Annotated in this window: 105 protein-coding genes and 1 tRNA gene (2 of these 106 running past the window's edge); 45 read left to right on the top strand and 61 right to left on the bottom strand. The window is 72.5% G+C overall.

Features of this window, described 5'->3' with window-relative positions:
* Positions 1-688, bottom strand: partial view of a hypothetical protein gene (locus ACGH52_RS21505; RefSeq protein ID WP_399941558.1) — the start only. The gene continues 1,115 nt to the left of window position 1, outside the view; only the first 688 of its 1,803 coding nucleotides appear in the window; it begins with the start codon at positions 686-688; its stop codon lies beyond the left edge, outside the window.
* A gap of 582 nt (positions 689-1,270) precedes the next feature.
* Between ACGH52_RS21505 and radA the strand changes: the two genes are divergently transcribed.
* Both radA and disA read left to right on the top strand, forming a co-directional pair.
* Entirely contained in the window at positions 1,271-2,680 is a 1,410-nt protein-coding gene (gene radA / locus ACGH52_RS21500; RefSeq protein ID WP_121701960.1) for a DNA repair protein RadA, read from the top strand.
* Positions 2,681-2,761: 81 nt separating this feature from the next.
* Entirely contained in the window at positions 2,762-3,886 is a 1,125-nt protein-coding gene (gene disA / locus ACGH52_RS21495) for a DNA integrity scanning diadenylate cyclase DisA (RefSeq protein WP_030184212.1), read from the top strand.
* Between the two features lie 46 nt (positions 3,887-3,932).
* Here disA and ACGH52_RS21490 read toward each other — a convergent pair whose 3' ends face one another.
* Complete coding sequence (locus ACGH52_RS21490) at positions 3,933-4,769, bottom strand: hypothetical protein (protein WP_399941553.1); 837 nt, start codon at positions 4,767-4,769, stop codon at positions 3,933-3,935.
* Between the two features lie 173 nt (positions 4,770-4,942).
* Here ACGH52_RS21490 and ACGH52_RS21485 point away from each other — a divergent pair, with 173 nt between their 5' ends.
* Positions 4,943-5,596 carry a phosphatase PAP2 family protein gene (locus tag ACGH52_RS21485; RefSeq protein WP_193777596.1) on the top strand — a complete coding sequence of 218 codons (654 nt, stop codon included), beginning with the start codon at positions 4,943-4,945 and terminating at the stop codon, positions 5,594-5,596.
* A gap of 18 nt (positions 5,597-5,614) precedes the next feature.
* On the opposite strand, the gene ACGH52_RS21480 is transcribed toward ACGH52_RS21485, so the two are convergent.
* Entirely contained in the window at positions 5,615-6,286 is a 672-nt protein-coding gene (locus tag ACGH52_RS21480) for a response regulator transcription factor (RefSeq protein WP_059302187.1), read from the bottom strand.
* Complete coding sequence (locus ACGH52_RS21475) at positions 6,283-7,968, bottom strand: sensor histidine kinase (RefSeq protein ID WP_399941550.1); 1,686 nt, start codon at positions 7,966-7,968, stop codon at positions 6,283-6,285. Before ACGH52_RS21475 ends, ACGH52_RS21480 begins: the two co-directional genes overlap by 4 nt.
* Positions 7,969-8,385: 417 nt before the next feature.
* On the opposite strand from ACGH52_RS21475, the gene ACGH52_RS21470 reads away from it, so the two are divergent.
* From ACGH52_RS21470 to cseC, 5 genes are all read left to right on the top strand, one after another.
* Positions 8,386-9,312 (top strand): A/G-specific adenine glycosylase, encoded by a 927-nt coding sequence (locus tag ACGH52_RS21470; protein WP_076974899.1) that lies wholly within the window; start codon positions 8,386-8,388, stop codon positions 9,310-9,312.
* A 274-nt stretch (positions 9,313-9,586) separates the two neighbouring features.
* Positions 9,587-10,120, top strand: a complete 534-nt coding sequence (locus ACGH52_RS21465; protein ID WP_003975479.1) for a SigE family RNA polymerase sigma factor — start codon at positions 9,587-9,589, stop codon at positions 10,118-10,120.
* Positions 10,108-10,791 (top strand): hypothetical protein, encoded by a 684-nt coding sequence (locus ACGH52_RS21460; RefSeq protein WP_193777597.1) that lies wholly within the window; start codon positions 10,108-10,110, stop codon positions 10,789-10,791. Before ACGH52_RS21465 ends, ACGH52_RS21460 begins: the two co-directional genes overlap by 13 nt.
* 129 nt (positions 10,792-10,920) lie before the next feature.
* Entirely contained in the window at positions 10,921-11,625 is a 705-nt protein-coding gene (gene cseB / locus ACGH52_RS21455; RefSeq protein ID WP_121701965.1) for a two-component system response regulator CseB, read from the top strand.
* A 16-nt stretch (positions 11,626-11,641) separates the two neighbouring features.
* The gene (cseC, locus tag ACGH52_RS21450; protein WP_399941545.1) at positions 11,642-13,162 is read left to right on the top strand and encodes a two-component system sensor histidine kinase CseC; all 1,521 of its coding nucleotides are present in this window, start codon (positions 11,642-11,644) and stop codon (positions 13,160-13,162) included.
* 16 nt (positions 13,163-13,178) lie between these two features.
* Here cseC and ACGH52_RS21445 read toward each other — a convergent pair whose 3' ends face one another.
* Complete coding sequence (locus ACGH52_RS21445; protein ID WP_121701972.1) at positions 13,179-14,012, bottom strand: phosphotransferase; 834 nt, start codon at positions 14,010-14,012, stop codon at positions 13,179-13,181.
* Between the two features lie 128 nt (positions 14,013-14,140).
* Between ACGH52_RS21445 and ACGH52_RS21440 the strand changes: the two genes are divergently transcribed.
* The 4 genes from ACGH52_RS21440 (at position 14,141) to ACGH52_RS21425 (ending at position 15,846) form a co-directional block, all read left to right on the top strand.
* Positions 14,141-14,284: a hypothetical protein gene (locus tag ACGH52_RS21440; protein ID WP_399941542.1), complete on the top strand. Its 144-nt coding sequence runs from the start codon at positions 14,141-14,143 to the stop codon at positions 14,282-14,284.
* A gap of 277 nt (positions 14,285-14,561) precedes the next feature.
* Positions 14,562-14,783, top strand: coding sequence for a hypothetical protein (locus ACGH52_RS21435; protein ID WP_121701967.1), 222 nt, complete (start codon positions 14,562-14,564; stop codon positions 14,781-14,783).
* Between the two features lie 155 nt (positions 14,784-14,938).
* Positions 14,939-15,382 (top strand): GNAT family N-acetyltransferase, encoded by a 444-nt coding sequence (locus ACGH52_RS21430; protein WP_399941539.1) that lies wholly within the window; start codon positions 14,939-14,941, stop codon positions 15,380-15,382.
* An 11-nt stretch (positions 15,383-15,393) separates the two neighbouring features.
* On the top strand, positions 15,394-15,846 hold the full coding sequence (locus tag ACGH52_RS21425) for a hypothetical protein (RefSeq protein ID WP_059302179.1): 453 nt from the start codon (positions 15,394-15,396) through the stop codon (positions 15,844-15,846).
* A gap of 12 nt (positions 15,847-15,858) precedes the next feature.
* Here the strand turns inward: ACGH52_RS21425 and ACGH52_RS21420 are convergent, their stop codons facing one another.
* Together ACGH52_RS21420 and ACGH52_RS21415 are read right to left on the bottom strand one after the other, a co-directional pair.
* Entirely contained in the window at positions 15,859-16,056 is a 198-nt protein-coding gene (locus ACGH52_RS21420; RefSeq protein WP_121701969.1) for a DUF397 domain-containing protein, read from the bottom strand.
* Positions 16,016-16,864 (bottom strand): helix-turn-helix transcriptional regulator, encoded by an 849-nt coding sequence (locus ACGH52_RS21415; RefSeq protein WP_399941536.1) that lies wholly within the window; start codon positions 16,862-16,864, stop codon positions 16,016-16,018. The genes ACGH52_RS21420 and ACGH52_RS21415 overlap by 41 nt, the downstream gene beginning before the upstream one ends.
* A gap of 158 nt (positions 16,865-17,022) precedes the next feature.
* Between ACGH52_RS21415 and ACGH52_RS21410 the strand changes: the two genes are divergently transcribed.
* Both ACGH52_RS21410 and ACGH52_RS21405 read left to right on the top strand, forming a co-directional pair.
* Positions 17,023-17,424, top strand: a complete 402-nt coding sequence (locus tag ACGH52_RS21410; protein ID WP_399946829.1) for an ATP-binding protein — start codon at positions 17,023-17,025, stop codon at positions 17,422-17,424.
* A 52-nt stretch (positions 17,425-17,476) separates the two neighbouring features.
* The gene (locus ACGH52_RS21405) at positions 17,477-18,262 is read left to right on the top strand and encodes an SAM-dependent methyltransferase (RefSeq protein WP_399941533.1); all 786 of its coding nucleotides are present in this window, start codon (positions 17,477-17,479) and stop codon (positions 18,260-18,262) included.
* Positions 18,263-18,338: 76 nt separating this feature from the next.
* Here ACGH52_RS21405 and ACGH52_RS21400 read toward each other — a convergent pair whose 3' ends face one another.
* The gene (locus tag ACGH52_RS21400) at positions 18,339-19,940 is read right to left on the bottom strand and encodes an MDR family MFS transporter (RefSeq protein ID WP_121701986.1); all 1,602 of its coding nucleotides are present in this window, start codon (positions 19,938-19,940) and stop codon (positions 18,339-18,341) included.
* A 147-nt stretch (positions 19,941-20,087) separates the two neighbouring features.
* Here ACGH52_RS21400 and ACGH52_RS21395 point away from each other — a divergent pair, with 147 nt between their 5' ends.
* Positions 20,088-20,687, top strand: a complete 600-nt coding sequence (locus ACGH52_RS21395) for a TetR/AcrR family transcriptional regulator (RefSeq protein WP_171987240.1) — start codon at positions 20,088-20,090, stop codon at positions 20,685-20,687.
* 9 nt (positions 20,688-20,696) lie between these two features.
* Here ACGH52_RS21395 and ACGH52_RS21390 read toward each other — a convergent pair whose 3' ends face one another.
* A complete protein-coding gene (locus ACGH52_RS21390; protein ID WP_399941530.1) occupies positions 20,697-21,383 on the bottom strand; it encodes a M23 family metallopeptidase in 687 nt (228 codons plus the stop codon).
* Between the two features lie 398 nt (positions 21,384-21,781).
* Here ACGH52_RS21390 and ACGH52_RS21385 point away from each other — a divergent pair, with 398 nt between their 5' ends.
* The 4 genes from ACGH52_RS21385 to ACGH52_RS21370 all read left to right on the top strand — a co-directional run bounded on the left by ACGH52_RS21385 (position 21,782) and on the right by ACGH52_RS21370 (position 30,722).
* A complete protein-coding gene (locus ACGH52_RS21385) occupies positions 21,782-24,343 on the top strand; it encodes an NACHT domain-containing protein (protein ID WP_399941527.1) in 2,562 nt (853 codons plus the stop codon).
* Positions 24,344-24,352: 9 nt separating this feature from the next.
* Entirely contained in the window at positions 24,353-26,938 is a 2,586-nt protein-coding gene (locus ACGH52_RS21380) for an NACHT domain-containing protein (protein WP_399941525.1), read from the top strand.
* Between the two features lie 129 nt (positions 26,939-27,067).
* Positions 27,068-27,724, top strand: coding sequence for an HAD family acid phosphatase (locus ACGH52_RS21375; protein WP_399941522.1), 657 nt, complete (start codon positions 27,068-27,070; stop codon positions 27,722-27,724).
* 46 nt (positions 27,725-27,770) lie between these two features.
* The gene (locus ACGH52_RS21370; RefSeq protein ID WP_399941520.1) at positions 27,771-30,722 is read left to right on the top strand and encodes an NACHT domain-containing protein; all 2,952 of its coding nucleotides are present in this window, start codon (positions 27,771-27,773) and stop codon (positions 30,720-30,722) included.
* A 78-nt stretch (positions 30,723-30,800) separates the two neighbouring features.
* On the opposite strand, the gene ACGH52_RS21365 is transcribed toward ACGH52_RS21370, so the two are convergent.
* A complete protein-coding gene (locus ACGH52_RS21365) occupies positions 30,801-33,329 on the bottom strand; it encodes an ATP-dependent Clp protease ATP-binding subunit (RefSeq protein WP_059302169.1) in 2,529 nt (842 codons plus the stop codon).
* Positions 33,330-33,770: 441 nt separating this feature from the next.
* Here ACGH52_RS21365 and ACGH52_RS21360 point away from each other — a divergent pair, with 441 nt between their 5' ends.
* Positions 33,771-34,526, top strand: coding sequence for an SCO3374 family protein (locus ACGH52_RS21360; RefSeq protein ID WP_399941517.1), 756 nt, complete (start codon positions 33,771-33,773; stop codon positions 34,524-34,526).
* Here ACGH52_RS21360 and ACGH52_RS21355 read toward each other — a convergent pair whose 3' ends face one another.
* The 10 genes from ACGH52_RS21355 to ACGH52_RS21310 all read right to left on the bottom strand — a co-directional run bounded on the left by ACGH52_RS21355 (position 34,527) and on the right by ACGH52_RS21310 (position 42,997).
* Positions 34,527-34,862, bottom strand: a complete 336-nt coding sequence (locus ACGH52_RS21355) for an Lsr2 family protein (protein ID WP_003975458.1) — start codon at positions 34,860-34,862, stop codon at positions 34,527-34,529. It abuts the gene before it with no gap.
* Between the two features lie 253 nt (positions 34,863-35,115).
* The gene (locus ACGH52_RS21350) at positions 35,116-35,625 is read right to left on the bottom strand and encodes an amino-acid N-acetyltransferase (RefSeq protein ID WP_030404798.1); all 510 of its coding nucleotides are present in this window, start codon (positions 35,623-35,625) and stop codon (positions 35,116-35,118) included.
* Positions 35,626-35,634: 9 nt separating this feature from the next.
* On the bottom strand, positions 35,635-36,033 hold the full coding sequence (locus tag ACGH52_RS21345) for a BlaI/MecI/CopY family transcriptional regulator (RefSeq protein WP_399946826.1): 399 nt from the start codon (positions 36,031-36,033) through the stop codon (positions 35,635-35,637).
* A gap of 159 nt (positions 36,034-36,192) precedes the next feature.
* A complete protein-coding gene (locus ACGH52_RS21340) occupies positions 36,193-36,372 on the bottom strand; it encodes a hypothetical protein (RefSeq protein WP_059302167.1) in 180 nt (59 codons plus the stop codon).
* 23 nt (positions 36,373-36,395) lie between these two features.
* A complete protein-coding gene (locus tag ACGH52_RS21335) occupies positions 36,396-36,989 on the bottom strand; it encodes a hypothetical protein (RefSeq protein WP_399941514.1) in 594 nt (197 codons plus the stop codon).
* 454 nt (positions 36,990-37,443) lie between these two features.
* Complete coding sequence (locus ACGH52_RS21330) at positions 37,444-38,241, bottom strand: type III pantothenate kinase (protein ID WP_059302165.1); 798 nt, start codon at positions 38,239-38,241, stop codon at positions 37,444-37,446.
* 5 nt (positions 38,242-38,246) lie between these two features.
* Positions 38,247-39,236, bottom strand: a complete 990-nt coding sequence (nadC, locus tag ACGH52_RS21325) for a carboxylating nicotinate-nucleotide diphosphorylase (protein ID WP_076974916.1) — start codon at positions 39,234-39,236, stop codon at positions 38,247-38,249.
* Between the two features lie 4 nt (positions 39,237-39,240).
* Complete coding sequence (locus tag ACGH52_RS21320) at positions 39,241-40,962, bottom strand: L-aspartate oxidase (protein WP_210974249.1); 1,722 nt, start codon at positions 40,960-40,962, stop codon at positions 39,241-39,243.
* Positions 40,959-41,969, bottom strand: coding sequence for a pantoate--beta-alanine ligase (gene panC, locus ACGH52_RS21315; protein ID WP_399941510.1), 1,011 nt, complete (start codon positions 41,967-41,969; stop codon positions 40,959-40,961). Before panC ends, ACGH52_RS21320 begins: the two co-directional genes overlap by 4 nt.
* Complete coding sequence (locus tag ACGH52_RS21310) at positions 41,966-42,997, bottom strand: DUF2520 domain-containing protein (protein WP_399941507.1); 1,032 nt, start codon at positions 42,995-42,997, stop codon at positions 41,966-41,968. The genes panC and ACGH52_RS21310 overlap by 4 nt, the downstream gene beginning before the upstream one ends.
* A gap of 214 nt (positions 42,998-43,211) precedes the next feature.
* On the opposite strand from ACGH52_RS21310, the gene ACGH52_RS21305 reads away from it, so the two are divergent.
* Positions 43,212-44,417, top strand: a complete 1,206-nt coding sequence (locus tag ACGH52_RS21305; protein ID WP_399941504.1) for a threonine aldolase family protein — start codon at positions 43,212-43,214, stop codon at positions 44,415-44,417.
* Positions 44,418-44,435: 18 nt separating this feature from the next.
* Here the strand turns inward: ACGH52_RS21305 and ACGH52_RS21300 are convergent, their stop codons facing one another.
* Complete coding sequence (locus tag ACGH52_RS21300; protein ID WP_399941502.1) at positions 44,436-44,651, bottom strand: hypothetical protein; 216 nt, start codon at positions 44,649-44,651, stop codon at positions 44,436-44,438.
* 163 nt (positions 44,652-44,814) lie between these two features.
* Between ACGH52_RS21300 and ACGH52_RS21295 the strand changes: the two genes are divergently transcribed.
* Positions 44,815-45,921, top strand: coding sequence for a DUF5937 family protein (locus ACGH52_RS21295; protein WP_399941499.1), 1,107 nt, complete (start codon positions 44,815-44,817; stop codon positions 45,919-45,921).
* A gap of 44 nt (positions 45,922-45,965) precedes the next feature.
* Here ACGH52_RS21295 and ACGH52_RS21290 read toward each other — a convergent pair whose 3' ends face one another.
* From ACGH52_RS21290 to ACGH52_RS21280, 3 genes are read right to left on the bottom strand one after another with little or no spacing between them, the layout of a single operon-like run.
* The gene (locus tag ACGH52_RS21290; protein ID WP_399941496.1) at positions 45,966-46,631 is read right to left on the bottom strand and encodes an AAA family ATPase; all 666 of its coding nucleotides are present in this window, start codon (positions 46,629-46,631) and stop codon (positions 45,966-45,968) included.
* 40 nt (positions 46,632-46,671) lie between these two features.
* Positions 46,672-47,346, bottom strand: a complete 675-nt coding sequence (locus tag ACGH52_RS21285; RefSeq protein WP_059302156.1) for a response regulator transcription factor — start codon at positions 47,344-47,346, stop codon at positions 46,672-46,674.
* A gap of 56 nt (positions 47,347-47,402) precedes the next feature.
* Positions 47,403-48,608: a sensor histidine kinase gene (locus ACGH52_RS21280; RefSeq protein ID WP_059302155.1), complete on the bottom strand. Its 1,206-nt coding sequence runs from the start codon at positions 48,606-48,608 to the stop codon at positions 47,403-47,405.
* Positions 48,609-48,726: 118 nt separating this feature from the next.
* Between ACGH52_RS21280 and ACGH52_RS21275 the strand changes: the two genes are divergently transcribed.
* On the top strand, positions 48,727-49,815 hold the full coding sequence (locus ACGH52_RS21275; RefSeq protein ID WP_399941493.1) for an SAM-dependent methyltransferase: 1,089 nt from the start codon (positions 48,727-48,729) through the stop codon (positions 49,813-49,815).
* On the opposite strand, the gene ACGH52_RS21270 is transcribed toward ACGH52_RS21275, so the two are convergent.
* Entirely contained in the window at positions 49,780-50,931 is a 1,152-nt protein-coding gene (locus tag ACGH52_RS21270; protein WP_121701904.1) for an NADH-quinone oxidoreductase subunit D, read from the bottom strand. The genes ACGH52_RS21275 and ACGH52_RS21270 overlap by 36 nt on opposite strands.
* Before the next feature lie 31 nt (positions 50,932-50,962).
* Between ACGH52_RS21270 and ACGH52_RS21265 the strand changes: the two genes are divergently transcribed.
* Both ACGH52_RS21265 and ACGH52_RS21260 read left to right on the top strand, forming a co-directional pair.
* Positions 50,963-51,523, top strand: a complete 561-nt coding sequence (locus ACGH52_RS21265) for a PH domain-containing protein (RefSeq protein ID WP_399941490.1) — start codon at positions 50,963-50,965, stop codon at positions 51,521-51,523.
* 734 nt (positions 51,524-52,257) lie between these two features.
* Positions 52,258-53,592 (top strand): PH domain-containing protein, encoded by a 1,335-nt coding sequence (locus tag ACGH52_RS21260; protein WP_399946823.1) that lies wholly within the window; start codon positions 52,258-52,260, stop codon positions 53,590-53,592.
* 25 nt (positions 53,593-53,617) lie between these two features.
* On the opposite strand, the gene ACGH52_RS21255 is transcribed toward ACGH52_RS21260, so the two are convergent.
* Positions 53,618-54,910 carry a hypothetical protein gene (locus tag ACGH52_RS21255; protein WP_399941487.1) on the bottom strand — a complete coding sequence of 431 codons (1,293 nt, stop codon included), beginning with the start codon at positions 54,908-54,910 and terminating at the stop codon, positions 53,618-53,620.
* A 136-nt stretch (positions 54,911-55,046) separates the two neighbouring features.
* On the bottom strand, positions 55,047-56,180 hold the full coding sequence (locus tag ACGH52_RS21250; RefSeq protein ID WP_399941485.1) for an alpha/beta hydrolase: 1,134 nt from the start codon (positions 56,178-56,180) through the stop codon (positions 55,047-55,049).
* Positions 56,181-56,360: 180 nt separating this feature from the next.
* On the opposite strand from ACGH52_RS21250, the gene ACGH52_RS21245 reads away from it, so the two are divergent.
* From ACGH52_RS21245 to ACGH52_RS21220, 6 genes are all read left to right on the top strand, one after another.
* Entirely contained in the window at positions 56,361-58,157 is a 1,797-nt protein-coding gene (locus ACGH52_RS21245) for a phosphatidylglycerol lysyltransferase domain-containing protein (protein ID WP_210974257.1), read from the top strand.
* A 444-nt stretch (positions 58,158-58,601) separates the two neighbouring features.
* Positions 58,602-59,465, top strand: a complete 864-nt coding sequence (folP, locus tag ACGH52_RS21240; RefSeq protein ID WP_076974931.1) for a dihydropteroate synthase — start codon at positions 58,602-58,604, stop codon at positions 59,463-59,465.
* Positions 59,462-59,965, top strand: a complete 504-nt coding sequence (locus ACGH52_RS21235; protein WP_076974932.1) for a nuclear transport factor 2 family protein — start codon at positions 59,462-59,464, stop codon at positions 59,963-59,965. The genes folP and ACGH52_RS21235 overlap by 4 nt, the downstream gene beginning before the upstream one ends.
* A 258-nt stretch (positions 59,966-60,223) precedes the next feature.
* Positions 60,224-60,583: a dihydroneopterin aldolase gene (folB, locus tag ACGH52_RS21230; RefSeq protein WP_052836365.1), complete on the top strand. Its 360-nt coding sequence runs from the start codon at positions 60,224-60,226 to the stop codon at positions 60,581-60,583.
* Positions 60,580-61,191: a 2-amino-4-hydroxy-6-hydroxymethyldihydropteridine diphosphokinase gene (gene folK / locus ACGH52_RS21225; RefSeq protein WP_121700974.1), complete on the top strand. Its 612-nt coding sequence runs from the start codon at positions 60,580-60,582 to the stop codon at positions 61,189-61,191. The genes folB and folK overlap by 4 nt, the downstream gene beginning before the upstream one ends.
* Positions 61,192-61,261: 70 nt before the next feature.
* Positions 61,262-61,750 (top strand): DUF3180 domain-containing protein, encoded by a 489-nt coding sequence (locus ACGH52_RS21220; protein WP_059301658.1) that lies wholly within the window; start codon positions 61,262-61,264, stop codon positions 61,748-61,750.
* Between the two features lie 82 nt (positions 61,751-61,832).
* Here ACGH52_RS21220 and folE read toward each other — a convergent pair whose 3' ends face one another.
* The 6 genes from folE to dacB all read right to left on the bottom strand — a co-directional run bounded on the left by folE (position 61,833) and on the right by dacB (position 69,567).
* A complete protein-coding gene (gene folE, locus ACGH52_RS21215) occupies positions 61,833-62,438 on the bottom strand; it encodes a GTP cyclohydrolase I FolE (protein WP_076974934.1) in 606 nt (201 codons plus the stop codon).
* A gap of 136 nt (positions 62,439-62,574) precedes the next feature.
* Entirely contained in the window at positions 62,575-64,614 is a 2,040-nt protein-coding gene (ftsH, locus tag ACGH52_RS21210) for an ATP-dependent zinc metalloprotease FtsH (protein ID WP_059301660.1), read from the bottom strand.
* A gap of 195 nt (positions 64,615-64,809) precedes the next feature.
* Positions 64,810-65,349 carry a hypoxanthine phosphoribosyltransferase gene (gene hpt, locus ACGH52_RS21205; RefSeq protein ID WP_238696629.1) on the bottom strand — a complete coding sequence of 180 codons (540 nt, stop codon included), beginning with the start codon at positions 65,347-65,349 and terminating at the stop codon, positions 64,810-64,812.
* Between the two features lie 95 nt (positions 65,350-65,444).
* A complete protein-coding gene (tilS, locus tag ACGH52_RS21200; protein ID WP_210974258.1) occupies positions 65,445-66,503 on the bottom strand; it encodes a tRNA lysidine(34) synthetase TilS in 1,059 nt (352 codons plus the stop codon).
* A 192-nt stretch (positions 66,504-66,695) separates the two neighbouring features.
* Positions 66,696-67,823 (bottom strand): zinc-dependent metalloprotease, encoded by a 1,128-nt coding sequence (locus tag ACGH52_RS21195; RefSeq protein WP_059301663.1) that lies wholly within the window; start codon positions 67,821-67,823, stop codon positions 66,696-66,698.
* Between the two features lie 136 nt (positions 67,824-67,959).
* Complete coding sequence (gene dacB / locus ACGH52_RS21190) at positions 67,960-69,567, bottom strand: D-alanyl-D-alanine carboxypeptidase/D-alanyl-D-alanine-endopeptidase (RefSeq protein WP_399941476.1); 1,608 nt, start codon at positions 69,565-69,567, stop codon at positions 67,960-67,962.
* Between the two features lie 79 nt (positions 69,568-69,646).
* Here dacB and ACGH52_RS21185 point away from each other — a divergent pair, with 79 nt between their 5' ends.
* On the top strand, positions 69,647-70,138 hold the full coding sequence (locus ACGH52_RS21185; RefSeq protein WP_007452023.1) for an inorganic diphosphatase: 492 nt from the start codon (positions 69,647-69,649) through the stop codon (positions 70,136-70,138).
* Between the two features lie 113 nt (positions 70,139-70,251).
* Positions 70,252-71,958: a threonine/serine exporter ThrE family protein gene (locus ACGH52_RS21180; RefSeq protein WP_210974260.1), complete on the top strand. Its 1,707-nt coding sequence runs from the start codon at positions 70,252-70,254 to the stop codon at positions 71,956-71,958.
* Here ACGH52_RS21180 and ACGH52_RS21175 read toward each other — a convergent pair.
* Complete coding sequence (locus ACGH52_RS21175; protein WP_121703285.1) at positions 71,955-72,833, bottom strand: DedA family protein; 879 nt, start codon at positions 72,831-72,833, stop codon at positions 71,955-71,957. The genes ACGH52_RS21180 and ACGH52_RS21175 overlap by 4 nt on opposite strands.
* A gap of 135 nt (positions 72,834-72,968) precedes the next feature.
* Here ACGH52_RS21175 and ACGH52_RS21170 point away from each other — a divergent pair, with 135 nt between their 5' ends.
* Positions 72,969-73,334, top strand: a complete 366-nt coding sequence (locus ACGH52_RS21170) for a YbjQ family protein (protein ID WP_059301666.1) — start codon at positions 72,969-72,971, stop codon at positions 73,332-73,334.
* A gap of 21 nt (positions 73,335-73,355) precedes the next feature.
* Here the strand turns inward: ACGH52_RS21170 and ACGH52_RS21165 are convergent, their stop codons facing one another.
* Complete coding sequence (locus ACGH52_RS21165; protein ID WP_059301667.1) at positions 73,356-74,117, bottom strand: MerR family transcriptional regulator; 762 nt, start codon at positions 74,115-74,117, stop codon at positions 73,356-73,358.
* 119 nt (positions 74,118-74,236) lie between these two features.
* Between ACGH52_RS21165 and ACGH52_RS21160 the strand changes: the two genes are divergently transcribed.
* Positions 74,237-75,661 (top strand): glutamate decarboxylase, encoded by a 1,425-nt coding sequence (locus ACGH52_RS21160; RefSeq protein WP_399941470.1) that lies wholly within the window; start codon positions 74,237-74,239, stop codon positions 75,659-75,661.
* Here ACGH52_RS21160 and ACGH52_RS21155 read toward each other — a convergent pair.
* The 5 genes from ACGH52_RS21155 to ACGH52_RS21135 form a co-directional block, all read right to left on the bottom strand.
* Positions 75,658-76,386 (bottom strand): ABC transporter permease, encoded by a 729-nt coding sequence (locus tag ACGH52_RS21155; protein WP_059301769.1) that lies wholly within the window; start codon positions 76,384-76,386, stop codon positions 75,658-75,660. The genes ACGH52_RS21160 and ACGH52_RS21155 overlap by 4 nt on opposite strands.
* A 50-nt stretch (positions 76,387-76,436) precedes the next feature.
* Positions 76,437-77,378: an ATP-binding cassette domain-containing protein gene (locus ACGH52_RS21150; RefSeq protein ID WP_399941467.1), complete on the bottom strand. Its 942-nt coding sequence runs from the start codon at positions 77,376-77,378 to the stop codon at positions 76,437-76,439.
* Positions 77,379-77,462: 84 nt separating this feature from the next.
* Positions 77,463-78,104, bottom strand: coding sequence for a PadR family transcriptional regulator (locus ACGH52_RS21145; protein ID WP_076974944.1), 642 nt, complete (start codon positions 78,102-78,104; stop codon positions 77,463-77,465).
* Between the two features lie 31 nt (positions 78,105-78,135).
* On the bottom strand, positions 78,136-79,596 hold the full coding sequence (locus ACGH52_RS21140) for an aldehyde dehydrogenase family protein (protein ID WP_210974265.1): 1,461 nt from the start codon (positions 79,594-79,596) through the stop codon (positions 78,136-78,138).
* Between the two features lie 84 nt (positions 79,597-79,680).
* The gene (locus ACGH52_RS21135; protein WP_059301770.1) at positions 79,681-80,505 is read right to left on the bottom strand and encodes a helix-turn-helix transcriptional regulator; all 825 of its coding nucleotides are present in this window, start codon (positions 80,503-80,505) and stop codon (positions 79,681-79,683) included.
* Between the two features lie 357 nt (positions 80,506-80,862).
* Here ACGH52_RS21135 and ACGH52_RS21130 point away from each other — a divergent pair, with 357 nt between their 5' ends.
* On the top strand, positions 80,863-81,348 hold the full coding sequence (locus tag ACGH52_RS21130; protein ID WP_171987246.1) for an ATP-binding protein: 486 nt from the start codon (positions 80,863-80,865) through the stop codon (positions 81,346-81,348).
* A 57-nt stretch (positions 81,349-81,405) separates the two neighbouring features.
* Here ACGH52_RS21130 and ACGH52_RS21125 read toward each other — a convergent pair whose 3' ends face one another.
* The 5 genes from ACGH52_RS21125 to rpmG all read right to left on the bottom strand — a co-directional run bounded on the left by ACGH52_RS21125 (position 81,406) and on the right by rpmG (position 83,827).
* The gene (locus tag ACGH52_RS21125; RefSeq protein WP_059301673.1) at positions 81,406-81,657 is read right to left on the bottom strand and encodes a DUF397 domain-containing protein; all 252 of its coding nucleotides are present in this window, start codon (positions 81,655-81,657) and stop codon (positions 81,406-81,408) included.
* 313 nt (positions 81,658-81,970) lie between these two features.
* Positions 81,971-82,210, bottom strand: coding sequence for a 30S ribosomal protein S18 (gene rpsR / locus ACGH52_RS21120; RefSeq protein WP_121703289.1), 240 nt, complete (start codon positions 82,208-82,210; stop codon positions 81,971-81,973).
* A gap of 4 nt (positions 82,211-82,214) precedes the next feature.
* Positions 82,215-83,405: a GTP-binding protein gene (locus tag ACGH52_RS21115; protein WP_059301675.1), complete on the bottom strand. Its 1,191-nt coding sequence runs from the start codon at positions 83,403-83,405 to the stop codon at positions 82,215-82,217.
* Positions 83,402-83,656, bottom strand: coding sequence for a type B 50S ribosomal protein L31 (locus ACGH52_RS21110; protein WP_076974947.1), 255 nt, complete (start codon positions 83,654-83,656; stop codon positions 83,402-83,404). The genes ACGH52_RS21115 and ACGH52_RS21110 overlap by 4 nt, the downstream gene beginning before the upstream one ends.
* A 6-nt stretch (positions 83,657-83,662) precedes the next feature.
* Positions 83,663-83,827, bottom strand: a complete 165-nt coding sequence (rpmG, locus tag ACGH52_RS21105; RefSeq protein WP_059301677.1) for a 50S ribosomal protein L33 — start codon at positions 83,825-83,827, stop codon at positions 83,663-83,665.
* A gap of 72 nt (positions 83,828-83,899) precedes the next feature.
* On the opposite strand from rpmG, the gene rpmB reads away from it, so the two are divergent.
* The 3 genes from rpmB to ACGH52_RS21090 are packed head-to-tail and all read left to right on the top strand — an operon-like array spanning position 83,900 to position 85,114.
* The gene (gene rpmB, locus ACGH52_RS21100; RefSeq protein ID WP_076974948.1) at positions 83,900-84,136 is read left to right on the top strand and encodes a 50S ribosomal protein L28; all 237 of its coding nucleotides are present in this window, start codon (positions 83,900-83,902) and stop codon (positions 84,134-84,136) included.
* On the top strand, positions 84,136-84,441 hold the full coding sequence (gene rpsN, locus ACGH52_RS21095; RefSeq protein ID WP_399941461.1) for a 30S ribosomal protein S14: 306 nt from the start codon (positions 84,136-84,138) through the stop codon (positions 84,439-84,441). Before rpmB ends, rpsN begins: the two co-directional genes overlap by 1 nt.
* A gap of 52 nt (positions 84,442-84,493) precedes the next feature.
* Positions 84,494-85,114 carry a hypothetical protein gene (locus tag ACGH52_RS21090; protein ID WP_399941458.1) on the top strand — a complete coding sequence of 207 codons (621 nt, stop codon included), beginning with the start codon at positions 84,494-84,496 and terminating at the stop codon, positions 85,112-85,114.
* Between the two features lie 26 nt (positions 85,115-85,140).
* Here the strand turns inward: ACGH52_RS21090 and ACGH52_RS21085 are convergent, their stop codons facing one another.
* Positions 85,141-86,295, bottom strand: coding sequence for a DUF2786 domain-containing protein (locus ACGH52_RS21085; RefSeq protein ID WP_121703293.1), 1,155 nt, complete (start codon positions 86,293-86,295; stop codon positions 85,141-85,143).
* A gap of 86 nt (positions 86,296-86,381) precedes the next feature.
* Between ACGH52_RS21085 and ACGH52_RS21080 the strand changes: the two genes are divergently transcribed.
* From ACGH52_RS21080 to ACGH52_RS21060, 5 genes are all read left to right on the top strand, one after another.
* Positions 86,382-87,014, top strand: coding sequence for a LysE family translocator (locus ACGH52_RS21080; protein WP_076975085.1), 633 nt, complete (start codon positions 86,382-86,384; stop codon positions 87,012-87,014).
* Between the two features lie 67 nt (positions 87,015-87,081).
* Positions 87,082-87,855: a Clp protease N-terminal domain-containing protein gene (locus tag ACGH52_RS21075; protein ID WP_399941453.1), complete on the top strand. Its 774-nt coding sequence runs from the start codon at positions 87,082-87,084 to the stop codon at positions 87,853-87,855.
* Between the two features lie 52 nt (positions 87,856-87,907).
* Positions 87,908-89,596 carry a bifunctional 3'-5' exonuclease/DNA polymerase gene (locus ACGH52_RS21070; RefSeq protein WP_399941450.1) on the top strand — a complete coding sequence of 563 codons (1,689 nt, stop codon included), beginning with the start codon at positions 87,908-87,910 and terminating at the stop codon, positions 89,594-89,596.
* An 81-nt stretch (positions 89,597-89,677) separates the two neighbouring features.
* On the top strand, positions 89,678-90,565 hold the full coding sequence (locus ACGH52_RS21065) for a LysR family transcriptional regulator (RefSeq protein WP_399941447.1): 888 nt from the start codon (positions 89,678-89,680) through the stop codon (positions 90,563-90,565).
* A gap of 85 nt (positions 90,566-90,650) precedes the next feature.
* On the top strand, positions 90,651-92,195 hold the full coding sequence (locus ACGH52_RS21060) for an AMP-binding protein (RefSeq protein WP_399941444.1): 1,545 nt from the start codon (positions 90,651-90,653) through the stop codon (positions 92,193-92,195).
* Between the two features lie 58 nt (positions 92,196-92,253).
* Here the strand turns inward: ACGH52_RS21060 and ACGH52_RS21055 are convergent.
* From ACGH52_RS21055 to bldG, 11 genes are all read right to left on the bottom strand, one after another.
* Positions 92,254-92,327, bottom strand: a tRNA-Thr gene (locus tag ACGH52_RS21055).
* 104 nt (positions 92,328-92,431) lie between these two features.
* Entirely contained in the window at positions 92,432-94,051 is a 1,620-nt protein-coding gene (locus tag ACGH52_RS21050) for an alpha/beta hydrolase (protein ID WP_399941441.1), read from the bottom strand.
* 111 nt (positions 94,052-94,162) lie between these two features.
* A complete protein-coding gene (locus ACGH52_RS21045; RefSeq protein WP_210974270.1) occupies positions 94,163-95,368 on the bottom strand; it encodes a DNA polymerase III subunit delta' in 1,206 nt (401 codons plus the stop codon).
* A 172-nt stretch (positions 95,369-95,540) separates the two neighbouring features.
* The gene (gene tmk, locus ACGH52_RS21040) at positions 95,541-98,774 is read right to left on the bottom strand and encodes a dTMP kinase (RefSeq protein ID WP_399941438.1); all 3,234 of its coding nucleotides are present in this window, start codon (positions 98,772-98,774) and stop codon (positions 95,541-95,543) included.
* A gap of 156 nt (positions 98,775-98,930) precedes the next feature.
* Positions 98,931-101,789: a type I DNA topoisomerase gene (topA, locus tag ACGH52_RS21035; RefSeq protein WP_399941436.1), complete on the bottom strand. Its 2,859-nt coding sequence runs from the start codon at positions 101,787-101,789 to the stop codon at positions 98,931-98,933.
* 268 nt (positions 101,790-102,057) lie between these two features.
* The gene (locus ACGH52_RS21030; protein ID WP_059301689.1) at positions 102,058-102,255 is read right to left on the bottom strand and encodes a hypothetical protein; all 198 of its coding nucleotides are present in this window, start codon (positions 102,253-102,255) and stop codon (positions 102,058-102,060) included.
* Between the two features lie 212 nt (positions 102,256-102,467).
* Positions 102,468-103,985, bottom strand: a complete 1,518-nt coding sequence (locus tag ACGH52_RS21025) for a class I SAM-dependent methyltransferase (RefSeq protein ID WP_210974273.1) — start codon at positions 103,983-103,985, stop codon at positions 102,468-102,470.
* A gap of 62 nt (positions 103,986-104,047) precedes the next feature.
* Complete coding sequence (locus tag ACGH52_RS21020) at positions 104,048-104,638, bottom strand: hypothetical protein (protein WP_059301691.1); 591 nt, start codon at positions 104,636-104,638, stop codon at positions 104,048-104,050.
* Between the two features lie 217 nt (positions 104,639-104,855).
* Positions 104,856-107,261 (bottom strand): sodium-translocating pyrophosphatase, encoded by a 2,406-nt coding sequence (locus ACGH52_RS21015; RefSeq protein WP_399941431.1) that lies wholly within the window; start codon positions 107,259-107,261, stop codon positions 104,856-104,858.
* 303 nt (positions 107,262-107,564) lie between these two features.
* Positions 107,565-107,996 carry an ATP-binding protein gene (locus ACGH52_RS21010; protein ID WP_121702991.1) on the bottom strand — a complete coding sequence of 144 codons (432 nt, stop codon included), beginning with the start codon at positions 107,994-107,996 and terminating at the stop codon, positions 107,565-107,567.
* A 109-nt stretch (positions 107,997-108,105) separates the two neighbouring features.
* Positions 108,106-108,447: an anti-sigma factor antagonist BldG gene (gene bldG, locus ACGH52_RS21005; protein ID WP_003975386.1), complete on the bottom strand. Its 342-nt coding sequence runs from the start codon at positions 108,445-108,447 to the stop codon at positions 108,106-108,108.
* A gap of 82 nt (positions 108,448-108,529) precedes the next feature.
* Between bldG and ACGH52_RS21000 the strand changes: the two genes are divergently transcribed.
* On the top strand, positions 108,530-111,025 hold the full coding sequence (locus ACGH52_RS21000; RefSeq protein WP_399941427.1) for a DEAD/DEAH box helicase: 2,496 nt from the start codon (positions 108,530-108,532) through the stop codon (positions 111,023-111,025).
* Here the strand turns inward: ACGH52_RS21000 and ACGH52_RS20995 are convergent.
* The 4 genes from ACGH52_RS20995 to ACGH52_RS20980 all read right to left on the bottom strand — a co-directional run.
* Positions 110,949-111,422: an Rv3654c family TadE-like protein gene (locus tag ACGH52_RS20995; protein WP_399941423.1), complete on the bottom strand. Its 474-nt coding sequence runs from the start codon at positions 111,420-111,422 to the stop codon at positions 110,949-110,951. The two genes, ACGH52_RS21000 and ACGH52_RS20995, sit on opposite strands and share 77 nt — an antisense overlap.
* A gap of 215 nt (positions 111,423-111,637) precedes the next feature.
* Positions 111,638-112,066, bottom strand: a complete 429-nt coding sequence (locus ACGH52_RS20990; protein ID WP_247699598.1) for a TadE family type IV pilus minor pilin — start codon at positions 112,064-112,066, stop codon at positions 111,638-111,640.
* Positions 112,053-112,292 (bottom strand): DUF4244 domain-containing protein, encoded by a 240-nt coding sequence (locus ACGH52_RS20985; RefSeq protein ID WP_076974962.1) that lies wholly within the window; start codon positions 112,290-112,292, stop codon positions 112,053-112,055. Before ACGH52_RS20985 ends, ACGH52_RS20990 begins: the two co-directional genes overlap by 14 nt.
* Positions 112,293-112,393: 101 nt before the next feature.
* Positions 112,394-112,757: the end of a type II secretion system F family protein gene (locus ACGH52_RS20980; RefSeq protein ID WP_121700550.1), read on the bottom strand. 434 nt of this gene lie beyond the right edge of the window; the window shows 364 of its 798 coding nt (coding positions 435-798); its start codon lies off the right edge, out of view — the gene reads right to left on this strand; it ends in the stop codon at positions 112,394-112,396.

Genomic DNA, 112,757 nt, shown 5'->3' with positions numbered 1-112,757 from the left:
TGTCGCCGGTGAGGCGGGCCACTCCGGGGCAGGTGCCGGTCTCCACTACGGCCAGGGCGGCGCGGGTGCGTTCCACCTCGCAGGCGGCCGAGGCGAGCAGTTCGCGGGTGGCGGTGAGGTCCGTGCCGAGGACGGCGGCGACCTCGTGCGGGGCGAGGTGGTGGCGTACGGCCAGTTCGAGGGCCTCGCGCTGCTCGGGGGTGGTGCCGGCGGCCTCCGGCCAGGCCAGGAGGGCGAGTTCGCTGCGGTGGCGCTGGTGGGTCTCGTCGTGGGTGGGGGTGGTGGCTGGGGTGGGGGTGGCGGCGGTGGGGCGGCCTGCCGCGTGGCTGCTCGGACGTTTCTGCTTGGCCTCGGCCAGCTTGCGCAGGCAGGACCAGCGGGCCAGCGCGTAGAGCCAGGCCCTGCGGTCGCCCGCGGATCCGGGGGCGCGGTGGCCTCGGCGCTCGGCGAGCGCGAGGACGTCGCCCAGGGCGGCGGTCGCGGCGTCGTGGTCGCAGAGCACGGACAGGCAGTACGTGAACAGGCCGTCCAGATACGCGTCGTACGCGTCGTATCGCGCGGGTGGACGCTGCGCAGGCGGCTTCGGCTGCGGCTGCACCAGCGCCCTCGCCGCGGCGCGGTCACGCGCTTCCCGGTGCGCCCGGTGTGCGCCGGTCGTGCGGGTCGTGGTTTCCGGACTGCTCCTCATCACTCGGCGACCGTAGGGGGCTATGGGTGGCGCGAACTGGCGCGTTGGGCACTTTTAACCCGTACGGGTGAAACGATCCCTCATAAGGGGACAGGAAGCTGTTCTTCCGTGGCCGGGGCGGGGTGTGGGTCGTCCTTTCGGGGTGCCTGCGGCGCCTGTGCGGGTTCGGTGGGGGTGCGCGTTGCGCGGTGCGTTGTCTGTGGGTCGGGGCCGCGCCGGGGGGTGTCCGTCCTCGGAACGGCGCGGAATCGGTCGGCCACAGAACTCACCGGCGCGGACGCGCCAACCGCTGCGGGCGGACACCCCCCGACACGTCCCCTGCTCGCCGTACGCGCCTGCGGCTCGCCAGCCCTCCGCGGTTCCCGTCCCGCCGTACGCGGCTGTCCCGCCGCGTGCCCGCCGCTGCGGGCAGTCGCCAGTCGCCCTCGCTGCGGGCAGTCGTGCCGCTGGGGCGGCACGGGTGGGCGCAGCGGCACCCCGCTACGCCGGGCCGCGTCCCCACCCCCTGCGCCCACACCCGCGCCGGGGGTCGGGAAATGGACCGACCAGTGCGTTGTCAGTGGGGGCGGTTACGGTTCGTGCATGGCTGCCCGTACGAAGTCCGCCAAGGAACGGCCGTCCTACCGCTGCACCGAGTGCGGCTGGCAGACGGCCAAGTGGCTCGGCCGTTGCCCCGAATGCCAGGCGTGGGGCACGGTCGAGGAGTACGGCGCGCCCGCCGTGCGTACGACCACCCCGGGGCGCGTGACCACGTCCGCGGTGCCGATCGGGCAGGTCGACGGGCGGCAGGCGACCGCCCGCTCCACCGGTGTGCCCGAGCTGGACCGGGTGCTCGGGGGCGGGCTGGTGCCCGGGGCCGTGGTGCTGGTCGCCGGGGAGCCGGGCGTCGGGAAGTCCACGCTGCTGCTGGACGTCGCGGCCAAGGCGGCGAGCGACGAGCACCGGACGCTCTATGTCACCGGTGAGGAGTCGGCCAGCCAGGTGCGGCTGCGGGCCGACCGGATCCACGCCATCGACGACCATCTGTATCTCGCCGCCGAGACGGACCTCGCGGCGGTGCTCGGACATCTGGACGCCGTCAAGCCGTCGCTGCTGATCCTGGACTCCGTGCAGACCGTGGCCTCGCCCGAGATCGACGGCGCCCCGGGCGGCATGGCGCAGGTGCGGGAGGTGGCGGGTGCGCTGATCCGCGCCTCCAAGGAGCGAGGCATGTCCACCCTGCTCGTGGGTCACGTCACGAAGGACGGGGCCATCGCGGGGCCCCGGCTGCTGGAGCACCTCGTGGACGTCGTGCTGCATTTCGAGGGCGACCGGCATGCGCGGCTGAGGCTGGTGCGGGGTGTGAAGAACCGGTACGGGACGACCGACGAGGTCGGCTGCTTCGAGCTGCACGACGAGGGGATCACGGGGCTCGCCGATCCCAGCGGGCTGTTCCTCACGCGGCGGGCCGAGCCGGTGCCCGGTACCTGTCTGACCGTCACCCTGGAGGGGCGTCGGCCGCTGGTCGCCGAGGTGCAGGCGCTGACCGTGGACTCGCAGATTCCGTCGCCCCGGCGCACGACCTCGGGGCTCGAGACCTCGCGGGTGTCGATGATGCTGGCCGTGCTGGAGCAGCGGGGGCGCATCAGTGCGCTGGGGAAGCGGGACATTTACAGTGCGACGGTGGGGGGCGTGAAGCTCTCCGAGCCGGCCGCCGACCTCGCCGTCGCGCTGGCCCTGGCCAGTGCGGCCAGTGACACTCCGCTGCCCAAGAACCTCGTCGCGATCGGCGAAGTCGGTCTCGCCGGAGAGGTGAGACGGGTCACGGGGGTGCAGCGCAGGCTCTCCGAAGCGCACCGGCTGGGCTTCACGCACGCCCTGGTACCGGCCGATCCGGGCAGGGTCCCTGACGGCATGAAGGTCCTGGAAGTCGCGGACATGGGGGACGCCCTGCGGGTGCTTCCGCGCTCGCGTCGGCGAGAGGCCCCACGGGAGCAGGAGGACCGCCGGTAGACTTTGCCCTGGTCTCGCCCGTCCGTACGACCGAGTGTGCGACACGGGAGCGCCAGAAGAACCTGCGACCGGAGGAGTGCAGTGGCAGCCAACGACCGGGCAGCAGCTCCCGGAAAGTCCGGTGGGAGTGCCGGTGCCGATGGCCTGATGCGCGCCTCACTGAGCGCCGTGGCGCCCGGCACGCCCCTGCGCGACGGCCTGGAGCGGGTCCTGCGGGGCAACACCGGCGGGCTGATCGTGCTGGGTTCCGACAAGACCGTCGAGCAGATGTGCACGGGCGGTTTCGTGCTGGACGTCGAGTTCACCGCGACCCGGCTGCGCGAGCTGTGCAAGCTCGACGGCGGCATCGTGCTGTCCTCGGACCTGTCGAAGATCCTGCGGGCGGGGGTGCAGCTGCTTCCGGATCCCACCATTCCGACGGAGGAGACCGGTACGCGGCACCGGACTGCCGACCGGGTGAGCAAGCAGGTCGGCTTTCCCGTCGTGTCGGTTTCGCAGTCGATGCGGCTGATCGCCTTGTACGTGGACGGGCAGCGCAGGGTGCTGGAGGATTCGGCCGCGATCCTGTCGCGGGCCAATCAGGCGCTGGCGACCCTGGAGCGGTACAAGCTGCGTCTCGACGAGGTCGCGGGCACGCTGTCGGCCTTGGAGATCGAGGACCTGGTGACGGTGCGGGACGTCTCGGCGGTCGCGCAGCGACTGGAGATGGTGCGCCGGATCGCCACCGAGATCGCCGAGTACGTGGTGGAGCTGGGGACGGACGGGCGGCTGCTGGCGCTGCAGCTCGACGAGTTGATCGCCGGTGTGGAGCCGGAGCGCGAGCTGGTCGTGCGGGACTACGTGCCCGAGCCGACCGCGAAGCGGTCGCGGACGGTCGACGAGGCGCTCGCCGAGCTGGACAAGCTCAGCCATGCGGAGTTGCTGGAGCTGTCGACGGTGGCACGGGCGCTGGGGTACACCGGGTCGCCCGAGACGCTGGACTCGGCCGTGTCGCCGCGCGGGTTCCGGCTGCTGGCCAAGGTGCCGCGGCTGCCGGGCGCGATCATCGACCGGCTGGTGGAGCACTTCGGCGGACTGCAGAAGCTGCTCGCCGCCAGTGTCGACGACCTCCAGACGGTGGACGGCGTCGGCGAGGCGCGGGCGCGCAGTGTCCGGGAGGGGCTGTCACGGCTGGCGGAGTCGTCGATCCTGGAGCGTTACGTCTGACGCGCACGCGGCGGGCCCGAGGGGGCGTCGGGCGGGCGTCTCCGCGTCAGTCGTTCTTCAGGACGAAGGACGTCTGAAGCTTTTCGAAGCCGGGCGCCTTGGCCTCGACCAGGTAGGTGCCCGCCTTGGCCGAACCCGCCGGCGGCGTACCGCACTCGGGGGCGCTGGGCTTGCGGTTCCACTTGGTGGTGTAGGTGATGCCGCTGCCCGCGGCGACCCGGTAGCGCAGGCTGCCCGTGCCCTTGACGCAGTCGTCGGAGGCCCAGTAGGCGTCGTCGCCGTCGGCCGGGGTGATCGTGAACACCGCGTGTTCCGGGCCGAGATCGACCTTGCAGTCGCTGCCCGAGGTGTTCCGCGCGGTCAGTTCGAAGGCGGGGGTCTGCCCGGGCGAGTAGCTGTTGCGGATGCTGCGCAGGCTCAACTTCACGGCGCCCGGCGTGCAGTTGGGCAGGGCCGACCCGGCCGGCAGTGCGTCGCCCGCGCCGACGCCGGTCAGCGCGCCGCCCCCGCCGCCTCCGGCGCTGCCCGATCCGTCGCCGTCGTCGCCCGACCCGCCGCCGGAACCGGAAGTGGAACCGTCGCCCGAGCCGTCGCCTCCGGAACTCGAGCCGGAGCCGGAGCCGTTGGAGTCACCCGACTCGTCGCGGCCGCCCGGTGCCTGGCTGATCGCGGGGCCGGAGCCCGAGGGGCCCGGAGTGATCGACGGTGCCGGGTTCTTGCCGTTGGCCCCGTCGTCCCGGCCCTTGCCGCCGCCTCCGCCGCCGGAGACCACGACCCACGTGATCAACAGCGCCAACAGGGCGAAAAGAGACAGCAGTACGGCCCTCCGTCGCCAGTAGATGGAGGAGGGAAGCGGCCCGACCGGATTGCGCAGAGATCCCACGGCGCAAACTGTACGAGAGATCGGCGCGTTCCCTTGTCCCACCCGCCGCTGAGACCCGCAACTTTTACGGATCATCATCCTGGAGACCGGTCCCGCCCCTGTCGATCGTCAGGAGAACCACGTGTCGATCGCAGGGTGTGACCGTATCGGGGTCCCGCCTACCGTCCGTGAGCATGACTTTCTCAGACGACGAGCTGTACCGCGACATCACCGGCTTCGCCCGGGACAGCCCGGGGTGGACGCACGGGGCGATGGAGGTGTGGACCGAGGCGGGGATCCTGGTCTTCGGCGCGCTGTTCGTCCTGGCGTGGTGGCGTGCGCGGCGCGGCGACACCCGAGCGTTCGCCATAGCGGTCCTTGCACCTCTGGCCACGGCTTTGGCCTATGTGTGCAGTGAGCTGCTCAAGTCCGGTTTCACGGAGGAACGTCCGTGCCGGGCGGTCCCCGGGGCGGCGGCGTCCCTGGCGGAGTGTCCGCCGACCGGCGACTGGTCCTTCCCCAGCAATCACGCGACGATCGCGGGGGCTTCGGCCGTCGCCCTGCTGCTGGTCCGGCGTGCGCTGGTCCTGCTGACGGCGCCGCTCGCCCTGCTGATGGCCTTCTCCCGGGTCTTCGTCGGCGTCCACTACCCGCACGACGTCGCCGCCGGTCTGCTGCTGGGCGCCGTCGTCGCCGTGGTGGCCGTGCGGCTGGGCACGGGCGCGGTGACGCGGCTGGCCGGGGCGATGCGGGGGTCCGAGGCTGCCGTGGCACGGTGGTTGAGCGGGCCGGGGCCGGCCGCCGTCGTGCCCGCGGCCCCGTACGCCCCCGCGCACCGGCGCCGTTGACCCGCCCACGGTCCCCGCTCAGACGTCCGTCTCGACCAGGCCCGCCTCGTACGCGACGATCGCCGCCTGTACCCGGTTGCGCACCTCCAGCCGGTCCAGGACCGCGCTGACGTACGCCTTCACGGTGCCCTCGACCAGGTGCAGCCGGGCGGCGATCTCCGGGTTGGACAGTCCCGCCCCCACCAGGCCGAGGACCTCGCGCTCCCGGGGACTCAGCCGTCCCACGCGCAGCCGGGCGCGCTCCTCGCGGGCGAGGCGTCCGCCACCGGCGCCCCGGCCGAGGTCCTCGACGACGTAGCGGGCGACCTTCGGGGAGAGGAAGGCGGCTCCCTCGGCGACGGCCCGTACCCCGGCCATCAGTTCGTAGGGGTCGCCGGACTTGAGCAGGAAGCCGGTGGCGCCGGCGGACAGGGCGCGGCTGACGTAGGCCTGCTCGGAGAAGGTGGTGAGCATGGCGACCGCGGTCCGCGGGGCGACCCGCAGGATCTCGGCCGCCGCGGCGATGCCGTCCAGGCGGGGCATGCGGATGTCCAGCAGGGCCACGTCGGGGCGGTGCGCCAGGGCCAGTTCGACCGCTTCGCGGCCGTCGCCCGCCTCGACGACGACCTCGCTCTCGCCGCCGCTCGCCAGGATGGCACGCACCCCGGCCCGCACCATGGCCTCGTCGTCGGCCAGCAGTACCCGGATCACCGTGCGGTCCCTTCGTCGTTCCCGAGTCGTCCGGCGCCGGGCACGACGTCCTTGGCGACCAGGCTCCCCCGCGCGTCGAAGCAGAGGCGGAAGTGGTCGACGGAGGCGAGGAGTTCGCCTCCGGCCCGGTAGTAGCGGCAGTCGGCGCCCTTCGGCGGCGCCGGGGCGCGGTCGGTCGGCGGGTCGTGGGCCTCCCGGTCCGGCAGCACGGCGGCGACCTCCTCGTACGGCGTGCCCGGGCGCAGGTGCGCGTAGGCGCTCGGGGTGAGCACCGAGCGGGTCTCGGTGTACGCGTACCAGGCGAACGCCGCGCCGACCAGGACGAGTCCCGCACCGGCCGCGGCGCCCAGGCCGAGGGCGATCCGACGGCGGGCGCGGGTGAACGGGGCGGCCGGTGCGAACGGGGCGGCCGGGGCGCCGGGAGCGGCCCGGGGGACGGCTCCGGGCCGCCCGGCCGGGACGTGCGCCCGGACGCGGAAGCCCGCCCCGTGCGGGCCCGCCCGGAAGTCGCCGCCGACCGAGGCCACGGCGGCGCGCAGCCCCAGCAGGCCCGTGCCGCCGCCCGCCGAGCGGGAACCCGGCCCGGTGGGCCGGTCGTTGGTGACGGTGACCGTCGTGCCGGACGGCTGCCCGGTGACCGACACGAGGACGGGGGCGCCCGGAGCGTGCCGGGCCGCGTTGGTCAGTGCCTCGCGCACGATGCGGTGCAGCAGCCGTTCGCCGAGGGAGCCGGGTTCCGGGCCGAGGGGTGCGGTGTTCCGGGGATCCCAGCGCACGGGGAGCCCCGACTCGGCGGCCCGGGCGACGAGTTCCTCGACGCTCTCGCCCGCCGGGGCGAGCGGGACGGGTTCGTCGTCCTCGCGCAGGACGCCGATGATGCGGTGCAGGTGGTCGGTGGCGTCGGCGGCCGCGGTCCGCAGGTCGGCCGCGGCGGCGCGGTGCTCGGCGGTGAGCCCGGGGGCGACCTGGAGGGCACCCGCGCGCAGGGCGAGCAGGCTCAGCTCGTGGCCCAGCGAGTCGTGCATGTCCTGGGCGATGCGGGACCGTTCGCGCAGTCTGGCCCGCTCCTCGGCGTGCCGTTGCCGCTCCTCCAGCCGGGCCGCCCTGAGCCAGCCGGCCTCGGCGAGCGCCCGGCTCTGCCGCCAGTAGCGTCCGATCAGCCAGGGGAAGACGCTGCCGAAGAGCAGGGTGCCGGTCAGGACGAAGGTTTCGGGCGCCGGGTCCGCACCGGCCAGGGCGATGCGCGCGGCGCCCGCCGCGCCGACGCCCGCGAAGGCGGCGACCGCCGGGTGCGGCCGCGGTGCGCGCAGGCCGAGCAGCAGGGCGAGGACTCCGAGGGCGGGGCCGTAGGAGACGCTGAACAGGGCGGGTGCGGTGGCCAGTCCGAGCCCGGCGGTCAGGGCGTACGAGGCGAGCGGTCGCCGTCGGGAGGCGGCGACGGCGGCGGCGAGCACCGCCAGACCGGCCAGCTGCTGCCACGGGGGGCGCGGTTCGTTCATGCCGAGGCGGTCCGCGGTGAGGGCGGGCAGCGCGAGCGCGCCCCAGAGGAGGACCCCGTTCCCCAGCCGTGCGCCGACCCGCTCCGGGGACCCGCCCCCGCGGGGCCCGGCCTCCCCCGGCGCGGGGTCGTCGAGGACGTTCCCGGTGGAGGCGCGGTCTTCGGTCGCAGGGGCGGGGCGCATGGCGTCGACGCTACAAGCGCAGGCGCCACGCGCGCCCCTGACGATCGTCAGGTGATCCGGCCCCCGCGGGGTCCGGCCTTCCCCGGCGCGGGGTCGTCGAGGACGTTCCCGGTGGAGGCGGGGTCTTCGGTCGCAGGGGCGGGGCGCATGGCGTCGACGCTACAAGCGCAGGCGCCACGCGCGCCCCTGACGATCGTCAGGTGATCCGGCCCCCGCGGGCTCCGGCCTCCCCCCGCGCGGGGTCGTCGAGGATGTCCCCGGTGAGGGCGGGATCTTCGGTCGGACAGGCGGGGCGCATGGCGTCGACGCTACAAGCGCAGGCGCCACGCGCGCCCCTGACGATCGTCAGGTGATCCGGCCGCCACCGGGTGGCGGTGTTCCCGTGCGGAGGTCCTCCCGTGGCAGGATCGGAGGGTCATGACTGCGCCCACGAAGCCCTCGCCAGGCGGATCCTCCGACCCCGCCGCGTCCGGTGTGCCGCTGCACGCCCCCGTCATCGACTGGTTCGACGAGCACGCCCGCGATCTGCCGTGGCGGCGCCCCGAGGCCGGTGCCTGGGGTGTGATGGTCAGCGAGTTCATGCTCCAGCAGACCCCGGTCAGCCGCGTCCAGCCCGTCTACGAGCAGTGGCTGGCCCGCTGGCCGCGCCCCGCCGACCTCGCCGCCGAGGCGCCCGGCGAGGCCGTGCGGGCCTGGGGGCGGCTCGGCTACCCGCGCCGCGCCCTGCGGCTGCACGGGGCGGCCGCGGCCATAACGGAACGGCACGGCGGCGACGTACCGTCCGACCACGCCCAGCTGCTGGCGCTGCCCGGCATCGGCGAGTACACGGCCGCGGCGGTCGCCTCCTTCGCCTACGGCCAGCGGCACGCCGTACTGGACACCAACGTCCGCCGGGTCTTCGCCCGCGCGGTCACCGGCGTGCAGTACCCGCCGAACGCCACCACCGCCGCCGAGCGGAAGCTGGCGCGGGCGCTGCTGCCCGAGGAGCAGGCGAGTGCCGCCCGCTGGGCCGCCGCCTCGATGGAGCTGGGCGCGCTGGTCTGCACGGCGAAGAACGAGTCGTGCCACCGCTGCCCGATCGCGGCCCAGTGCGCCTGGCGGCTGGCTGGAAAGCCCGCCCACGACGGGCCGCCGCGACGCGGCCAGACCTACGCGGGCACCGACCGGCAGGTGCGCGGGCGGCTGCTCGCGGTGCTGCGGGACGCGGCCGGGCCGGTGTCGCAGGCGACCCTCGACCAGGTGTGGCAGGAGCCGGTCCAGCGCGCCCGCGCCCTGGACGGCCTGGTGGCCGACGGTCTGGTGGAGCCGCTGGCGGACGGCTTGTACCGGCTGCCGATGAGCTGACACACGGCGGCTTCGGCGTCATCTCTGTGACGGTGCCCATATCGGGCACATCATCTGATGTCACCATCAAGTGGTGCGCTTGTTTGCCCGGTTCGTCCCTCCGTTACACAACCGACGGACAGCCGAGGGTTTGCCGCAGGCTGCTACGCACAGCGCCGTGACAACGCTTCCCTACCTTCGTTTGCGTGCCCAGAGGGCATGGCACGACAACGGACCACAGGCAGTGGGCCGACGGTGACCACCGTCGGAGTACGGGGATCGGAAGGCGGTTGACATGGGCGAGGTGCTCGAGTTCGAGGAGTACGTCCGCACCCGGCAGGACGCGCTGCTGCGCAGCGCCAGGCGCCTGGTCCCCGACCCCGTCGACGCCCAGGACCTGTTGCAGACCGCGCTGGCGCGGACGTACGGGCGCTGGGAGACCATCGAGGACAAGCGGCTCGCGGACGCCTACCTGCGCCGGGTGATGATCAACACCCGGACCGAGTGGTGGCGGGCGCGGAAGCTGGAGGAGGTGCCGACCGAGCAGCTCCCCGAGTCCCCCATGGACGACGCCACCGAGCAGCACGCGGACCGCGCCCTGCTGATGGACGTCCTGAAGGTGCTCGCCCCGAAGCAGCGCAGCGTCGTGGTGCTGCGACACTGGGAGCAGATGTCAACGGAGGAGACCGCCGCCGCCCTCGGCATGTCGGCGGGAACGGTCAAGAGCACGCTGCACCGGGCGCTCGCCCGGCTCCGCGAGGAGCTGGTCGCCCGCGATCTGGACGCACGGGCGCTGGAGCGTGAGGAGCGGGAGCGTTGCGCGGCCTGACCGACGGTCGGACCCCCGGGGAGTCCGGGAGAACCACGCAGGCGGCGAGTACGGCGGTGGCCGTGTTCGTCGCCCTCGGCGTTTCCCTGGCCGGGTGCGGGACCGGCGGCACCGGTGCCCGGGACGAGGGACCGGCCCACGCGGACACGGTGGGCGGCTCGGCCTCGTCGTCCCCCGCGCCGGCGGCGAAGGCGTCGCCCTCCCCCTCGAAGGCCCCCGACCGGGTCGACGCGGTGCGGCTCGTCAAGGCCGACCCCAAGGTGTCCCCGGAGGTCAAGCGCGAGCTGAAGCCGTGCGTCGCCGACGAGTACCCCGTCGACGTGTCGTACGGGAAGCTGACGGACGGCTCGGCGGAAGACGTCGTCGTCAACGTGCTGACGTGCGGTGACGCGGTGGGTGTGGGCAGTTACGTGTACCGCGAGGAGGACGGCGCGTACCAGAATGTGTTCAAGGCGGAGGAGCCTCCGGTCTACGCGGAGATCGACCGCGGCGACCTGGTGGTGACGAAGCAGGTGTACGACAAGGGCGACCCGGTGTCGAGTCCGTCCGGCGAGAACGTGATCACGTACCGCTGGGCGTCGGACCGGTTCACCGAGGAGTACCGCACCCACAACGACTACAGCAAGGCCGCGGGGAACGCGCCCACCCCGGCTCCGGAGCCGGACAGCTGAACCGCTCCGCCGGGCCGGGCCGCGTGAACCGATCGGGCCGCTCGTACCGATGACCGGGTGGGGGCGCCGTAGGGGATCCGGCGACCGATCCGTTCGACCGACCACACCATGAGGACTGAGAGCACCGGGATGGCAGACCAGACCCACGTCCTGTTCGTCGAGGACGACGACGTCATCCGCGAGGCCACCCAGCTCGCCCTGGAGCGGGACGGCTTCGCGGTCACCGCGATGCCCGACGGGCTCTCGGGCCTGGAGTCCTTCCGGGCCGACCGTCCCGACATCGCCCTGCTCGACGTCATGCTCCCCGGCCTCGACGGCGTGAGCCTGTGCCGCCGGATCCGGGACGAGTCCACGGTGCCGGTGATCATGCTGTCGGCGCGGGCCGACTCCATCGACGTGGTGCTCGGCCTGGAGGCGGGCGCCGACGACTACGTCACCAAGCCGTTCGACGGGGCCGTGCTGGTCGCCCGCATCCGGGCGGTGCTGCGGCGCTTCGGGCACGCCGGGGGCGGCGACCGGGCGGAGGCGACCGGTGCCGGGGACACCGGGGGCGTGCTCACCTTCGGCGACCTTGAGGTGGACACGGACGGCATGGAGGTGCACCGGGCCGGGCGGCCGGTGGGGCTCACCCCGACCGAGATGCGGCTGCTGCTGGAGTTCTCCTCCGCGCCGGGCACCGTGCTCTCCCGCGACAAGCTGCTGGAACGCGTGTGGGACTACGGCTGGGGCGGGGACACCCGGGTCGTCGACGTGCACGTGCAGCGGCTGCGCACCAAGATCGGCCAGGACCGGATCGAGACGGTCCGCGGCTTCGGCTACAAGTTGAAGGCCTGAGCGGGGATACAGGGATATGCGGGGGTTCTTCCGACAGCGCCGGAGCGTCTCGCCGCCGGGGCGCCCGTACGACCGCACGGGGCCCGGCGAGCACGCGGGGAGCGGCGAACACGCGGGTCCTGGCGGGCGTACGCGGGGCCTCGGTGCGCGCGGGCTGCGGGCGCGCGGCATCCGCACCGGGCTGCGCTGGAAGCTGAGCGCGGCCATCGCGCTGGTCGGCGCGCTGGTGGCGGTCGCGCTGAGCCTGGTCGTGCACAACGCCGCCCGGGTGTCGATGCTCGACAACGCCCGTGACCTCGCCGACGACCGGGTCCTGATCGCCCAGCGCAACTACGAGCTGTCCGGGCGGCAGAACTTCCCCAACGCCCAGATCGACGACCCCGCCCTGCCACCGGAGCTGCGCCGCAAGGTCGAGGCGGGGCGGCGGGCCACGTACGTCTCCGAGCGGGCGAACGGTGTGACGGACATCTGGGCGGCCGTGCCGCTCAAGGACGGGCACGTGATGTCGCTGCACTCCGGTTTCACCGACCGCAGCGCGGACATCCTCAGCGACCTGGACCAGGCGCTGGTCATCGGTTCCATCGCGGTCGTCCTCGGCGGCAGCGCGCTGGGCGTGCTCATCGGCGGTCAGCTCTCGCGCCGGCTGCGCAAGGCCGCCGCCGCCGCGAACGAGGTGGCCAACGGCGGGACCGACGTCCGGGTACGGGAGGCCATCGGCGGGGTCGTGCGGGACGAGACGGACGACGTGGCGCGCGCCGTGGACGCGATGGCGGACGCCTTGCAGCAGCGCATCGAGGCCGAGCGCCGGGTCACCGCGGACATCGCGCACGAACTGCGCACCCCGGTGACCGGTCTGCTCACGGCCGCCGAACTGCTGCCGCCGGGCCGCCCGACCGAGCTGGTCCTGGACCGGGCGAAGGCGATGCGCACGCTCGTCGAGGACGTCCTGGAGGTGGCGCGGCTCGACGGGGCGTCCGAGCGGGCCGAGTTGCAGGACATCATGCTGGGCGACTTCGTGACCCGGCGGGTGGCGGCCAAGGACCCGGCCGTCGAGGTGCGGGTGATCCACGAGTCCGAGGTCACCACCGACCCGCGCCGTCTGGAGCGCGTGCTGTTCAACCTCCTCGCCAACGCCGCCCGGCACGGCCGCTCGCCCGTCGAGGTGAGCGTCGAGGGACGGGTCATCCGGGTCCGCGACCACGGGCCGGGTTTCCCCGAAGACCTGCTGGCCGAGGGACCGAGCCGGTTCCGCACCGGCAGCACGGACCGGGCCGGGCGCGGGCACGGACTCGGACTGACCATCGCGGCGGGCCAGGCCCGCGTCCTGGGAGCCCGGCTCACCTTCCGCAACGTCCGCCCGGCCGGCGCCCCCGCGCACGTACCGGCCGAGGGCGCGGTCGCCGTCCTGTGGCTGCCGGAGCACGCACCGACCAACACGGGGAGCTACCCGATGCTGCCGGACCGGTCGAGCGGCGGCCCGTCGCCTGCCGGGAACACCTCCCGGCAGGCCGCCCAGGGGGCGTCCCGGAAGCCGTGACACCCCGGCTCGGTGGTCAGATCCGGTCGAGTGCGGCACGGACCCGGTCGAGTCCCTCCGCCCGCCAGTGGTCCCGGTCGGGCATCTGGTCGTCCCGACGCCAGCGCCAGGCGGAGAACATCGCCCAGTTCAGCGCGCGGCACCGGTGGACCAGTGCGGGATCGGCACCCGGGTAGTGCTCGGCCGCGTCCTCGGGGCCGTGGGCGAGGTCGAACTCGACGGGCCCGCGGCAGCAGGTGGCGAGGTCGATGAAGAGCGGGCCCCTGCGCGTGTTCAGGAGGTTTCCGGGGTGCGGCTCGCCGTGCAGCAGCTGGTCGCGTGCCGTGTCGGCGCTGATCTCGGCGCTCAGACCGGCGAGTGTGTCGTGGAGGAATTCCCGGTCGGAGTCGGACAGCTCGGGTGACCGCTCCCGGTCGTCCACCCCTGCCAGCGCCACGGCCACCCGGTCGGTGAAGTGCGGTGCGTCCACGTCGATCCGGCGCAGGGCGGCGTGGTGCCGCACGAGTACGTCCGCGTAGTCGGCGGGGGCGATGTCCGGTCCCACCGGTTCGTAGTAGGTCCAGAGGGAGACGGCGAAGGCGTCCCGCACCTGGACCCGGGGCGCGACCCGGGGGTCCAGCTCCCCCACCGGAGCCTCGGCGTCGGCGAGCCGACGGGCGACCTCCACCTCGAACGCGGCCTCGGCCACCTGCCCCGCGGGCGCGACCCGGGCCAGGACGTCGCACGGGAGCAGGCGCAGTGCGACGCGGTCCGAGTTGTGGACGACTCGCACGTCGTCGGCCCTCAGGCCCAGCTCCGCAGCGGTCGTCCGGGCGGTCTCGGCCGCGCGGCGCAGTTCTGTGGGCTCCACACCGTCCCCTTCCGTGGGTTCGGTGCTCATGGTCCTGGCGCGGGCCGTCCCCGGCGAGTGGTTTTCGCTCCTGGCAGGTCCATGGCGTCCTTCGCCGGCCGCGACTGCCTCAGCTTGTCCATACGCCGATGGTGGCACGCGGCACTGACATCGGCGGGCGCCGGAGGTCACAGGGGCAGGGGGCGGGCCTCGACCAGGTTGGCCTGGTGCACACGGCCAACTGCGCGGTCGGCGCCCTGCTGCTGGTGGAGCGGCTGCTCGCCCAAGGGTGAGCACACTAGGGCGTGTCCGGTGGGTGTGGGACCGTCCGCCCACCTTCCAGACTTGAGTGCTGGTCATCGTCAATGCCTGCGGCTAAGCTCTCTGTTGCTCATTCGAGAGCCACAAGCACTGGCGACGTGTCCGATGGGGGACAGTGCTTCAATCTCGACAGGCAATGAGCACGATGAGTCTCTAATCGTCGCAGAGCCTCAGCAGGCCATCCGCAAGCGGTGGTCGAGCTGAGGCTGCCCGCCGACTGGTCGATCACCTTCGTGAAGGGATCGACTGGTGAGGCTGACTTTTCTCGTTCAGGTACTTCTTGCACTTCTGTCCTTCGTGTCGTCGCTGCTGGTAGCGGTGGTGGCGGGGGTGCTTTCTCATGAGGCTGGGGCTCCGGTAGCTGGTGCAGTGCTGTACGGCGGCGGCGCGCTCATCGGCTGGATGACACTCTGCGTCGTTGTGTTGACGGCACTTGGCCTGCTCGGGCGCCACAGCCATCCCGGCGAGTGAGGGTGCCCGGTACTCAGGAGTAAAGCCAGAGCCGGATCGCAGCGAGGGTGACCGTGCCGTTGCAGACATACGCTCTCTTGTCGTACCTGGTCGCCGGAACGATCCGACTGCTCGCCAGTCACACGACTCGTCGGACACGCCCTAGTCTGACGATCATGGCGGACTGGGAAGTGCGACCGGCCTCGGCGGCGGACGTCGAGGCGGTGGCGGAGCTGCGCGCGCTGGTGCTGCGGGCGGATCTGGAGCGGCTCGGGCGGTACGACGCGCGGCGGGTGCGGCAGCGGCTGCGGGACGGGTTCGCCCCGGCGCACACCCGGGTGATCGAGGTGGGTGGCGCGTTCGCCGGGTGCGTGGCGCTGCGGCCGGCCGAGGACGCCCACTGGCTGGAGCACTTCTATCTGGCCCCGCGGCTGCAGGGCGGCGGCATCGGTACGGCCGTGCTGCGCGAGCTGCTGGAGCGGTGCGACCGCGAGGACGTCCTGGTCCGGCTGAACGTACTGCGGGGCAGTCCCGCCCGGCGGCTCTACGAACGGCACGGTTTCACGGTGGAGAGCGAGGACCCGGTGGACGTGTTCATGGTGCGCCACTCGCGCCCGTAGCCTGAGGCGCCATGGGCATACGCATCGAGGCAGAGGTCAGTTACCCGGACAACGACGAGGTGGAGCGGGTGCTGGGGATGGCCGAGACGGTCGGTGAGCCGGTCACGGTCACGTTCGCGTGGGAGGGAGGGCGGCCCCTGCTGCACGGGGTGCTGGTCCCCGCGGCGACGCTGGCGCTCTGGGAGCACTGGGCGCCCACCGCCTACGCGGCGGGTGACCGGGGGGAGGAGCCCGAACTGGCTCACCCCGAGGAGTTCGGCCCGTTCACGCTCTTCCGGCGCCGTGTCAGCGGGCGTACGGCGGTGGCCCGCCACGGCGTGGTGGTCGCGGAACTGCTCGACCCCGCCGAGGCGCACTGGCTGGAGGAGCGGGCCCGCAACGTCCGCCAGGGCTTCATGGACCCGAAGCAGAAGGCCGCGTTCGAGGAGTTCCTCGCCCGGCAGGCGGCGCGGGGTGAGCAGTAACGGGCGGTGCGCCTACCGCAGGCCGTCGACGAAGGACTGCCAGGCATCGGCGCCGACGGTGACGACCGGACCGGCCGGATTCTTGCTGTCCCGGACGGGGACGGCGCCGGGGAGGCAGTTGTCGGCAACCTCAACGCATTCGCCGCCGGTGTTTCCGCTGTAACTGGACTTACGCCACTGGGTGTTCCTCGGGCTGGGAGCAGTCTCCATAGCGTTCCTCCATCACGCGGATGATCAGTCTCGCCGAATCCTCCACGGAGAGGGCGGCGGCCTGCAAGCGAGCGTAACGGAGCGCGGCTTCCCTGATGGTCTCCGGATCGGCCGTCATATGACCGGAGATGACATCTTCCGTGTAGATGATGTCCGGATCGTCGTCGAAGCGCATGGCGGTGAAAGAACCGGCGAGGCTGGCATGGGCCCCCGCCTCGTTCGGCAGCACCTGCACCTGCATCCAGCGGTGACCGGCGAACTCCAACAGCCGGGCCAGTTGCCGCCGCATGACCTGATGCCCACCGATCGGCCTGTGCAGCACCGCCTCGTCCAGCACCACCCAGGCCAGCGGCGGCCGCTCACGCTCCAGGATGCGCTGGCGTTCCATCCGGGCGGCCAGCAAGCCTTCCAAGTCGTCCGGCATGCCGGTGGCGAGCACCGCCCTCGCGTACTCCTCCGTCTGCAACAGGCCGTAGACCAGCTGCGCCTGGTACGTCGAGATGTACGCCGCCTTCGCCTCCATCTCCGCGTACGGCTGGAACCACGTGGGAAGTTGGCTGCGCAGCACCAGGCCGATCAGCCGGGAGAACAGACCGTCCGTGCCCAGCGCGGCGTCCACCCGTTCGGAGAAGTCCCGCGTCGGGACCTTCTTCGTGGTCTCGATCTGGCCCACCAGGGAGCCGGTGCAGAAGATGATGTCGCCGAGCTGGCCCTGCTTGAGGCCGTGGGCCTCGCGCTGGCGGCGCAGCTCCCAGCCGTAGTAGTCGAGCGGGGACGCGGTCGGGTCGAGGGACTGGATGTTGGCCACTGCGGCACCTCACTCCGGGACTACGGACGGCAACACCTCTCGGCGTTCGTTTCTGTGCGTAGTCGAGCGTACGCACCGCGTCGCAGGGTTGTGGTGTGAATCACGCAACCGGTCCGCGGGCGGCGGACGTTGACAGCCAGTACCACGCCGAGTTCGCCATGGGCGCGCACTCGGCCCGCCATCTGCGCCGCGTGCTGCGGCTCTACCTCGTGCGCTCCGGGCTGGGCGAGGTGTCCGACGCCGCCGAGCTGGCGCTCACGGAGCTGGTCGCCAACGTCGTACGGCATGTGCCCGGCCGCCGCTGCCGCCTGTGCTTCCTGCTGCTGCCGGGCGCGGTACGGGTGGAGGTCGCCGACGACTGCCCGGAACTGCCGGTTCCAGCGGCTGCCGACGCGCTGGGCGAGGGCGGGCGGGGGCTGGTGATCGTCGCTGCGGTGACCGACCGGTGGGGTGTCACGCCGTACCCGGACGGGCGGGGCAAGACGGTGTGGTTCGAGTGCGTGGGCAAGTGGGCTCCGTCGCCGCACGGGTCACCGGCGGGCAGGCCCGTCCGCCGGTGACCCGGTGAAACCGGGTTGTCCCCGGGTGAGTGATCCGCTTGGGTTCGTGGTCGTGACCGACTTGAGCGAGCTCGTGCGTCCCGACCGGTATCCGCGTTCGTCCCGCTACGACCCCGGCTGGCTGCTGGACCTCGACATGGGGCCGCATCCGCTGTGGCTGCTGGAGGATCTCGCCCGGGACCTGGAGCTGCGCCCGGGGATGCGGATTCTCGACCTCGGCTCCGGGAAGGGGGCGACCTCGGTGTTCCTGGCCCGTGAGTACGGCGCCGAGGTCGTCGCGGCCGACTGGTGGATCGCACCCGAGGAGGCGGCGGCCGGGTTCGCCGCGGCGGGGGTCGCGGACCGGGTGGAGGCGGTGCGGGCGGAGGCGCACGCGCTGCCGTTCGAGGAGGCGGGCTTCGACGCCATCGTCAGCATCGACGCGTTCGAGTACTTCGGTACGGCGGACGGATATCTGCCGTATCTCGTCCGGTTCCTGCGTCCCGGTGGGCAGTTGGGTGTGGCGACACCCGCTCTCACGCGGGAGGTGCGTGAGCTGGGCGCGATTCCGCCGCACATCAAGGAGGTGGTGGGCTGGGAGGCGATGGCCTGGCACACCGCCGAGTGGTGGCGCTTCCAGTGGGAGACCACCGAGCTGGTGGACGTCACCTCCGCACGTCTGCAACCGGAAGCCTGGCGGGACTGGCTGCTGTGGGCCCGGGCCGGGGCCGCGTACCGGGCGGATGCCCGGGGCACGGACGGCGCGAGCGCGGACAGCGACCGGGCCGTCGTCGACATGCTCACCGCAGACCGCGGCGCGTACCTCTCCTTCGCCCTGGTCACCGCGCGCAGGCGGTGACCGGTGAACGACGAGGCCCCCGGCCGGCCGAAGCCGTCCGGGGGCCTGCTGAGGGTGCGGGCGGGCCGCCGCGAGGTCAGACCTTCTCGGTCACCGGCGCCTTCGCCGCGGCCGGGTCGCCGCCGTCGCCGTCGGCCGGGGCGTCGGCCGCCTTCGGTCCCGCGCCCTTGAGCGGGACCTCCTTGACGAAGACCGCCGCGACCAGCGCGAGGACGGCCACCGCGGAGCCGAGCAGGAACGCGCCGTGGGTGCCGGAGGACACCGCGTGCTGGTAGGCGTCGCGGACCGCCGCGGGGAGCGCCTCCAGTGCGTCCGCGGTGAGTGTCGCCGACTGCTCCGTCGCCTGGGAGCCGCCCGAGGGGGCCCGCTCGGCCATGGCGTCCTGGACGCGGTTGTTGAACAGCGCGCCCATGATCGCGACGCCGAAGGAGGAACCGAGGGTGCGGAAGAGGGTGGTGGAGGAGGACGCGACGCCCATGTCCTTCATCTCCACGCTGTTCTGCGCCACCAGCATGGTGATCTGCATCAGGCAGCCCATGCCGAGACCGACGACCGCCATGTACAGGCCGGAGGTGAAGCGGCTGGTGTCGGTGTCCATGGTCGACAGCAGGAACAGGCCGACCGTCATCAGCGCGCCGCCCGCCACCGGGAAGATCTTGTAGCGGCCGGTGTTGGTGGTGACCCGCCCGGCGACCATCGAGGTGACGAGCATCGCGCCCAGCATGGGCAGGAGCAGCAGCCCGGAGTTGGTGGCGGACGCGCCCTGCACCGCCTGCTGGTACAGCGGCAGGAAGAGGGTGGCGCCGAACATCACGAAGCCGACGATGAAGCCGATGACGGACATCAGCGTGAAGTTGCGGCTGCGGAAGATGTGCAGCGGCACGATCGGCTCGGCGGCCCTGGTCTGCCAGAACACGAACCCGACCAGCGCGGCGACGCCGATGCCGATCAGCTCCATGATCCGTGCGGAGGTCCAGGCGTACTCGGTGCCGCCCCAGGTGGTGACGAGCACGATGGCCGTGATGCCGACGGTCAGCAGCCCGGCGCCCAGATAGTCGATCCGGGCCTCGCTGCGCTTCTTCGGCAGGTGCAGCACGGCGCTGATGGCGACGAGCGCGATCACGCCGAGCGGGATGTTGATGTAGAAGGACCAGCGCCAGCCCCAGTGGTCGGTGATGGTGCCGCCGACCAGCGGTCCGCCGATCATCGCCAGCGCCATGACGGCGGCCATCATGCCCTGGTACTTGCCGCGCTCCCTGGGCGGTATCAGATCGCCGATGATCGCCATGACGCCGACCATCAGACCGCCCGCGCCCAGGCCCTGGACGGCGCGGAAGCCGATGAGCTGGCCCATGTCCTGGGCCATGCCGCTGAGCGCCGAGCCGATCAGGAAGATCACGATCGAGGACATGAAGACGCCCTTGCGTCCGTACATGTCGCCGAGCTTGCCCCACAGCGGGGTGGAGGCCGCGGTCGCCAGGGTGTAGGCGGTGACGACCCAGGAGAGGTGCTCCAGGCCGCCCAGTTCACCCACGATCGTCGGCATCGCGGTGCCGATGATCATGTTGTCGAGCATCGCGAGCATCATCGCGATCATGAGGGCGAGCAGGACGACCCGCACGCTCCTCGGCTGCTTTCCGGCGTCGGCCCCGGCCGTCGCCGCCGTTTTCTCGGCCATCTCTCCTACTCCCCCAGCTACCGCTGTGCCACTTGCCACTTACTTGCCGACCGGCAAGCTGACTACACTGGGGAAGGTAGACGCGTAACTAGCCGGGCGTCAAGTAAGTTTTTCGGAAAGTGCGCGGGGCAGGAGGTGCGTAGGAGGATGGGCGGCACAATGGACGGCACCAAGCAGCAGCGACGCCGCGGGGACACCCGCCAGCGCATCCAGGACGTGGCGCTCGGGCTCTTCGCGGAGCAGGGGTACGAGAAGACCTCCCTGCGCGAGATCGCCGAGCGTCTGGATGTGACCAAGGCCGCGCTCTATTACCACTTCAAGACCAAGGAAGAGATCCTCGTCAGCATCTTCGAGGACCTCTCCCGGCCACTGGAGGGCCTGATCGCCTGGGGGCGGGAGCAGCCGCGCACCCTGGAGACGAAGCAGGAGATCATCCGCCGCTACAGCGAGGCGCTGGCCGGCGCGGCGCCGCTGTTCCGCTTCATGCAGGAGAACCAGGCGACGGTGCGGGACCTGCGCATCGGCGAGCTGTTCAAGACCCGCATGTTCGGTCTGCGCGACATCCTCGTGGACCCGGAGGCGGAGCTGACCGACCAGGTCCGCAGCGTCACCGCGCTGTTCACGCTGCACGCCGGGATGTTCGTGCTCCGGGACCTCGAAGGCGACCCCGAGGAACAGCGTGCTGCCGTTCTCGAGGTCGCCATCGATCTGGTGACCCAGGCCCACCGGGGAGCGGCGGGCGGGTAGTCCCGGCCCTTAGACCGTCACGCCCTTGCCGCGCAGGAAGGCGACCGGGTCGACGGCCGAGCCGTAGTTCGGGGTCGTACGGATCTCGAAGTGCAGGTGCGGACCGCTGGAGTTACCGGTGTTGCCGGACTTGGCGATCGACTGGCCCGTCTTCACGATCTGGCCGATCTTGACGTTGATCTTGGACAGGTGCGCGTACTGGGAGTACGTGCCGTTGCCGTGCTTGATGACGATCGCGTTGCCGTAGGCGGGGCCGTCACCGGCGCCGTTGCCGCCGGCCTTGACCACGGTGCCGCCGTGGGCGGCGACGACGTTGGTGCCGATCGGCACGGCGAAGTCCTGGCCGCTGTGCTTGTGCGCCCACATGCCGCCGTTCTGGGCGAAGCTGGCGCTCAGCTCGTACTTCTTGACCGGGTCCACCCAGGAGGCGGCCTTCTTCTTGGTGGCCGTCTTCTTGGCGGTGGTGCTCTTCTTGGCGCTCGCGGCGGCCTTCTCGGCCTTCGCCGCCTTGGCCTGCGCCGCGGCCTGGGCCTCTACGGCACTCGCGGCGGCGTTGGTGCTGGAGGCCGCCGTGGTGCCGGTGGCGGCCGCGACCCCGGCTCCCAGTGCGACCGAGGCTCCGAGGCCGGCGGCCATCACCGCGGCGCGGGTGCGGATGGTCGTACGGGAAGAACGGGACGTGACACGCGGAAACATTCGAACCTCATGGGGACGGGTGCAGAGGAATGCCCACCGGCGGGACGCACCAGGCGCTCACCGGGCGGGCTCAACCTTGGTAACCCGGAGACCCCGAACCGCACAAAGGTGTGACCTACGACGTTATTTAGTACTTCAGCGTGAAACTTCATGAGTCACGCCAGAGCGGCCATTTTGGACAAAACCAGCTCAGAGCCCCGGAAAGCTCCCCGTCACCTGCTCCGGTATGTCCGTTTTCGTAGTTCTTGTGGCGGCCACTATTCCCCGTAGTACACCCCGATCGGCCTGTGCGGCACATCACCGGCCGCCATGATCGAAGGGGCGGTGAATGTGACGGGGGCTACTCCCGTCCGGGTTAACCCGCCCCCCGCACAAGGGCGTTCACCTAGGCTCGGAGCATGGTCGACGTCACAGCACTCGGGGCCCGTGTCGCGTCCAGCGCGGTCGCGCCGCTCGTCCGCCGGCTCTTCGTCCGGGACGGGCCGGGAGCAGGACTGGTGGACCGTCCGGTGCGGATATCGGCCCTGGTGTCCTTCCGGGGCGAGAAGCGGAACGTCACGCCCAAGGACGTCGACAAGATCGCCGGGGAGCTGGTCCGCCGGGCGCTGGCCGCGGCGGGGCCCGGCGAGGAGCCCGCCGACGCCGCCGAGGCGACGGCCGTCAAGGACGCCCTGGCCCGCACGCTCACCCGGCTCGGCGAGATCACCGTCGAGGACTACGAGGCCGTCGGGCTCGGCCCCGAGCGCTTCGCCCGCGAGCTGGGCGCGGGCGTGCCGCTGGCCCCGTACGGGCTGGGCGAGGGCGGCACGCTGCTGTACGAGCGGCTGCTGCACACCGCCTCGCTGCACATCCTGAACTTCCTCACCCAGCGCTCCACCTACGTCGCCCGCCAGCAGACCGTCCAGACGCGGCAGCTGTCCCGGCTGGTGCAGGCCGTGGACGTCCTGCTGGAGCGGCTTCCGTCCCAGTCGGCCGAGGACGCCGGGTTCGAGGAGCGCTACGCGGACCACGTCGCCGCCCGGTACGGCACGCTCACCATCTACGGCCTGGACGCCGGGACCCGCGAGTGGCCGCTGGACACGGCGTACCTGAGCCTGGAGGCGACCCGGCCGCAGGCGGGACGGGACGGAGCGTCCCGGGCCGTCGCCGCCGAGCAGGTACTCGCCGACCACGACCAGGTCTTCCTGCGCGGTGTCGCCGGGTCCGGCAAGACCACCCTCGTGCAGTGGCTGGCCGTCACGGCGGCGAGCCGGGTCTACGACCACGGGCTGACCCACCTCATCGGGCGGGTGCCGTTCGTGCTGCCCATGCGCCGGATTGTGCGGCCGGGGGCCGAGCTGCCCTTCCCCGGCGACTTCCTGCGCGCGGTCGGCTGCCCCGTCGCCGGGGAGCAGCCGCCGGGGTGGGTGGAGCGCGTGCTGCGGGCCCGGCGCGGGGTGCTGCTGGTGGACGGCATCGACGAGATCGCCCAGGACCGCCGTGCCGCCGCCCGGCGCTGGCTGCGCGAGCTGGTGCGGGCCTTCCCCGGGAACCTGTGGCTGGTCACCTCCCGGCCCTCGGCCGTACCGGAGGACTGGCTGGCCGCCGAGGGCTTCCACGAACTGGTGCTCGCCCCGATGGGACGCGACGGCGTCGCCACCTTCGTACGGCGCTGGCACCGGGCGGCCGAGGTGGCCCCGTCCGTCGGGGAGTCCCTGCTGGCCGCCGTGCGGGGCACCTCGGAGCTGAACGGGCTGGCCACCAACCCGCTCATGTGCGGCATGCTGTGCGCCCTCCACCGCGACCGGCGCGGTTTCCTGCCCCAGGACCGCAGGTCGCTCTACGAGGCCGCCCTGACCATGCTCCTGGAACGCCGGGACCGGGAGCGGGAGCTGCACGGCTTCGACGGGGTGCACCTCGCGTACGCCACGCAGGTGCAGCTGCTGCAGAGACTGGCATGGTGGCTGATCCGGAACAGCCGGCAGGAGATGGACCGGCACGAGGCGCTCGGCATCGTGGACCGGGCGCTGCCCGCGCTGAACCTGGCCGACGCCGGTGGGGAGGAGGTCTACCGGGCGCTGCTGCTGCGCTCCGGGCTGCTGCGCGAGCCCGCCGAGGGCCGGGTGGACTTCCTGCACCGCACCTTCCAGGACTATCTCGGCGCCCGGCTGGCCGTACAGGAGATGGACTTCGACCTGCTGGTCAACCACGCCCACCTGGACGAGTGGGACGACGTGATCCTGCTCGCCCTCGCCCATGCCCGGCCCAAGGAGGCCGAGCAGATGCTGCGTCGGCTGACGGAACTGGAGACGCCGCGCGGGACGCTGCTGGCGGCGGCCGGGCTGCAGTACGCGGCGGAGGTGGAGCCGGGGACGCGCAAGCGCGTGGAGGAGGGACTGGCGACGCACGTTCCGCCGGCCGGCTTCAAGGCGGCGCAGGAGGTGGCGCGGGCGGGCGGCGATCTGGTGCTGGGGCTGCTGCCGGGACCTGACGGAATCGACGAGGAGACCGCGGCGCTGGTGGTGCAGACGGCGGTCAGCGTGGGCAGCGAGGCCGCATTGCAGTTCCTGACCCGGTTCCGGGACCACCCGGACTCGTTCGTCGGTGGACTGCTGGCCGCCGCGTGGCACGCGTTCGACCGGGACCAGTACGCCCGCGAGATCCTCGCCCACCTTCCCGCGCAGCACGTCGTCGACGCGCACTCGGTCGAGGACCTGCGTACGCTGCGCTCGCTCGGTGGCTGGGAACGGATCCACGTCCAGGCCCCCTACCGCGTCGAGGATCTGACCGAACTGATCGTTCCCGAGCGTCTGCGCGACCTGTCCATGGACGCGCCGCATCCCGTGGAGGGGCTGTCCTGGCTGTCCGCGTTCCCCTCCCTCCGGACGGTCACCGTGTACACGGAGCTGGACCCGGCCGTGGCCCGCGAAGTGCCGCCCGGGGTGTCTCTCACCTTCCCGTCCGCCGACCGCCAGGGGTAACCCGCCTTCATGGATGCCGTCGTCCGCACGCCCTCCCGTCTCGCCGCCCCCCTCGTCCACCGGCTCTTCCGCGACCCCGCCCGGCCACCGGTGTTCTCCGAGCCGGTCCCCGGCCTCGTCACCTGGCGCGGCGCCACGGCCACGGCCACGCCGGACGACGTCCACCGCACCGCCGCCGACCTGGTGCACCTCGCCGCCGAGCGGCACGCCGCGCCCACCGCCGAGCTGGCCCCGGTCGTCGACGTCCTGGCCCGCACCCTGCTCGCCATCGCCGAGGTCGACGTCACCGACGCCGACGCCGTACGGCTGGGGCCGCAGGACTACGCGCGGCGGCTGCGGGGCGCGGTGCAGGGCGCGGACCGGGAACTGTCGCCGGACGCGGCCTGGTTCCACGACGCGCTGCTGGTCTCGGTGTGCCTGCACGTCCTGCACCACCTGGTGCGGCGCTCCGCCTACCTCCAGCGGCAACTGCCGGGACGGGCGAGCCGGATCGCCCAGCTGGTCGACCAGGGCGACGCCGAGGTGGCGGCACGGCAGGCCGAACGGCCGCAGGAGGACGTGGTGTTCGAGGCCGAGTACGCCGAGTGGGTGGCCCTGCAGCACGGCTGGCTGACCATCGTCGGCGTGGACTTCCCCAACGCGCCCGACCGTTGGCCGCTGGAGGAGACCTACCTGAGCCTGGAGGCGGAGGAACGCAGCGGCGGCGTGAGCGGCGCCGACGACGAGCGGCGCACCGTGCTGCTCGCGGACCGCGCCCTGGTGGACCACGAACGGGTCCTGCTGCGCGGCGGCGCCGGCTCGGGCAAGACGACCCTGGTGCAGTGGCTGGCCGTGGCCGCCGCCCGCGAGGGCACCCGGGTCCCCTTCGTCCTCCCGGTACGCAGTTTCGCCCGCGAGGGCTTCCCGGCCCCGGACGACTTCCTGCACGCGGTCCGCCACCCGCTCGCCGCCCGGGCACCCGAGGGCTGGGTGGTGCGCACCCTGCTCGCGGGCCGGGCGCTGCTGCTGGTCGACGGCATCGACGAGGCACCGGAGAAGACGCGCCGCGAGCTGCGCGACCGGCTCCGCCGGCTGCTGCGCGTCTTCTCCGGCAACGGCTGCCTGGTCACCTCCCGGCCCTCCGCGGTGTCGGAGGGCTGGCTGTCGGGGGGCGGACTGGCCGAGGAGGACTTCGTCGAGCTGTCGCTGGCGCCCATGTCCCGGGACCAGGTCACCCGGTTCATCCGGGACTGGCACTCGGCGGCCCGCCTCGACGAGCAGAGCCGCTCCGCGGGGCCGCGGGAACGGGAGCGCGAGCGCAGCACGCTGGACGAGTACGAGCAGCGGCTGCTGCACTCCGTGCGGATCTACCGCGAGCTGCGCCAGCTCGCCACCAACCCCCTGATGTGCGGGCTGATATGCGCCCTCAACCGGGATCGCGCCGGTTCCCTGCCCAGCGGCCGCAAGGAGCTGTACGACGCGGCCCTGGAGATGCTGCTCCAGCGCCGCGACCCCGAGCGGGACGTGCTGTACGCCGACGACGTGCGCCTCCAGCAGAGCACCAGGGAACGGCTGTTGCAGAAGCTGGCCCACGCCATGCTGGAGGAGGACGCCTCCGAGCTGCCCCGCGAGCGGGCGGTCGGCATCCTGGACGCCGCGCTGCCCGCGATGCCCGCCGCCCGCGCGCAGGGGGACGGCGCGAAGATCTTCCGGCACCTGCTGCACCGCACGGGCCTGCTGCGCGAACGGTCGGGCGAGTCGGTCGACTTCGTCCACCGCACCTTCCAGGACTACCTGGCCGCCAAGGAGATCGTGGCCCGCGGCCGCTTCCCCACGCTGGTGGACCACGCCCACCAGTCGGAGTGGGAGGAGGTGATCCGCATGGCCGCCGCCCACGCCCGCCCCGAGGAGTGCGCCCAGTTCCTGGAACGGCTGCTGGCGCCCGCGCCCGGACTGCGCCGCCCGCAGATCAACCACCGGCGGCTGATGGCCGCGGCCTGCCTGGACCACGTCACCGAACTCGACCCGGCCGTCCAGCGCCTCGTCCACGACCGCACGAAGAACCTGGTGCGTCCGACGACGGAGCTGGCCGCCCGGGGGCTCGGCTGGGTCGGCCCCATCGTCCTGGAGCTGCTGCCCGACCCGGGGCAGGTCCCCGACGACCGGCAGGCCCTGCTGCTCGCCTACACCGCGACCCGCGTCCAGGACGACGCGGCCATCGACTACCTGGTCCGGCTGCGCACCCGCGCCGCCCTGCCGGTGCGCACCGAACTGGCCCGGGGCTGGCGGCACTTCGACACCGAGCGGTACGCCCAGGAGATCATCGCCCACCTGGACCCGGACGGCCTCTACTTCCCGGTCTCCGACACCGCCGAGCTGGCGGCCCTGCGCGAACTCGGCGGGCGTCCGCGCATCCAGGTGGCCGGGGTGATGCGGGCCGAGGAACTGCTCGCGGGACTGCTCCCCGACCAGCTGACCCACCTGTGGCTGAACGCGGAGCTGCCCGACACGGACGTCTCGTGGCTGACCGGCTTCCCCCGGCTGCGGGTGCTGCGGGTCAATCCCCGGCTGCCGCGGGTGCGGAACGTGCCGGACGGGGTGGAGATCACGGCGTAACCGCAGGCCGGGCGGCCTACTACTCCCCAGTAACCCAATCGTTGCCGTCCGGCCACTTGCTGGGGCGAGCATGCACGCGACAACTTTGCCGTCAGGCATCCGCGCAGGCATGAGAGGACCCCACCCCCCATGACCGACCAGACCGGACAGACCGGACAGACTCGGCGCACCTGGTGGCGTGCCGCGGGCACGGCCGCCGTGGTCGCGGCGGCGCTCACCGCGACCGTCACGCCGTCCGTCGCCGCCCCGGCCAAGACGCGGCCCGCGCCGGTCACGGCCGCCGCGGCCGCCGACGTCGACTACGACACCTGGCAGCGGGACTGCCGGGCCGTGATGGCCGCGGCGCTGCCGTACCTGAAGGAGCGGATCGCCGACTCCGCGCCCGGCGAGAAGCAGGCGATCGTCCTCGACATCGACAACACCTCCCTGGAGACCGACTTCGGCTTCAGCTACCCGCAGCCCGCCAACCGGCCGGTCCTGGAGGCCGCCGAGTACGCCCAGGAGCACGGCGTCGCCCTGTTCTTCGTGACCGCCCGCCCCGGCATCATCGAGGCGCCCACCGAGTGGAACCTCGCCCACGCCGGGTACGAGTCCTCCGGACTGCACGTCCGCGGCTTCCTGGACCTGTTCAGGGACGTCGCCGAGTACAAGACCGAACAGCGCGCCGAGATCGAGGCCAAGGGCTACACGATCATCGCGAACATCGGCAACAGCGCGACCGACCTGTCGGGCGGCCACGCCGAGCGGACGTTCAAGCTCCCGGACTACGACGGTCAGCTGTCCTGACGCCACCCGGTAGGCTCCCCTGGTCGAACGACCACGGGGGTGGCGCATGGAACCGGCGGTTCTGGGTGGGAAGTTGGCGTCCAGTCTGGTCGCCCCGCTGGTGAAGAAGCTGTTCGTCACGGGCGGCCCCGGCGCCGGACTGGTCGACCGGCCGGTCCGGCTGGACCGCCTGGTGTCCTTCCGGGGCGAGCGGCGCACGCTGGGCGAGAAGGAGGTGCGGGGGCTCGCCGGGAAGCTGGTGGCGGCGGCCGTGGACTCCCCGGGCGAGCGGCCCTTCCCGCCCGACGAGACAGAGGCGGTCACCGCTGCCCTGGCGGCCCGTCTGCTGGCCCTCGGCGACCTGGACATGGACGACGTCCAGGCGGTGCGGCTGGGGCACGGCGAACTGGCCGCGCGGCTGCGGCGGCAGGCGTCCGGTTCCGGCGACGGTCTCTCCACCGACGCCCGTTACTTCCTCGACTCGGTGACCGAGTGGGCCTGCCTGCACGTCCTGGAGTTCTTCACCCGGCGATCCACGTTCCTCGCGCGGACGCTGGTGGAGCAGTCGCGCACGCAGGCGGATCTGATCGCGCGGGTCGACGAGCTGATGGCTCGCGTCCCCCGCCCGGACGCCCGGGACACGGCGTTCGAACGCCGCTACCTGCCGTACGTCGCCGACCGCCACAACCACCTCACCATCTACGGCATCGACCTGCGCGACTCGCCCGACCGGTGGCCGCTGGAGGTCGCGTATCTGAGCCTGGAGGCGACCGCGGAGGAGGAGCGGTCCCCGCTCCCCGGGGACCCCGCCGAACCGGAACAAACCGTCCGCCTCCCCGCCGAGACCGCGCTCACCGCTCACGAGCGCGTACTGCTGCGCGGCGACGCGGGCTCCGGCAAGACGACCCTGGTGCAGTGGCTCGCGGTGACCGCGGCGCGGGACGGGGACCGGGTCCCGTACGTGCTGCCGCTGCGCACACTGACTCGTGCGGGCGCGCTGCCCTCCCCCGCCGCCTTCCTCACCGCCGTGGGCTGCCCGCTCACTCCTCCGGAGGGCTGGGCGGAACGGGTGCTGGGCGCCGGCCGGGGCCTGGTCCTCGTCGACGGCCTGGACGAGATCCCGGCCGCCGAACGGCGCCGCACCCGCGACTGGCTCCTCGCACTGATCCGCGCCTTCCCCGGCAACCGCTGGCTGCTCACCTCCCGCCCCACCGCCGTACGCGCCGACTGGCTGGCCGCCGAGGGCTTCCGGGAGCTGACCCTGGCCCCGATGCGCCAGGACGACGTGACGACCTTCGTACGGCGCTGGCACGCGGCCGCAGAAGCGCCCGAGTTCGAGACGCGGCTGCTGGACTCCCTGCGCACCAAACGCGACCTGGCCCGGCTCGCCACCAACCCGCTGATGTGCGGCCTGATCTGCGCCCTGCACCGGGAGCGCCGCGGCTACCTCCCCACCGGCCGCAAGGATTTGTACGACGCCGCCCTCACGATGCTGCTGGCCCGCCGGGACCGGGAGCGGGGCATGGAGGCGGTGGAGCTGAGCGAGGAGGCCCAGCTGGAGCTGCTCCAGCGGCTGGCGTACGCGCTGGTGCTGAGCGGGCGCACGGAGATGGCGGTGGAGACCGCCGAGGGCATCGTGGAGCGCGCGCTGCCGTCGGTGGCCTCGGCGGCGGGGCAGGGCGACGCGGCGACGGTCCTGCGGGCGCTGGTCCTGCGCAGCGGGCTGCTGCGGCGCCCCGACGAGGGGTCACTGGACTTCGTCCACCGCACCTTCCAGGACTACCTGGGCGCGCGGTACGCGGTCGAGGAGGGCCACCTCGACGTCCTCGCGGGGCGCGCGGGCGACACGCAGTGGGAGGACGTCATCCGCATGGCGGTGGCCCACGCCCGGCCCGGTGAGCGGGCGGTCCTGCTGCGGCGCCTGCTGGCGGAGGACACCCCTCGGCTGACCCTGCTGGCCCTGGCCTGCCTGGAGCACGCCACCGCCCTGGACCCGGCGGTGCGGGCGGAGGTGGAGGCTCGGGCGGGGGCGTTGATTCCGCCGAGATCGCTGGAGGACGCGCGGGCACTGGCACAGGCAGGGGCCCTGGTGCTGGAACTGCTGCCGGGTCCTGAGGGGCTGACGGACGCGCAGGCCCACCGGGTGACCGTCGCGGCCTCGCTGCTGGCCGAGAGCGAACCGAACGGGGCTCTGGCGGTACTGCGCCGGTTCCGGGAGCATCCCTCACTCACGGTGCGCCGGCAGTTGGTAGGCACCTGGGAGAGGTTCGAGACGCGGCGGTACGCCACGGAAGTACTGGATCACCTGGACCGGACGGGGCTGTTCCTGACCTGTCAGAACCCGGCCCAGCGGAGTGCGGTCGCCGAGATGCGGCCATGGAACCAGCTCCGGCTCGACGGCCCGCACGCGATGACCGACGTCCTGGCGTGTGTACCGGAGCCGGACACGCTCCAGGAACTCCTCGTGGCCTACAACCCGGAGCTGACCGACCTGGACCCCCTGCTGGGCTTCGGCTCCCTGCGCCACCTCACCCTGCGCGAGTGCCCGTCGGCACGGGGCTTGGGGCGGCTCACCGCGCTGCGGCTCGAAAGCCTCACGGTCTACGGCAGCACCGATCTGGCGGGGCTGAACGAACTGGACTCGCTGCGAAAACTGATCATCCGGCAGCAGCTGCCGGGCGCCCGCCTGACGGACTCCCTCCCGACGGGCGCGCCCCTGCGTCACCTCTACCTCGGCCGGGAAGCCACCAAGGCCACCGGGCTTCGAGACCTGTCCCACTGGGGCACGCTCGAACACCTCGGCCTTTCCAGCCAGCGGGCCACCGCTGCCGACTGGGCGGAGATCTCCCGGCTGCCACGGCTGACTTCGCTGCAACTCCACTCGGCATTCTTCGATCTCGGCCGGGATGCGCTGCCCGTGCTCCCCGGCGTACGCAGCGTCCAGATTCTCGAATCCCGCCCCGTCGACGCCACCGGACTCGCCTCCCGCTTCCCGCACGCCGAGATCGAGCTGTTCTGAGGCCGCGGCGGCAACGGCAAGGGGCCGGCCCGGGAACCGAAGTCCCGGACCGGCCCCTTGCAGGCTCACCCCGAAGGGCTACGCCTCCTTGCTCAGGTTCGGACCCGCGCCGCCCCCGGCCGCCTGCTCGATCGGCGGGACGTCGGGGAGGGTCGACTTCTCCTCACCCCGGAAGGTGAAGGTCGCCGTGTCGCCCTCGCCCTCGGTGTCCACGACCACGATGTGACCGGGCCGCAGCTCGCCGAAGAGGATCTTCTCCGACAGCGAGTCCTCGACCTCGCGCTGGATCGTGCGGCGCAGCGGACGCGCGCCCAGCACCGGGTCGTAGCCCCGCTTGGACAGCAGCTCCTTGGCGGACTGGGACAGCTCGATGCCCATGTCCCGGTCCTTGAGGCGCTCGTCGACCTTCTGGATCATCAGGTCGACGATCTGCAGGATGTCGTCCTGGCTGAGCTGCGGGAAGACGACCACGTCGTCGACACGGTTGAGGAACTCGGGCCGGAAGTGCTGCTTCAGCTCGTCCTGGACCTTGTTCTTCATGCGCTCGTAGTTGGACTTCGTGTCACCCGCGGCGGCGAAGCCGAGGTTGAAGCCCTTGGAGATGTCCCGGGTGCCGAGGTTGGTCGTCATGATGATGACCGTGTTCTTGAAGTCCACGACCCGGCCCTGGGAGTCGGTCAGGCGACCGTCCTCCAGGATCTGCAGCAGCGAGTTGAAGATGTCCGGGTGGGCCTTCTCGACCTCGTCGAAGAGGACGACCGAGAACGGCTTGCGGCGGACCTTCTCCGTCAGCTGGCCGCCCTCCTCGTAGCCCACGTAGCCGGGGGGCGAACCGAAGAGGCGCGAGACCGTGTGCTTCTCGCTGAACTCCGACATGTCGAGGGAGATCAGCGCGTCCTCGTCACCGAAGAGGAACTCGGCGAGGGCCTTGGACAGCTCGGTCTTACCGACACCGGACGGACCGGCGAAGATGAACGAGCCACCGGGACGCTTCGGGTCCTTCAGGCCGGCACGGGTACGGCGGATCGCCTTGGAGAGCGCCTTGACGGCGTCCTTCTGGCCGATGACCCGCTTGTGGAGCTCGTCCTCCATGCGCAGCAGGCGGGACGACTCCTCCTCCGTGAGCTTGAAGACCGGGATGCCGGTCGCCGTGGCGAGGACCTCGGCGATCAGCTCGCCGTCGACCTCGGCGACGACGTCCATGTCGCCGGCCTTCCACTCCTTCTCCCGCTTGGCCTTGGCGGCCAGGAGCTGCTTCTCCTTGTCGCGGAGGGAGGCGGCCTTCTCGAAGTCCTGCGAGTCGATCGCGGACTCCTTGTCGCGGCGGACACCGGCGATCTTCTCGTCGAACTCGCGCAGGTCCGGCGGCGCGGTCATCCGGCGGATGCGCATCCGGGAACCGGCCTCGTCGATCAGGTCGATCGCCTTGTCCGGCAGGAAGCGGTCCGAGATGTAGCGGTCGGCGAGCGTCGCCGCCTGGACCAGGGCCTCGTCCGTGATGGAGACGCGGTGGTGGGCCTCGTAGCGGTCGCGCAGACCCTTGAGGATCTCGATCGTGTGCGGCAGCGACGGCTCCGCGACCTGGATCGGCTGGAAGCGGCGCTCCAGGGCCGCGTCCTTCTCCAGGTGCTTGCGGTACTCGTCCAGCGTGGTCGCACCGATGGTCTGCAGCTCACCGCGGGCCAGCATCGGCTTGAGGATGCTCGCGGCGTCGATGGCGCCCTCGGCGGCACCCGCACCGACCAGCGTGTGCAGCTCGTCGATGAACAGGATGATGTCGCCGCGGGTGCGGATCTCCTTGAGCACCTTCTTCAGGCGCTCCTCGAAGTCACCGCGGTAGCGGGAGCCGGCGACCAGGGCGCCGAGGTCCAGGGTGTAGAGGTGCTTGTCCTTGAGGGTCTCGGGCACCTCGCCCTTGACGATGGCCTGCGCGAGGCCCTCGACGACGGCGGTCTTGCCGACGCCGGGCTCACCGATCAGCACCGGGTTGTTCTTCGTACGGCGGGACAGCACCTGCATGACCCGCTCGATCTCCTTCTCGCGCCCGATGACCGGGTCGAGCTTGGACTCACGAGCGGCCTGGGTGAGGTTCCGGCCGAACTGGTCGAGGACCAGGGACGTGGAAGGCGTGCCCTCCGCAGGACCGCCGGCGGTGGCGGTCTCCTTGCCCTGGTAGCCGGAGAGCAGCTGGATGACCTGCTGCCGCACCCGGTTCAGATCTGCGCCCAGCTTGACCAGGACCTGGGCGGCGACGCCCTCGCCCTCACGGATCAGGCCGAGCAGGATGTGCTCCGTGCCGATGTAGTTGTGACCCAGCTGGAGGGCCTCGCGGAGCGACAGCTCCAGAACCTTCTTGGCACGGGGGGTGAAGGGGATGTGGCCGGACGGGGCCTGCTGGCCCTGGCCGATGATCTCCTCCACCTGCTGGCGGACCGCCTCGAGCGAAATCCCGAGGCTCTCAAGGGCCTTGGCGGCGACACCCTCACCCTCGTGGATCAGGCCCAGGAGGATGTGCTCGGTGCCGATGTAGTTGTGGTTGAGCATCCGGGCTTCTTCCTGAGCCAGGACGACAACCCGCCGCGCGCGGTCGGTGAACCTCTCGAACATCGTTAATCGCTCCTCAGAGCGGTCAGGCAGTGGGGGGAACTTCCCCTCCCTGTCCTTCCGCAGCTTAGTCCCGCAAGCGGGGACCGCTCATTCCAACTGCCGACACCGTCGATGGCCTCCTGACCCCTGACGCCGACATCTGCCACAACCCGATGGTGCGAGACGATGTTCCCGCAGGCCAGGCACTTACCCCACTCGCCAGTACGCCGATGGCGAACGCGAGACGGCCCGATCTGCAAGTCGCCCCCTCCCACTAGGGATGTCTTACCCGCTGGGACGGACACTCCATGCCGCGCGCACCGGTTCCCTCCGCTACGGGCGAACAACCTTGCGCCTCCCCACACCCCCGCACGCCCCCTCTTGCCACCCTCGTTCAGCACTCTGCGCATTCGGATCGCCACCCAGCGTAACCCGGGGGCTCTTCGGACGGTTGCACTTGGCATGGTTGGCGCCCCGCACCCGGTCCCCCTCGCTCCCGCGTCCCCCGTTGTGCCGTCGCCCCGCCGGCCCACCGGGAACGGCGGCTCGGCAGAGGAGCGGGCGCGGGTGCGGCGGTGGTACGAGAGCGCGCTCGGGTGGCCGACGGTGCCCGGGGAGCCGGTGCGGCTGCGTACGGGCGTGCGCTTCGACGTCCTCGACGTGCCGGCCGAAGCGGGGTACGTGACGCTGGAGCGGCTGGACCGGCAGGACCGACTGGACCGGCCGGTTTGCGCCGGGCGGTCCGGACCTGACGGACGGGACGGGCGGGACGGTGCGGGTGCGCCGGTTCCCGGGTTTCCGGTGGCCGTCCGGGGCGGGCGGATGCTGTTGCTCGTGGCGGCGGGTGCCGCGGAGGAGCTGCCCGGGCTGCTGGAGTGGCTGGAGTGGGGTTCGCTGGCGCTCGACCTGACGGCGGTCGGGACGGGCGGCCTGATGGACGCGCCCCTGGTTCCGGTGTCCGGCCCGGCCGGGCTGCCGCCGCGTCCCCCGGAGCGCGACGGCCTGCGCGGAGCCGCCGTCTGGTTGCGGCCCCCTGAGCCGGGAGGCGAGGTGGAGTCCTCGCTGCCGGCGCTGTCGGTCCCCGGTCGTGCCGGGACCGCCCTCGATCTCGCCCGGCTGGTCCACACGCTGGCCACACAGTGCCACCGCGTCCGACTCACCGCGGGCGGCCCGCCGCGGGTGCGGCCCGCGGTGCGGCCCGTGGTGCGGGTCGAGTGATCAGCCGTTGGCCTGCTCGTACGCCTCGCGGACCTTCGCGGGGACACGGCCGCGGTCGTTGACGTCCCAGCCGTTCTCCTTGGCCCAGGCGCGGATCGCCGCGGTGTCCTGGCTGCCGCCGGAAGCGGCGCGCGCCTTGCCGCGACCGCCCGAGGCACGGCCACCGGTACGGCGGCCACCCTTCAGGTACGGGTCGAGAAGACCGCGCAGCTTGTCCGCGTTGGCGGTGGTGAGGTCGATCTCGTAGGTCTTGCCGTCCAGTGCGAACGTCACGGTCTCGTCTGCCTCGCCGCCGTCGAGGTCATCGACAAGAAGGACCTGAACCTTCTGTGCCACCGGATTTCCTTTCATCGATAACTTGAGGGCCGGGAGTCCGCCGGCGTCCGCCGTATCGCCGTCCCTTGTTATATGCAGTACTGCAGTACGCCGGAAAGCAAACCGCTTTTGCCGGAAAAACACAAACCCCCGGTGGAGACCGGCAGCCCGACTCCGGCCGGAAACATGCGCGTATCGGACATAGGGAACCCGCGAAGGGCATGTCGGTGGAATAAACCTCGAAGGGGCGTGGACGCCTGGTGCTGCCCGGCGATCACAGATGCAGAAGCATCCGGCTGTTGCCCAAGGTGTTCGGTTTCACTCGTTCGAGCCCCAGGAACTCCGCAACGCCCTCGTCATAGGAACGCAGGAGCTCCGCGTACACATCGGTGTCGACGGGTGTCTCCCCGATCTCCACGAAGCCGTGCTTGCCGAAGAAGTCCACTTCGAAGGTCAGACAGAAAACGCGGCGAACACCGAGCCAGCGGGCGGTGTCCAGCAACTTCTCCAGCAGCTTGTGGCCGACGCCCGCGCCCTTCAGACCGGGCTTGACGGCGAGAGTCCGCACTTCCGCGAGGTCTTCCCACATCACGTGCAGCGCGCCGCAGCCGACCACCTCGGCGTTGTCGTCCCGTTCCGCGACCCAGAACTCCTGGATGCTCTCGTAAAGCGTCACCATCGCTTTGTCGAGCAGGATGCGGTCACGGACGTAGGCGTCGAGGAGCCGGCGTACGTCCGGGACATCGCTGGTGCGGGCCCGCCGGACGCTGATGGCATTTGGCATGTGGGGACGCTATCGCTCGCCGCCGTCCGGTACCGCGCCGGGTCCCGGTGCGGGGGTTTCCGGTCCCTGCACGATGCGGATGGCGTCTCCGAGTGCCTGGCGCTGTTCCTCGCTCATCATGCCGAAGAAGGCGACGAGGGCCGCGGCGGGGTTGTCGCTCTGCTGCCAGGCGTCGTTCATGAGTGCGGCGGCGTAGGCGGCGCGAGTGGAGACCGCCTCATATCGATAGGCCCGGCCTTCGGACTCGCGGCGCACCCAGCCCTTCTGATGGAGATTGTCCAAAACGGTCATCACCGTGGTGTACGCGATGGACCGTTCCTGTTGCAGGTCTTCCAGGACTTCTCGAACGGTCACGGGGCGGTTCCACTTCCACACCCTCGTCATGACCGCGTCTTCGAGTTCTCCCAATGGGCGAGGCACGCTTCGAACGATAGTGGGAGATCGGGGCGATCGCGTGCCGGACGTGCGCTTTCGCTGGAAAACGGGCGCAAAAGGGGCGTACGGCTCCTGGGGTGGGAGCCGTACGGGGGGGGGTGGGCCGGGGTGCGCCGTCGGGGTGTCGGCCGGTCAGGCCTTGGGGTGCGGAGACGCCTGCCGGGCGCCCTCCGCCTGCGCGAGGGCGGCGTCGACGACCGCGTCCTCCTTGGCCTTGTTGGCGCCGCCCTGGGTCTTCACGATCACCCGGATCACGCCGATGAAGAAGACGGCCATCACGGCCGGGGGCAGGAGCGCGGAGACGTAGTCCATGGGACCAGGGTAGCCAGGCGCCGTCAGCCGGCCGCGAGGTGGTGCCGGGTGTCCGGGGCGGGCGGGGCCGACGGGGTCGGCGGGGTGGGCTTGCGGCGGGGGAAGACCTCGCCGGGGGTGGGGACGGGGCGCTTGGGGGTGGCCGGGGTGGGCTGGGGGGAGCCCGGCTTCGGGGCGGGCTTCTGCGCGGGGTCCCTGTCCGGCTGCCGGCCGCCGGGCAGGGCGTGGAGGTGGGTGCGCGCGGCGGGGAGCGTGGGGCCGCAGCGGGCCAGGAGGGCGGCCGCCGCGGGGTTGCCGCGCAGGGCGCCCAGGGCGGCGAGGTCGTCCGCGGCGGGGCGGTGGCCGGCGCTCAGTGCCTCGTCCAGGAGTGCGAGGTAGCCGGTGGCGGTGCCGGGGAGGGCGGCGCGGTACCGGGCGAGGTCGGCCACCAGGAAGGCGCGCAGCCTGGCCCCCTCCCGCATCGCCTCGTCGAGCGATTCTGCGAGCTGGAGGCAGTCGTGGGCCTCCTGGGCCGAGACCGGGCTGGGGTTCAGGGCGAGGGCGAGGGCTCGCCGGAGCACGCGCAGCTCCTGAGCACCGAACGCCATGCCGCCGCGGGGTCCGTAGGGCGTGGGCATGCGGTGACGATACGCGCTAATCAGACAAACCCCGCATAGGGGGCATGGGTGTGGCGTGGGTGTGGCGTGTGCGGCCACTCGGATGCGGGTGCCTGCGGCGCCTGTGCGGGATGGGTGGGGGTGCGCGGTGCGCGGTGCGTCCGGCGGGTGGGTCGGGGCCGCGCCGGGGGGTGTCCGTCCTCGGAACGGCGCGGAATCGGTCACTTGAAGAGGCTCGGGGCGTTGACGCGCCAACCGCTGCGGGCGGACACCCCCCGACACGACCCCTGCTCGCCGTACGCGGCTCTCCCGCCGCGTCGCCACGCCGCCTCCCGCCCCAGCTGCGGGCAGTCGTGCCGCTGGGGCGGCACGGGTGGGCGGTGGGGGTACATCCCAGGCCGTTCAGGCACTGGGGGAGGCACCCCGCTACGCCGGGCCGCGCTCCCCACCCCGCGCCCGCACCCGCGCCGGGTGCCTACATGCGGGACACGTTTCGTTCGTACACCAGCCGCAGACCCATCAGCGTCAGCCACGGCTCGTGCTCGTCGATGACCGAGGCCTCGCCCAGCACCATCGGCGCCAGTCCGCCCGTCGCGATGACCGTCACGTCGTCCGGGTCGTCGGCCAGCTCGCGGGCCATGCGGTTGACGACGCCGTCGACCTGGCCGGCGAAGCCGTACACGATGCCGGACTGCATCGCCTCGACCGTGTTCTTGCCGATCACGCTCCGCGGCCGGGCCACCTCGATCTTGCGGAGCTGGGCGCCCTTGACGCCGAGCGCCTCGACCGAGATCTCGATGCCGGGGGCGATGACGCCGCCGACGTACTCCCCGCGCGCGCTGACCGCGTCGAACGTCGTCGCCGTGCCGAAGTCCACGACGATCGCCGGGCCGCCGTACAGCTCGACCGCGGCGACCGCGTTGATGATGCGGTCGGCGCCGACCTCCTTGGGGTGGTCGGTGAGGATCGGGACGCCGGTCTTGACGCCCGGTTCGACCAGGACCGCGGGGACGTCGCCGTAGTAGCGGCGGGTGACCTCGCGCAGTTCGTGCAGGACCGAGGGGACCGTCGCGCAGATGGCGATGCCGTCGATGCCGTCGCCCAGCTCGTCGCCGAGCAGGGGGTGCATGCCCATCAGGCCCTGGAGGAGGACCGCCAGCTCGTCGGCCGTGCGGCGCGAGTCGGTGGAGATGCGCCAGTGCTCGACGATGTCCTCGCCGTCGAAGAGGCCGAGGACGGTGTGGGTGTTGCCTACGTCGATCGTCAGCAGCATGGCGTCTACTCCGCCGCTCGCAGGTCCAGGCCGATGTCCAGGATCGGGGAGCTGTGGGTGAGGGCGCCCACGGCAAGGTAGTCGACGCCCGTGGCCGCGTACGCCTTGGCGTTGGTGAGGGTCAGGCGGCCCGAGGCCTCCAGCGCGGCCCGGCCGGCGACCAGGGCGACCGCCTCCTCGCACTCGTCCGGGGTGAAGTTGTCCAGGAGGATCAGGTCGGCGCCCGCGTCCACGACCTCGCGGAGCTGGTGCAGGGTGTCGACCTCGACCTCGATGGGCACGTCGGGGAAGCTCTCGCGCACGGCGTTGAAGGCCGCGGCGACGCCGCCCGCGGCGACCACGTGGTTGTCCTTGACGAGGGCCGCGTCCGAGAGGGACATGCGGTGGTTGACGCCGCCGCCGCAGCGGACCGCGAACTTCTCCAGGCCGCGCAGGCCCGGCGTCGTCTTGCGGGTGTCGCGGACCTTGGCCTTCGTGCCCTGAAGGGCGTCCGCCCACGCGCGCGTGGCCGACGCGATGCCCGACATGCGGCACAGGAGGTTCAGCGCGCTGCGTTCGGCGGTCAGGATGTCGCGGGTGCGGGTGGTGACGGAGAGCAGCTTCTGGTCCGCCTCCACGCGGTCGCCGTCCTCGACGTGGCGCTCCACCTCGAACTCGTCCGTGCAGACGATCGACAGCACCGCCTCGGCGACCCTGAGGCCCGCCACGACGCCCGCCTCGCGCGCGGTGAAGTCGGCGGTCGCCACGGCGTCCTCGGGGATGGTCGCGACGGTCGTCACGTCCACGCCGCCCGCCAGGTCCTCCTGGATGGCGACGTTCGCGATGTCCTCGACCTCGACCGGGTCGAGTCCGGAGTCCAGCAGGAGCGCCGCGAGGGCCGGGTCGAGGCCGCACTCCATGTAGGCGTCTTCTTCGGTGTCCGCGCCGCAGGCGCAGCCGTCGCCGCAGCCCCCGGTGGAGGCGAGGGGGAGTTCGTTGGGGTCGGAGGGGTTCACTGGGTCACTGCTCCTGGGGACGGTGCGTCGGCTGGGCGCCGTGGACGGTCGGGGGGAATTCTGGCGTGTCCGTGGTGTGCACGGCGAGGGTGCGGTCCGGGTTCAGCCGTACGACGATGTGGCGGCGCCACGCCTGGTCGTCGCGGTCCGCGTGGTCCTCGCGCCAGTGGCAGCCGCGGGTCTCCTCGCGCCGTGCCGCCGCGGCCACCAGGACCCGGGCCACGCACAGGAGGTTGGTGGCTTCCCAGGTGTCGACGCCCGGCTCGGACGTCTTGCCGTTCTCGGACAGGGCCTCGCGGGCCTCGGCGTGCAGGCCCTGCAGCCGGTCGGCCGCGCGCGTGAGGGAGTCCGCCGAGCGCAGGACCCCGGCGCCCTCCGTCATGATCCGCTGGACCGTGAGGCGGGCCTCGGGCGGGAGGAGGGGGTGCTGCGGGTGCTCCGGGTGCGGGAGGGGGGCCGGTACGCGCGCGTGGACCTGCCCGGCCACGATGTCGGCGGCGATGCGTTCGGCGTAGACCAGGCCCTCCAGGAGGGAGTTGGAGGCCAGGCGGTTGGCGCCGTGCACGCCGGTGCAGGCCACCTCGCCGCAGGCGTACAGGCCGGGGACCGTCGTGCGGCCGTGGGCGTCGGTGCGGACGCCGCCGGACGCGTAGTGGGCGGCCGGGGCGACGGGGATCGGCTCGGTGACCGGGTCGATGCCGTGGGCGCGGCAGGCGGCGAGGATCGTGGGGAAGCGGTGCTCCCACATCGCCCTGCCGAAGTGGCGGGCGTCCAGATACATGTGGTCGGCACCGCGCTCCTGCATGCGGCGCGTGATGGCCTTCGCGACGATGTCCCGGGGGGCGAGTTCGGCGAGTTCGTGCTGTCCCAGCATGAAGCGCACGCCGTCCGCGTCCACCAGGTGGGCGCCCTCGCCGCGCACCGCCTCGGAGACCAGGGGCTGCTGGCCCTCGGCGTCCGCGCCCAGGAAGAGGACCGTGGGGTGGAACTGCACGAACTCGAGGTCGCTCACCTCGGCGCCCGCGCGGAGGGCGAGAGCCACCCCGTCGCCGGTGGAGACGGAGGGGTTCGTGGTCGCCGAGAAGACCTGGCCCATGCCGCCGGTGGCGAGGACGACCGCGGGGGCGTGGACCGCCCCGACGCCGTCGTGCTGGCCCTCGCCCATCACGTGCAGGGTGACACCGGCGGTGCGGCCGTCTGCGTCCGTGAGGAGGTCGAGGACCAGGGCGTTCTCGACGGTGCGGATGCCTCGCGCGCGTACCGCCTCGACCAGGGCGCGGGAGATCTCGGCGCCCGTGGCGTCGCCGCCCGCGTGGGCGATGCGGCGGCGGTGGTGGCCGCCCTCGCGGGTGAGGGCCAGGCCGCCCTCGGTGGACTCGTCGAAGTGCGCGCCGGTCGCGATGAGCCGGCGTACGGCGTCGGGGCCCTCGGTGACCAGGATGCGGACCGCTTCCGCGTCGCACAGACCGGCGCCCGCGACCAGGGTGTCGTCCAGGTGCTGCTCGGGGGTGTCGCCCTCGCCGAGGGCCGCGGCGACGCCGCCCTGCGCCCAGCGGGTGGAGCCGTCGTCCAGGCGGGCCTTGGTGACGACGACGGTCCGCAGCCCGGCGGCCTGGCAGCGCAGGGCCGCGGTGAGGCCCGCGACGCCGGAGCCGACGACCACCACGTCGGCGGCGACGGCCCAGCCGGGCGCGGGGGCGTGCAGTCGTATGCCTGTGCTGGTCACGAGGCGGCTCCGAAGGATCCGAAGGTGAGGTGGACGTTGTCGATCAGGCGGGTCGCGCCGACCCGGGCGGCGACGGCGAGGACGGCCTCGCCGGTGTGGTCGTCGCCGATCTCGGTGAAGTCGGCGGGGTCGACCAGGGCGAGGTAGTCCAGCTCCAGGGGCGGGGTGGCGCGGGCGGCGTCGTCCAGCACCAGGCGGGCGGCGTCCCGGACGGCCGCGGCGCTGCCGGGGGCGGAGGTGGCGACGGCGTGCGCGTCGGCCGCCGCGCGGGACTCGCCCAGGGCGTTGAGCGCCTCGGCGCGTGCCCGGGTGGCCGGTACCTCACGGGCCCGCGCGCAGAGCGCCTCCTGGGCGGCGTGCCGGTCCTGACCGGCGAAGAGGGCCTGCGAGAGCGCGAGGGCGGTGCGGCGTTCCGCCGTCGAGAGGTAGCGGTTGCGGCTGGACAGGGCCAGGCCGTCCTCCTCGCGCACGGTGGGGACGCCGACGATCTCCACCCCGAAGTTCAGGTCGCGGACCATGCGGCGGATCAGCGCGAGCTGCTGGGCGTCCTTCTGGCCGTAGAGGGCGAGGTCGGGGCGGGTGAGGTGGAGCAGCTTGGCGACGACGGTGAGCATGCCGTCGAAGTGGCCGGGGCGGGAGGCGCCCTCCAGGCGTTCTCCCATCGGGCCCGCGGTGACGCGCACCTGGGGTTCGCCGCCCGGGTAGACCTCGTCGACGGCGGGGGCGAAGACGGCGTCGGCGCCCGCCCGCCCGGCGATCTCCACGTCGGCGTCCAGGGTGCGCGGGTAGCGGTCCAGGTCCTCGCCCGCGCCGAACTGGAGGGGGTTCACGAAGACCGTGACGACGACCTCGCCTTCGGGGCCCGCGAGGCCGCGCGCCGTGCGGATCAGGGTGGCGTGGCCCTCGTGCAGGGCGCCCATGGTCATCACGACGGCCCGGCGGCCGTGCCGCACGCGCGCGTGCAGCTCGTCCGCGGTGCGGAGCAGGACGGGCGGGGTGGTGGTCATCGGGCGCCTCCGTCGGTGCCGTCGGGGCGTTCGGGGCCTTCGGGGCCGTTGGGGCCGTCGGGGCCTTCGGGGTCAGGGGTTCCATCGGGGGCTTCGGTGCCGGTGGCGGCTCTCGTGGCTCCTGTGGCTCCGTCGGCGAGTACCCCGAGCAGGTCCTCGGCGAGTTCGGCCTTCAGGAGCCCGTGGTCCAGGGCGCGGTCGGCGGTCGCGCGGGCCATCGCAAGGTAGCCCGCGACGGCCTGGGGAGCGTGTGCGCGCAGCTCCACGATGTGCGCGGCGACCGTGCCCGCGTCCCCGCGCGCGACGGGGCCGGTGAGGGCCGCGTCGCCGGAGCGCAGGGCGTTGTCGAGGGAGGCGCCGAGCAGCGGGCCGAGCATCCGGTCGGGGGCCGCCACGCCGGCCGTGCGCAGCAGCTCCATGGACTGGGCGACCAGGGTGACCAGGTGGTTGGAGCCCAGGGCCAGTGCTGCGTGGTAGAGCGGGCGCCGGTCCTCGGCGATCCACTCCGGCTCGCCGCCCATCTCGATGACCAGGGCCTCGGCGGCCAGCCGCAGTTCCTCGGGCGCGGTGACGCCGAAGGAGCAGCCGGCCAGGCGCTGGACGTCCACCGGGGTGCCGGTGAAGGTCATCGCCGGGTGCAGGGCCAGGGGCAGGGCACCGGCGCGCAGCGCGGGGTCCAGGACCCGCGCGCCGTACCGCCCGGAGGTGTGCACCAGCAGCTGGCCCGGACGCACCGCCCCGGTCTCGGCGAGCCCGGTCACCAGGCCGGGCAGGGCGTCGTCGGGGACGGTCAGCAGGACCAGCTCGGCGCGCTGGAGGACTTCCGCGGGCCTCATGAGCGGCACGTCGGGCAGGAGGGCGGCGGCACGCCTCCTGGAGGCTTCGGAGACCCCGGAGACGGCCACCGGGCGGTGCCCGGCGAGCTGGAGCGACGCGGCCAGCGCGGGGCCCACCCGTCCGGCGCCGACGACGCCTACGGTGAGCCGCGCGGGGCGGTCCTTGGGGTCTGGCGGTGGAGTTGTGTTCACGCGACGACGGCCTTCCCGTTCCAGTCCGCTCGGGGTACCGGACGATTTCTCGTCATGTTAACGCGATCGGTCCGGACGGCGTCCGGTTGTCCACAGGCTGTGGGTTTCCGTGCGGCGGCGGGGCACACGTCCGGCCGCGCGCGTGAGGGCCCCGTTTCGGGGCGGGCGAGGAAACCGCGTGCCCGCGGCGACGTCCGCGCGGCATGATCCCGGCATGAGCGATACGACGGCACAGACGGAGCAGACGGACCGGACGGCGCAGGCGGAACCGGTGGGTGACCCGACGGCGGAACGGAGCGGGCTGCTGCGTGCGCGCCGCGTGGCCGCGCACCGCGGCGCACGGCGCGTGCTCGCGTGCCCCGGTTTCAGCACGACCGTGCGGGAGCGGCTCGCCCTGCTGGACGGCGCGGACGGACTGTACGACCTCGACCAGCCGTCCGACATGTACGGCAACGGCATCGTGGAGGCGCTGGAGGAGAAGGCCGCCGCCCTGCTCGGCACCGAGGCCGCCGCCTTCTTCCCGACCGGCACCATGGCCCAGCAGGTGGCGCTGCGCTGCTGGGCGGGCCGCACCGGCAACCCGGTCGTCGCCCTGCACGGGCTCAGCCACCCCGAGATGCACGAGCGCAACGCCTTCAGCCGGGTGAGCGGACTGCGCCCGGTGCGGGTGACGAGCGAGCCCCGGCTGCCGACCGCCGACGAGGTGCGCGACTTCCCGGAACCGTTCGGGGCGCTGATGCTGGAGCTGCCCCTGAGGGAGGCCGGTTTCGTCCTGCCGACCTGGGAGGAGCTGACCGAGGTCGTGGAGGCCGCGCGGGAACGCGACGCGGTGGTCCATTTCGACGGAGCCCGGCTGTGGGAGTCCACCGTCCACTTCGGCCGTCCGCTGGCCGAGATCGCCGGGCTCGCGGACAGCGTGTACGTCTCGTTCTACAAGTCCCTCAAGGGCTACGGCGGTGCCGCCCTGGCCGGTCCCCGGACGCTGGTCGAGGAGGCCAGAACCTGGCGGCACCGGTACGGCGGCGAGGTGTTCCAGCAGTTCCCCACGGTGCTGTCGGCGCTGTCCGGCCTGGAGCGCGAGCTGCCCCGGCTGCCCGCGTACGTGGCCCACGCGCGCGTGGTGGCCGCCGCGCTGCGCGAGGGCTTCGCGGCGGCCGGGCTGCCGTGGGCGCGGGTGCACCCGGAGGTGCCGCACACGCACGAGTTCCAGGTCTGGCTGCCCTACGACGCCGATGCCGTCGGCGAGGCCGCGGTCCGGCACGCCGAGGAGACGGGGACCATGCTCTTCTCCCGAGGCTGGTCCACCCCCGGCCCGGGGATGGCCGTCACCGAGGTCTCGGTCGACGAGTCGGGCCTGGAGTGGACGGCCGACGACGTGCGGTCCGCGGTCGCCGACTTCGCCGCACGGCTGACGACCTGACGCGGGACACCCGGCCGGTCAGCCCAGGGCCCGCGGCCACAGGGACCACCACCTGCGCAGGGCCCGCCGTACCCGGCCCCGCGCGGGGCGGCCGGCGAGCACGGCCTGGAACTGGCGGCGGTCGTGCCACTCGCGCACGACCTGCCAGTCGTTGGCGCCGGGCGCGGGTGGCGCGGGCTCGCCGAGCTGCCGGGCGCGGTAGGTGTCGAGGAGGTACTGCTGCGTGATGCTCATGGCGGATCGCCTCCGTCGTGAAGACGCGAACGTCGGGAAGGGAGGGGCTCCGCGGCTGCCCCGGTGACCCCAGACTGCTCCCGTCCGCGCGCGCGGTCGCGCCGATTGACGGCGGCGGTCAATCGGCGGCCGCGTTGTCAGTGGCGGCGTGCACCATGGGGGCATGAGCGTGCGCATCGACATCACGGGGCTGCGGCCGGAGAGGGTCGCCGTCGTGCCCTCCCCGCTGGCCGAGCTGGGCATGGCGCTGCACGCGCTGTCCGAGCCGGGGCACCACCCGGGGCTGCAGGGCTGGGCGACCGGCGTGACGGCCCGGCTCGACTCGCATCTGGCCGACCGGATGTGCGAGGCCGACTTCCTGTGGCGGACGACGTTCTCGGACCTGTTCATGCCGTTCGCCGGGGTGCCGGGCCGCAGCACCCTGCCCGGCGCCACCCTCGCCGACGACCTGGACCTGCTCGACAAGCTGACCGACGAGCAGTTCGTCGACGCGGCCCTGGAGTTCACCTGCGCGCTGCCGTACAGCACGGGTGGGGTCTCGGCGCTGGACGACCCCGAGGTGCGCAGGCGGGCGCTGGACCTGGCGGCCGCGCGGGGACCGCAGCAGCTGCGTTTCAGCGAGCGGTTGCTGGCCGATCCGCCGCGGATCCGGGACTGGCTGCGGCAGTTCGCGCGGGACTGCGACGAGGCGTTCTTCGCGGAGGCCTGGTCCCGGCTCCACCACCAGCTCGCGGCGGACGCCCGGCACAAGACGGACCTGCTGCGTCACAAGGGCCTCGCCGAGGCGCTGGCCGCCGTCTCCCCGGCGGTGTCGCTGGACGAGGGCAACGCGCGGATCATCGTCGACAAGCTGGGCGACGGCCGTTCGGCGACGGCGGACGGCGGCCTGCTGCTGGTCCCGACCAGCCTGGGCTGGCCGCACCTGATGGTCCTGCACCGGCACGCCTGGCAGCCGGTGCTGCACTACCCGGTCGGCTCCCCCGAGCTGGCCTCACCGCCCTCGGTCGAGCAGCTCACGATGCGGATGACCGCACTCTCCCACCCCGTCCGGATGCGGATCTGCCGGTACCTGGCCCGCAGTGCGTACACCACGGGCGAGCTGGCCCAGGTGCACGGCATGACGGCGCCGGAGATATCCCGGCACCTGGGCGTTCTGAAGAAGGCCGGACTGATCACCACCCGGCGCCGGGGCCGTTACGTGCTGTACCAGCTGGACGTCACGGTGGTGGCCCGGCTGGGCAGCGACTTCCTGGAGGGGATTCTGCGCTAGGTCCGGTCCGGCGGATCAGGCCGCGGGGTGCGCGGGCCGCCCGGTCAGTCGACCCGGATGTGCCGGATGCCGACCCCCGCCTGCCGCATCCGGGTGCGCAGCGGGCCCTCGTTGTTGGGCTTCAGGGTGAGTCCCGCGAGGACGGCGATGCGGTCGGCGGTCTTCGGCACGCTCGTGTGGTCCGTCCACAGGTGCTCGGCGAACTCCGGCTCGGCGAGCCGCTCCAGGCAGTGGTCGAGCTGCCGCACGGCCCAGCTCTCCCGGCGCGGCCCGCTCCCCGCGCCCTTCCCCGTCACATACCGCAGGGCGTGTCCGAGGCCGCGCTCGCGCAGCCGCCGCAGGACGGTCTCGCGTTCGGCGAGGAGGGTGAAGTGATGGACGTCGTGGCCCAGTTCGCGCAGTCGGCCGACGGTCTCCGCGAAGTACCCGGAGTCGGTGACCGTCATGGGCGCGATGACGACGCCGTCGTGTCCGGTGAGGGCCAGGTCCAGCACCTCCACGACCCCCTGCCGCCAGGAGACCAGGTCCTGGAAGTCCTCGATCAGCGGCCTTGGGCCGCGGGCCCCCCGCAGCTCGGGCGGCAGCATGCGGCGCAGACCGAAACCGGCGTGCTCGGGGTCGCAGACGACGCTGCCGGGCAGCCTGCGCCGTATCTCGTGCGCGGTCTGCGTTTTCCCGCCCCCGAAAGGGCCGTTGATCCACAGGAGCATGCGCAGACCCTACCGACGCGGAGCCCTCCGCACAGGCCCGTCAGCCCTGTCCGCCGCCGGCCCGCACCAGCCCGGTCTCGTAGGCGAGGACCACCACCTGCACGCGGTCGCGCAGGCCCAGCTTGGTCAGGATGCGGCCCACGTGCGTCTTGACGGTCGCCTCCGACAGCACGAGCCGCGCCGCGATCTCGCCGTTGGACATGCCCTGGGCCACCAGCACCATCACCTCGCGCTCCCGCTCGGTGAGCCGCTGCAGCTCCTTCTGCCGGGGCTCCTGCCCGGTGGCGGGCAGCATCGGCGCGAACCGGTCCAGGAGCCGCCGGGTGGTGGAGGGCGCGACCACCGCGTCGCCGCTGTGCACGGAGCGGATCGCGGCGAGCAGTTCGCCGGGCGGCACGTCCTTGAGCATGAAGCCGGAGGCGCCCGCCTTCAGCGCCGAGAACGCGTACTCGTCGAGGTCGAAGGTGGTCAGGATCAGCACCTTCGGCGCGTTCGGGTCCACGCAGATCCGGCTGGTGGTCTCCACGCCGTCGAGCTTGGGCATGCGGACGTCCATCAGGACGACGTCCACGGCGGTGGCGCGCAGCACCTGGAGCGCCTCGACGCCGTCGCCCGCCTCCGCGACGACCTCCATGTCCGGCTGGGCCGCCAGCACCATCCGGAACCCGGTGCGCAGCAGCACCTGGTCGTCGACGAGCATCACGCGGATCGCCATCGGGGCCTCTTCTTCCTTACAGGTGTCAACGTCGTACGTGCGTGGGGGCGCGGTGGTCAGGGTGAGGGCTTCAGCGGCAGCAGCGCACTGATGCGGAATCCTCCGCCCGGACGCGGGCCCGCGTCCAGGGTTCCGCCGACCATGCCGATCCGCTCGCGCATGCCGATCAGTCCGTGGCCCTGGCCGTCGAAGCCGCCCTCCTCGTACAGCTCGTGCGGGGCGCCCTTGCCGTCGTCCTCGATGAGCAGCCCGAGCCCGTCGTCGAAGTAGACCAGGCGCACGCTCGCGCCCGCGTTCTCGCCCCCGTGCTTGCGCGTGTTGGTCAGCGCCTCCTGCACGATGCGGTACGCGGTCAGCTCCACGCCGCTGGGCAGTTGCCGGGGGGTGCCCTCGACCTTGAAGTCGACCGGCAGCCCGGAGGTGCGGCACTGCTCGACGAGGTCCTCGATCTGCTCGACGTCGGGCTGCGGAACGTACTCCCCGGCCTCCTTGTGCTCGCCGGTGCGCAGCACGCCGAGCAGGCGGCGCATCTCCGCGAGCGCCTGCCGGCCGGTGGAGGAGATCGTCTCCAGGGCCTTCTTCGCCTGGTCGGGTGCCGCGTCCAGGACGTAGGCGGCGCCGTCGGCCTGCACCACCATGACGGAGACGTTGTGCGCGACGACGTCGTGCAGCTCACGGGCGATCCGGGCGCGCTCGGCGGCGACCGCGACCTTGGCCTGTGCCTCGCGCTCCTTCTCCAGCCGGGTCGCGCGCTCCTCCAGCTGCGCGAAGTACGCGCGCCGGGTGCGGACGGAGTCGCCGAGCACCCAGGCGAGGGCGAAGGGAACCGCCTGGAAGACCGTCACGGCGATGGTGGTGCCCATGCCCAGCTCGCTGTCGGTCCAGCGCAGCTGGGACAGGGGCGCCGCGCACAGGCCGGTGACCAGCGCGGTCCTGGAGGCCCAGCGGGCGCCGGTCGCGGCCACGGTGTAGATGATCACCAGGAAGGCGAAGTCGGCGGGCATCGTCGAGACGTCGAAGACCAGTTGCCCCACGCCGAGTGCGACGGCGAGCAGCAGCATCCGCTCCGGCGCCCGCTGGCGCAGCGCGATCACGAGACTGAGCAGCACCACGAAGGGGACGATCAGCGCCACGTTGTCCGTGCCGTCCACCCGCGTCCCCGGGGCCACCGAGGTGACCAGGGAGATTCCGAGCACGACGAGGGCCCAGAAGGAGTCGACACCGGTCGGGTGTCTGCGGAGGAAGTCGTAGAGGCGCTGCACGTAACCCAGCGTAGGGAAGTGGAATAGGTGCAGGGGTCAACCGGAGGGCCGATCCGCATCGTCCGCGCATACTCCGCAAGGTGGAGGCTCCGCTCTTCTGTGCCCCTAGCCTGGGTCTGTGACACCAGGGACGGCAGGGTTCAGAGGGTCTCCAGGGACGCATGAGCAGTGGCGGGGCTGGCGGGAGGCCACGCACGAGGCCCTCTACGGACCGGAAGGCTTCTACCGCGTGGGGCCCGAGGGTCCCGCCGGTCACTTCCGGACGTCCGTGCACGCGTCGCCGCTGTTCGCGGGGGCCGTGGCGCGGCTGCTGTGCCGCGTCGACGAGGCGCTGGGCCGGCCCGCGGTGCTGGACTTCGTGGACATGGCGGCCGGACGGGGCGAGCTGGTCACCGGGGTGCTGGCGGCCCTGCCCGCCGAGGTGGCCGCCCGCACGCGCGCGTACGCCGTCGAGGTCGCCGCCCGCGCGGAGGGCCTCGACCACCGGATCGGGTGGCTCCGCGAGCCGCCGCGGGGCCTGACCGGGCTGCTGTTCGCCAACGAGTGGCTGGACAACGTGCCGGTGGAGGTGGCGGAGGTGGACGCCGCGGGCGTGGCGCGCCGGGTGCTGGTGCGGGACGACGGGGCCGAGCGGCTCGGGGAGCCGGTGGCCGGGGCGGAGGCCGAGTGGCTGGCCCGGTGGTGGCCGCTGACCGGCGAGGAGGGGCTGCGGGCGGAGATCGGGCTCCCCCGCGACGAGGCCTGGGCGTCGGCCGTGGCGGCGCTGGACGCCGGGCTCGCGGTGGCCGCCGACTACGCGCACACCAGGGCCGCCCGACCGCCGTTCGGGACGCTCACGGGGTTCCGGGAGGGGCGGGAGACGGAGCCGGTGCCCGACGGGTCGTGCGACATCACCGCACACGTGGCACTGGACGCGTGCGCGACCGCCCACACCGCGAGGTGCGCTCCGGAGCACGCGCCCCCGGATGCGCTCATGCGCCCCCAGCGCGAAGTCCTGCACGCCCTCGGGGTCACCGGCGCACGCCCCCCGCTCGCGCTGGCCTCCACCGATCCGGCGGCGTACGTACGCGCCCTCGCGAGCGCTTCCCAGGCCGCCGAGCTGACCGCGCCGGGCGGCCTCGGCGACTTCTGGTGGCTGCTCCAGCCGGTGGGCTCCCTCGACGCCGCCGCGCTACTTGTCGATGTCGCCGACCACGAAGAACAGTGACCCCAGGATCGCCACCATGTCCGCGACCAGCGTCCCGGGCAGCAGGTGCGCCAGCGCCTGGATGTTGTTGTACGACGCCGAGCGCAGCTTCAGCCGGTACGGGGTCTTCTCGCCCTTGCTGACCAGGTAGTAGCCGTTGATGCCGAGCGGGTTCTCGGTCCAGGCGTAGGTGTGGCCCTCGGGCGCCTTCAGCACCTTCGGGAGCCGCTGGTTCACCGGCCCCGGCGCCAGCCCCGCGAGGCGGTCCAGGCAGGCGTCGGCGAGGTCGAGGGCGTTGTGCGTCTGCTCCAGGAGGCACTCGAAGCGGGCCAGGCAGTCGCCCTCGGTACGGGTGACGACCTTGAGGGTGTCCTGGAGTTCGCCGTAGGCGAGGTACGGCTCGTCGCGGCGCAGGTCGAAGTCGACGCCGGAGGCGCGCGCGATCGGTCCGCTGACGCCGTAGGCGTGCACGGCCTCGGCGGACATCTCGCCCACGCCCCGCGTGCGCCCGCGGAAGATCTCGTTGCCCAGCACCAGGTCGTCGAAGACGTCCATGCGCGAGCGCACGGCGGCGACGGCGCCCCGCGCGCGCGTGGTCCAGCCCGCCGGGAGGTCCTCCTTGAGGCCGCCGACGCGGTTGAACATGTAGTGCATGCGCCCGCCGGAGACCTCCTCCATCACGTTCTGGAGGACCTCCCGCTCCCGGAAGGCGTAGAAGACCGGGGTGATGCCGCCCAGCTCCAGCGGGTACGAACCGAGGAACATCAGGTGGTTGAGCACCCGGTTCAGCTCGGCCAGCAGGGTGCGCGTCCACACCGCGCGCGGGGGGACCTCCATGCCGAGCATCCGCTCGACGGCGAGGACGACGCCCAGCTCGTTGGAGAAGGCCGACAGCCAGTCGTGGCGGTTGGCCAGCATGATGATCTGACGGTAGTCACGGGCCTCGAACAGCTTCTCCGCGCCGCGGTGCATGTAGCCGATCACCGGCTCCGCGCTCGTGATGCGCTCGCCGTCCAGAACCAGCTTGAGCCGCAGCACGCCGTGGGTGGACGGGTGCTGGGGCCCGATGTTGAGCACCATGTCGGTGCTCTCCGCGGCACCGCCGATTCCGACCGTGGTCTCCGTCGTAGGAGTCATGGACACAGTCTCCCCTACGTACGCTGGCCCCATGGAGACGGGGAGCCCGGACGACACGGGCACGGCGGGCACGGCGGGGGCGGCGCACGCGGCGGACCGGGCGGGCCCGGCGGCGGTTCCGGCGCGGGAGGAGCCGGTGTGGACCGGCCTGCCGCCGGGACTGCTGCACATGCGGCGACTGCTGCTGGTGGTGTGGCTCGGCCTGCTGACGCTCGCCGCGGGTGTGCTGCCCGCGCTGTTCCTGGCCCCCGTCTGGTCCGCCCTGGCGCTCCTGCCGCTGGCCCTGCTGGCCTGGGGCTGGGTGATGCTGGGGCGCAACTGGCGCTCCTGGCGGTACGCCGAGCGCGCCGACGACCTGCTGATCGACCGGGGCGTGCTGTGGCGGGAGGAGACCGTCGTCCCGTACGGCCGCATGCAGCTGGTCGAGGTGACCTCCGGGCCGGTCGAGCGGCACTTCGGCCTGGCCAGCGTGCAACTGCACACGGCCGCCGCCGCGACCGACGCCACCATCCCCGGCCTCGACCCGGCCGAGGCGGAACGCCTCCGCGACCGCCTCACCGAACTGGGCGAGGCCCGATCGGCGGGCCTGTGACCGGGCCCGGGGCCGGAAAGGACACGGCCGAGGACGGCACGAGGGGACGCCCGGACGGCACGAGCGGACCGACGGACGGCACGCCGAGCCGCCCCGGACACGACACACCCCAGCCCCCGGACGACACGACGGAACGCCCGGACGGCACGAGCGGACCGGCGGACGGCACCCGACAGCCCGGCCCGGCGAGCGCCGCCGCGGGCGAGGACGGCACTCCGAGCCACCCCAGCCACGACACACCCCGGCCCCCGGACGACACGACGGAACGCCCGGACGGCACGAGCGGGCCGACGGACGACACTCGGCAGCCCGGCCCGGCAAGCGCCGCCGCGGGCGAGGACGGCACTCCGAGCCACCCCAGCCACGACACACCCCGGCACTCGGACGACGCGAGGGGGCCGGCGGGCGGCACCCGGCAGCTCGGCCCGGCGAGCGCCGCCGCAGGCGAGGACAGCACGCCGAGCCACCCCGACCACGACACACCCCGGCCCCCGGACGACACGACGGAACGCCCGGACGGCGCGAGCGGGCCGGCGGGCGGCACAAGCGGACCGGCGGACGGCACTCGGCAGCCCGGCCCGGCAAGCGCCACCGCCGGCGAGGACAGCACGCCGAGCCACCCCGGCCACGACACACCCCGGCCCTCGAACCGCACGCCCACCCCCGACGCCCTCCCGACGAGCGCAGACGGCGCGAGCGGTCGACCGGACGGCACCGCCGCCGGACCCGGCCCGGTGGAAAGAGGCACCGGCACCGAGACGTCCCCGCCCGCCGACGGTGTCGTGGAGCGGCGCCTGCACCCCGTCACGCCCCTGCGGCGGGCGTGGGCGCCGGTCGCCGTGCTCATCGGGTGGGCCGTGCACGATCCCGACCAGGCGCAGCGCCAGCTGACTCGGCTGACCACGACCCACCTGCTGATCGGCCTCGCCGTACTGATCCCGGCCGCCGCCCTCTACGGCTTCCTCACCTGGTGGTTCACCCACTACGCGGTGACCGACACCGAGCTGCGGATCCGCACCGGACTCCTGTTCCGGCGCACCGCGCACATCCGCCTCGAACGCATCCAGGCGATCGACATCACCCAGCCCCTGCTGGCCCGGGTCGCGGGGGTCGCCAAGCTCAAGCTCGACGTCATAGGCACCGGCAAGAAGGACGAACTGGCCTTCCTGGGCGCCGACGAGGCGCGTGCGCTGCGGGCCGAGCTGCTCGCGCGCGCGGCGGGCTTCGCACCCGAGACCGCGCACGAGGTCGGCGAGGCTCCCGCACGGCAGCTGCTCCGGGTGCCGCCGGGCGTTCTCGCCGTATCCCTCCTGCTGACCGGCGCGACCTGGGGCACGCTGCTCGCCGCCGCCGTCGTACCGACACTGCTGTGGCTGGCCACCCACAACCTGTGGACGGTGCTGGCGACCGCCCTGCCCCTGGTGGGCGCCGCGGGCGCGAGCAGCGCGGGCCGGTTCGTCGGGGAGTACGACTGGACGGTGGCCGAGTCCCCGGACGGGCTCCGCATCGACCACGGGCTGCTGGACCGCACCCACGAGACGGTGCCGCCGGGCCGGGTGCAGACCGTGCGCCTGGTGGAGCCGCTGCTGTGGCGGCGCCGCCGCTGGGTACGGGTTGAGCTGGACGTGGCCGGGTCGTCCAACTCGGTCCTGCTGCCGGTCGCCCCGCGCGAGATCGCCGAGTCGGTCGTCGCGCGCGTGCTGCCCGGGACGACGGTGCCGGGGGGACCGGAGCTGTCCCGCCCGCCGCGCCGGGCGGCCCGCTGCCGCCCCCTGTGGTGGCGCGGCCACGGACTCGCCGTCACCGACGCGGTCTTCGCCGCCCGGTACGGCCTGCTGCGCCGCAGCCTGGCGCTGGTGCCGCACGCCAAGGTCCAGAGCGTCCGCCTCACGCAGGGGCCCTGGCGGCGCGCCCTGCGGCTGGCCGACGTCCGGGTGGACACGGGGGCCAACAAGACCGTGACGGCCCGCCTGCGCGACGCGGACGAGGCCGCGCAGCTGCTGCGGAGCCAGGCGGAACGGTCCAGGACCGGCCGCCGGGACGCCCCGCCGGACCGCTGGATGGCCTGAAACCGGCCTGCGGCACCCGGGGCGGTCAGGAGACCGCGCTGCGCAGCCCCTGCACGTCGATCTGCTCGGTCTCGTCGTGGGCCGTCAGGTCGATCACCTGGCCCACGCCCCGGGACTCCTCACCGGCCTGCTTGAAGGCGACCTCGGCCTCGGCCTTGTGCAGGGCGAGCGCCTCCTGGCCGACCACGTCGGCGAGGTCCTCGTTCTGGACGGTCTCCAGGGCGGCGTCGGACGCGGCCGCCGCGTCCACCGCGCCGTCGGAGGGCTTGGTGCCGAAGAAGTCGAACCCGCCCTCGACCGGACGCCGCGCCGGAGCCGGCGGTACGACGGCCACCGCGGTCGGCACCGCGAAGTGCCCGTCGGCCCGCCGGGTGGACTGGGTGGGCTGCGCGGGCCGCTCGTCGGTGGAGTCGATGGAGTCGGTGGAGTCGGTGGAGGTCGTCGGGGAGGCGGCGCCGGTGCGCTCGTGGCCGTCGGCCGCCTCGGACTGCCCCTGCGCCTCGTCCTCCTGCCCCGCCTCGGCCGCCGCGCCCTCGCCGCCGCCGTCACCACCGCCGTCACCGTCGGAGCCGTCGGATGCTTCGGCCCGGTCGCCACGGTCGCCACGGTCGCCGCGGTCGCCACCGTCCGGGTCGGGCGCGCCGCCGTCGAGCCGGGCCAGTGCCGCGTTCGCACGCAGGAACAGCCGGGAGCCCGCGGGCGAGAAGACCGCCGGGGCGGAGACCTCCACGCCACCACTCTCCTCGTCCGACACCTCCTCCTCGGCCACACCCTGAACCGGCGCCTCCTTCTCCGGCGTGGCCCGATCCGGCGTCTCCTGTGCCGGGGCCGGGCGGGCCGCCGGGAGCGCGGGTGTCTGCGGCGCGGCCTCGATCTCCAGCAGCCGGCGGCCCTCCAGCGCGCTGGCCCGCTCGGTCTCCGCCGTGGCGTAGCGCCGCAGCAGCGAGGCGTGCTCGTTGCGCAGCCCCGCCAGTTCGGTGCGCTTGGCCCGCAGCCGGTGCTCCAGCTTCTGCCGCAGCTCGCGCGACTCCTCCAGGTCGGACTCCAGTTCGGCGACCCGTTCCTCGAAGCGCCACTCGTCACTCGCCCGCGCGCGGGTGAGGTCGGCGACCTGCCGGCCCGCCTGCGCGTCCCAGTGCCGCATGACGACCGCGCCGACCACGGCCGTCACCGCGGCGGCCGCGGCCAGCGCGCGAAGGATCACGGTCTCACCGAACAACCAGGGCCCGAGGGCGCAGACGACCGAAACGCCTGCGATCGCCGACGGGGGAAGCAGTCTGTGCAGAGGCGGGGAATGGCGATGACGTCCACGTGGCATGGCCAGAAACTTACCGCGCGTAGGCGAATCTTGGCGCCCCGCCCCGTAAAAACACGGCTGTCTCCGACGTGTTCACAGGGAACCGGGAATCCACACCCCCGACGACGGACGAATTACTCTTGGATTCCAAGATCATTTACGACTCGCGCCCGCCGCCCAGCCGCTCATCCAGCCACCGCAGCGTCGCGGGAATCTCCCGACGCCAGGTATTGAAGTTGTGCCCGCCGCTTTCCAGGATGATCGACGAGATCCGCGTCGGCCTCCTGTCCTTCACCAGTTCGATGAACTTCAGGGTGTCCTTGTAGTTGGTCTCGCCGGTCCTGCTGCTGGTGACGAGCAGTGAAGTGTCGGGCGCGGGCGCGTTCTTGAGGTACCACCACAGACTGGCCCGCTTCTCGAGCCCCTTGTCCCCCTGGAAGAGATCGCCCGTGGTGGGGTCGCTCGGCGCGTCGTAGTACGGCGAGAGCCCGGCCCCCGCGGCGTACACCTCCGGGTGGTGGGCGGCGAGTTTCAGCGCGCAGTAGCCGCCGGTCGAGTTGCCGACGACGCCCCAGCCCCGCGACCCCCCGGCCACCCGGTAATGGGCGCTCACCGCCTCGGGGAGATCCTTCGCGAAGAACGTCTCCGTCTGCGGTCCGCCCGGTACGTCCACGCACTCCGTGTCGCGCGGCGGCGCCACCGTGGGCCGCAGCATCACCAGGATCATGGGCCGCATCCGACCGGCTTTCGCCAGCTCCAGCGCCGTACGCGGGTAATGGAGTTTGTTCACCAACGCCTCGGCGGTACCCGGATAACCGGTCAGGACGACGGCGGCGGGAAAGGTACGGGCACGGTGCCGCGCCTGGAAGTACTCGGGCGGCAGATAGACGAACGCGGGTGACGCGATCCGAGAGGTACGCCCGAAGACCCGTATCTCCTCGACCCGCCCCGAGACCTCCGGCCGCGCCCCGGCCGCGGGCGTCACCCGGCGCTCACCGACGACCCGCAACGGCCCACCGCCCGCACCGGCGGAGTGATCCACGACGACGCCCTGCCCGTCCTCCCGCCCGAAGAGGTCGGCCCAGCTGCCGTAGAACCCGAAGGACTGGTTGGCGACCAGCCCCACGGCCGCGAAGACCGCCACCTGGGTGGCGAACAGCAGACCGACCCTCCCCAGAACGGCCCGCACGCTCCGCCGGGACAGCCGTGGCCACAGCCACACCGTCCCCGCGAACAGCAGCACACCGGCCACCACCGCCAGTGCCAGCACCTTGTTGCTCGTGAGACCCATGCCTTGCTACCTGCCCGCGCTTTCCGTACGCCCGTCCGGGCTTTGTGATCAGGGGAGTGAACCTCTCCCTCCGAGACACCGTCCTAGAGGGCGCAATGTCGCCGGATGCCCGGAACGGGCCCGGAATCCACGATCTCTCGCAGAACAACAGGTGCGATGTCTGTCAGGACAGATGAGGAAATGTCGGGCGGGGTTCCGACGAGGCCCACCCGCATACGCCGCGCACTGCGCGGCCCCCGCCCGGAGCGCGTCCCCCTCCTCGTCGGCCGCGCCTGCGTGCTCGTCGGCCTGCTGGACATCGCGGCCGGCTCCTTCCCCCGCTTCCGGCACAGCCGGATGCACGCCCTCGCCGAGGTCCTCCCCGGCTCCTTCGGTCCCTTCGCCGCGGCCCTGTCCCTCAGCGCGGGCGTCCTGCTGCTCCTGCTCGCCCACGGCCTCAAGCGCCGCAAGCGCCGGGCCTGGCGGGCGGCCGTGGCCCTGCTCCCGCTCGGCGCCGTCGCCCAGTTCACGTACCGCCACTCCCTCCTCGGCGTACTGATCTCCCTGGCCCTGCTGGCCCCCCTCCTGCGCCACCGCGACGAGTTCGCCGCCCTCCCCGACCCGCGCAGCCGCTGGCGGGCCCTGGCCAACTTCGTCCTCATGAGCGCGGGTTCCGTCCTGCTCGGCCTGCTCGTCGTCAACGCCCACCCGCACCGCATGCTCGGCGACCCGAGCCTGGCCGACCGCCTCACCCACGTCCTGTACGGCCTGTTCGGCGTCGAGGGCCCGGTCGACTACCGGGGCAACACCTCCTGGACGGTCGCCTTCTCACTCGGCGCCCTCGGCCTCCTGACCGCCATCACCACCATCTACCTGGCCTTCCGCCCCGAACACCCCGCGGCCCGCCTCACCGAGGACGACGAGACCCAACTGCGCGCCCTGCTCACCCGGCACGGGGGCCGCGACTCCCTCGGCCACTTCGCGCTGCGCCGCGACAAGGCCGTCGTCTTCTCCCCCAGCGGCAAGGCCGCCGTCACCTACCGCGTCGTCTCCGGCGTGATGCTGGCCAGCGGCGACCCGATCGGTGACGTCGAGGCCTGGCCGGGCGCCATCGAACGCTTCATGGACGAGGCCCGGTCCCACTCCTGGACCCCGGCCGTCATGGGCTGCTCCGAGACCGGCGGCGAGGTCTGGACCCGCGAGACGGGCCTCGACGCCCTCGAACTGGGCGACGAGGCGGTGGTGGACGTGGCGGATTTCTCCCTCGCCGGCCGCGCGATGCGCAATGTGCGCCAGATGGTCAAGCGCATCGAGCGCGCCGGTTACGAGACCCGCGTACGGCGCGTGGCTGACCTGTCCGACGCCGAACTGGACCGCGTCCGCCGCGCCGCCGACGCGTGGCGCGGCACGGACACCGAGCGCGGCTTCTCCATGGCCCTGGGCCGCGTCGGCGACCCGTCCGACGGGGACTGCCTGATCGCGACGGCCCACAAGCAGGACACCGAACCCGGCGAGTACGGCGACCTCAAGGCGGTCCTGCACTTCGTGCCGTGGGGCACGGACGGGGTCTCCCTCGACCTCATGCGCCGCGACCGCGCGGCCGACCCCGGCATGAACGAACTCCTGATCGTGGCCGCGCTCCAGGCCGCCCCGAAGCTGGGCATCGCGCGGGTGTCGCTGAACTTCGCCATGTTCCGCGCGGCGCTCGCGCGCGGCGAGAAGATCGGCGCGGGTCCCGTCCTCCGCGCCTGGCGCGGCCTGCTGGTCTTCCTCTCCCGCTGGTTCCAGATCGAGTCCCTGTACAAGTTCAACGCGAAGTTCCGCCCCCGGTGGGAGCCGCGCTTCGTCGTCTACCGCCGCTCCGCCGACCTCCCCCGCATCGGCTTCGCCGCGATGCAGGCGGAGGGCTTCGTCACCCTGTCCCTGCCGCGCTTCCTGCAACGCCGGACACCGAGGCGCCGCCCCTGCGCCCACCAGGCACCGGCGCGGGCGGCGTAACGGGCGGGTGTGGGGAGCGCAGCCCGGCGCTGCCGGGGTGCCTCCCCCAGTGCCTGAACGGCCTGGGAGGTACCCCCACCGCCCACCCGTGCCGCCCCAGCGGCACGACTTGCCCGCAGCGAGGGCGACGCGGCGGGACAGCCGCGTACGGCGGGACAGCCGCGTACGGCGGGACGGGAACCGCGGAGGGTTGGCGAGCCGCAGCCGCGTACGGCGAGCAGGGGTCGTGTCGGGGGGTGTCCGCCCGCAGCGGTTGGCGCGTCCGCGCCGGTGAGTTCTGTGGCCGACCGATTCCGCGCCGTTCCGAGGACGGACACCCCCTGGCGCGGCCCCGACCCACAGACAACACACCGCGCCACGCGCACCCCCACCCATCCCGCACAGGCGCCGCAGGCACCCCACCGCAGCCCACCACCTACGCAGCCCACCACCTACGCTGAACACATGAGCAAGCAGACCGCCCGCCGCCGCCACCTCGCGGGACTGACCGCATGGGACCGCTGCGCGGTCATGGGGGTCGTCAACGTAACCCCCGACTCCTTCTCCGACGGCGGCCGCTTCTTCGACACCACGGCCGCCATCAAACACGGCCTGGACCTGGTCGCCCAGGGCGCCGACCTGGTGGACGTGGGCGGCGAGTCCACCCGCCCCGGCGCGACCCGCGTCGACGAGGACGAGGAGCTGAGGCGCGTCGTCCCGGTCGTGCGCGGCCTCGCCTCCGAGGGTGTCACGGTCTCCGTGGACACCATGCGCGCCTCCGTTGCCGAGCAGGCCCTCACCGCCGGCGCCGCCCTGGTCAACGACGTCAGCGGCGGCCTCGCCGACCCCCGCATGATCCCGGTCGTCGCCGACGCGAACGCCCCCTTCGTCGTCATGCACTGGCGCGGCCTCCTGGAGGGCGGCAACGTCAGGGGCACCTACACCGACGTCGTCACCGAGGTCGTCGACGAGCTGCACGCACGCGTGGAGGCCGTCCTCGACGGCGGCATCGCCCCCGACCGCGTCGTCATCGACCCCGGCCTCGGCTTCTCGAAGGACGCCGAGCACGACCTCGTCCTCCTCGCCCACCTCGACCGCCTCCTCGCCCTCGGCCACCCCCTCCTCGTAGCAGCCTCCCGCAAACGCTTCCTCGGCCGGGTCCTCGCCGGCCCGGAGACCGCTCCACCCCCCGCGCGCGAGCGCGACGCGGCCACCGCCGCGGTCTCCGCGCTCGCCGCGCACGCCGGCGCGTGGGCGGTGCGCGTCCATGAGGTCCGCGCCACGGCCGACGCCGTCCGCGTCGCCCGCGCCGTCGAAGGCGCCCGGTGAACGCGCCGCACCTCGACGTCGAACAGGTCGAGGCCGCCAACACCGCGTTCTACGAGGCCGTCGAGGAGGGAGACTTCGAAAAGGTCTCCGATTTCTGGCTCACCCCCTCCGACCTGGGCATCGACGAGTCGTACCACGACCCCGCCGACGCCGGCGTGGTCTCCTGCGTGCACCCGGGCTGGCCGGTGCTCACCGGCCGCGGCGAGGTCCTGCGCTCCTACGCCCTGATCATGGCGAACACGGACTACATCCAGTTCTTCCTCACCGACGTGCACGTCTCCGTCACCGGCGACACCGCCCTGGTCACCTGCACCGAGAACATCCTCAGCGGCGGCCCCGCCCCCGACGGCGACGAGGAGCTGGGCCCGCTCGTCGGCCAGCTCGTGGTCGCCACCAACACGTTCCGCCGCACTCCGGCCGGCTGGAAACTCTGGTCGCACCACGCCTCCCCCGTACTCGCGGAGACCGAGGACGGGGACGGCGAGGACACACCCCCCTGACGACACCCCTTGACCCGGCCGAGCGAGGACGACCGGGACGTGGTTGGAATCACGGCCCGGCGGGTAGGGGCGGCTACCAACCCGTGATCCACCGGGACCGCCAGGGAAAACGCACGGTGAAGACCCCCCTCCGTCCCACCCCGCCCCGCACCCCGCGCCCCGGCCCTGTCGGTGCACGCGGGTAGATTCGACTGGGGCCGCCGTACCACCCGCACGTGGTGCGCCCGGCCGAGACCGACGACTGCAGGAGTGATTCGCGTGGATCGTGTCGCGCTGCGCGGCCTGAAGGCCCGTGGGCACCACGGTGTGTTCCCCAAGGAGCGCGAGGACGGCCAGACCTTCCTCGTGGACATCGTCCTTGGCCTGGACACCCGCCCGGCCGCGGCCGACGACGACCTGGCGAAGACGGTGCACTACGGCATCGTGGCCGAGGAGGTCGTGGCCGTCGTCGAGGGCGAGCCGGTCAACCTCGTGGAGACCCTCGCCGAACGCATCGCCCAGGTCTGTCTGAAGCACGAAGGGGTCCAGGAGGTCGAGGTCTGCGTCCACAAGCCGGACGCGCCGATCACCGTCCCCTTCGACGACGTGACCGTCACCATCATCCGGAGCCGTGTATGAGCGCCCCCTTCACCCAGGGTCCGAGCGACCCGACCGTACAGCCCGTGCCCGCCTCCGTCATCGAGCAGGTCGACGCCGCGGACACCACCCTGTCCAACCCCAAGCGCGCGGTGATCGCCCTCGGCGCCAACCTCGGCAACCGGCTGGAGACCCTCCAGGGCGCCATCGACGCCCTGGAGGACACCCCGGGCGTGCGCGTCAAAGGGGTCTCCGCGGTCTACGAGACGGAGCCCTGGGGCGTCGCCCCGGACAGCCAGCCCTCGTACTTCAACGCGGTCGTGATCGTGAAGACGACGCTGCCCCCGTCCTCGCTCCTGGAGCGGGCGCACGCGGTCGAGGAGGCCTTCCACCGGGTCCGCGACGAGCGCTGGGGCCCGCGCACCCTGGACGTCGACATCGTCGCCTACGCGGAGGTCGTCTCGGACGACCCGCAGCTCACCCTCCCCCACCCGCGCGCCCACGAGCGTGCCTTCGTGCTGGCCCCCTGGCTCGACGTGGACCCCGAGGCCGCCCTGCCGGGGCGGGGCAGGGTCGCCGACCTCCTGGCGGCCGTCCCCCGCGACGGCATCGCGCCCCGCGCCGATCTGGAACTCCGGCTGCCCGAGTAGTCGTTAAGGTCGACGAGGACGACGAGGTCAGGACGACCGCGCCGGGGAACCGAAGGGACACCGGAACACCGTGAAAGAGTTGCGCATCAGGGTGCTGGCCGGCGTGTTCGTCGTGGCCGGAGTGCTGTCCTGGGCCGGCGCCCGCCTGTGGAACTCGGTGGGGACCCTCCCGAGCGTCCCCCTGGCCGCCCCCGTCGTCCTCGCCCTGATCGCGGTGATCCTGCTGGCCACGGCGCTCTCGATCCGCGCCCGCCTCAGGGCCCAGCGGGAGCGTGTACCCGGCGCCAAGGGCGTCGACCCGATGATGGCGGCCCGCGCCGTGGTCTTCGGCCAGGCCAGCGCCCTGGTGGTCGCCCTCGTCGCCGGCATGTACGGCGGCACGGGCGTCTTCCTGCTGGAGTACCTGGACATCCCGGCCCGCCGAGACCAGGCCATCTACGCGGGCGCCTCGGTCGTGGCGGGCATCGCCGTGATAGCGGCCGCCCTCTTCATGGAACGAGTCTGCAGACTCCCGGAGGACGAGGACGACGACCACCCGGGCGCGGCCTCAGCGGCCTGAACGCACCACGCACAACCGCACCACGCACAACCGCACCGCACGCAACCGCACCGCACCGCACGCAACCGCACCCACAGCCCACTCAACGAGCCATGATCAGACTCATGGCCTCGTTACGCGTAGCCACATCCCGCAGCTGCCCCCGCACCGCCGACGTGAGGGTCTTCGCCCCGGGCTTGCGAATGCCCCGCATGGACATGCACATGTGCTCGCACTCGACCACGACGATCACCCCGCGCGGCTCCAGGATCTCCATCAGCGAGTCCGCGATCTGCGTGGTGAGACGTTCCTGCACCTGCGGACGGCGCGCGTAGACGTCGACGAGACGGGCGAGCTTGGACAGCCCGGTGATCTTCCCGCTGGTGGACGGGATGTAGCCGACGTGCGCCACGCCCCGGAACGGCACCAGATGATGCTCACACGTCGAGAACACCTCGATGTCCTTCACCAGGACCATCTCGTCGTGCCCGAGGTCGAACGTCGTCGTCAGCACATCCTCCGGCTGCTGCCACAGACCGGCGAATATCTCCTTGTACGCCCGCGCCACGCGCCCCGGAGTCTCCTTCAGGCCCTCGCGGTCCGGGTCCTCGCCGACCGCGATCAGCAGTTCGCGTACGGCGTTCTCGGCCCGCTTCTCGTCGAACTCGCCGATCTCGCCCTCGCCGTCCAACGTCACGGGGTCGGTCATCTGATGCCTCGTTCCTGATCAGTCCTGCCGTCGGCATACGCAAATGCCGCACCCCCCAGGCTAGAACCTGGGGGGCGCGGCATACATTCCGGGCCTGGTGGGGCCGCCCTCGCGGGGGCCCCGGGGCGGACCGGGGTCAGCTCTCCGGGCGGTCCTCCGGTGCTCGCTCCGGTGCCGGAGCGGGCTCCACCGTGGTGCTCTTGGCGGTGGAGATCGCCGCCGTCGCGCCGTTCGCCCCGTTCGTCAGTGCGAGCTCCTTCGGGGAGAGCACCGGCGGACGCGTCGAGGGCGTGCGGCGGGAGGACCCGGTCCACGCGGGACGGGCCGGACGCTTGACGATCTGGGAGAAGACCTCGGCGATCTCCTCCTTGCCCAGCGTCTCCTTCTCCAGCAGCGCGAGGACGAGGTTGTCGAGGACGTCGCGGTTCTCGACCAGGATCTCCCAGGCCTCGTTGTGCGCCGTCTCGATGAGCTTCTTGACCTCCTCGTCGACCAGCGCGGCGACCTCTTCCGAGTAGTCGCGCTGGTGGGCCATCTCACGCCCGAGGAACGGCTCGCTGTTGTCGCCGCCGAACTTGATGGCGCCGAGGCGCTCGGTCATGCCGTACTGCGTGACCATGGCCCGAGCCAGGCCGGTGGCCTTCTCGATGTCGTTGGCCGCACCCGTGGTCGGGTCGTGGAAGACCAGTTCCTCGGCCGCGCGGCCGCCCAGCATGTAGGCGAGCTGGTCGAGCATCTCGTTGCGCGTGGTCGAGTACTTGTCCTCGTCCGGGAGCACCATCGTGTAGCCGAGGGCCCGGCCTCTGGACAGGATCGTGATCTTGTGGACCGGATCGGAGTTCGGTGAGGCCGCCGCGACCAGGGCGTGACCGCCCTCGTGGTACGCGGTGATCTTCTTCTCCTTGTCCGACATGATCCGGGTCCGCTTCTGCGGGCCCGCGACCACGCGGTCGATCGCCTCGTCCAGCATGTGGTTGTCGATCAGCTTCTGGTCGCTGCGGGCCGTCAGCAGGGCGGCCTCGTTCAGCACGTTGGCCAGATCGGCACCGGTCATGCCGGGCGTACGGCGGGCGACGGCCGACAGGTCGACGTCGGGCGCGACCGGCTTGCCCTTCTGGTGGACCTTGAGGATCTCCAGACGGCCCTGCATGTCCGGACGGTCGACCGCGATCTGCCGGTCGAAACGGCCGGGGCGCAGCAGCGCCGGGTCGAGGATGTCGGGCCGGTTCGTCGCGGCGATGAGGATCACGCCGCCCTTGACGTCGAAGCCGTCCATCTCGACGAGCAGCTGGTTCAGGGTCTGCTCGCGCTCGTCGTGACCGCCGCCGAGGCCGGCGCCGCGGTGGCGGCCGACCGCGTCGATCTCGTCGACGAAGACGATGGCCGGGGCGTTCGCCTTGGCCTGCTCGAACAGGTCGCGCACTCGGGAGGCACCGACACCGACGAACATCTCGACGAAGTCGGAACCGGAGATCGAGTAGAACGGCACGCCCGCCTCGCCCGCGACGGCACGCGCGAGCAGGGTCTTGCCGGTGCCGGGCGGGCCGTACAGCAGCACGCCCTTGGGGATCTTGGCGCCGACGGCCTGGAACTTGGCCGGCTCCTGCAGGAACTCCTTGATCTCGTGGAGCTCCTCGACGGCCTCGTCGGAACCGGCGACGTCGGAGAACGTCGTCTTGGGGGTGTCCTTGGTGATGAGCTTGGCCTTGGACTTGCCGAAGTTCATGACCCGGGAGCCGCCGCCCTGCATCTGATTCATCAGGAACAGGAAGACGACCACGATGAGGACGAACGGGAGCAGGGAGAGCAGAATCCCGACGAACGGGTTCTGCTTCGACGGCGACACGGTGTAGCCGTCGGAGATCTGCTTGTCCTGGTACTTGTTCTGAAGTGTGTTGGCGAGGGTCACGCCCTGGTCGCCGATGTAGCTCGCCTGGATCTTCGAGCTGCCCTCGACCTTCTGGCCGTCCTTGAGCTGGACCTTGATGGTCTGCTCGTCACCGGTGGTCAGCTTGGCCGACTCGACCCTGTTGTCGTTGATCGCCTGGACGACCTGGCCAGTGTCCACCGTCTTGTAGCCGCCGGACGAGCCGACGACCTGCATCAACACGACCACGGCAAGGACGGCCAGCACGATCCACATGACCGGCCCACGGAAGTATCGCTTCACGTCCATCCACACGGAGCGGTGCCGCCCCGTCCCTCCTGCCATAGTGAGTTTGATAAGACAGTTCTTCTGACGGTACCCCAGCGTGGCGGCCCTCAGCCGCACGGGCGGGCCGACGTCCCGTCTGCATGCTCCAACGGCGCGGGGGCCCCAGGGGTTCCCGGTGGCCCGCCGAAAGGCCGTGAAGTCCGTTACAGGGCCGCGTCAGCCGCCGTACACATGGGGCGCGAGCGTACCGACGAACGGGAGGTTGCGGTACTTCTCGGCGTAGTCGAGGCCGTAACCGACGACGAACTCGTTGGGAATGTCGAAGCCGACCCACTCCACGTCGATGGCGACCTTCGCGGCGTCGGGCTTGCGCAGCAGCGTGCACACCTTGAGGGAGGCGGGCTCGCGCGAGCCGAGGTTGGAGATCAGCCAGGACAGGGTCAGGCCGGAGTCGATGATGTCCTCGACGATCAGGACGTGGCGGCCCTTGATGTCGGTGTCGAGGTCCTTGAGGATCCGCACCACACCGGAGGACTGGGTGCCCGCGCCGTACGAGGACACCGCCATCCAGTCCATGGTGACGGGGGTGGACAGCGACCGGGCGAGGTCGGCCATGACCATCACGGCGCCCTTGAGCACGCCGACGATGAGCAGGTCCTTGCCCGCGTACTCCGCGTCGATCTTCGCGGCCAGCTCGGCCAGCTTCGCGTCGATCTCTTCCTTGGTGATGAGTACCTTCTCGAGGTCGGCACCCATGTCGTTCGCGTCCACCCGCATCACTTTCGGTCGTCCCACCGGCCACTCCGGAGCGCCCCGGCGATCCGTGCGCGGATCGGTGGGAGGGTCCGGATTCAGCCTTGCCGAATCACCAGTCTGCCACCCTGCCGCCGGGCGACGACTTTGCCGGGGAGGTTGATGGCCCCCTGGCCGCGCCAGCCGGTGATCAGCCGGTCGACTTCCTCGATGTGGCGGGCGAACAGGGCGCCGCCGGGCGCACCGGCCTCCAGGGCGGCGCGGCGCAGGATCCGGCGGCGTACGGCGGGCGGCAGGGCGTACAGCTTGGCGCACTCCAGTCCGCCGGTGGCGTCGCGGACGCCGACCTCGGCCTGGCGGGCCCAGGTGTCGAGGGCGTCGGCGTCGTCCCGGGAGAGCTGGGCCGTACGGGCGAGGGCCTCGACGACGCCCTTGCCGAGGGCCTTCTCCAGGGCGGGCAGGCCCTCGTGGCGCAGCCGGGAGCGGGTGTAGGCGGGGTCGGTGTTGTGCGGGTCGTCCCAGACGGGGAGGGACTGGACCATGCAGGCCTTGCGGGCGGTCTGGCGGTCGACCTGGAGGAAGGGGCGCCGGTAACGGCCGTCGGCCCCCGAGACCGCGGCCATGCCCGACAGGGAGCGGATGCCGGAGCCGCGGGCGAGGCCCAGCAGGACGGTCTCGGCCTGGTCGTCGCGGGTGTGGCCGAGCAGGACGGCGGCGGCGCCGTGGCGGGCGGCGGCGGCGTCCAGCGCGGCGTAGCGGGCGTCGCGGGCGGCGGCTTCCGGGCCGCCCGCGCGGCCGACGGTCACGGCGGTGGCCTCCACCGGGTCGAGGCCCAGTTCACGCAGGCGCAGGACGACCTCTTCGGCGCGCAGGTCGGAGCCGCTCTGCAGGCCGTGGTCGACGGTGACACCGCCGGCGCGGACGCCGAGCCGGGGGGCCTCGAAGGCGAGGGCGGAGGCGAGCGCCATGGAGTCGGCACCGCCGGAGCAGGCCACGAGCACGAGCGGTGCCGCCGGAGGTCCGGGCGGACGCTCGGGCGCGGGCTCGACGGCCGTCGCGGCGTGGACGCCGGCCGGAGTGTTCAGTTCGGTGAGGATGTCGTGGAGGACGCGGCGGACCGCCAGGCGTATCGCCGCGACCGCAGGATGGGGACCCATGTCCGGTGCCCTTCATGAAGTTGTCGGGGGTGAGCCCGAGGTTCAGTCACGCAGAGTGTGTAGATGGTGACAGAAACGGGCCGTTCACCGAGCATCGCACGCCTGTCGAAGGCTCACGGTCCCTCGGACGGGTGATTGAAGGGTCGTTCGTCTGCCGTCGGCCGGAATCGTTTCACGCCCCGCCCGCGCGGCTCACGCCTCCGGCTTGCGGTGCACCCGCGCGATCCAGTCCGCCGGTTTGGCGATCTCCGACTTGGTGGGGAGCGTGTTGGGCGAGGTCCAGACGCGGTTGAAGCCGTCCATGCCGCACTCCTCGACGACGGCCCGTACGAACCGTTCGCCGTCCCGGTACTGGCGGAGCTTGGCGTCCAGGCCGAGCAGCTTGCGCAGGGCCAGGTCGAGGCGGGAGGCGCCCTTGGCGCGACGCTGCTGGAACTTCTCGCGGATCTCGCCGACGCTCGGCACGACCGCCGGTCCGACGCCGTCCATCACGAAGTCGGCGTGCCCCTCCAGGAGGGACATCACGGCGGTGAGGCGGCCGAGGACCTCCCGCTGGGCCGGGGTCTGCACCAGTTCGACCAGCGACCGGCCGCCGTCGTCCTCCTCCGCCTCGGGACGGCCCCCGGCGAGGGACTGGGCGGCCTCGCGGACGCGTTCGAGCACGGTCATGGGGTCCACGTCGGTCTCGGCCAGGAACGACTGGATTTCGCCCTCGAGGTGGTCGCGCAGCCAGGGCACGGCGGTGAACTGGGTCCGGTGCGTCTCCTCGTGCAGGGTCACCCACAGGCGGAAGTCGTGCGGCTCCACGTCGAGTTCGCGCTCCACGTGCACGATGTTCGGCGCGACCAGGAGCAGCCGCCCGCCGCCGTTCGCTCCGGCGGGCAGTTCGCGGGTGGCGGGGGCGAACGTCTCGTACTGGCCGAGGACGCGGGAGGACAGGAACGACAGCAGCATGCCCAGCTCCACGCCGGTGACCTTGCCGCCGACGGCGCCGAGGACCGCGTTGCCCGCGCCGCCGCCGCGCCGCTCCTGCATCTTCTCCAGCAGGGGTTTGAGGATCTCCCGGAACCCGGCGACGTTGGCCCGGACCCAGCCGGGCCGGTCGACCACCAGGACGGGGGTGTCGTGGGTCTCCTCGGTGCCCATCCGGGTGAACCCGCGGACGTGCTCCTCCGAGGACTTGGCATGGCGGCGAAGCTCCGTGACGACGGCCCGGGCCTCGTCACGGCTCACCTCGGGGCCCGGCCGTACGAGCCGGGTCGCGGTCGCCACCGCGAGGTTCCAGTCGACCATGCCGGAATTAGCGCCGATGCTCGTCATGCGTCAACGGTACGGGAGCGCCGCCGTTCGGGGCAGTCGTGCGGGCGGGGCGCGGGCGGGGGCGGGGCGCGGGCGGGGGCGGGGCGCGGGCGGGGGCGGGGGCGGTACGCGGCCCGGCGTCGGCGGGGGGGGGCCGCTACGACGGCGTCGGGGACACCAGTCCCGTCGCCGCCCGGTCCAGGGTGGCCTGGGCCGCCCAGGCGTCCGTCGTGTCGTTGGCCAGGAAGGCGAAGCCCAGGAGGCGGCCGTCGGGGGTGGTCACCGTGCCGGCGAGGGTGTTCACGCCGGTGAGGGTGCCGGTCTTGGCGCGGACGAGGCCCGCTGCTCCGTCCGTGTAACGGCCGGCCAGTGTGCCGGTGAAGTGGGCGACGGGGAGGCCGGTGAGCACCGCGCGGAGTTGGGGGCGGGCGGGGTCGGCCGCCTCGGCCAGCAGGGCGGTGAGCAGGTCGGCGCTGATCAGGTCGGTGCGGTCCAGGCCGCTTCCGTCGTGGAACCGCGCGCCCCGCACCGGCAGGCCGAGCTGCTTCAGGCGGGCGGTGACGGCGGCGCCCGCCCCGTCGAAGTCGGCGCGCTTGCCGGTCGCCACGGCGGTGTGGCGGGCCAGGGCCTCGGCGAGGTCGTTGTCGCTGTTGGTCAGCATCCGCTCGACCAGGGCGGACAGCGGGGGCGAGGAGACCGTGGCGAGGGTGTCGGCGCGGGCCGTGGCCTTGGAGGGGCCGGGGGCGGACGCGGTGACGCCGTGCTGCTTCAGGAGGCCGGCGAAGGTGCGGGCGGCGTCGGCGGCCGGGTCGGGCACGCGCGGGGCCGGGCCGCTGGTGGAGTCGTCGGTGCGGCCCTCGTCGGCCATCAGGGCGGTGACGCGGGCGAGGTTCTCGTTGACTCCGATCGGGTGCGCCTCCGTACCGGCGTAGAGCGTCGTGTCGTACGACAGGGTCACCTTGCGCAGGTCCCGCTTCTTCAGGGCGGCGGCGGTCTGCTCGGCGAGGGTGCGCAGGCTGGCGAGGCCGCGCGGGTCCTCGCGGGCGGTGAGGGTGGGGTCGCCGCCGCCGACGAGGACGAGTTCGCCGGTGTCGCCCTCCAGGGCCGTGCGGGTGGTGAGGCGGTGGTCGGGGCCCATGGCGGTGAGGGCGGCGACGGCGGTGGCGATCTTGGTGGTGGAGGCGGGGGTGAGGGGGACGTCGCCGCCGAGGCCGTACAGGCGCTTGCCGGTGGTGAGGTCGACGACGGCCGCCGCGCGGCGCCCGCCGAGCGTGGGGTCGTCCTTCAGCAGGGGGTCGAGGAGGTCCGCCAGGGCCGCCCGGTCGCCGGGTGCCGCCTTGACGCCGCCGGGGGTGGCGGTGCCGCCGAGGCCGGTCAGCACGGCCCCGGCGCTGGGCGCGGGACGGGGCGAACCGGACGCCGTGCCGGAGGCCCCGGGGCCGCGGCCGTGATCTGCGCCACCCGTGTGCTCCAGCGCGACGGCCCGGTCCCGCTCGGCCGTACGCTGACCCGTGGAGTCCCAGGGGCCGGCGGCGGTCACCACACCGGCGGCCAGCGCCAGCCCGGCGGTGGCGGCACCGGCGGTGTACTGCCAGGTCTTCGGCCTCGTGATCCGGGCGAGCCGCGGCGCCGTGGCCCGTGCGTACCGTGCGACCCGCGGTTCGGCGGCCCGGACGAAGCGGGCCAGACGGGGACGTACGGCACCCGCGGCCCGCGCCACATGCGGTCTCGCGGCCCGCCAAGGCCTCAGCTCTGGCACTGCCACCAGCCCCTTTCGCGATCACACACCTGCGTGAGGGACACTTAACCACCAGAACTATGTGCTGATCATGGAGGAGCGTCCGGTGGAGTTCGACGTCACGATCGAGATCCCGAAGGGTTCGCGGAACAAGTACGAGGTGGACCACGAGACCGGTCGTATCCGCCTGGACCGCCGACTGTTCACCTCGACCGCCTACCCGACCGACTACGGCTTCGTCGAGAACACCCTCGGCGAGGACGGCGACCCGCTGGACGCGCTGGTCATCCTGGACGAGCCGACCTTCCCGGGCTGCCTCATCCGCTGCCGCGCGATCGGCATGTTCCGGATGACGGACGAGGCCGGCGGCGACGACAAGCTGCTGTGCGTGCCGTCGACCGACCCGCGTGTGGAGCACCTGCGTGACATCCACCACGTCTCGGAGTTCGACCGCCTGGAGATCCAGCACTTCTTCGAGGTCTACAAGGACCTGGAGCCCGGCAAGTCCGTCGAGGGCGCCGACTGGGTGGGCCGCACGGACGCCGAGGCGGAGATCGAGCGGTCGTACAAGCGCTTCAAGGACCAGGGCGGCCACTGATCAGGCGCCCCTCCCGTAACGGGCCGCACGCACACGCGTGCGGCCCGTTTGCGTTTGAGTGGCCATACTGAGGTCATGAGGAGGGTGAGTTCGTACCAGGGAGCGTTGCGCAGGTGACGGAGGAGGACCACAAGCCGCAGTCGGACGAGGCCCGCAGTGCCTTCCGGCAGCCGAGCGGTTTCGCGGCGTCGATCGACGGCGAGTCGTCGACGACGTCCGAGTTCGAGATCCCACAGGGACTCGCCGTCCCCCGGCACACCGGCACCGAGTCCGAGACGACCTCGGAGTTCTCGCTCCCCGACGGCCTGGAGGCACCGGCGGCCGTGCCCGCCGACGCCGAGGGCTCGGCGTTCACCATGCCGAGCACCCACAGCGCGTGGTCCGCCCCCACCTCCTTCACCCCGGCGAGCGGCTTCCCGGCGGTGAACCTGACGGACGTGCCCTGGCAGGACCGGATGCGGGCCATGCTGCGGATGCCCGTGGCCGAGCGGCCCGCGCCCGAGCCCTCGCAGAAGCACGACGACGAGACCGGCCCCGCCGTGCCGCGCGTGCTGGACCTGACGCTGCGTATCGGGGAGCTGCTGCTGGCGGGCGGCGAGGGTGCCGAGGACGTGGAGGCGGCCATGTTCGCCGTCTGCCGGTCCTACGGCCTGGACCGCTGCGAGCCGAACGTCACCTTCACCCTGCTGTCGATCTCCCACCAGCCGTCCCTGGTCGAGGACCCGGTGACGGCGTCGCGCACGGTACGCCGCCGGGGCACCGACTACACGCGGCTCGCGGCCGTGTTCCACCTGGTGGACGACCTCAGCGACCCCGACACGAACATCTCCCTGGAGGAGGCCTACCGGCGCCTCGCGGAGATCCGACGCAACCGGCACCCGTACCCGACGTGGGTGCTGACCACGGCGAGCGGTCTGCTGGCGGGCGGGGCCTCGCTGCTCGTCGGTGGCGGGCTGACCGTGTTCTTCGCGGCGATGTTCGGCTCGATGCTCGGCGACCGGCTGGCGTGGCTGTGTGCCGGGCGCGGGCTGCCGGAGTTCTACCAGTTCGCGGTGGCGGCGATGCCGCCCGCCGCGATGGGCGTCGTGCTGACGGTGACGCACGTCGACGTGAAGGCGTCCGCGGTGATCACCGGTGGGCTGTTCGCGCTGCTGCCCGGGCGGGCGCTGGTCGCGGGGGTGCAGGACGGTCTGACCGGCTTCTACATCACCGCGGCGGCACGTCTGCTGGAGGTCATGTACTTCTTCGTCAGCATCGTCGCCGGGGTGCTGGTGGTGCTGTACTTCGGGGTCCAGCTGGGGGCCGAGCTCAACCCGGACGCCAAGCTGGGCACCGGTGACGAACCGTTCGTGCAGATCTTCGCCTCGATGCTGCTCTCGCTGGCCTTCGCGATCCTGCTCCAGCAGGAACGGGCCACCGTCCTCGCGGTGACCCTGAACGGCGGTATCGCCTGGTGCGTGTACGGCGCCATGCACTACGCGGGCGACATCTCGCCGGTGGCCTCCACGGCCGCCGCGGCGGGGCTCGTGGGCCTGTTCGGGCAGCTGATGTCCCGCTACCGGTTCGCGTCGGCGCTGCCGTACACGACGGCCGCGATCGGGCCGCTGCTGCCCGGTTCGGCGACGTACTTCGGTCTGCTGGGGATCGCGCAGGGCAAGGTCGACTCCGGGCTGCTGTCGCTGTCCAACGCGGTGGCGCTGGCGATGGCCATCGCTATCGGGGTGAACCTGGGCGGGGAGATCTCGCGGCTCTTCCTGAAGGTGCCCGGCGCCGCGAGTGCGGCGGGACGCCGGGCGGCCAAGCGGACGCGTGGGTTCTAGCGGCCCTGGTTGTACGGGTACTGGTCGCCGTACTGCTGGGGCTGGTCGCCGTAGCCCTGCGGGTACTGCTGGGCGTACGGCTGCTGCGGGGGCTGCTGGTTGCCGTAGCCCTGGTCGTACTGCCGGCCGTACTGCTGCTGCGGCTGGTCGTACGGGTCCACCCGGCGGAGCTGGGTCGTGGCGTCGTCCATCACCGGGTACGCGGGCTGGTGCTGCTGCTGGGGCGCCGGGGTCGCGGGGGCGGCCGCGGCGGCGCGCTGCTTCTTCTTGCGCTCGCGCAGGTACTCGATGCCGATCGGGACGACCGAGACCAGGACGATCAGGACGAGGATGGCCTCGACGTTGGTCCGGATGAACTCGATCTGGCCGAGCCAGTAGCCCGCGAGGGTGACGCCGGTGCCCCAGGCCACGCCGCCGATCACGTTGTACGTGAGGAACGTGCGGTACTGCATGCGGCCGGCGCCCGCCACGATGGGGGCGAAGGTGCGCACGATGGGCACGAAGCGGGCCAGGACGATCGCCTTGGGGCCGTACTTGTCCATGAACTCGTGCGCCTTCTCCAGGTTCTCCTGTTTGAAGAGCTTGGAGTTGGGGCGGCTGAAGAGCCTGGGTCCGAAGAACTTGCCGATCATGTATCCGACTTGGTCGCCGAGGACGGCGGCGGCCACGATCAGGGCGCACACCAGCCACAGCGGCTGGCTGATGAACTCGCCCTGGGCGACGAACAGGCCCGCGGTGAAGAGCAGCGAGTCGCCGGGCAGGAACGCGAAGAGTCCTGACTCGGCGAAGACGATGAGCAGGATGCCGGGCAGACTGAACGTCTCGATCAGGTAGTCCGGGCTGATCCACTCAGGACCGAGCGCAAGGGTGGTCACGGGATTGTGGCTCCTGCTGCTGGGGGGAGGCGGGCTGGACCTGGCTGCCCAAACGTACAACGCAGCCGTGGCGTCCCAGGTTCCACGGGGCTTCTTGGGGTGCGCTGTGACGTTTCCCGGGGAAGCCTGAGAACCATGGGTATTGAAGAATACGGCGGCGGCCAGGGCCCGCAGCCCGATGTGCTCGTGGTGACCACGAACGACCTGCCGGGCCACCGGGTGCAGGAGGTGCTCGGAGAGGTCTTCGGACTGACCGTGCGCTCCCGGCACCTGGGGAGCCAGATCGGTGCCGGACTGAAGTCGATGGTCGGTGGTGAGCTGCGCGGGCTCACGAAGACGCTGGTGGAGACCCGCAACGAGGCGATGGAGCGGCTCGTCGAGCAGGCCCGCACGCGGGGGGCCAACGCGGTGCTGGCGTTCCGTTTCGACGTGACGACGGCCGCGGACGTGGGCACCGAGGTGTGCGCGTACGGGACGGCGGTGGTCGTGGCCCGGGAGTGAGACCCGGGCCACGACCACCGCTCAGGAGGTGTGCCGGACGGCGTTGGCGAGGATCGCGTCGCGCATGTAGGCGGCGAGGCCCGGCTTGGCGGCGTCGATGTTCCGCGTGAAACGTTCGTCCGACACGTACATCTCGCCCAGGCAGGTGTGCATCTCGTACCCGCAGTCGTAGTGGTTGCGGGCGATGCCCTGCCGGTGGTCCTCGGCGACGTCCATGGCCCCCTCGGAGTCGGCGGGCTCACCCGCGTCCATCAGGGCGACGAAGCGCCGGGTCAGCTCGTCGGCCTCGTCCTGGATGCGCTGCCAGTCCTCCTTGGTGTACGAAGCGGTCTTCTGCTGCGACTGGCGGTAGGCGTCGGTGTCGCCCCAGCGCTCACGCACCTCCTCCTGGTGCTCGTCGGGGTCGAAGTCGCCGAAGACCTCGAACTTCTCCTCGGGCGTGAGGTTGATTCCCATGCTGCGTGCCTCCATGGCCTGCTCCACGGCCGACGCCATCTTCTGCAGCTTCTCGATCCGGGCGGTCAGCAGCTCGTGCTGGCGGCGCAGGTGCGCGCGCGGGTCCGCGGCCGGGTCGTCGAGCAGGGCGGCGACCTCGTCGAGCGGAAAGCCCAGCTCCCGGTAGAACAGGATCTGCTGCAGCCGGTCGAGGTCGGCGTCGCTGTAGCGCCGGTGGCCCGCGTGGCTGCGCTCGCTGGGTACGAGCAGGCCGATGTCGTCGTAGTGGTGCAGCGTGCGCACCGTCACTCCGGCGAAGCCGGCCACCTGTCCCACGGAGTAGCTCACTTCCGCTCCTTTCTCTGACGCCCTCCACGCTGCCTCCTCACGTGACGTGAGGTGCAAGCCCGTGCACGCCGGTACGTCCCCGGGTGCGGGGCGCGGGGCTCGGGCCTACCGTCGGTCGCATGTCACTGCACCAGGGTCCCCGCCCGCCCCACGACGACCGCGACCGGCGCCGGCTCGCCGTGAACCCGTTCCACGCGGCGGCGAACCCGCTGGGCGGCATGACCGAGGCCCCGCCCACCCATCGGCTGCCGGACTCCCCGCTGCCGCCGGAGAGCGCGTACCGGCTCGTCCACGACGAGCTGATGCTGGACGGCAACGCCCGGCTGAACCTGGCCACCTTCGTCACCACCTGGATGGAGCCGCAGGCCGGGGTGCTGATGAGCGAGTGCCGGGACAAGAACATGATCGACAAGGACGAGTACCCGCGCACCGCCGAGCTGGAGCGGCGCTGCGTGGCGATGCTCGCCGACCTGTGGCACGCGCCCGACCCGTCGACGGCCGTTGGCTGCTCGACGACCGGGTCGAGCGAGGCGTGCATGCTGGCCGGGATGGCGCTGAAGCGGCGCTGGGCGCTGCGCCACGCGGACCGGTACCCGGCGAAGGACGTGCGGCCCAATCTGGTGATGGGCGTGAACGTCCAGGTCTGCTGGGACAAGTTCTGCAACTTCTGGGAGGTGGAGGCCCGCCAGGTCCCGATGGAGGGCGACCGCTTCCACCTGGACCCGCAGGCCGCCGCCGAGCTGTGCGACGAGAACACCATCGGGGTCGTCGGCATCCTCGGCTCCACCTTCGACGGTTCCTACGAGCCGATCGCCGAGCTGTGCGCCGCCCTGGACGCCCTCCAGGAGCGGACCGGCCTCGACATCCCGGTGCACGTCGACGGGGCCTCCGGCGGCATGGTCGCGCCCTTCCTCGACGAGGACCTGGTGTGGGACTTCCGGCTGCCGCGGGTCGCCTCCATCAACACCTCGGGGCACAAGTACGGGCTGGTCTACCCCGGGGTGGGCTGGGCGCTGTGGCGGGACGCCGAGGCCCTGCCGGAGGAGCTGGTCTTCCGGGTCAACTACCTGGGCGGCGACATGCCGACCTTCGCGCTGAACTTCTCCCGGCCCGGCGCGCAGGTCGTCGCGCAGTACTACACGTTCCTGCGGCTGGGCCGGGAGGGCTACCGGGCCGTGCAGCAGGCCGCGCGGGACATCGCGGGCTCGATCGCCGGGCGGGTGGCGGCGCTCGGCGACTTCCGGCTGCTGACGCGCGGCGACCAGTTGCCGGTCTTCGCCTTCACGACGGCCGACCACGTGACGTCGTACGACGTCTTCGACGTGTCCCGGCGGCTGCGCGAGGGCGGCTGGCTGGTGCCGGCGTACACCTTCCCGCCGCACCGCGAGGACCTCTCCGTGCTGCGGGTGGTGTGCCGCAACGGCTTCTCGGCCGACATGGCCGACCTGCTCCTGGACGACCTGGAGCGGCTGCTGCCGGAGCTGCGCCGGCAGCCGCACCCCCTGACCCGGGACAAGGGCGCGGCGACCGGCTTCCACCACTAGCGGCTCAGCCGCGCGAACTTCGCCACCGCCAGCGGGAAGAACACCGCGAGCAGGGCCAGCGGCCAGGCGAGGGCCGCCCAGACGTGGCCGGACTCGCCGCCGGGGCCGCCGAACAGGTCGCGGACGGCCATGGCGGTCTGGGACATCGGGTTCCACTGGACGACCGTGCCCAGCCAGCCCGGCATGGAGTCGGGCGTGGCGAAGGCGTTGGACAGGAAGCCGACCGGCCAGACCAGGATCTGCACCGCCTGCACCAGCTCGGGCTTCCCGGCCACCAGGGCCAGGAAGATGCCGACCCACAGCATGGCGAAGCGGAAGAGCAGGAGCAGGCCGACCGCGCCGAGGAAGGCGCCGGGGCCGCCGTGGGTGCGCCAGCCCAGCGCGTGGCCGACGCCGATCAGTACGGCGAGGCCGAGCACCGACTGGAGCATGTCGGCGGCGGAACGGCCCACCAGGACCGCGCCGTTGGCCATCGGCAGGGAGCGGAAGCGGTCGACGACGCCCTTGTCGAGGTCCCGGGTGACGGCGATCATGGTGCCCTCCAGCCCGAAGGCCATGGTGAGGGCCAGCATGCCGGGGACGAGGTAGTCGACGTACTCGCCGCTCACTCCCCGGCCGCCGCCGACCAGGTAGCCGAACATCAGCAGCAGCATGACCGGGAAGACCAGGTTGACGACGACCGCCACCGGCTGCCGTCCCCAGCGGGCCAGCTCGCGGCGGGTCATGGTCCAGGAGTCGGACAGGGCGTGGGTCGCGGGACTCACGGTGGTCGTACTCACGCGGCCTCCTTCGTGCGGTCGGTGAGGTGCAGGAACACCTCGTCCAGGGTCGGCCGGCGCAGCGCCACGTCCTCGGCCTCGATCCCGGCCTCCTCCAGCGCCCGTACGACGCCGGAGAGCACGGCCATGCGGTCGGTGACCGGGGCGCTGAGCAGCCGTCGGTCGGCGTCGACGCGGACGCCGGTGAGCGGCAGCAGGGCGACGGCGGCGCCGAGTTGGCCGGCGTGGCGCAGGACGACGTCGACGCGGTCGCCGCCGGTGGCGGCCTTGAGTTCGTCCGCCGTGCCGTCGGCGACGACCCGTCCCGCGTCGACGACCGAGATGCGGTCGGCGAGCTGGTCGGCCTCCTCCAGGTACTGGGTGGTGAGCAGGACCGTCGTACCGGCGCCGGCCAGGGAGCGGACCGAGTGCCACACCTCGGCGCGGCCGCGCGGGTCGAGGCCGGTGGTCGGTTCGTCCAGGAAGAGGACCTCCGGTTCGGTGATGAGGGACGCGGCCAGGTCCAGGCGGCGCCGCATGCCGCCGCTGTAGGCGCTGACCGGCTTGCGTCCGGTGTCGGTGAGGTCGAAGCGCGCGAGCAGTTCGTCGGCACGCGCGCGTGCCCGCCGGGCGCCCAGGTGGTGGAGGCGGCCGAACATCTCCAGGTTCTGCCGGCCGCCCAGTTCCTCGTCGAGCGCCGCGTGCTGGCCGAGCAGGCCGATGCGCAGCCGTACCGCGTAGGCCTCGGCGACGACGTCGTGCCCCGCGACCTCGACGCGGCCCGCGTCGGGCCGCAGCAGGGTGGAGAGAATCCGGACCAGGGTCGTCTTGCCCGCTCCGTTCGGCCCCAGTACGCCGTGCACCGTGCCGCGGGTGACGGTCAGGTCGAGCCCGTCCAGTGCGTCCTTGCCGCCGTACCTCTTGCGTGCGCCTTCGACGGTGATCGCCGTGTCGGCCACTGCCACTCCCCCTTCGGCGAAGCTAGCCAAATTTGACTACCGGCTCGCGAAGGTACGCCCTCGCACCGCCTTAGTCAAACTTGATTAGCAGGCGTCCCGGTCCTGCGGCCGCCCCGCAGCAAAGGGGTTCTCCTCACCCTCCGCCAGCACCCCGACGAACGGCTCGCCCTCTCCGGCGAAGGTGTACGCGCCGCCCCGGACGCGTTCGACGAGGCCGCGGGTCCACTCGGCGCCCGAGTCGGCCGAGTGGACCCAGTAGTTCATGATCTCGCCGATGTGCCCGTACTGGCCGGGCCCCTCCGCGGGCAGGTAGTACTCGGTGACGGCGGCACGCCACTCCTCGATCTTCCGCACCCGCTCCTCCAGGAGCGCGAGGGCCTCCTCGCGCGGGAGGTCGACCATGAAGCCGAGCGCCGCGGTGAGCACGTCCGGCCGCTGGTCGTAGGCGGTGAGGTAGTCGCGGAGCAGGGTGAGGTACTCCTCGGTGCCCTGCTCCGTGATCTCGTACTCCACCCGCGGCGGCCCGCCCGCCGTGGACGGCGCGATCTCGTGCGCGACGAGCAGTCCCTGTTTCGCCATCTGCTTCAGCGCGTGGTAGATCGAACCGGGCTTGGCGTTGGACCACTCGTGCGCGCCCCAGTACTCCAGGTCGTTGCGCACCTGGTAGCCGTGGGCCCGCCCGTGCTGGCGGACGGCGCCGAGCACGAGGAGACGGATCGCTGACATGGGTCCAGATTAGGGCCCGTGCGAGGCGGGGTCAGAACGGGAACCCGCTCCGTCCGTGCTGCACCGAGATCCACTTCTGCGTGGTGAAGGCGTCCAGCATGGTGTCGCCGTTGAGGCGGCCGATGCCGGAGTGCTTCTCGCCGCCGAAGGGCACGATCGGCTCGTCGTGCACGGTCCCGTCGTTCACGTGGAACATGCCGGTGTCGATGCGCTTGGCGAAGGAGACGCCGCGCTCGATGTCCCCGGTGTGCACGGCGCCGCTCAGCCCGTACGGCGTGTCGTTGACGAGGCGTACGGCCTCCTCCTCGCCGTCGAAGGGGACGAGGAAGGCGACCGGGCCGAAGACCTCCTGCCGCAGCAGCGCGGAGTCGGCGGGCAGGCCGGTCAGGACCGACGGCTCGACCAGGTTGTCGGTGACCGATCCGCGCACCAGGGCCGTCGCGCCCTCGGCGAGGGCCTGTTCGACGACGCCGGAGACCGCGTCCGCCTGCGAGGAGTTGATCACCGGGCCGATGACGGTCGCCGGGTCGCGCGGGTCGCCGGCCTTGAGGGTCTTCACCTTGGCGACGAACTTCTCGGTGAACTCGTCGGCCACCGCGCGGTCGACCAGGACGCGGTTGGCGGCCATGCAGACCTGCCCCTGGTGGACGTAGCGGCTGAAGACGGCGGCGTCGACCGCGTAGTCGACGTCGGCGTCGTCCAGGACCACCAGCGCGCTGTTGCCGCCCAGTTCGAGGACCGAGCGCTTGAAGTTGGCGGCGCAGACCGTGGCCACGTGGCGGCCGACCTGGTCGGAGCCGGTGAAGGAGATGACCTTCGGGACCGGGTGCTCCAGGAAGGCGTCCCCGATCTCCGCGATGTCGGTGACCACGACGTTGAGCAGACCGCCCGGCAGTCCCGCGTCCTGAAGGATCTTCGCGACCAGGGTGCCGCCGACGATCGGCGTGTTCTGGTGCGGCTTGAGGACGACGCCGTTGCCCAGGGCGAGGGCCGGGGCGACCGACTTCAGGGAGAGCAGGAAGGGGAAGTTGAAGGGGCTGATGACGCCCACGACGCCGACCGGCACCCGGTAGACGCGGTTCTCCTTGCCGTCGACCGGGGACGGGAGGATCCGGCCCTCGGGGCGCAGCGCCAGGTGGACCGCCTCGCGCAGGAACTCCTTGGCGAGGTGCAGCTCGAAGGCGGCCTTCAGACGGGTGCCGCCCAGCTCGGCGACGATCGCCTCGCCGATCTCCGCCTCGCGCTCCTCCACCAGCCGCAGCGCCTTCTCGAACACCGCGCGGCGCGCGTACGGGTTCGTCGTGGCCCACTGCTTCTGCGCGCGCTCGGCGGCCCGGTAGGCGGCGTCGACCTCGTCGACGGTGGCTATCGTGATCGAGGCCAGCTTCTCGTTGTCGTACGGGTTGAAGTCGATGATGTCCCAGGAGCCGCTGCCCGGACGCCACTCGCCGTCGATGTACTGCTGGGCGAGGTCGGTGAAGTACGACGACATGGAATCCCTCAATCCCCTTAGCTGCCGCAGCCGCCGCGAGCGAGCCGAGCGGGCCGCCTGATGGAGCGTCATCGTACTTATGTTTCAGGAGAGTTGGAGGAGACCCCGCAGAAGGTCCCGGCTCTCGTCCGGACCCGGGCTGTCCTGCTGGAGTTCCTTCAGCGCCGTCTCGTACTGGGTGACGTCCTCCTGCTTGTCCAGATACAGCGCACTGGTGAGCTGCTCCAGATAGACGACGTCCGAGAGGTCGGACTCGGGGAAGCTGAGGAGCGTGAACGCGCCACTCTCGCCGGAGTGCCCGCCGAAGCCGAACGGCATGATCTGGAGCCGCACGTTGGGGCGTTCGGAGACCTCGATCAGGTGCTGGAGCTGGCCGCGCATCACCTCGCGGTCGCCGTAGGGGCGGCGCAGGGCGGCCTCGTCGAGCACGATGTGGAACTCGGGGGCACTCTCCGCGACCAGGTGCTTCTGCCGCTCGAGGCGCAGCGCCACCCGCCGCTCGACGTCCGCCTCGCCGGCGCCCTTCATGCCGCGCCGGACGACCGCGCGGGCGTACTCCTCGGTCTGCAGCAGGCCGTGCACGAACTGCACCTCGTAGGCCCGGATCAGCGAGGCGGCGCCCTCCAGACCCACGTAGGTCGGGAACCAGCTGGGCAGCACGTCGGAGTAACTGTGCCACCAGCCCGCGACGTTGGCCTCCTTGGCCAGGGAGAGCAGGGAGGCGCGCTCCTGCTCGTCCGTGATGCCGTACAGCGTCAGCAGGTCCTCGACGTCCCTCGTCTTGAAGCTCACCCGGCCCAGCTCCATCCGGCTGATCTTCGACTCGGAGGCGCGGATCGAGTAGCCCGCCGCCTCTCGCGTGATCCCCCGCGTCTCACGCAGTCGCCTGAGTTGTGATCCGAGCAGCATGCGCCGCACCACCGATCCGGGCTCTCCCGCGCTCACGTTCGCCAGCCTCCCCAACCGTCTTCAGGGGCCGCAGTCTGCCACTAAAACACTCCGAGCAGTACTCGTCCGGTTACGGAAACGGAATCGAGCCAAAGGAAACGTGCAGGATCACGCACCCGGCAGACCGGAATCGGACGCCGGGGGACATGAAGGGGAGGCGAAGATGACGGAAAAATTGCCCAACAAGCGGTACGGGCAGGTCCATTTCGGTCACGTGCACGTGCATCTGCCCTTGCATCTGAGGTACGCATCCGAAACCATGGTCCCCGCACCACCGCGCCGCATCGCTATGACCGCGAATTCCCGGGAGTGCCTCGCATGGGGACGAATGGATCGACCATGCTCGAGCCGTTACGGCAGGGCCTTCCGCCACTCGACCCCGCGGCCGTGTCCAACGCCGCATCCTGCGCCCTGCCACCCCGCTTCGAAGCGGTGCGCGAGGCCCGGCGGTTCACCCGCAGAACGCTGGAGGGCTGGGACACCGGCGACCGCTTCGACGACGTCTGCCTGGTGGTCTCGGAACTCGTCACCAACGCTTTGCGCCACGCCCTGCCCGCGGACACCCCGCGCCACGACGAGCGCCACGGTCCCGTAAGGCTGCACCTCATGCGCTGGACCGAGCGGCTGGTGTGCGCCGTGCGCGACCCCAGCCACGACAGCCCGGTGGCCCGGGAGACGGACGACTTCTCGGCGGAGTCGGGCCGCGGCCTCTTCCTCGTCGACTCCTTCAGCGACAGCTGGGGCTGGCACCCGCTCGCCGGAACCCTCAACGGCAAGGTGGTCTGGGCGCTGTTCCGCGTCTAGGGCACCACCGGGCCGGCCGGCCGGACCGGCCCGGACCACCTCGCTACCAGCTCGCGATCAGCTCGCGATCAGGTGGTCGAACTCGCCGTCCTTGATGCCCAGCAGCATGGCCTCGATCTCGGCACGCGTGTAGACGAGCGCGGGGCCGTCGGGAAAGCGGGAGTTGCGCACCGCCACCGCGCCGTCGGGCAGGCGCGCGAACTCCACGCACGATCCCTGCGAGTTGCTGCGCCGACTCTTCTGCCAGGCCGCATCGTGCAACTGCGTGGCGGCCATGCCGTTGTACACGTCGTACACGTCGTGGTCCACAGGTCGCTCCCCGGTGTGCACTGGCTGATGTGGCCATTGATGCAGTGGTCAACTGATCCGGATCATAACCCTGTTCACGTGCAGATGCATGAGCAAATGCACGTGCACGCGCGGTGTTCCCGCGATTACAGCTGTGACGACCGCTTTACCGAGCCCTGCTCACTACGACGCCGGGACCCGAGAAGTCGTTCCCGCATGTGCCCCCGAATTCGAAGAATATGCAACAACATGCGACAACACCGGGGCCCGCTCCCCCTGTTCGTGACGAGCGGGCCCCGGTGTTGTCGCCGGTGCGCGAGGTGCGGCGGACGGGTCAGCGCGTGCCGTACGGCAGCAGCGCCATCTCGCGCGCGTTCTTGATCGCCCTGGCCAGCTGCCGTTGCTGCTGGGACGTCACGCGGGTGACGCGGCGGCTGCGGATCTTGCCGCGGTCGGAGAGGAACCTGCGCAGCAGCTCGGTGTCCTTGTAGTCGACGTACGTCACTCCCGCCTGGTCCAGCGGGTTGGGGCGCTGCCGGTTGGGCGTGCGTTCGTCCTTGCGGGGTCGGGGCACGGGGTCAGACCTCCAGGAGGGTGTCGAAGGCGGGCGGCAGCCGGTCCCAGGCGGCCTGCCCCGCGGCGTACTCGGCGTCGGTCAGCAGGCAGGACTCCAGGAGCCGTTCCAGGCCGTCGCGGTCGAGGCCGGGGGAGGTGAAGACGAGGTGCTGGCAGCGGTCGCCGTGCTCGGGGTGCCAGTCCAGCGCGGCGGCGGCGCGGCGCACGGGCGGCACCAGTTCCCAGGCGGCGTCGGGGAGCGAGGCGAGCCATGGTCCCGCGCTCTCCACGCACAGGGCACCGCCCGCGGCGTCCCAGTGCAGCAGCGTGTCCCCCTTGCCGGCGAGCCAGAACCGCCCCCGGCTGCGGGCCGCGGCGCAGGTCAGGTCCTCCAGCGCCGCGTACAGCCGCTCCGGGTGGAAGGGGCGGCGGCGGTGCCAGACCAGGGTGGCGACGCCGTGCGCGTCCGCCTCCGCGGGCAGCAGGGCGCAGGCCGGGTGCTGGGCCGCGGCGGCGGCCTCCACGTCGAACCCGGCGAGGGCGGCGCGCGCCAGCTCCGGGTGCGCGGGTGGTGCGCCCGCCGGGTTCCCGTGGCCGATCGGGACCCGGCGGGCCGTCGGGTGCAGCTGGGCCAGCAGCTCGTGATCCTCCTCGTCGGCCTCCGGCGAGCCGGGGAGGGACTCGGCGAGGGCGAGGACGGAGGCGTACTCCAGCTGCCGCGCGAAGGTGTCGGCGACGGTGCGCCGGTCGGTGGCCGCCGCGGCGAGGCCGCCCTCGGCGAGGTCGTCGCCGTTGCCGAGGTACGGCAGCACCAGGGCGGGGTCGACGGCGGTGATCACGCCGGTGACGGTGAACCCGCCGGCCGTCACCACCTCCGCCATCGCCTTGGGCTCGACGGAGTCCCACAGCTCGACGACCGCCAGCGGGGTGCCTCCGGCCTCCGCGAGCCGGACCAGCTCGGGCACGAGGTCCTCACGCAGCGCGCAGCACGCGCAGTCGTTGACCAGGGGGGCCTCACCGGCGGAGCGGAGGCCGGTGGCGTCCCGCACGGTCCGTACGACCGTGCCCGCGGCGGCCGTCGCCAGGTCGTGGTGGAGGACGACGCTGCCGGGCACGTCCGCGAGCAGCCGGGCCACGGCCGCCCGGCGCGCGTCGGCGTGCAGCCCGCCGACGATCACCACCGGCGGTTCGGGGAAGCGGCCCGGCCCGCTCATGCCCCCTCCTGCTTCTTGTACCGGCGCTCGAAGCGCTCCACGCGTCCGGCGGTGTCCAGGACGCGGGCGGTGCCGGTGTAGAAGGGGTGGCTGACGTGGGAGATCTCGACGTCGACGACCGGGTAGGTGCGGCCGTCCTCCCACTCGACGGTGCGCTCGCTCGTCATGGTCGAGCGGGTGAGGAAGGCGTAGTCCGCGGCCCGGTCGCGGAAGACGACGGGGCGGTACTCGGGGTGGATTCCCTTGCGCACGGCGGCTCAGCGCTCCTCTCGGAAGTCGACGTGGCGGCCGGCCGTCGGGTCGTACTTGCGCAGGACCAGCCGGTCCGGGTCGTTGCGGCGGTTCTTGCGGGTGACGTAGGTGTAGCCGGTCCCGGCGGTGGACCGGAGCTTGATGACCGGACGGAGTTCGTTGCGTGCCATGCTGCTATCTTACTGAAAATGAATTCCATTAACAGCTAGGCCTCGTCAGGCCCGGAGGAGAGGTACGTCACCGTGTCCGCCCACTGCATGCTGACCGGGACCAGGCCCGGATTCGGCAACCGCGTCTCGCACTCCCACCGGCGCACCTCGCGCCGCTTCGACCCCAACATCCAGACCAAGCGCTACTGGCTGCCGAGCGAGAACCGGCACGTACGGCTGCGGCTGAGCACCAAGGGGATCAAGACGGTCGACTCGATCGGCGTCGAAGCGGCGGTGGCGCGCATCCGTGCCCGGGGAGTGAGGGTCTGATGGCGAAGAAGAGCAAGATCGTGAAGAACGAGCAGCGGCGGGCGGTCGTCGCGCGCTACGCCGCACGGCGGGCCGAGTTGAAGGAGATCGTCCGCCGGCCCTCCTCTACGGAGGCCGAACGGCTCGCCGCCCAGCGGGAGCTGCGCCGGCAGCCGCGCGACGCCAGCCCCACTCGGGTGCGCAACCGCGATCAGGTCGACGGGCGCCCGCGCGGATACTTCCGGGTCTTCGGACTCTCCCGGGTGAACCTGCGCGAGCAGGCGCACGCCGGGCATCTTCCCGGGGTGCGCAAGTCCTCCTGGTAGCTTGCGGCTGTTCGGGGCCGAACGGCCGCCCGGCTACAGCTTGGAGCTTCCGGTGACGTGGGTGACTGCGGAGAACGCGGCGAGCACGGAGAACACGGCGCGCATCGCGCGGGCCGCGGGCAGGGGCGTCCCGCGCGGTGGGGTCTCGGGCCGTCGGGCGCGCCGGTCCCTGCGGGCCGTGGCGCTGGGCCTCGGGCTGGCGGGCGCGCTGGCTCTGACCGCGTGCACCGACGACGGGGGCTCCGGCGACGGCTCGGGCGGCGCCTCGGGCGGTGACAAGTCCTCGGCGGCGCCCAGCGCGTCCGCGAGCACGGCCCCGGGCGGCGGCGAGGGCGGATCGCCGTCCGCCGGTGCGGCGGGCGAGCTGGAGGGCAGCTGGCTGGCGACCACCGACGGCCAGGCCGTCGCCCTGATGGTCACCGGCGACAAGGCGGCCCTGTTCGCCACCGGCGGGACCGTGTGCAGCGGCACGACGCAGGAGACCTCCGGCACCCGGACGATCCGCCTCAAGTGCGCCGACGGCAGCGACGACCGCTCGACCGGCAAGGTCGGGGCGGTCGACGCCACCTCGCTCACGGTGGCCTGGGAGGGCGAACTCGGCGAGGAGACGTTCACCAGGTCCGAGGGCGGCTCGCTCCCGCCCGGCCTGCCGACCACCGGCATCGGTTCCTGAACGGGGCCGGACGGTCGGCGCCGGCCTCAGCCCCGTTTCAGCGGCCGGTGGTGGCCGACCCGGGCCGCGTCGGCCGCCCGAGTGCCCTCCGTCCACCCGGCCGCGTCCCCGGCGCCGCGCAGTCGGGTCGTGGTGGTCTCCGGGAACATGCGCTCCACGCGGTCGGTGACCGCGACCTCGCGGGAGGCGAGCACCGGCAGCAGGTCCGCGTCCGCCGCCTCCTCCGCGGCCGCACCCGTGGCCGCTTCCGCCGCGGCCCGCAGCCTGGTGCCCGCGCGGTGGGCGTAGGCGGCGAGGAACGACTGCCGGAAGGTCTTGGTGCGCTTGCGCCCGCCGGCCCGCTGCCCGGCCTCCGCCTTCGTCATCGCGGCCTCGGCCTGCACCAGCAGCGAGGTGTAGAGGAGTTCCACCGCCTCCAGGTCGGCCTCGAAACCGACGACGGTGGAGAAGCCGAAGGACTCGTTCCACACCGCCTTGCAGTGGTTGGCGTCGGCCACCGCGTCCAGCAGCACCGCCTTGGCCTGCTCGTAGGGCGGCTCCACCCCGATCCGGCAGGCGCCCGGGGTGTCGGGCGAGGGCGCGTGCGCGGCCAGCAGCGCCTCGTCGACGCTGTGCCGCGCCATCAGCTCCTGCGCCTTCGCGCTCAGCGCCTCCGCCTCCTCGGGGTACCCGGTCGCCTCCGCCTTGGCGAGCAGCGCGCGGATGCGGGCGAGGGCGCGGGACTCCGGCCGGTTCTCCCGACCCCGGCGCGACGGCTCCCCCGCCTCCAGGGGCTCCAGGCCGGGCAGCCGCACCAGCAGGCGGTACAGCTCCAGTACGGCGGTGGCGTGCGAGAACCGGTCGGTGCGGGGCGGTGCCGTCTCGTCCGCGTCCGGTACGTCGTCGAGCTGCGCGGCCCAGCGGGGACCGCGCGCGCGGTCGTGCGGCGCCTGGGCGCGGATCAGCGCGGCCACCAGCCGTACGTGCGCGTCGTCCAGTTCGCGTCGCACGATCCGTACGAGGTCGGCGGGCTGCCAGCCGCGCCGCCAGGCCGTGGCTACGAACTCCTCGCCGCGCCGGGCCAGTTCCGCGTCCGCCGCCGGATCGGCCGCGAGCAACGAGGCGGCGGTGTCGAGGGCGGCGTCGGCGGTGTCGTACAGGGCGGTCTCGAAGGCACGGTCGACGGTGCGGGGCGTACTCACCCGGCGATGGTGCCACGGTCACCCGGGCCGTCTCACTTCGCGGAATTCGGCCAGGGCCGCGCCGCCCGGCGTCGAGCATGGCGCGCATGGTGGACATGACTCTCTACGCGGCGTTCCTCGTCGCCGCCTTCGCGCTGTGCGTCACTCCGGGCCCCGACATGATGTTCATCGTGGCGATGGGCGGGCGGGGCGGTCCCACGGCCGGTGTGATGGCCGCGTTCGGGGTGGCCTGCGCGATGCTCGTGCACGCGGTCGCCGCGGCCCTCGGGCTGTCGGCCCTCTTCACGACGCTGCCCACGCTGTACCACGTGCTGCGCTGGGCGGGCGCGGCCTATCTGCTGTACCTGGCGGTGAAGGCGTTCCGGGACCGGTCGGTGCCGGGCGGGGACGACTCGGCGCCGAGGGGCGCGGGGATGCGGCGGGCCTTCTGGCAGGGGGCGATCACCAACCTGCTCAACCCCAAGGTGATCCTCTTCAACGTGGCGTTCCTGCCGCAGTTCGTCGACCCCGCGCTCGGGCACGTCCCGGGCCAGCTGCTGGTGCTCGGCGGAACGCTGGTGGTGATGGGTTTCCTGTGGGACGGCTTCGTCGGGCTGCTCTCGGGGCGGCTGGCGGGTCTCCTCGGGCGCAGCGCCCGGGTGAACCGCTGGCTCAACATCGTCTCCGGGACGGTGTTCACGGGGCTGGCGGTGCGTCTGGTGGTGGCGTCGCCGAAGTGACGGGAGTGCCCTCAAGGACTGTCAACCATCAGTTGACAGCCGGAGGGGCGCAACCTACGGTTGACACATGACGACGAACCCGAACATCACGTCATCCGTACGCCTCGACGAACTCATCAACGCGATCAAGAAGGTGCATCCGGAGCCGCTGGAACAGCTTCAGGACGCCGTCATCGCCGGCGAGCACCTCGGTGAAGTGGCCGACCACCTCATCGGCCACTTCGTGGACCAGGCCCGGCGTTCGGGCGCGTCCTGGACGGACATCGGCAAGAGCATGGGCGTCACCCGCCAGGCGGCGCAGAAGCGCTTCGTGCCCAAGGAGTCGGCCGACCTGGACGCGAGCCAGGGCTTCAGCCGCTACACTCCCCGCGCGCGCAACGTCGTGATGGCCGCCCACAACGCGGCCAAGAACGCCGGCAACGCCGAGGGCCTGCCCGAACACCTCGTCCTCGGCCTGATCACCGAGCGCGAGAGCCTCTCCGCCAAGGCGATCGCGGCGCAGGGCGTGACCCTGGACGCGATCCGTGCGGCGGCGACCGCCGCACTGCCGCCCGCCGTCGCGGAGGTCCCGGAGCTGGTGCCGTACGGCCCCGCGGCCAAGAAGGTCCTCGAACTCACCTTCCGCGAGGCCCTGCGCCTGGGGCACAACTACATCGGCACGGAGCACATCCTGCTGGCCCTGCTGGAGCACGAGCACGGCGGGGGCGTGCTGAGCGGGCTCGGCCTCGACAAGGAGGCGACCGAGCGGTACGTGGTCGAGGCGGTGGCGGAGTTCATCCAGATCACCGAGGAGCAGACCGCGGAGGCCGGGTCGGCAGGGCCCGCCCCTGAAGAGGGCTGAGGACGGCCGTCGCCGCGAGGCCGTTGTCAGACCCGCCTGCGACACTCGCCACATGGCCGAGAGGTGGGCGCTCGCGGTGGCCGAGGACGGCGGTGTGGAGGTCGCCGCCCTCGGCCCCGACGGGCTGCCCGCCGGACCGGTGCGGCGCGAGCCCGGCCTCGCCGAGGCCGTCCGGGGCAGACCGGACGTCACACGCTGGGTGTGGCGGTCCACCGCCGAGATCGCGCCGCGCCTGCTCGCCGCGGGGGTGCGAGTGGAGCGGTGCTACGACGTGGAGGCCGCCGAGACCCTCCTGCTCGGCCACGAGGGGCGCTACGGGGAGCCGCGCTCGGCCGCGGCCGCCCTGGCCCGGCTGCACGGCGGTCCCGTGCCGCCCGACCCGCCGCAGCGCTCCGCCGAGCCGGGCGCGCAGTCCCCGCTGTTCGAGCCCCAGGCCGTCCACCTCCCCCTGACCGACCTGCTCGCCGTCTACGCCGAGCAGCAGCGCCGCCACGACCGCTCGGCCCGCCCCGACCGGCTGCGGCTGCTGACGGCCGCCGAGTCGGCGGGGATGCTGGTGGCCGCCGAGATGAACCGCGCGGGACTGCCCTGGCGGGCCGACGTGCACCGCCAGGTCCTGCACGACCTGCTGGGCGAGCGGTACGCGGGCGGGGGCGAGCCGCGCCGCCTGGCCGAGCTGGCCGAGGAGGTGTCGGCGGCGTTCGGCCGCCGGGTGCGGCCCGATCTGCCCGCGGACGTGGTCAAGGCGTTCGGGCAGGCGGGCGTGAAGGTCGCCTCCACCCGCCGCTGGGAGCTGGAGACGCTGGACCACCCGGCCGTGAAGCCGCTGATCGAGTACAAGAAGCTGTACCGCGTCTGGGTCGCCCACGGCTGGTCGTGGCTCCAGGACTGGGTGCGCGACGGCCGGTTCCGGCCCGAGTTCCTGGCCGGCGGCACCGTCACCGGACGCTGGGTCACCAACGGCGGGGGCGGGCTCCAGATCCCCAAGGTGATCCGGCGGGCCGTCGTCGCCGACCCCGGCTGGCGGCTGGTCGTCGCCGACGCCGACCAGATGGAGCCGCGCGTGCTGGCGGCGATCTCCCGCGACCCCGGTCTGATGGAGGTGGCGGGGCGCGAGACCGACCTCTACCAGTCCGTCTCCGACCGCGCGTTCTCCGGCGACCGCGCCCAGGCCAAGCTCGCCGTGCTCGGCGCGGTCTACGGCCAGACCTCCGGCGACGGACTGAAGAACCTGGCGGCGCTCAGACGCCGCTTCCCCCGCGCGGTGGCGTACGTCGACGACGCGGCCCGCGCGGGCGAGGAGGGCCGGCTGGTGCGCACCTGGCTGGGCCGCACCTGCCCGCCCGCGGCCGGCGCGGCCGACGGCACGGAGGAGGCGGGCCTGCCGCAGGAAGGGCCTCCCGAGAGCCCGGACCAGCAGGAGTGGGTGCCCGGCTACGCCTCCACCAACGCCCGCGCGCGGGGCCGCTTCGCCCGCAACTTCGTCGTCCAGGGCAGCGCCGCCGACTGGGCCCTGCTGCTGCTCGCCGCGCTGCGCCGGACCTGCGCGGACATGGCGGCCGAGCTGGTCTTCTTCCAGCACGACGAGGTGATCGTGCACTGTCCCGAGGAGGAGGCTGAAACCGTCGTCGCGGCGATCCGGGACGCGGCGGAGCTGGCGGGACGGCTGACGTTCGGGGAGACGCCGGTGCGGTTCCCGTTCACGACGGCGGTGGTGGAGTGCTACGCGGACGCGAAGTGAGCGGGTGCGGCCGCGCCCGGCGTTGACGGCCTCGAACGCGGCGGCGTACCGCCCTGAACCGCTACGGACGAGACTGCCGACATGGATCTGCTGTCTCTGCGCTACTTCCAGTCCGTCGCACGCCACCAGCACATCAGCCGGGCCGCGGAGGAACTCCGGGTGGCCCAGCCGTCGGTGAGCCGAACCATCATCCGACTGGAATCGGAACTCGGTACTCCGCTCTTCGACCGCACCGGCCGCCGGATACGTCTCAACGAACACGGCGCCGCCTTCCTGGTCCGCGTCGAGCGGGCGCTGGCGGAGCTGGAGGACGCCCGGCGGGAGGTGGCCGACGCCGGCCGCGGCGGCCCCGGCCGGGTGGCTGTCGCCGCCGAGACCCTGCTGCAACTGGCCCGGGTGCTGTCCGCGTTCCGTGAGCTGCGGCCCGGGGTGCGGGTGCACCTCTTCCAGGCTCCGGTCGGTTCGATGCGGCGGCATCTGCGCTCGGGCGAGGTGGATTTCGCCCTCGCCTCCCAACCGCTGGCCGGCCCCGAGGTGTGCTCGACGGAACTGGCGCGCGAGGAGGTGCTGCTGGCCGTACCACCCGGGCACCCACTGGCCGGGCGGGAGCGGGTCACGGTGGCCGAGCTGGCCGACGAGGACTTCGTCAGCACCCGTACCGGTCACTGGCAGCGGGCACTGCTGGAGAAGCTCTTCGCCCGTGAGGGACTGACACCGCGCGTGGTCTGCGAGGGCGACGAGGCCGCGGCCACTCCGGAACTGATCGGTGCCGGCGTGGGCATCGGTCTGATGCCGGCCGTCGCGCGCCGGGCCCTCGGCGAGGACGGCCCGGTCCGCTGGCTTCGCGTGGACGCCACGGACTGCCACCGGGCCCTGACGCTGGTGTGGCGCCGAAACGCCTACCTCTCCCCCGCGGCTCGGGACTTCCGCCGACTGGCCGGGGAACGGCTCATGCCCCACGCGTCATGAGTACATGCCGAAAACGGTCGTGGACGTCATGAAGAGCCCGCCCATAGCGTCGAAGCACCACGGACGCGAACGAGGGAGACAGGCGATGAGCCGGCGGCACAGCACCACGGAGACGCGTTTTCGCACCTACGCGGAGGCCGTCCTCGACGGCCTGGCCGACTCGCCGTCCCGGGCGGTCGTGACGACCGCCGAGGGAACGGTGATCAGCGCGGGGAGGTTACGCGACCATGTCTACCGGCTCGGCGGGGAACTGGAGCGGCGCGGGGTGGGCCGGGGCGCCACGATCGGGCTGCTCACCAGCAACAGCGCCGACGGCCTTGCCGCCCGCTACGCCGCCAACCTGACCGGTGCGCGGGTGGTCGTTCTCTACGAGGGCATGAGCGCATCGGTCATGGCGCGCATTCTGGCGAGCGTGGACGGCTCCCTCCTGCTGGTGGACGACCAGCGCCACGAGGTGGCACGGGAGTTGCTGCCGCTGCCCGGTGTTCCTCCGGTGCTGTCCCTGGGCCCGAGCGACTTCGCCGAGGACGTACTGGCCGCGGCCGCCCGGCATCCGGTGCGCCCGACGGCAGCTCCGGTGGGTCCGGACGACGACTGGCGCATCGGCTACACCGGCGGAACCACCGGCGTCCCCAAGGGCATCCGAATGAGCCACGGCTCCTACCGACGCAGCCTCGAGCGACGGCTCACCGGCGCCGGGGACCCGCCCCGCTTCCTGGCCTGCACCTCGCTCGCCCATCTCGCCGGGATCTTCGCCGACGCCGCTCTCCTGGAGGGCGGGTCGGTCGTCCTGCGGCACGACTTCGAGCCCGGGGAGGTGCTGGCCACGATCGAGCGCGAGCGCATCACCCACACCTGGCTGCTGCCGCCCTTGCTGTACCGGCTGCTGGACCACCCGGACGTGTCCGGCACGGACCTGTCCAGCCTGACCCGCGTCAGCTACGGAGGCACCGCCGCCGCACCGACGCGACTACGGCAGGCGGCCGAGTCGCTGGGCCCCGTGCTGTACGGCTTGTACGGCCAGGCCGAGGCGCAGCTCATCTCGGAGACGGGCCCCGACGAGCAGGAGCTGACCGGCCGCGAGGGTCACCCGACGGTCGGCCGGGCGGTGCCCGGCGTCGAGATCGTCGTACAGGACACCGACGGCACCGTCCTCGCGCCCGGGACACCGGGCGAAGTGCTGGTGCGCTCGCCCTACGTGATGCAGGGCTACTGGAAGCAGCCCGAGCTGACCCGTGAGGTACTGCGCGACGGCTGGGTGCACACGGGGGACGTCGGCTACCTCGACGAGGACGGCTATCTCTACATCGTGGACCGGATCAAGGAGATGATCGTGGTCGTCGGAGGCCATGTCTATCCGGCGGAACTGGAGGCCCTGCTCCTGCACCACCCATCCGTCGCCCAGTGCACGGTCTTCGGCATCCGGGACCAGGAGTCGCTGGAGCACGTCCACGCCGCCGTGGTGCCCACCCCGGGACACGAGCCGACCCTCGATGAGCTACGCGCCTTCGTCACCGCCCACAAGGGACGCCTCTACGCCCCCGAGGCCGTGCACCTGGTCCCCGCCATCCCTCTGACCACGGTCGGCAAGCCGGACAAGCGACGACTGCGGTCCCTGCTGACGGCCTGACACCGCTCCACGAAACAAGAAGACCAGGCCGGTCAACACCCGGCCTGGTCTCCGTCAGAGCCGCCTTCGGGATTCGAACCCGAGACCTACGCATTACGAGTGCGTTGCTCTGGCCATCTGAGCTAAGGCGGCGCGCCGTGCACCCATGGTGCGATCAGCAACGTCGGTAAGTCTACACAGTTTCCCGGGGTGCTCCGAACCCGCCCCGGAGGCATGGGCGCCGGGGCGGGTGGGGGCTACGAGCAGCGCTTGCCGTCGTCCGGGGCGGTGCCGCGCAGGAGGTAGGTGTTGATCGCCGAGTCGATGCAGGTGCTGCCGCGGCCGTAGGCGGTGTGGCCGTCGCCCTCGTAGGTGAGGAGGCGGCCGGAGGAGAGCTGGTCGGAGAGGGCCTCGGCCCAGCGGTACGGGGTGGCCGGGTCGCGGGTGGTGCCGACGACGACGATCGGGGTGGCGCCGGCCGCCTCGATGCGGTGCGGCTCCCCCGTGGGCTTCACCGGCCAGTACGCGCAGTTCAGGGAGGACCAGGCGAGGCCCTCGCCGAAGACCGGGGAGGCCTTCTCGAACTCGGGGAGGGCGGCGCGCACCTCGTCCGGGGAGGAGAAGGCGGCAGGGAGGTCGAGGCAGTTCACGGCGGCGTTGGCGAACATCAGGTTGCTGTAGCCGCCGTCGGCCTCGCGCTCGTAGTAGCTGTCGGAGAGGACCAGGAGGCCCGCGCCGTCCTTTTCCTTGATCGCCGAGGTGAGGGACTCGCGCAGCTGCTGCCAGGCGCCCTCGTCGTACATCGCCGCGATCACGCCGGTGGTGGCGAGGGACTCGGTGAGCTTGCGGCCGTCGGCGTCTCCGGCGGAGAGAGGCTTCGCGTCCAGGTCGTCGAAGAAGGACTTGAGGTTCTTGCCGACCTGGTCGGGGCTGGTGCCCTTGTCGCCGAGGGGGCAGTCCGGCTGCCGTACGCAGTCCTTCGCGAAGGACTGGAACGCCGTCTCGAAGCCCTCCGTCTGCTCCAGGTTCAGGCGGCGGGCGGGCAGGGAGGGGTCCATCGCGCCGTCCAGGACCAGGCGGCCCGCCCGGTGCGGGAACAGGCCGGCGTAGGTCGCGCCCAGGAACGTGCCGTACGACGCTCCGACGTAGGTCAGCTTCTCGTCGCCCAGCACCGCGCGCAGGACGTCCATGTCGCGCGCCGCCTCGACCGTCGAGACGTGGCGCAGCAGCTTCGGCGCGTCGGCTCCGCAGCCCTCGGCGAACTCCTTGTACTCGTCGACCAGCCCGTCCGTCTCGCCCGCGTCGTCCGGGGTGACGTCGGTCTGCGTGTACGCGTCCATCTCGCGGCCGTCCAGGCACTCGACGGGCTCGCTGCGGGCCACGCCCCGCGGGTCGACCGCCACCATGTCGTACTGGGCGCGGACCTTCGCCGGGTAGCCGATGCCCGCGTACTGCTGGAGGTAGCCGATCGCCGAGCCTCCCGGTCCGCCCGGGTTGACCAGCAGTGAGCCGAGCCGCTTGCCGGGGCCCGTGGCCTTCTTGCGGGCCACCGCGAGCCGTACGTCGCCCTCGCCCGGTTCGGCGTAGTCGAGCGGGGCCTTCATCGTGGCGCACTGGAAGCCGGGGACACCGCAGTCGCGCCAGCCGAGCTTCTGCTCGTAGTACGGCGACAGCTCGGAGGGCGTGGTCTTCGGCAGGGGGGCCAGGGTCGCCGTGGCCGCCTCCGTCGCGCCCACCGCCTGTGCCGCGGGGGATCCGGCGGACGTCGACGCGCCCCCGGCCGAGCAGGCGGTGGCGAGCAGCGTGGCGGCGAGCAGCGCGGCTCGGAATCGGGTGCCGGCGGTGCGGGTCCTGCGGTGGGTGCGCCTTGTGTGCATTCAGCTAGCGTAACTCTCCGCCACCATGTCGTTGCGTTGCGTGGTTCGCGTGCCCCGTACGTGTTACCGCGTCAACCCGGCGCGGCTCCCGACACGGCCACCGGTGCGCGCTCAGCCCGATCTGAGCGCCATCGTCATCGCCTCCACGGCCAGCAGCGGGGGCACGTTGCGGTCGAGGGCCTCCCCGCAGGCGGCGACCGCCTCGATGCGGCGCAGTGTGGACTCGGGGGTGCTGCCGCGGGCGAGCCGCTCCAGGGCGTCCTCGGCGTCGGCGTTGGCGATCGCCACGCGGGAGCCGAGCTGGAGCGCGAGGACGTCGCGGTAGAAGCCGGTCAGCTCGCTCAGGGCGAGATCGAGGCTGTTGCGCTGGGTGCGCGCCTTGCGGCGTTTCTGGTCGGCCTCCAGGTCCTTCATCACGCCGGCCGTGCCGCGCGGGAGCCGGCCGCCCTGGGCCGCGCCCAGCGCCGCCTTCAGCTCCTCGGTCTCCTTGGCGTCCATCTCCTCGGCGAGCTGCTTGGCGTCCTCCGCCGCGGCGTCTACCAGCTCCTGGGCCGCCTTGAGGGCGCCGCCGACGTCCTCGACCCGCAGCGGCAGCTTCAGCACGGCGGCCCGGCGGTCCCGGGCGGCCTTGTCGGTGGCCAGGCGGCGGGCGCGGTCGATGTGGCCCTGGGTGGCGCGGGCCGCCGCGGCGGCGACGTCCGGTTCGATGCCCTCGCGCCGTACGAGCATGTCGGCGACGGCCTCGACGGAGGGCGTGCGCAGGTTCAGGTGGCGGCAGCGGGAACGGATGGTGGGCAGGACGTCCTCGACGGAGGGGGCGCACAGCAGCCAGACGGTGCGCGGCGCCGGTTCCTCCACGGCCTTCAGCACGGCGTTGGCCGACTTCTCGTTCAGCCGCTCGGCCTCCTCGACGAGGATGATCTGCCAGCGGCCGTTCGCGGGTGAGGTGAACGACTTGCGGACGGTGTCCCGCATGTCCTGGGCGCGGATCTCGGCGCCCATGGCGACCACGGTGCTGACGTCCGCGTGGGTGCCGACCAGCGCCGTGTGGCATCCGTCGCAGAAGCCGCAGCCGGGGACGCCGCCGAGGGCGCGGTCGGGGCTCACGCACTGCAGCGCGGCGGCGAACGCCCGGGCCGTCTGGGCCACGCCGGAGCCGGGCGGGCCGGTGAACAGCCAGGCGTGCGTCATGCTCGTCGCCTGCGGCAGCGGGCCCTCGCCCGCGACCGCGGTGACGAAGGCGTCGGCGTCCCGGGCAGCGGCGGCGAGTGGCTCGCACACCTTCTCCTGCCCGACGAGGTCGTCCCACACGGTCATGGGTCACGCCGTCCTTCCGTCACACCGGGCCGACCGCACCGAGCGGCCGCGCCGATCCCTTCGCGACCTCCATTGTGCGGGGCGGCACTGACAACGCGGCGGGGCCGCCGGGGCACGCACGGCCCCGGCGGCCCCTCCCGGCGGTTCCGGTGCTCGGCGTCGTCCCCGGCGCTCAGCGTCGTCCCCGGCCCCTGCCCCGGCCATCTCGGCCGTCGTCGTCGCGGCCGTCCTCGCGCTCGTCGTGCGGCCCCAGCAGCTCGTCCGCCAGCGTCGGCAGGTCGTCCAGCGGCGTCTCCTCGGCCCAGTCGGAGCGGCGCCTGCGGGACGGCGGTGCCTCGTCGGGGTCGATCTGGGGCAGCTCGCGCGTGCGGTCCTGGGCGTCCTCGGCCGGACCCTCCTCCCGGAAGTAGCCCGGCGGAACCCGGTCGGCGGGGTCGTCCCCGCGTACGGGCGGCAGGACGGCCGTCTCGTCGGGGTCCCGCGGCTCCACCGCCGGAAGCACCGCCGTCTCGTCCGCCGCGCCGGACGGCACCGGCGGCTTGGGCAGCTCGGTCGTCACCTCGGACTCGGACTCGCCGGACGCCCGGCCGCCGTCCTTCGCCTCGTCGGCCCGGTCGTCGTCGGGCGTGTCCCGGACCGGCCGCAGTACGGCCGTGTCCTCCACCGGGCCGCCGGAGGCGTTGGTCGGGGTCACGATCGGGGTCGGCACCGTCGCCGCGTCGGTGGGGGCCGAGGCGGCCGGCTCCGGACGGGGCGCGTCCGCCGCCGCGGGGGCCGCCGACTTGGGACCGGCCGCGGCCGCGGCCGCCGCCTGCTCCGCCGCCCGGCGTGCCTCCTCGGCCCGCAGCAGGGCCTCCTCGGCCTTGCGCTGCTTCTCCAGGCGCCGGGCCTCCGCCTCGGCGCGCAGCCGCTCCTCCTCCTCGGCCTGCTTGCGGCGCCGCTCCTCCTCGGCCCGCAGCCGTGCCTCCTCCTCGGCGCGCGCCTTCTCCTCCGCGAGGAGCCGGGCCCGCTCCTCCTCGGCCTTGCGGCGGGCTTCCTCGGCCCGCTGCCTGGCCTCCTCGGCCTGCCGCTCGGCCTCGCGCCGCTGCGCCTCCTCCAGCTCGCGGCGCTTGCGCTCCTCCTCCTCGGCGCGCACCCGCGCTTCCTCTTCGAGGCGCTCGCGCTCCAGGCGCTCCTCCTCGGCCTTGCGGGCGGCCTCTTCCTCGGCCTTGCGGCGGGCTTCCTCCTCGGCCTTGCGGCGCGCCTCCTCCTGGGCCTTGATCTCGGCCTCGGACAGCGGCAGCACCTGGTCGAGCCGGTGGCGTACGACGGTGGTGACGGCCTCCGGCTCCTGACCGGCGTCCACGACGAGGTAGCGCCCGGGGTCGGCGGCGGCCAGGGTGAGGAAACCGGAGCGCACGCGCGCGTGGAACTCGGCGGGCTCCGACTCCAGCCGGTCCGGCGCCTCGGTGAACCGCTCGCGCGCGGCCTCCGGCGACACGTCCAGCAGGACGGTCAGGTGCGGTACGAGCCCGTGGGTGGCCCAGCGGTTGATGCGGGCGATCTCGGTCGGCGACAGGTCGCGTCCGGCGCCCTGGTAGGCGACCGAGGAGTCGATGTAGCGGTCGGAGATGACCACGGCGCCGCGCTCCAGGGCGGGCCGGACCACGGTGTCGACGTGCTCCGCGCGGTCGGCGGCGTACAGCAGGGCCTCCGCGCGGTGCGACAGTCCGGCGCTGGAGACGTCCAGCAGGATGGAGCGCAGGCGCTTGCCGACCGGGGTCGCCCCGGGCTCGCGGGTGAGCACGACCTCGTGGCCCTTGCCGCGGATCCACTCGGCGAGAGCCTCGGCCTGGGTCGACTTCCCGGCGCCGTCGCCGCCCTCCAGGGCGATGAAGAAACCGGTCGCGGCGGGCGTCGGCACCGGGTCGTCGCCGCCGAGCAGCGCGTCCCGCAGGTCGTGCCGCAGCGGCACGCCGGAGCGGTCGTCGACCTTGGCCAGGACCAGCGCGGCCAGCGGCAGCAGCAGGGCGCCGAGCAGCATCAGGACGAACGCGGCGCCGCCGTGGGCGAAGACGAACTTGCCGTTCTCCAGCCGGTGCGGTCCGATCGCGGCGGCCACGACAGGACCGACGACCGCGCCGAGCGCCACGTAGACCCGGACGACCGCGTGCAGGTGCTCGGTGGTCCGTGCCCGGCGGTGGTCCTCGGTCTCCTGGTCGAGCAGCGCGTGCCCGGTGTTCGCGGCCACGCCCGCGCCGGCACCGGCCAGCACGAGGAGCAGCAGCACGGTGGTGTCGTCCGGGACGAGTCCGGCGGCCAGCAGGGTGACACCGGCGAAGGCGATGGCCAGGGCGAGCAGCCGTCGGCGGGACAGGGAGGGCAGCAGGGCGGGGGCGGTGCGGATGCCGACGACGACGCCGCCGGTCAGCGCGGCCACCGTCAGCCCGTACAGCACGGGGCCGCCGCCCAGGTCCTTGGCGTGCAGCACCGCCACGGCGACCGTGGCGGCCACCACCGCGGCGACCGCTGCGCAGGCGAACACCAGCAGCGGGAGCGCTCCGGTGCGGCCCTTGTCGACACCGCCGCCGCTCTTGGGGCGGCGCAGGCCCTCGAGCGGCGACCGCGCGCGCGGGGTGCGCAGCGCGGGCAGCTCCAGGAAGCTCAGCACGGACAGGGACGCGGCGAACAGCCCGGCCGCCACGTACGAGCCGAGCGCCGCCTGGTGCTCGGCGAACCAGTCGACGCCGGCGCCCAGAAGGTTGTTCAGGAGCCCCGCGACGACCAGGACGGCGGCCGCGAGGGGGATCGCCACGAAGCTCGTGCGCAGCGACAGGCGGCGCAGCGCGTCCATGTGGTCCGGCAGCGGCCGTACCGTCGCGCCCTCCAGGGGCGGGGCGGGCAGCAGCGCCGGGGCCGCGCTCTCCCGGCACACCGTCCAGAAGCGCTCGGCGACGCCGGTGACGAAGACGGTCACCAGGAGGACGGCGAGCGCGTCGTCGGGCGTCCAGTCGATCCACAGCGGCGCGACGATCAGCAGCGCGGCCCGCAGCCCGTCGGCGCCGACCATGGTCCAGCGCCGGTCGAGCGGGCCGTCCTGCGAGGTGAGTGAGGTCAGGGGCCCGAGCAGGACGGCGCCGAAGAGCAGCGTCGCCAGGATGCGGACGCCGAAAACGGTCGCCACTGCGAACGCCACGCCCCGGTATCCCCCGCCGAACGAGCCCGCGCCGATCGCGGCCTGCACGGCGAGGAGGACCAGCACCAGCAGGGCGAGGATGTCGCCGACACCCCCCACGAGCTGTGCGCTCCACAAACGCCTCAGCTGCGGACGGCGCAGCAGGGCGCGGACGGCGCGCTCGCGGGAGTCCGCGACCAGGGCGTCGTCCGGGGCGGGGTGAGGGGCCGTTGGCTGCTCGGCTCGCGTCATGCGTTCAGCCTATCGGTCGCCGCCGACAGTCCGGTGGGCGCGGGCGAACGTACGCACGCCCCGACACCGAAATGATGCCGGGGCGTTCGTTTTGCGAAGAGCGTGCACGGCGCGCAAGGGGCGCCGCTCAGCGGTTCGGGGGTTTCTGAGCGGGGCTCAGTCCTCCGACGCCTTCGAAGCGGCGGTCTTCCCGGCCGCCGTCTTGGCGGTCGTCTTCTTCGCCGTGCTCTTGGCGGCGGTCTTCTTGGCCGTCGTGGTCTTCGCGGCGGCCGTCTTCTTGGTCGCCGCGGCCTTCTTGGCCGGGGCCTTCTTGGCGGCCGTCTTCTTCACGGCCTTCTTCGCCGTCTTCTTGGCGGGCCCCTTGGCGCGCTTCTCGGCCAGCAGCTCGTAACCCCGCTCGGGCGTGATCTCCTCGACGCTGTCGCCGGAGCGCAGGGTCGCGTTGGTCTCGCCGTCGGTGACGTAGGGCCCGAAGCGGCCGTCCTTGACGACGACGGGCTTCTCGCTGACCGGGTCGGTGCCCAGCTCCTTCAGCGGCGGCTTGGCCGCGGCCCGGCCACGCTGCTTGGGCTGGGCGTAGATCGCCAGCGCCTCCTCCAGCGTGATGTCGAAGAGCTGCTCCTCGGTCTGGAGGGACCGCGAGTCCGTGCCCTTCTTCAGGTACGGGCCGTAGCGGCCGTTCTGCGCGGTGATCTCCACGCCCTCCGCGTCGGCGCCGACGACACGCGGCAGCGACATGAGCCGCAGGGCGTCGTCGAGGGTCACCGTGTCCAGCGACATCGACTTGAACAGCGAGGCGGTGCGCGGCTTCACGGCGTTCTTGCCGGTCTTCGGGGTGCCCTCGGGCAGCACCTCGGTGACGTACGGGCCGTAGCGGCCGTCCTTGGCGACGATGGCGTGGCCGGTGGCCGGGTCGGTGCCCAGCTCGAAGTCGCCGCTCGGCTTGGCGAGCAGTTCCTCCGCCAGCTCCACGGACAGCTCGTCCGGGGCCAGGTCCTCGGGGACGTCGGCGCGCTGGTGGTTCTCGGCGTCCTTCTCACCGCGCTCGACGTAGGGGCCGTAGCGGCCGACGCGCAGCACGATGTCGTTGCCGACGGGGAAGGAGGACACCTCGCGGGCGTCGATCGCGCCGAGGTCGGTGACCAGTTCCTTGAGGCCGCCGAGGTGGTCCCCGTCGCCGTTGCCCGCGTCGGCCGCGCCGCCGCCGCCCACGCCGCCGCCCTCGCCGAAGTAGAAGCGGCGCAGCCACGGCACCGACTGGGCCTCGCCGCGGGCGATGCGGTCGAGGTCGTCCTCCATCCTGGCGGTGAAGTCGTAGTCCACGAGCCGCCCGAAGTGCTTCTCCAGGAGGTTGACCACGGCGAAGGAGAGGAAGGACGGGACGAGGGCCGTGCCCTTCTTGAAGACGTAGCCGCGGTCCAGGATGGTGCCGATGATCGACGCGTACGTCGACGGGCGGCCGATCTCGCGCTCCTCCAGCTCCTTGACCAGCGACGCCTCGGTGTAGCGGGCCGGGGGCTTGGTGGCGTGGCCGTCGACCGTGATCTCCTCGGCCGTCAGCGCGTCGCCCTCGGCGACCTGCGGCAGGCGGCGCTCGCGGTCGTCCAGCTCGGCGTTCGGGTCGTCGGCGCCCTCGACGTAGGCCTTGAGGAAGCCGTGGAAGGTGATGGTCTTGCCGGAGGCGCTGAGCTCGACGTCCCGGCCGTCGGAGGCGGCGCCGCCGATCTTGACGGTGACGCTGTTGCCGGTCGCGTCCTTCATCTGGGAGGCGACGGTCCGCTTCCAGATCAGCTCGTACAGCTTGAACTGGTCGCCGGTCAGTCCGGTCTCGGCGGGCGTGCGGAAGCGGTCGCCGGAGGGGCGGATCGCCTCGTGCGCCTCCTGCGCGTTCTTGACCTTGCCGGCGTACGTGCGCGGCTGGGGCGGCAGGTAGTCGGCGCCGTACAGCTGCGTCACCTGGGCGCGGGCGGCGGAGACCGCCGTGTCGCTCAGGGTCGTGGAGTCCGTACGCATGTAGGTGATGTAGCCGTTCTCGTACAGCTTCTGGGCGACCTGCATGGTCGACTTCGCACCGAAGCCGAGCTTGCGCGAGGCCTCCTGCTGGAGCGTCGTCGTACGGAACGGGGCGTACGGCGAGCGGCGGTACGGCTTGGACTCGACCGAGCGGACGGCGAACCGCGTGTTCTCCAGCGCGGCGGCAAGCGCGCGGGCGTTCGCCTCGTCGAGGTGGAGGGTGTTCGCGCTCTTGATCTGCCCCAGGGAGTCGAAGTCGCGGCCCTGTGCGACACGCCGTCCGTCGACCGTCTGGAGGCGGGCGACCAGCGACGACGGGTCGGAGGCGTCTCCCGCGCGGCCGGTGGCGAAGGTGCCGGTGAGGTCCCAGTACTCGGCGGAGCGGAACGCGATGCGCTCGCGTTCCCGCTCGACGACGAGCCGGGTGGCGACGGACTGGACGCGGCCGGCCGACAGGCGCGGCATGACCTTCTTCCACAGGACCGGCGAAACCTCGTAGCCGTAGAGGCGGTCGAGGATGCGGCGGGTCTCCTGGGCGTCGACGAGCTTCTGGTTCAGCTCGCGCGGGTTGGCGACGGCGGCGCGGATCGCGTCCTTGGTGATCTCGTGGAACACCATGCGCTTGACCGGGATCTTCGGCTTGAGGACTTCCTGCAGGTGCCAGGCGATGGCCTCGCCCTCGCGGTCCTCATCGGTGGCGAGGAAGAGTTCGTCGGAGTCCTTCAGCAGGTCCTTGAGCTTCTTGACCTGGGACTTCTTGTCGGCGTTGACCACATAGATGGGCTGGAAGTCGTGTTCGACGTCCACCCCGAGGCGGCGCACCTCGCCGGTGTACTTCTCCGGTACCTCCGCCGCGCCGCTGGGAAGGTCGCGGATGTGCCCGACGCTCGCCTCGACGACGTAGCCAGGGCCGAGATAGCCCTTGATCGTCTTCGCCTTGGCGGGCGACTCGACGATGACGAGTCGTCGGCCGCCCTTCGCGGTCTCGCTGGTCGGGGACAACTTCGCTCTTCTCTCCGGTCGACGCTGGGCCTCCCCAGGCCGTGGTCCCGGGTCGGGTCGTTCTGTGTTTCGATCGTGACGCTGCGGAGTGTGACGGTACCTCCCGCCCCCGTGTCAAACGGGAAAAGCCCGCAACGGCCACTCGAACGGTAACCCGACGAACCCTGTTCCTGCCGCCCGGAGTGCCCACCTGCCCCGACGCACGTATCCGGAGCGCGATCCCCCGATTACCCGGGCGGCGCCCCGTCCGGGGTCCGGAACCGGCCGCTCACGCCTGCGTCAGACACCAGGCCCCGAGGGCCAGCGCGACCACGGCGGCGACGCTCGCGACGGTCACCGATGCGACGGGGCTCACACCGAGCGCGACGGGGCGGCCGTGCCGCACCCGCGTCGCGGTCCACACCAGCAGACCGGCCCCGAACAGGGCGAACACCACTCCCGCGAAGATCGCCGGCCCGCTCTCCATGGTCCCCGTGCCCCTTTTCTCCAGCCCGCGCGTGTCCAGCCTCCGGGAGGCTGTCACGCGCGGGCGGCGGACAGGCGAACCCGAGGTGAACGGGGAGCCGACGGACCCGCCGGATGCCGTCGGGCGTGGCCGGTCCCCCGTACGCCGGGCCGGGCGGGCGGTCACGGAAAAAGAAATGGGTGCGCGCACCCACGCCCGGCGGCCGGGCCGGGCTACGCCGGTTCGAGGAAGCCCTGCTCCACCAGCAGCCGGATCTGCGCGGGCGTACGGTCGCGCAGGGCCACCGGGTCCTCGCCGACCAGCTGGGCGATGGCGTCCAGGATGCGCCCCGCGCTCATGGTGCCGTCGCAGACGCCCGCGAAACCGGCCCCGACCGTGTCGACCCGGGTGGCCCGGCGCATGCCGCGGTTCTGGCGCAGGACGACGTGCTCCGGGTCCTCGGCGCCGGGCAGCCCGACCTGCTCCTGGACGACCTCGCCGGCCAGGGTGAAGTGCGCCTCCAGCAGGGCCGCGTCGTCGTGGGCACGCAGGTAGTCGACGCGGTCGAAGTGGGCGCGCACGGTCTCGCCGAGCGGCTGCTCGATCGGGTGCGGCCATTCCTCGGCGACGACGGAGGGCTCGGCGGCCCCGGTCCGGCGCAGCGTGATCCAGCCGAAGCCGACGGCCTTCACCTTGCGCGCCTCGAACTCGTCCAGCCACGCGTCGTACCGCGCCTGGTATTCGGCCGGGTCGGCGCGGTGGTCGCCCGCGTCCCGGAGCCACAGCTCGGCGTACTGGGTGACGTCCTGCACCTCGCGCTGCACGATCCAGGCGTCGCAGCCGCGTGGCACCCAGGAGCGCAGCCGGTCCGTCCAGTCCTCCCCCTCCACGTGCTGCCAGTTGGCGAGGAAGTGCGCGAACCCGCCCTCGTTCAGGCGCTCCCCCGTCTGCTGAACGAGCGAGCGGCACAGATCGTCCCCGCCCATCCCGCCGTCGCGGTAGGTGAGCCGGGCGCCGGGCGAGATCACGAACGGCGGGTTGGAGACGATGAGGTCGTACGTCTCGTCATCGGCGACCGGCTCGTACAGAGAGCCTTCGCGCAGGTCGGCGGCCGGGGCTCCGGACAGGGCGAGGGTGAGCGCGGCGATGTGCAGCGCGCGCGGGTTGACGTCGGTGGCCGTCACGCGCGTGGCGTGCGCGGCGGCGTGCAGCGCCTGGATGCCGGAGCCGGTGCCGAGGTCGAGGGCGGCGGAGACGGGGGTGCGGACGGTGAGGCCCGCCAGGGTCGTGGAGGCGCCGCCTACGCCGAGGACGACGCCCCGGGCGTGGCGGCCGATGCCACTGGCGCCGCCGACCGCGCAGCCGAGGTCGGAGACGATGAACCAGTCCTCGCCGTCAAGCCCGCCGTAGGGCCGTACGTCCACGGTGGCCGCGACCTCGTCGTCGCCCGCGCGGTCGAGCCATCCGCTCTCCAGGCAGGCGTCGACGGGCAGGACGTCCGCCACGCGCGCGTGGGGGACGGGTTGCTGGAGCAGAAACAGCCGGACGAGCAGTTCCAGCGGCGTGTCGCCGCGGGTCGCCCGTAGCGCGGGCACGGTCTCGCTGCGCGACAGCGCCGCGTACGCGGGGGCGCCGAGCAGCTCCAGCAGTCCGTCGGCGGTGAAGGACGCCCCGAGCAGGGCGTCCCGCAGCCGGGCGGTGACGTCGGGGCGGTCGGCGGAGGGCAGGGGGGACAGGCTGGCGTTACTCACACCCCCATTGTGGCCCGGCCGTCACCGCCCCGCCCCGCGTCCGCGTGGGGACGCCGGCCCCGTCAGCCCTCGGCGGCCGACGGCGTCACCGAGGCCGACTTGCAGCTGGGCTGCTCGGCCATCGCCTTGCCGACGTCGCCCTCCTCCAGGGTCTTCAGCGCGTTGCTGCCGCTCTTGCTGAGCTTGTTCAGCTCGGTGGCGATGTCCTTGAGGCCGTCGGCGAACTTGGCCTGGTCCTTGGTGTCGAGTTCCTCCACCTGCTTGCGCAGGGAGGCGTACGACGAGGAGAGGCCGTTCAGCTCGGTGACCGCGTCCTTCTGCTTCTTCTCGCCGTCGTCGACGTCCGGGGGCCCGGCCTTCTGGACGGTGGCGCCCATCGCCTTGTAGGCGTCGGACATGTCCTGGAACGCCTTCGCGTCGGTCTTCTGGACCTCGGCGGGGGTGCTGTTGTCCGTGGTCTCCTTCTGGATCGCCGCGTTGGCCGCCTCGATCTTCTTGGCCTGCGGCTGCACGCCCTGGCAGACGTCCTTGGCCCAGGAGTCCAGCTTCTCGTTGTCGTCGCTGCTGCTGCATCCCGTCAGCGCCAGTACCAGTACCGCACCGCCGGACAGTGCGGCCGCGAGCTTCTTGTTCACCGGATTGGTCCCTTCCATGGCTCTCGGCCCCGGAACATACACGCCGGATGGAGGACATCCACCGGACGAACATCCGTTAAGACCGTATTGAAGCCATTTGCACCAAGAGAGAGAAGGCTCACGGTGACGGATGCGCGCACGCACGCGACGGGCGGACGGCGCGTCAACACGCGCCGTCCGCCCGTCCTTTGGACAAGGCCCCGCAAGAGGCCCTACGGCGGCCCCGCAGCGGAGTTCACGAAACCACCGCCGGATCGGCCGACTTGGGTTCCGGATCGGAGTCGTCCTCGTCGCCCATGGCGATCCCGCGCCGCTTGGACACGTAGACCGCCGCCGCGATGACGACGAACGCGACGACGGCGATCAGCACCCGTACGCCGACGCTCTTGTCGGCGCCGTACGAGAACTTGATGACCGCGGGGGCGATGAGCAGGGCCACCAGGTTCATGACCTTCAGCAGCGGGTTGATCGCCGGGCCCGCGGTGTCCTTGAACGGGTCGCCGACCGTGTCGCCGATCACGGTGGCGGCGTGGGCCTCGCTGCCCTTGCCGCCGTAGTGGCCGTCCTCGACGAGTTTCTTGGCGTTGTCCCAGGAACCGCCCGAGTTGGCGAGGAACACCGCCATCAGCGTGCCGGCGCCGATCGCGCCCGCCAGGAACGCGCCGAGCGCGCCCACGCCGAGCGTGAACCCGATGAAGATGGGCGCCATCACGGCGAGCAGACCGGGCGTGGCGAGTTCCCGCAGGGCGTCCCTGGTACAGATGTCGACGACCTTGCCGTACTCGGGTTTCTCGCTGTAGTCCATGATTCCGGGCCGTTCCCGGAACTGCCGGCGCACCTCGTAGACCACCGCGCCCGCCGACCGCGACACCGCGTTGATCGCCAGCCCCGAGAAGAGGAAGACGACCGCCGCTCCGGCGATGAGCCCGACGAGGTTGTTGGGCTGTGAGATGTCCATCATCAGGGTCATCGGCGCGCCCTCGCCGCTGAGTTTCTCGCCCACGTCCGCCGCGCCGGTGGTGATGGCGTCGCGGTACGACCCGAACAGGGCCGCGGCGGCGAGTACGGCGGTGGCGATGGCGATGCCCTTGGTGATGGCCTTGGTGGTGTTGCCGACCGCGTCCAGATCGGTGAGCACCTGGGCGCCGGCGCCCTCGACGTCGCCGGACATCTCGGCGATGCCCTGCGCGTTGTCGGAGACCGGCCCGAAGGTGTCCATGGCGACGATGACGCCGACCGTGGTGAGCAGGCCGGTGCCGGCCAGCGCCACCGCGAACAGCGCCAGCATGATCGACGTACCGCCGAGCAGGAAGGCCCCGTAGACACCGAGACCGATCAACAGGGCGGTGTAGACGGCGGATTCGAGACCGAGCGAGATCCCGGCGAGGACGACGGTGGCGGGACCGGTGAGCGAGCTCTTGCCGATGTCCTTGACGGGGCGTCTGGTGGTCTCGGTGAAGTAGCCGGTGAGCTGCTGGATCAGGGCGGCGAGCACGATGCCGATCGCGACCGCAACGAGCGCGAGGATCCGCGGGTCGCCGTCCCGGCCGGCGATCGCCGCGTCGGTGACGCCGTCCAGTTCCGAGTACTTGCCGGGCAGGTAGACGAAGACGGCGACCGCCACCAGCACCAGCGAGATCACCGCGGAGATGAAGAAACCCCGGTTGATCGCGCTCATGCCGCTGCGGTCGGACCGCCGGGGCGCCACGGCGAAGATGCCGATCATCGCCGTGAGCACGCCGATCGCCGGGACCAGCAGCGGGAACGCCAGCCCGGAGTCGCCGAAGGCCACCTTGCCGAGGATCAGCGCGGCCACCAGGGTGACCGCGTACGACTCGAAGAGGTCGGCCGCCATGCCCGCGCAGTCGCCGACGTTGTCGCCCACGTTGTCGGCGATGGTCGCGGCATTGCGCGGATCGTCCTCCGGGATGCCCTTCTCGACCTTGCCGACCAGGTCGGCGCCGACGTCGGCGGCCTTGGTGAAGATGCCGCCGCCGACGCGCATGAACATCGCGATCAGCGCGGCACCGAGGCCGAAACCCTCCAGGACCTTCGGCGCGTCGGCCGCGTACACCAGCACCACGCAGCAGGCACCCAGCAGGCCGAGCCCCACCGTGAACATGCCGACGACGCCGCCCGTACGAAACGCGATCTTCGTCGCTTTGTGCGAGACGAGAGTGAGATCCTTTTCCGGTTCGCCGGGGGCCGGTGTCGCTTCCCGCGCCGCCGCGGCGACGCGCACATTGCTGCGCACGGCGAGCCACATACCGATATAGCCGGTGGCCGCCGAGAACGCCGCGCCGATCAGGAAGAAGATCGAACGTCCGGCCCGTTGATTCCAGTCGTCCGCGGGCAGCAGCATGAGCAGGAAGAACACGACGACGGCGAATACGCCGAGTGTGCGCAACTGCCGGGCCAGGTAGGCGTTCGCGCCTTCCTGGACGGCCGCCGCGATCTCCTTCATGCTGTCGGTTCCCTCGCCCGCCGCGAGCACCTGGCGCACCAGGACACCGGCGAGCACCAGCGCGGCCAGGGCGACGACCGCGATGACCGCGACCAGGGCGCGGTTCGAGTCGGTCAGCACGGCGGCTGCGAGGTGGGAGGGATCGCCCAACTGATGAGGGGTGGAAAGCTCCGCCATTCGTCCTCCTTGACGCTTGGGCTGAGCTCAAGATGTGGACGGGATTGTAGGTACCGGAAGCTGATCAAAACAGTGCACGACAAATGGAATTGACCTGTCAACCGCAAGGGGGCCAGAAGTAGTAATGCCCCTCCGGCATTAATCCCGTGATCAATTCTCGGGTGATTGATCGTGAAGGAATTCACTTGGCGCGCGCACGACCCCAATGCACGACCCCAATGCACGATCCCAATGTATGTCCGCACATGACAGAGGGCCCCACCAGGTGGGGCCCTCTGGGTGATGCGGGGGTCGGCGCGGGGATCAGACCGGCGGCAGCACCGCCGGCGCGGTCGGCCAGGTCATGCGGATCAGCCCGCCGCCCTCGCCCGCCGTGACCTCCACGTCGTCGACGAGTCCGCTGATGACCGCGAGGCCCATCTGGTCCTCCTCGGCATCCAGTGCGTCGGCGGCGTCCCCGGAGGTCTTCATCCCGGGGACCGCGTGCGGCGCCTCGTCGCCGACCTCGATGGAGAACTGCTTCTCCTCCTCGATCAGCGCCACCTTGACCGGCGCCGTGATGCCGACATGCTGATGCAGGCCCACGGCCCGGGTGCAGGCCTCGCCGACGGCGAGCCTGACCTCGTCGAGGACGGCCTCGTCCACTCCGGCCCTGCGCGCCACCGCCGCCGCCACCAGACGGGCGGTGCGGACGTGCTCAGGCAGCGCGCTGAAGCGGAGTTCGACGGTGGCCATGCATCCCCCTCGGAACTACGGGCGTGCTTTCGAGGGTCCGGGCCGCCGACAGCCCGGACCCCCATCGTTCTCTTGCTGCCCCGGGCCGCACAGGACCCGGGGCCGGTCGTCAGTCGGTGGCCGCCACCGCTTCCTCGACCGAGGTGTGAATGGGAAACACCTTGGTGAGGCCGGTGATACGGAAGATCTTGAGAATGCGCTCCTGGTTGCAGACCAGCCGCAGCGAGCCCTCATGGGCACGCACCCGCTTCAGTCCGCCCACCAGCACGCCGAGCCCTGTGGAGTCGAGGAAGTCCACGCCCTCCATGTCGACGACGAGGTGGAAACTCCCGTCGTTCACGAGCTCGACCAGCTGCTCACGCAGCTTGGGCGCGGTGTATACGTCAATTTCGCCACCGACCTCGACGACCGTACGATCGCCGACGGTACGGGTCGACAGGGACAGGTCCACGGATCCTCCAGCACCTTGCTATCGAGCGGTCGTCCCTCGGGACACCTCGGCTTGAAGCCCCCAGGACGGTTCGCCAGCCGCGATGGCATTCAATCACTTACCGGCAGGCGTGCACGACGCCTTGGTCCCATTGTCCGTCACGCCAGTGACAGACTCGGTGCCGATGGCCAAGAATCACCGACCCGATCGATCCCCGGCGGAGCCCGGCTCCCGGCCGGAACCGGGCATGCTCCTGGACCGGCTCGCCGCGGGACCGAGCCGGGCTGCGCGCATCACTCATACGGAGCACTTGCCCCCGCGTGCGGGCCGTCATGCCCGCTGGCCGGACCGGATTCGGCCGGAGGTCCTCGCCGCGGTGCGGGCCGCGGGCATCGAACATCCCTGGGCCCACCAGGCACGGGTGGCCGAGCACGCCCTGGACGGCGACTCGGTGGTCGTCGCCACGGGCACCGCGTCCGGCAAGTCCCTGGCCTATCTGGTGCCGGTCCTGTCGGCTCTCGTGGACGGCTCCGAGGCGCCGAACGGGCGCGGCGCCACCACCCTCTACCTCGCCCCCACCAAGGCGCTGGCGGCCGACCAGTGCCGGTCGGTGAAGGAACTTTCACAACCTCTCGGCACCGCGGTCCGGGCCGCGGTCTACGACGGCGACACTCCGTTCGAGGAACGCGAATGGATCCGCCAGTACGGCACGTACGTCCTGACCAACCCGGACATGCTGCACCGCGGCATCCTGCCCTCCCACCCCCGCTGGTCGTCGTTCCTGAAGGCGCTGAAGTACGTCGTCATCGACGAGTGCCACACCTACCGGGGCGTCTTCGGCTCCCACGTCGCCCAGGTGGTGCGCAGGCTCCGCAGACTGTGTGCGCGCTACGGCGCGTCGCCGGTCTTCCTGCTCGCCTCCGCCACCGCCGCCGAGCCCGCGGTGGCGGCCCGCCGGCTCACCGGGCTCCCGGTGATCGAGGTCGCCGACGACGCGTCACCACGCGGTGAACTGGTGTTCGCCCTGTGGGAACCGCCGCTGACCGAACTGGAGGGCGAGAAGGGCGCACCGGTCCGCCGTACGGCCACCGCCGAAGCCGCCGACCTGCTCACCGACCTCACCGTGCAGGGCATGCGTTCGATCACCTTCGTACGGTCCCGGCGCGGCGCGGAGCTGATCTCGGTCATCGCCCAGGAACGTCTGGCCGAGGTCGACCGCTCCCTGGTCCGGCGCGTGGCTGCGTACCGCGGCGGCTACCTCCCCGAGGAGCGCCGCGCCCTGGAACGCGCCCTGCACTCCGGCGACCTCCTCGGCCTGGCGGCGACGAACGCCCTGGAACTCGGCCTCGACATCTCCGGCCTGGACGCCGTGGTGATCGCGGGATACCCGGGCACGCGGGCCTCGCTGTGGCAGCAGGCCGGGCGGGCGGGCCGCTCCGGACAGGGGGCGCTGGCCGTGCTGGTCGCCCGTGACGACCCGCTGGACACCTTCCTCGTCCACCACCCGGAGGCTCTGTTCGACCAGCCGGTGGAATCCACGGTCCTGGACCCCGACAACCCGTACGTCCTCGCCCCCCACCTGTGCGCGGCGGCGGCAGAACTGCCCCTGACCGAGGAGGACCTGAAGCTCTTCGGTCCCGCCTGCGAGGAACTGCTGCCCCAGCTGGAGGCGGCGAAGCTGCTGCGCCGGCGGACCCGGGCCTGGCACTGGACACGCCGGGAGCGGGCCGCCGACCTGACGGACATCCGCGGCGAGGGCGGACGCCCGGTCCAGGTCGTCGAGGAGGGCACGGGACGGCTGCTGGGCACCGTGGACGCCGGTGCCGCCCACACGACCGTCCACGAGGGCGCCGTGCACCTCCACCAGGGGCGCACGTACCTCGTCCGCTCCCTGGACCTGGAGGACTCCGTCGCGCTGGTCGAGCAGGCCACCCCCGCCTACTCGACGGTGGCCCGCGACACAACGGCGATCTCGGTCCTGGAGACCGACATCGAGGTCCCCTGGGGCGACGGACGCCTCTGCTACGGCTCCGTCGAGGTCACCAACCAAGTGGTCTCCTTCCTGCGCCGGCGCCTGATCACCGGCGAGGTCCTGGGCGAGACGAAGCTCGACCTCCCTCCCCGGACGCTGCGCACGCGCGCGGTGTGGTGGACGGTCAGCGAGGACCAACTGGACGCGGCCCGGATCAACCCGGAGATCCTCGGCGGGGCCCTGCACGCCGCGGAGCACGCCTCGATCGGCATGCTGCCCCTGTTCGCGACCTGCGACCGCTGGGACATCGGCGGCGTGTCGGTCCCCCTGCACCCGGACACCCTGCTGCCGACGGTCTTCGTGTACGACGGCCACCCCGGTGGCGCGGGCTTCGCCGAGCGGGCCTTCCACACCGCCCGCGACTGGCTCACGGCCACCCGGGAGGCCATCGCCTCCTGCGAGTGCGACGCGGGCTGTCCGTCGTGCATCCAGTCCCCCAAGTGCGGCAACGGCAACGATCCGCTGCACAAGCGGGGAGCCGTACGGCTCCTCACGGTGCTGCTGCGGGGGGCTGCGGAGGCGGAGCAGACGGGGCAGCCGGGGGTGGAGCAGGCGGAGGCGGAGTAGGCGGTGCGGAGGGCAGGGGCGGCGGGGCCGGTGCGGGAGACGTGAGCGGGGCCGGGCCCGCCCTCGCCCGGACCTCCGCCGTGAACGGGCCCCTGCCCGACGCCGCCGTCACGTCCGAGACCTGCCCGGTGATCACGCATCTCACCAACCGCGCCCCCTGGGCCCGCGCGACGCTGCTCGCCCTCTCGCACGCCGCCGTGCCGCCCTGTGCCCAGTGGTCCGCCGCCGCGAGGGCCGCCAGATCGGCGCCGCCGGCCGCACGGTGGCGGGCCACGACCGCCTGCCCCAGGGCCAGCACCACGCCGAACACCACACACAGCACGGCGATGGCGGCGACGCTCCACACGGTCGCCGAACCCCGGTCGGAGGCGGCACGGAGGACAGGCGCGGGGGCCACGGCAGGCGCGGAGGCTGGGGCAGGCGCGGAGGCTGGGGCAGACACGGAGGCCGGGGCAGGTGCGAGGGCCACGGCACGTGCGAGGTCGGCGGCAGGCGGACGGCCGGGGACAGGCAAGGCGGCGGTGGCCTGGTTGTGGTCGCCCGCGGGGTCGGGGCCGGGCCCCGATCCAGTGCCGCCCCGGCCGGTCGCCGACCGGGGCGAGGCTCCGCCCCTCACGACTCCGCCCGCACCGGTTCCGCGACCGTCGGCTCCGTCCCGCGCAACTGCTCCGCCGAAGCCACGGCCTCCTCCCGTACCTCGAAGGGCAGCCCGTGCAGAGCCGGTGGGTCGGCCACCACGACCACGCGGACCAGCCCCGCCTCGCGGCTGACGGTGACCCGCGCCCCGCGTGGGGCCGCCTCGCGGGCGACCTCCACGACAGCGTCGTCCGGGTCCTGCCGTGCCGCCGCGCGGGCGCCCGTCCGGGCCGCGTCCACGCACTGGATCTGGGCGGCCACCACGAGCAGCCCCCACACCAGCGCCATCGCGAACACCACCAGCACGGGCAGCACCACGGCCGCCTCCGCCGTCACGAAACCGCTGTCCGGTCCTCGGCCGGGAGCCCGTGCCCTCGCCCTCGCGGCCCGCTCACATCCGCGCATCGAGCGCCCCCTTCACGATGCCCTGCAACTCCGCGCTGACCGTGCCGCTCGTCACGACCTTGTAGAGCACGACGGCGAAGGCCACCGCGGCGACGATCCCCATCGCGTACTCGGAAGTGACCATTCCGGCGTCCTGCCGAAGGGCCTGCCGCACGGCCCGCCTCCGCAGCGCCGTACCCACTCCGCACACCAGGGCACACAGCCGTGTCCGTACCACCTGATACATCTCAACCCCCGTAAGGTTCGGTCCTGTTGTTCCCTCGTTCGCCCGTCGCTCGTGCGCCGGGCGCTCATCCGCCGGCCCTGCCGCCGGCCCGATCTCGTCCCTCAGCCACCGCCTCCCCCACGGCCCAGCACCCCGCCGGCCAGCCCGATGACCACCGGCAGCACGCCCACCGCGATGAACGCCGGCAGAAAGCACAGCCCCACCGGCGCGGTGACCATGACGGCCGCCCGACGGGCCCGGGCCGTCGTGGTGCGGGCCCAGTCGGCACGGGCCTGGGCGGCGAGCCGGGCGGCCGGACCCGCCGCGGCCAGGCCGGACACCTCGGCCCGCTCCAGCAGCCGCGCCAGGGGAACGGCCCCGGCGACGGCGGCCAGCCCGCGCCAGGCGCCCTCCGGTTCGCCGCCGAGGCGCACCTCCGCGGCGCCGCGTCCGAGCGCGTCCCCGACCGGTCCGCCCAGGGCATCG

The sequence above is a fragment of the Streptomyces sp. BBFR25 genome, from assembly GCF_044590125.1.
GTDB classification, from domain to species: Bacteria; Actinomycetota; Actinomycetes; order Streptomycetales; family Streptomycetaceae; genus Streptomyces; species Streptomyces canus_D.
The sequence above is the reverse complement of the archived record's forward strand: the minus strand, read 5'-3'. Positions and strand labels throughout refer to the sequence as shown.

Excerpts from the sequence above, each read along its gene's own strand:
- ACGH52_RS21400 (WP_121701986.1), bottom strand. The coding sequence starts at position 19,940 with ATGGCCGAGAAAACGGCGGCGACGGCCGGGGCCGACGCCGGAAAGCAG.
- ACGH52_RS20990 (WP_247699598.1), bottom strand. The coding sequence starts at position 112,066 with ATGCGCGGATGTGAGCGGGCCGCGAGGGCGAGGGCACGGGCTCCCGGC.
- ACGH52_RS21140 (WP_210974265.1), bottom strand. The coding sequence starts at position 79,596 with ATGTCGTCGTACTTCACCGACCTCGCCCAGCAGTACATCGACGGCGAG.
- ACGH52_RS21065 (WP_399941447.1), top strand. The coding sequence starts at position 89,678 with ATGGATCTGCTGTCTCTGCGCTACTTCCAGTCCGTCGCACGCCACCAG.
- panC (WP_399941510.1), bottom strand. The coding sequence starts at position 41,969 with ATGACCACCACCCCGCCCGTCCTGCTCCGCACCGCGGACGAGCTGCAC.
- ACGH52_RS21265 (WP_399941490.1), top strand. The coding sequence starts at position 50,963 with ATGGAGACGGGGAGCCCGGACGACACGGGCACGGCGGGCACGGCGGGG.
- ACGH52_RS21335 (WP_399941514.1), bottom strand. The coding sequence starts at position 36,989 with ATGCCCACGCCCTACGGACCCCGCGGCGGCATGGCGTTCGGTGCTCAG.
- ACGH52_RS21170 (WP_059301666.1), top strand. The coding sequence starts at position 72,969 with ATGGGTATTGAAGAATACGGCGGCGGCCAGGGCCCGCAGCCCGATGTG.
- ACGH52_RS21380 (WP_399941525.1), top strand. The coding sequence starts at position 24,353 with ATGGATGCCGTCGTCCGCACGCCCTCCCGTCTCGCCGCCCCCCTCGTC.
- ACGH52_RS21160 (WP_399941470.1), top strand. The coding sequence starts at position 74,237 with ATGTCACTGCACCAGGGTCCCCGCCCGCCCCACGACGACCGCGACCGG.
- ACGH52_RS21420 (WP_121701969.1), bottom strand. The coding sequence starts at position 16,056 with ATGGAGACTGCTCCCAGCCCGAGGAACACCCAGTGGCGTAAGTCCAGT.
- ACGH52_RS21155 (WP_059301769.1), bottom strand. The coding sequence starts at position 76,386 with ATGACCCGCCGCGAGCTGGCCCGCTGGGGACGGCAGCCGGTGGCGGTC.
- hpt (WP_238696629.1), bottom strand. The coding sequence starts at position 65,349 with ATGGGTGCCGACCTCGAGAAGGTACTCATCACCAAGGAAGAGATCGAC.
- ACGH52_RS21245 (WP_210974257.1), top strand. The coding sequence starts at position 56,361 with ATGTCGGGCGGGGTTCCGACGAGGCCCACCCGCATACGCCGCGCACTG.
- rpsN (WP_399941461.1), top strand. The coding sequence starts at position 84,136 with ATGGCGAAGAAGAGCAAGATCGTGAAGAACGAGCAGCGGCGGGCGGTC.
- ACGH52_RS21485 (WP_193777596.1), top strand. The coding sequence starts at position 4,943 with ATGACTTTCTCAGACGACGAGCTGTACCGCGACATCACCGGCTTCGCC.
- cseC (WP_399941545.1), top strand. The coding sequence starts at position 11,642 with ATGCGGGGGTTCTTCCGACAGCGCCGGAGCGTCTCGCCGCCGGGGCGC.
- ACGH52_RS21370 (WP_399941520.1), top strand. The coding sequence starts at position 27,771 with ATGGAACCGGCGGTTCTGGGTGGGAAGTTGGCGTCCAGTCTGGTCGCC.
- ACGH52_RS21030 (WP_059301689.1), bottom strand. The coding sequence starts at position 102,255 with ATGGAGAGCGGGCCGGCGATCTTCGCGGGAGTGGTGTTCGCCCTGTTC.
- tmk (WP_399941438.1), bottom strand. The coding sequence starts at position 98,774 with ATGACGCGAGCCGAGCAGCCAACGGCCCCTCACCCCGCCCCGGACGAC.
- ACGH52_RS21070 (WP_399941450.1), top strand. The coding sequence starts at position 87,908 with ATGGCCGAGAGGTGGGCGCTCGCGGTGGCCGAGGACGGCGGTGTGGAG.
- ACGH52_RS21045 (WP_210974270.1), bottom strand. The coding sequence starts at position 95,368 with ATGACCGTGTGGGACGACCTCGTCGGGCAGGAGAAGGTGTGCGAGCCA.
- folK (WP_121700974.1), top strand. The coding sequence starts at position 60,580 with ATGAGCGCCCCCTTCACCCAGGGTCCGAGCGACCCGACCGTACAGCCC.
- ACGH52_RS21410 (WP_399946829.1), top strand. The coding sequence starts at position 17,023 with ATGGGCGCGCACTCGGCCCGCCATCTGCGCCGCGTGCTGCGGCTCTAC.
- ACGH52_RS21300 (WP_399941502.1), bottom strand. The coding sequence starts at position 44,651 with ATGAGCATCACGCAGCAGTACCTCCTCGACACCTACCGCGCCCGGCAG.
- ACGH52_RS21000 (WP_399941427.1), top strand. The coding sequence starts at position 108,530 with ATGGCATTCAATCACTTACCGGCAGGCGTGCACGACGCCTTGGTCCCA.
- ACGH52_RS21290 (WP_399941496.1), bottom strand. The coding sequence starts at position 46,631 with ATGCTCCTGTGGATCAACGGCCCTTTCGGGGGCGGGAAAACGCAGACC.
- ACGH52_RS21425 (WP_059302179.1), top strand. The coding sequence starts at position 15,394 with ATGGGCATACGCATCGAGGCAGAGGTCAGTTACCCGGACAACGACGAG.
- ACGH52_RS21075 (WP_399941453.1), top strand. The coding sequence starts at position 87,082 with ATGACGACGAACCCGAACATCACGTCATCCGTACGCCTCGACGAACTC.
- ACGH52_RS21145 (WP_076974944.1), bottom strand. The coding sequence starts at position 78,104 with ATGTCAGCGATCCGTCTCCTCGTGCTCGGCGCCGTCCGCCAGCACGGG.
- ACGH52_RS21340 (WP_059302167.1), bottom strand. The coding sequence starts at position 36,372 with ATGGACTACGTCTCCGCGCTCCTGCCCCCGGCCGTGATGGCCGTCTTC.
- radA (WP_121701960.1), top strand. The coding sequence starts at position 1,271 with ATGGCTGCCCGTACGAAGTCCGCCAAGGAACGGCCGTCCTACCGCTGC.
- ACGH52_RS21375 (WP_399941522.1), top strand. The coding sequence starts at position 27,068 with ATGACCGACCAGACCGGACAGACCGGACAGACTCGGCGCACCTGGTGG.
- ACGH52_RS21465 (WP_003975479.1), top strand. The coding sequence starts at position 9,587 with ATGGGCGAGGTGCTCGAGTTCGAGGAGTACGTCCGCACCCGGCAGGAC.
- ACGH52_RS21255 (WP_399941487.1), bottom strand. The coding sequence starts at position 54,910 with ATGCCACGTGGACGTCATCGCCATTCCCCGCCTCTGCACAGACTGCTT.
- ACGH52_RS21385 (WP_399941527.1), top strand. The coding sequence starts at position 21,782 with ATGGTCGACGTCACAGCACTCGGGGCCCGTGTCGCGTCCAGCGCGGTC.
- ACGH52_RS21135 (WP_059301770.1), bottom strand. The coding sequence starts at position 80,505 with ATGCTGCTCGGATCACAACTCAGGCGACTGCGTGAGACGCGGGGGATC.
- ACGH52_RS21130 (WP_171987246.1), top strand. The coding sequence starts at position 80,863 with ATGGGGACGAATGGATCGACCATGCTCGAGCCGTTACGGCAGGGCCTT.
- ACGH52_RS21390 (WP_399941530.1), bottom strand. The coding sequence starts at position 21,383 with ATGTTTCCGCGTGTCACGTCCCGTTCTTCCCGTACGACCATCCGCACC.
- ACGH52_RS21470 (WP_076974899.1), top strand. The coding sequence starts at position 8,386 with ATGACTGCGCCCACGAAGCCCTCGCCAGGCGGATCCTCCGACCCCGCC.
- ACGH52_RS21440 (WP_399941542.1), top strand. The coding sequence starts at position 14,141 with ATGGTGGCACGCGGCACTGACATCGGCGGGCGCCGGAGGTCACAGGGG.
- ACGH52_RS21115 (WP_059301675.1), bottom strand. The coding sequence starts at position 83,405 with ATGAGCGGGCCGGGCCGCTTCCCCGAACCGCCGGTGGTGATCGTCGGC.
- ACGH52_RS21195 (WP_059301663.1), bottom strand. The coding sequence starts at position 67,823 with ATGACGAGCATCGGCGCTAATTCCGGCATGGTCGACTGGAACCTCGCG.
- ACGH52_RS21430 (WP_399941539.1), top strand. The coding sequence starts at position 14,939 with ATGGCGGACTGGGAAGTGCGACCGGCCTCGGCGGCGGACGTCGAGGCG.
- ACGH52_RS21350 (WP_030404798.1), bottom strand. The coding sequence starts at position 35,625 with ATGCCAAATGCCATCAGCGTCCGGCGGGCCCGCACCAGCGATGTCCCG.
- folE (WP_076974934.1), bottom strand. The coding sequence starts at position 62,438 with ATGACCGACCCCGTGACGTTGGACGGCGAGGGCGAGATCGGCGAGTTC.
- ftsH (WP_059301660.1), bottom strand. The coding sequence starts at position 64,614 with ATGGACGTGAAGCGATACTTCCGTGGGCCGGTCATGTGGATCGTGCTG.
- ACGH52_RS21475 (WP_399941550.1), bottom strand. The coding sequence starts at position 7,968 with ATGCGCCCCGCCCCTGCGACCGAAGACCGCGCCTCCACCGGGAACGTC.
- ACGH52_RS21010 (WP_121702991.1), bottom strand. The coding sequence starts at position 107,996 with ATGGCCACCGTCGAACTCCGCTTCAGCGCGCTGCCTGAGCACGTCCGC.
- ACGH52_RS21270 (WP_121701904.1), bottom strand. The coding sequence starts at position 50,931 with ATGACTCCTACGACGGAGACCACGGTCGGAATCGGCGGTGCCGCGGAG.
- ACGH52_RS21050 (WP_399941441.1), bottom strand. The coding sequence starts at position 94,051 with ATGCACACAAGGCGCACCCACCGCAGGACCCGCACCGCCGGCACCCGA.
- ACGH52_RS21360 (WP_399941517.1), top strand. The coding sequence starts at position 33,771 with ATGGTTGGCGCCCCGCACCCGGTCCCCCTCGCTCCCGCGTCCCCCGTT.
- rpmG (WP_059301677.1), bottom strand. The coding sequence starts at position 83,827 with ATGGCACGCAACGAACTCCGTCCGGTCATCAAGCTCCGGTCCACCGCC.
- ACGH52_RS21015 (WP_399941431.1), bottom strand. The coding sequence starts at position 107,261 with ATGGCGGAGCTTTCCACCCCTCATCAGTTGGGCGATCCCTCCCACCTC.
- folP (WP_076974931.1), top strand. The coding sequence starts at position 58,602 with ATGAGCAAGCAGACCGCCCGCCGCCGCCACCTCGCGGGACTGACCGCA.
- tilS (WP_210974258.1), bottom strand. The coding sequence starts at position 66,503 with ATGGGTCCCCATCCTGCGGTCGCGGCGATACGCCTGGCGGTCCGCCGC.
- ACGH52_RS21080 (WP_076975085.1), top strand. The coding sequence starts at position 86,382 with ATGGTGGACATGACTCTCTACGCGGCGTTCCTCGTCGCCGCCTTCGCG.
- ACGH52_RS21295 (WP_399941499.1), top strand. The coding sequence starts at position 44,815 with ATGAGCGTGCGCATCGACATCACGGGGCTGCGGCCGGAGAGGGTCGCC.
- ACGH52_RS21285 (WP_059302156.1), bottom strand. The coding sequence starts at position 47,346 with ATGGCGATCCGCGTGATGCTCGTCGACGACCAGGTGCTGCTGCGCACC.
- ACGH52_RS21365 (WP_059302169.1), bottom strand. The coding sequence starts at position 33,329 with ATGTTCGAGAGGTTCACCGACCGCGCGCGGCGGGTTGTCGTCCTGGCT.
- ACGH52_RS21020 (WP_059301691.1), bottom strand. The coding sequence starts at position 104,638 with ATGGAAGGGACCAATCCGGTGAACAAGAAGCTCGCGGCCGCACTGTCC.
- ACGH52_RS21330 (WP_059302165.1), bottom strand. The coding sequence starts at position 38,241 with ATGCTGCTGACGATCGACGTAGGCAACACCCACACCGTCCTCGGCCTC.
- ACGH52_RS21250 (WP_399941485.1), bottom strand. The coding sequence starts at position 56,180 with ATGGGTCTCACGAGCAACAAGGTGCTGGCACTGGCGGTGGTGGCCGGT.
- cseB (WP_121701965.1), top strand. The coding sequence starts at position 10,921 with ATGGCAGACCAGACCCACGTCCTGTTCGTCGAGGACGACGACGTCATC.
- ACGH52_RS21305 (WP_399941504.1), top strand. The coding sequence starts at position 43,212 with ATGAGCGATACGACGGCACAGACGGAGCAGACGGACCGGACGGCGCAG.
- ACGH52_RS21060 (WP_399941444.1), top strand. The coding sequence starts at position 90,651 with ATGAGCCGGCGGCACAGCACCACGGAGACGCGTTTTCGCACCTACGCG.
- ACGH52_RS20985 (WP_076974962.1), bottom strand. The coding sequence starts at position 112,292 with ATGTATCAGGTGGTACGGACACGGCTGTGTGCCCTGGTGTGCGGAGTG.
- ACGH52_RS21395 (WP_171987240.1), top strand. The coding sequence starts at position 20,088 with ATGGGCGGCACAATGGACGGCACCAAGCAGCAGCGACGCCGCGGGGAC.